The sequence below is a fragment of the Actinopolymorpha sp. B9G3 genome, assembly GCF_040120725.1.
Classification (GTDB): domain Bacteria; phylum Actinomycetota; class Actinomycetes; order Propionibacteriales; family Actinopolymorphaceae; genus Thermasporomyces.
Map to the genome: position 1 here is coordinate 1 of NZ_JBEEAB010000007.1, position 115,343 is coordinate 115,343.

Annotated in this window: 90 protein-coding genes, 1 tRNA gene and 2 pseudogenes (1 of these 93 running past the window's edge); 70 read left to right on the forward strand and 23 right to left on the reverse strand. The window is 68.6% G+C overall.

Annotated features, from left to right (window positions below; genetic code table 11):
• From ABNF93_RS14255 to ABNF93_RS14270, 4 genes and pseudogenes are all read left to right on the forward strand, one after another.
• Positions 1 to 239: pseudogene (locus tag ABNF93_RS14255) on the forward strand (sugar ABC transporter permease); the annotation flags it as partial.
• A gap of 9 nt (positions 240 to 248) precedes the next feature.
• Positions 249 to 1,643: a glutamate decarboxylase gene (gene gad, locus ABNF93_RS14260; protein WP_349328485.1), complete on the forward strand. Its 1,395-nt coding sequence runs from the start codon at positions 249 to 251 to the stop codon at positions 1,641 to 1,643.
• A 14-nt stretch (positions 1,644 to 1,657) separates the two neighbouring features.
• Positions 1,658 to 6,088: a cation-translocating P-type ATPase gene (locus ABNF93_RS14265; protein ID WP_349328486.1), complete on the forward strand. Its 4,431-nt coding sequence runs from the start codon at positions 1,658 to 1,660 to the stop codon at positions 6,086 to 6,088.
• 250 nt (positions 6,089 to 6,338) lie between these two features.
• On the forward strand, positions 6,339 to 6,536 hold the full coding sequence (locus ABNF93_RS14270) for a hypothetical protein (protein WP_349328487.1): 198 nt from the start codon (positions 6,339 to 6,341) through the stop codon (positions 6,534 to 6,536).
• A 69-nt stretch (positions 6,537 to 6,605) separates the two neighbouring features.
• Here ABNF93_RS14270 and ABNF93_RS14275 read toward each other — a convergent pair whose 3' ends face one another.
• Entirely contained in the window at positions 6,606 to 7,529 is a 924-nt protein-coding gene (locus ABNF93_RS14275; RefSeq protein ID WP_349328488.1) for a DMT family transporter, read from the reverse strand.
• 213 nt (positions 7,530 to 7,742) lie between these two features.
• Here ABNF93_RS14275 and ABNF93_RS14280 point away from each other — a divergent pair, with 213 nt between their 5' ends.
• A complete protein-coding gene (locus ABNF93_RS14280) occupies positions 7,743 to 8,645 on the forward strand; it encodes a LysR family transcriptional regulator (RefSeq protein WP_349328489.1) in 903 nt (300 codons plus the stop codon).
• On the opposite strand, the gene eno is transcribed toward ABNF93_RS14280, so the two are convergent.
• Complete coding sequence (gene eno, locus ABNF93_RS14285; protein ID WP_349328491.1) at positions 8,633 to 9,976, reverse strand: phosphopyruvate hydratase; 1,344 nt, start codon at positions 9,974 to 9,976, stop codon at positions 8,633 to 8,635. The two genes, ABNF93_RS14280 and eno, sit on opposite strands and share 13 nt — an antisense overlap.
• A gap of 116 nt (positions 9,977 to 10,092) precedes the next feature.
• Here eno and ABNF93_RS14290 point away from each other — a divergent pair, with 116 nt between their 5' ends.
• Both ABNF93_RS14290 and ABNF93_RS14295 read left to right on the forward strand, forming a co-directional pair.
• On the forward strand, positions 10,093 to 10,335 hold the full coding sequence (locus ABNF93_RS14290) for a hypothetical protein (RefSeq protein WP_349328492.1): 243 nt from the start codon (positions 10,093 to 10,095) through the stop codon (positions 10,333 to 10,335).
• A complete protein-coding gene (locus tag ABNF93_RS14295; protein ID WP_349328493.1) occupies positions 10,332 to 10,661 on the forward strand; it encodes a hypothetical protein in 330 nt (109 codons plus the stop codon). Before ABNF93_RS14290 ends, ABNF93_RS14295 begins: the two co-directional genes overlap by 4 nt.
• 19 nt (positions 10,662 to 10,680) lie before the next feature.
• On the opposite strand, the gene ABNF93_RS14300 is transcribed toward ABNF93_RS14295, so the two are convergent.
• From ABNF93_RS14300 to ABNF93_RS14310, 3 genes are read right to left on the reverse strand one after another with little or no spacing between them, the layout of a single operon-like run.
• Positions 10,681 to 11,604: a carbohydrate ABC transporter permease gene (locus tag ABNF93_RS14300; RefSeq protein WP_349328494.1), complete on the reverse strand. Its 924-nt coding sequence runs from the start codon at positions 11,602 to 11,604 to the stop codon at positions 10,681 to 10,683.
• Entirely contained in the window at positions 11,601 to 12,596 is a 996-nt protein-coding gene (locus ABNF93_RS14305) for a carbohydrate ABC transporter permease (RefSeq protein ID WP_349328495.1), read from the reverse strand. The genes ABNF93_RS14300 and ABNF93_RS14305 overlap by 4 nt, the downstream gene beginning before the upstream one ends.
• Positions 12,597 to 12,600: 4 nt before the next feature.
• On the reverse strand, positions 12,601 to 13,920 hold the full coding sequence (locus ABNF93_RS14310) for an ABC transporter substrate-binding protein (protein ID WP_349328496.1): 1,320 nt from the start codon (positions 13,918 to 13,920) through the stop codon (positions 12,601 to 12,603).
• A 163-nt stretch (positions 13,921 to 14,083) separates the two neighbouring features.
• On the opposite strand from ABNF93_RS14310, the gene ABNF93_RS14315 reads away from it, so the two are divergent.
• Together ABNF93_RS14315 and ABNF93_RS14320 are read left to right on the forward strand one after the other, a co-directional pair.
• A complete protein-coding gene (locus tag ABNF93_RS14315; protein ID WP_349328497.1) occupies positions 14,084 to 17,197 on the forward strand; it encodes a discoidin domain-containing protein in 3,114 nt (1,037 codons plus the stop codon).
• A 46-nt stretch (positions 17,198 to 17,243) separates the two neighbouring features.
• The gene (locus ABNF93_RS14320; RefSeq protein WP_349328499.1) at positions 17,244 to 18,137 is read left to right on the forward strand and encodes a pentapeptide repeat-containing protein; all 894 of its coding nucleotides are present in this window, start codon (positions 17,244 to 17,246) and stop codon (positions 18,135 to 18,137) included.
• 54 nt (positions 18,138 to 18,191) lie between these two features.
• On the opposite strand, the gene ABNF93_RS14325 is transcribed toward ABNF93_RS14320, so the two are convergent.
• The gene (locus ABNF93_RS14325; protein WP_349328500.1) at positions 18,192 to 19,424 is read right to left on the reverse strand and encodes an MFS transporter; all 1,233 of its coding nucleotides are present in this window, start codon (positions 19,422 to 19,424) and stop codon (positions 18,192 to 18,194) included.
• Between the two features lie 64 nt (positions 19,425 to 19,488).
• Between ABNF93_RS14325 and ABNF93_RS14330 the strand changes: the two genes are divergently transcribed.
• The 7 genes and pseudogenes from ABNF93_RS14330 (at position 19,489) to ABNF93_RS14360 (ending at position 34,261) form a co-directional block, all read left to right on the forward strand.
• Positions 19,489 to 19,869: a MerR family transcriptional regulator gene (locus ABNF93_RS14330; protein ID WP_349328501.1), complete on the forward strand. Its 381-nt coding sequence runs from the start codon at positions 19,489 to 19,491 to the stop codon at positions 19,867 to 19,869.
• Positions 19,870 to 20,557: 688 nt separating this feature from the next.
• A pseudogene (locus ABNF93_RS34920) lies at positions 20,558 to 21,574 on the forward strand (ATP-binding cassette domain-containing protein); the annotation flags it as partial.
• 326 nt (positions 21,575 to 21,900) lie between these two features.
• On the forward strand, positions 21,901 to 23,712 hold the full coding sequence (locus ABNF93_RS14340) for an ABC transporter ATP-binding protein (protein WP_349328503.1): 1,812 nt from the start codon (positions 21,901 to 21,903) through the stop codon (positions 23,710 to 23,712).
• Between the two features lie 31 nt (positions 23,713 to 23,743).
• Positions 23,744 to 24,772, forward strand: coding sequence for a patatin-like phospholipase family protein (locus ABNF93_RS14345; protein WP_349328504.1), 1,029 nt, complete (start codon positions 23,744 to 23,746; stop codon positions 24,770 to 24,772).
• On the forward strand, positions 24,769 to 27,114 hold the full coding sequence (locus tag ABNF93_RS14350) for a protein kinase family protein (RefSeq protein WP_349328505.1): 2,346 nt from the start codon (positions 24,769 to 24,771) through the stop codon (positions 27,112 to 27,114). The genes ABNF93_RS14345 and ABNF93_RS14350 overlap by 4 nt, the downstream gene beginning before the upstream one ends.
• A gap of 120 nt (positions 27,115 to 27,234) precedes the next feature.
• Positions 27,235 to 32,817 carry an ATP-binding protein gene (locus ABNF93_RS14355; RefSeq protein ID WP_349328506.1) on the forward strand — a complete coding sequence of 1,861 codons (5,583 nt, stop codon included), beginning with the start codon at positions 27,235 to 27,237 and terminating at the stop codon, positions 32,815 to 32,817.
• Between the two features lie 352 nt (positions 32,818 to 33,169).
• Entirely contained in the window at positions 33,170 to 34,261 is a 1,092-nt protein-coding gene (locus tag ABNF93_RS14360; RefSeq protein WP_349328507.1) for a sugar ABC transporter substrate-binding protein, read from the forward strand.
• A 7-nt stretch (positions 34,262 to 34,268) separates the two neighbouring features.
• Here ABNF93_RS14360 and ABNF93_RS14365 read toward each other — a convergent pair whose 3' ends face one another.
• The 3 genes from ABNF93_RS14365 to ABNF93_RS14375 form a co-directional block, all read right to left on the reverse strand.
• Entirely contained in the window at positions 34,269 to 35,297 is a 1,029-nt protein-coding gene (locus ABNF93_RS14365) for an ABC transporter permease (RefSeq protein WP_349328508.1), read from the reverse strand.
• An 11-nt stretch (positions 35,298 to 35,308) separates the two neighbouring features.
• On the reverse strand, positions 35,309 to 36,073 hold the full coding sequence (locus ABNF93_RS14370) for an ATP-binding cassette domain-containing protein (RefSeq protein WP_349328509.1): 765 nt from the start codon (positions 36,071 to 36,073) through the stop codon (positions 35,309 to 35,311).
• Between the two features lie 158 nt (positions 36,074 to 36,231).
• A complete protein-coding gene (locus tag ABNF93_RS14375; protein ID WP_349328510.1) occupies positions 36,232 to 36,645 on the reverse strand; it encodes a hypothetical protein in 414 nt (137 codons plus the stop codon).
• Positions 36,646 to 36,884: 239 nt separating this feature from the next.
• On the opposite strand from ABNF93_RS14375, the gene ABNF93_RS14380 reads away from it, so the two are divergent.
• The 6 genes from ABNF93_RS14380 (at position 36,885) to ABNF93_RS14400 (ending at position 43,390) form a co-directional block, all read left to right on the forward strand.
• The gene (locus tag ABNF93_RS14380) at positions 36,885 to 37,994 is read left to right on the forward strand and encodes a LacI family DNA-binding transcriptional regulator (protein WP_349328511.1); all 1,110 of its coding nucleotides are present in this window, start codon (positions 36,885 to 36,887) and stop codon (positions 37,992 to 37,994) included.
• A 169-nt stretch (positions 37,995 to 38,163) separates the two neighbouring features.
• Positions 38,164 to 38,400 (forward strand): LacI family DNA-binding transcriptional regulator, encoded by a 237-nt coding sequence (locus ABNF93_RS34925; RefSeq protein ID WP_502877584.1) that lies wholly within the window; start codon positions 38,164 to 38,166, stop codon positions 38,398 to 38,400.
• 95 nt (positions 38,401 to 38,495) lie between these two features.
• Complete coding sequence (locus tag ABNF93_RS14385; protein WP_349328512.1) at positions 38,496 to 39,770, forward strand: ABC transporter substrate-binding protein; 1,275 nt, start codon at positions 38,496 to 38,498, stop codon at positions 39,768 to 39,770.
• Position 39,771: 1 nt separating this feature from the next.
• Entirely contained in the window at positions 39,772 to 40,728 is a 957-nt protein-coding gene (locus ABNF93_RS14390) for a carbohydrate ABC transporter permease (protein ID WP_349328513.1), read from the forward strand.
• On the forward strand, positions 40,725 to 41,606 hold the full coding sequence (locus ABNF93_RS14395) for a carbohydrate ABC transporter permease (RefSeq protein WP_349328514.1): 882 nt from the start codon (positions 40,725 to 40,727) through the stop codon (positions 41,604 to 41,606). The genes ABNF93_RS14390 and ABNF93_RS14395 overlap by 4 nt, the downstream gene beginning before the upstream one ends.
• Positions 41,607 to 41,827: 221 nt before the next feature.
• The gene (locus ABNF93_RS14400; RefSeq protein WP_349328515.1) at positions 41,828 to 43,390 is read left to right on the forward strand and encodes a glycoside hydrolase family 32 protein; all 1,563 of its coding nucleotides are present in this window, start codon (positions 41,828 to 41,830) and stop codon (positions 43,388 to 43,390) included.
• 459 nt (positions 43,391 to 43,849) lie between these two features.
• Here ABNF93_RS14400 and ABNF93_RS14405 read toward each other — a convergent pair.
• Positions 43,850 to 43,934, reverse strand: a tRNA-Leu gene (locus ABNF93_RS14405).
• Between the two features lie 158 nt (positions 43,935 to 44,092).
• Between ABNF93_RS14405 and ABNF93_RS14410 the strand changes: the two genes are divergently transcribed.
• Positions 44,093 to 45,448 (forward strand): M20/M25/M40 family metallo-hydrolase, encoded by a 1,356-nt coding sequence (locus tag ABNF93_RS14410; RefSeq protein ID WP_349328517.1) that lies wholly within the window; start codon positions 44,093 to 44,095, stop codon positions 45,446 to 45,448.
• 53 nt (positions 45,449 to 45,501) lie between these two features.
• Here ABNF93_RS14410 and ABNF93_RS14415 read toward each other — a convergent pair whose 3' ends face one another.
• Both ABNF93_RS14415 and ABNF93_RS14420 read right to left on the reverse strand, forming a co-directional pair.
• Positions 45,502 to 45,711: a DUF5703 family protein gene (locus tag ABNF93_RS14415; protein ID WP_349328518.1), complete on the reverse strand. Its 210-nt coding sequence runs from the start codon at positions 45,709 to 45,711 to the stop codon at positions 45,502 to 45,504.
• Between the two features lie 91 nt (positions 45,712 to 45,802).
• Positions 45,803 to 46,786 (reverse strand): aldo/keto reductase, encoded by a 984-nt coding sequence (locus tag ABNF93_RS14420; RefSeq protein WP_349328519.1) that lies wholly within the window; start codon positions 46,784 to 46,786, stop codon positions 45,803 to 45,805.
• Positions 46,787 to 47,000: 214 nt separating this feature from the next.
• On the opposite strand from ABNF93_RS14420, the gene ABNF93_RS14425 reads away from it, so the two are divergent.
• The 6 genes from ABNF93_RS14425 to mshC all read left to right on the forward strand — a co-directional run bounded on the left by ABNF93_RS14425 (position 47,001) and on the right by mshC (position 52,422).
• On the forward strand, positions 47,001 to 48,053 hold the full coding sequence (locus ABNF93_RS14425; RefSeq protein WP_349328520.1) for an LLM class F420-dependent oxidoreductase: 1,053 nt from the start codon (positions 47,001 to 47,003) through the stop codon (positions 48,051 to 48,053).
• A gap of 4 nt (positions 48,054 to 48,057) precedes the next feature.
• Entirely contained in the window at positions 48,058 to 48,903 is an 846-nt protein-coding gene (locus ABNF93_RS14430) for an undecaprenyl-diphosphate phosphatase (RefSeq protein WP_349328521.1), read from the forward strand.
• Positions 48,904 to 48,934: 31 nt separating this feature from the next.
• Positions 48,935 to 49,660, forward strand: a complete 726-nt coding sequence (locus tag ABNF93_RS14435; protein ID WP_349328522.1) for a histidine phosphatase family protein — start codon at positions 48,935 to 48,937, stop codon at positions 49,658 to 49,660.
• A 99-nt stretch (positions 49,661 to 49,759) separates the two neighbouring features.
• The gene (locus tag ABNF93_RS14440) at positions 49,760 to 50,332 is read left to right on the forward strand and encodes a DUF3090 family protein (RefSeq protein WP_349328523.1); all 573 of its coding nucleotides are present in this window, start codon (positions 49,760 to 49,762) and stop codon (positions 50,330 to 50,332) included.
• 28 nt (positions 50,333 to 50,360) lie between these two features.
• The gene (locus ABNF93_RS14445) at positions 50,361 to 51,161 is read left to right on the forward strand and encodes an SCO1664 family protein (protein WP_349328524.1); all 801 of its coding nucleotides are present in this window, start codon (positions 50,361 to 50,363) and stop codon (positions 51,159 to 51,161) included.
• 34 nt (positions 51,162 to 51,195) lie between these two features.
• Positions 51,196 to 52,422 carry a cysteine--1-D-myo-inosityl 2-amino-2-deoxy-alpha-D-glucopyranoside ligase gene (gene mshC / locus ABNF93_RS14450; protein WP_349328525.1) on the forward strand — a complete coding sequence of 409 codons (1,227 nt, stop codon included), beginning with the start codon at positions 51,196 to 51,198 and terminating at the stop codon, positions 52,420 to 52,422.
• An 85-nt stretch (positions 52,423 to 52,507) separates the two neighbouring features.
• Here mshC and ABNF93_RS14455 read toward each other — a convergent pair whose 3' ends face one another.
• On the reverse strand, positions 52,508 to 53,359 hold the full coding sequence (locus tag ABNF93_RS14455; protein ID WP_349328526.1) for a PAC2 family protein: 852 nt from the start codon (positions 53,357 to 53,359) through the stop codon (positions 52,508 to 52,510).
• A gap of 206 nt (positions 53,360 to 53,565) precedes the next feature.
• Here ABNF93_RS14455 and metH point away from each other — a divergent pair, with 206 nt between their 5' ends.
• The 8 genes from metH to ABNF93_RS14495 all read left to right on the forward strand — a co-directional run bounded on the left by metH (position 53,566) and on the right by ABNF93_RS14495 (position 65,455).
• Positions 53,566 to 57,072 (forward strand): methionine synthase, encoded by a 3,507-nt coding sequence (metH, locus tag ABNF93_RS14460; protein ID WP_349328527.1) that lies wholly within the window; start codon positions 53,566 to 53,568, stop codon positions 57,070 to 57,072.
• A gap of 44 nt (positions 57,073 to 57,116) precedes the next feature.
• The gene (locus tag ABNF93_RS14465) at positions 57,117 to 57,713 is read left to right on the forward strand and encodes a TetR/AcrR family transcriptional regulator (RefSeq protein ID WP_349328528.1); all 597 of its coding nucleotides are present in this window, start codon (positions 57,117 to 57,119) and stop codon (positions 57,711 to 57,713) included.
• Between the two features lie 207 nt (positions 57,714 to 57,920).
• Positions 57,921 to 59,540, forward strand: a complete 1,620-nt coding sequence (locus ABNF93_RS14470) for an ABC transporter substrate-binding protein (protein WP_349328529.1) — start codon at positions 57,921 to 57,923, stop codon at positions 59,538 to 59,540.
• A gap of 131 nt (positions 59,541 to 59,671) precedes the next feature.
• Positions 59,672 to 60,700 carry an ABC transporter permease gene (locus tag ABNF93_RS14475; protein ID WP_349328530.1) on the forward strand — a complete coding sequence of 343 codons (1,029 nt, stop codon included), beginning with the start codon at positions 59,672 to 59,674 and terminating at the stop codon, positions 60,698 to 60,700.
• 4 nt (positions 60,701 to 60,704) lie between these two features.
• Positions 60,705 to 61,748 carry an ABC transporter permease gene (locus tag ABNF93_RS14480; protein ID WP_349328531.1) on the forward strand — a complete coding sequence of 348 codons (1,044 nt, stop codon included), beginning with the start codon at positions 60,705 to 60,707 and terminating at the stop codon, positions 61,746 to 61,748.
• Positions 61,745 to 62,788 carry an ABC transporter ATP-binding protein gene (locus ABNF93_RS14485; RefSeq protein WP_349328532.1) on the forward strand — a complete coding sequence of 348 codons (1,044 nt, stop codon included), beginning with the start codon at positions 61,745 to 61,747 and terminating at the stop codon, positions 62,786 to 62,788. The genes ABNF93_RS14480 and ABNF93_RS14485 overlap by 4 nt, the downstream gene beginning before the upstream one ends.
• The gene (locus ABNF93_RS14490; protein ID WP_349328533.1) at positions 62,772 to 64,073 is read left to right on the forward strand and encodes an ABC transporter ATP-binding protein; all 1,302 of its coding nucleotides are present in this window, start codon (positions 62,772 to 62,774) and stop codon (positions 64,071 to 64,073) included. The genes ABNF93_RS14485 and ABNF93_RS14490 overlap by 17 nt, the downstream gene beginning before the upstream one ends.
• Positions 64,074 to 64,213: 140 nt before the next feature.
• A complete protein-coding gene (locus ABNF93_RS14495; RefSeq protein ID WP_349328534.1) occupies positions 64,214 to 65,455 on the forward strand; it encodes an MFS transporter in 1,242 nt (413 codons plus the stop codon).
• A 71-nt stretch (positions 65,456 to 65,526) separates the two neighbouring features.
• On the opposite strand, the gene ABNF93_RS14500 is transcribed toward ABNF93_RS14495, so the two are convergent.
• The 4 genes from ABNF93_RS14500 to ABNF93_RS14515 all read right to left on the reverse strand — a co-directional run bounded on the left by ABNF93_RS14500 (position 65,527) and on the right by ABNF93_RS14515 (position 69,901).
• Complete coding sequence (locus ABNF93_RS14500; protein ID WP_349328535.1) at positions 65,527 to 66,762, reverse strand: epoxide hydrolase family protein; 1,236 nt, start codon at positions 66,760 to 66,762, stop codon at positions 65,527 to 65,529.
• Between the two features lie 98 nt (positions 66,763 to 66,860).
• Positions 66,861 to 67,562: a response regulator gene (locus ABNF93_RS14505; RefSeq protein ID WP_349328536.1), complete on the reverse strand. Its 702-nt coding sequence runs from the start codon at positions 67,560 to 67,562 to the stop codon at positions 66,861 to 66,863.
• A complete protein-coding gene (locus ABNF93_RS14510) occupies positions 67,559 to 68,797 on the reverse strand; it encodes a sensor histidine kinase (protein ID WP_349328537.1) in 1,239 nt (412 codons plus the stop codon). The genes ABNF93_RS14505 and ABNF93_RS14510 overlap by 4 nt, the downstream gene beginning before the upstream one ends.
• A gap of 123 nt (positions 68,798 to 68,920) precedes the next feature.
• Positions 68,921 to 69,901, reverse strand: a complete 981-nt coding sequence (locus tag ABNF93_RS14515) for a RecB family exonuclease (RefSeq protein WP_349328538.1) — start codon at positions 69,899 to 69,901, stop codon at positions 68,921 to 68,923.
• Positions 69,902 to 70,172: 271 nt separating this feature from the next.
• Here ABNF93_RS14515 and ABNF93_RS14520 point away from each other — a divergent pair, with 271 nt between their 5' ends.
• The 17 genes from ABNF93_RS14520 to ABNF93_RS14600 all read left to right on the forward strand — a co-directional run bounded on the left by ABNF93_RS14520 (position 70,173) and on the right by ABNF93_RS14600 (position 88,791).
• A complete protein-coding gene (locus tag ABNF93_RS14520; protein WP_349328539.1) occupies positions 70,173 to 71,330 on the forward strand; it encodes a site-2 protease family protein in 1,158 nt (385 codons plus the stop codon).
• A gap of 32 nt (positions 71,331 to 71,362) precedes the next feature.
• Positions 71,363 to 72,451: a tRNA (adenine-N1)-methyltransferase gene (locus ABNF93_RS14525; RefSeq protein ID WP_349328540.1), complete on the forward strand. Its 1,089-nt coding sequence runs from the start codon at positions 71,363 to 71,365 to the stop codon at positions 72,449 to 72,451.
• A gap of 198 nt (positions 72,452 to 72,649) precedes the next feature.
• Complete coding sequence (gene arc, locus ABNF93_RS14530) at positions 72,650 to 74,401, forward strand: proteasome ATPase (RefSeq protein WP_349328541.1); 1,752 nt, start codon at positions 72,650 to 72,652, stop codon at positions 74,399 to 74,401.
• Positions 74,402 to 74,617: 216 nt separating this feature from the next.
• A complete protein-coding gene (gene dop / locus ABNF93_RS14535; protein ID WP_349328542.1) occupies positions 74,618 to 76,129 on the forward strand; it encodes a depupylase/deamidase Dop in 1,512 nt (503 codons plus the stop codon).
• Positions 76,130 to 76,333: 204 nt separating this feature from the next.
• Positions 76,334 to 76,546 (forward strand): ubiquitin-like protein Pup, encoded by a 213-nt coding sequence (locus tag ABNF93_RS14540; protein WP_349328543.1) that lies wholly within the window; start codon positions 76,334 to 76,336, stop codon positions 76,544 to 76,546.
• A 219-nt stretch (positions 76,547 to 76,765) separates the two neighbouring features.
• Positions 76,766 to 77,635: a proteasome subunit beta gene (gene prcB, locus ABNF93_RS14545; protein WP_349328544.1), complete on the forward strand. Its 870-nt coding sequence runs from the start codon at positions 76,766 to 76,768 to the stop codon at positions 77,633 to 77,635.
• Entirely contained in the window at positions 77,632 to 78,486 is an 855-nt protein-coding gene (prcA, locus tag ABNF93_RS14550) for a proteasome subunit alpha (RefSeq protein WP_349328545.1), read from the forward strand. Before prcB ends, prcA begins: the two co-directional genes overlap by 4 nt.
• A gap of 69 nt (positions 78,487 to 78,555) precedes the next feature.
• A complete protein-coding gene (pafA, locus tag ABNF93_RS14555; RefSeq protein ID WP_349328546.1) occupies positions 78,556 to 79,917 on the forward strand; it encodes a Pup--protein ligase in 1,362 nt (453 codons plus the stop codon).
• 150 nt (positions 79,918 to 80,067) lie between these two features.
• A complete protein-coding gene (locus tag ABNF93_RS14560; protein ID WP_349328547.1) occupies positions 80,068 to 81,003 on the forward strand; it encodes an FKBP-type peptidyl-prolyl cis-trans isomerase in 936 nt (311 codons plus the stop codon).
• A 155-nt stretch (positions 81,004 to 81,158) separates the two neighbouring features.
• Entirely contained in the window at positions 81,159 to 81,281 is a 123-nt protein-coding gene (locus ABNF93_RS14565) for a hypothetical protein (RefSeq protein ID WP_349328548.1), read from the forward strand.
• Entirely contained in the window at positions 81,278 to 82,246 is a 969-nt protein-coding gene (locus tag ABNF93_RS14570) for a helix-turn-helix transcriptional regulator (protein ID WP_349328549.1), read from the forward strand. The genes ABNF93_RS14565 and ABNF93_RS14570 overlap by 4 nt, the downstream gene beginning before the upstream one ends.
• A gap of 46 nt (positions 82,247 to 82,292) precedes the next feature.
• The gene (locus tag ABNF93_RS14575) at positions 82,293 to 83,291 is read left to right on the forward strand and encodes a helix-turn-helix transcriptional regulator (protein ID WP_349328550.1); all 999 of its coding nucleotides are present in this window, start codon (positions 82,293 to 82,295) and stop codon (positions 83,289 to 83,291) included.
• 100 nt (positions 83,292 to 83,391) lie between these two features.
• Positions 83,392 to 83,691 carry a hypothetical protein gene (locus ABNF93_RS14580; RefSeq protein ID WP_349328551.1) on the forward strand — a complete coding sequence of 100 codons (300 nt, stop codon included), beginning with the start codon at positions 83,392 to 83,394 and terminating at the stop codon, positions 83,689 to 83,691.
• A 10-nt stretch (positions 83,692 to 83,701) separates the two neighbouring features.
• Complete coding sequence (tatA, locus tag ABNF93_RS14585) at positions 83,702 to 83,971, forward strand: twin-arginine translocase TatA/TatE family subunit (protein WP_349328552.1); 270 nt, start codon at positions 83,702 to 83,704, stop codon at positions 83,969 to 83,971.
• Between the two features lie 55 nt (positions 83,972 to 84,026).
• Positions 84,027 to 84,902, forward strand: coding sequence for a twin-arginine translocase subunit TatC (tatC, locus tag ABNF93_RS14590; protein WP_349328553.1), 876 nt, complete (start codon positions 84,027 to 84,029; stop codon positions 84,900 to 84,902).
• Between the two features lie 120 nt (positions 84,903 to 85,022).
• On the forward strand, positions 85,023 to 85,964 hold the full coding sequence (locus ABNF93_RS14595; protein ID WP_349328554.1) for a diacylglycerol kinase: 942 nt from the start codon (positions 85,023 to 85,025) through the stop codon (positions 85,962 to 85,964).
• Positions 85,965 to 86,049: 85 nt separating this feature from the next.
• Positions 86,050 to 88,791 (forward strand): DEAD/DEAH box helicase, encoded by a 2,742-nt coding sequence (locus ABNF93_RS14600; protein WP_349328555.1) that lies wholly within the window; start codon positions 86,050 to 86,052, stop codon positions 88,789 to 88,791.
• Positions 88,792 to 88,835: 44 nt separating this feature from the next.
• On the opposite strand, the gene ABNF93_RS14605 is transcribed toward ABNF93_RS14600, so the two are convergent.
• Complete coding sequence (locus ABNF93_RS14605; RefSeq protein ID WP_349328556.1) at positions 88,836 to 89,303, reverse strand: YbaK/EbsC family protein; 468 nt, start codon at positions 89,301 to 89,303, stop codon at positions 88,836 to 88,838.
• 79 nt (positions 89,304 to 89,382) lie between these two features.
• Positions 89,383 to 90,300 carry a 5'-3' exonuclease gene (locus ABNF93_RS14610; protein WP_349328768.1) on the reverse strand — a complete coding sequence of 306 codons (918 nt, stop codon included), beginning with the start codon at positions 90,298 to 90,300 and terminating at the stop codon, positions 89,383 to 89,385.
• An 86-nt stretch (positions 90,301 to 90,386) separates the two neighbouring features.
• Here ABNF93_RS14610 and ABNF93_RS14615 point away from each other — a divergent pair, with 86 nt between their 5' ends.
• The 5 genes from ABNF93_RS14615 (at position 90,387) to ABNF93_RS14635 (ending at position 95,652) form a co-directional block, all read left to right on the forward strand.
• Positions 90,387 to 91,511 (forward strand): M24 family metallopeptidase, encoded by a 1,125-nt coding sequence (locus ABNF93_RS14615; RefSeq protein ID WP_349328557.1) that lies wholly within the window; start codon positions 90,387 to 90,389, stop codon positions 91,509 to 91,511.
• Between the two features lie 197 nt (positions 91,512 to 91,708).
• On the forward strand, positions 91,709 to 92,149 hold the full coding sequence (locus ABNF93_RS14620) for an Lrp/AsnC family transcriptional regulator (RefSeq protein WP_349328558.1): 441 nt from the start codon (positions 91,709 to 91,711) through the stop codon (positions 92,147 to 92,149).
• Positions 92,150 to 92,229: 80 nt separating this feature from the next.
• Positions 92,230 to 93,387: a TRM11 family SAM-dependent methyltransferase gene (locus ABNF93_RS14625; protein WP_349328559.1), complete on the forward strand. Its 1,158-nt coding sequence runs from the start codon at positions 92,230 to 92,232 to the stop codon at positions 93,385 to 93,387.
• A 6-nt stretch (positions 93,388 to 93,393) separates the two neighbouring features.
• Positions 93,394 to 94,419: a non-homologous end-joining DNA ligase gene (gene ligD, locus ABNF93_RS14630; RefSeq protein ID WP_349328560.1), complete on the forward strand. Its 1,026-nt coding sequence runs from the start codon at positions 93,394 to 93,396 to the stop codon at positions 94,417 to 94,419.
• Positions 94,420 to 94,620: 201 nt separating this feature from the next.
• Positions 94,621 to 95,652, forward strand: coding sequence for a trypsin-like serine peptidase (locus ABNF93_RS14635; RefSeq protein WP_349328561.1), 1,032 nt, complete (start codon positions 94,621 to 94,623; stop codon positions 95,650 to 95,652).
• Positions 95,653 to 95,765: 113 nt separating this feature from the next.
• On the opposite strand, the gene ABNF93_RS14640 is transcribed toward ABNF93_RS14635, so the two are convergent.
• From ABNF93_RS14640 to ABNF93_RS14650, 3 genes are all read right to left on the reverse strand, one after another.
• The gene (locus ABNF93_RS14640; RefSeq protein ID WP_349328562.1) at positions 95,766 to 96,188 is read right to left on the reverse strand and encodes an acyl-CoA thioesterase; all 423 of its coding nucleotides are present in this window, start codon (positions 96,186 to 96,188) and stop codon (positions 95,766 to 95,768) included.
• A gap of 89 nt (positions 96,189 to 96,277) precedes the next feature.
• Positions 96,278 to 98,320 carry a GTP-binding protein gene (locus ABNF93_RS14645; RefSeq protein ID WP_349328563.1) on the reverse strand — a complete coding sequence of 681 codons (2,043 nt, stop codon included), beginning with the start codon at positions 98,318 to 98,320 and terminating at the stop codon, positions 96,278 to 96,280.
• Positions 98,321 to 98,463: 143 nt separating this feature from the next.
• A complete protein-coding gene (locus ABNF93_RS14650; protein WP_349328564.1) occupies positions 98,464 to 99,486 on the reverse strand; it encodes a LacI family DNA-binding transcriptional regulator in 1,023 nt (340 codons plus the stop codon).
• A 210-nt stretch (positions 99,487 to 99,696) separates the two neighbouring features.
• On the opposite strand from ABNF93_RS14650, the gene ABNF93_RS14655 reads away from it, so the two are divergent.
• The 3 genes from ABNF93_RS14655 (at position 99,697) to ABNF93_RS14665 (ending at position 105,008) form a co-directional block, all read left to right on the forward strand.
• Entirely contained in the window at positions 99,697 to 100,791 is a 1,095-nt protein-coding gene (locus ABNF93_RS14655; RefSeq protein WP_349328565.1) for an endo-1,4-beta-xylanase, read from the forward strand.
• 275 nt (positions 100,792 to 101,066) lie between these two features.
• Entirely contained in the window at positions 101,067 to 103,490 is a 2,424-nt protein-coding gene (locus ABNF93_RS14660; protein ID WP_349328566.1) for a beta-xylosidase/alpha-l-arabinosidase, read from the forward strand.
• 153 nt (positions 103,491 to 103,643) lie between these two features.
• The gene (locus ABNF93_RS14665; RefSeq protein WP_349328567.1) at positions 103,644 to 105,008 is read left to right on the forward strand and encodes a 6-phospho-beta-glucosidase; all 1,365 of its coding nucleotides are present in this window, start codon (positions 103,644 to 103,646) and stop codon (positions 105,006 to 105,008) included.
• 19 nt (positions 105,009 to 105,027) lie between these two features.
• Here the strand turns inward: ABNF93_RS14665 and ABNF93_RS14670 are convergent, their stop codons facing one another.
• A complete protein-coding gene (locus tag ABNF93_RS14670) occupies positions 105,028 to 106,458 on the reverse strand; it encodes a KamA family radical SAM protein (protein WP_349328568.1) in 1,431 nt (476 codons plus the stop codon).
• Between the two features lie 116 nt (positions 106,459 to 106,574).
• Between ABNF93_RS14670 and kdd the strand changes: the two genes are divergently transcribed.
• From kdd to ABNF93_RS14710, 8 genes are all read left to right on the forward strand, one after another.
• Positions 106,575 to 107,627, forward strand: coding sequence for an L-erythro-3,5-diaminohexanoate dehydrogenase (gene kdd / locus ABNF93_RS14675; protein ID WP_349328569.1), 1,053 nt, complete (start codon positions 106,575 to 106,577; stop codon positions 107,625 to 107,627).
• Positions 107,624 to 109,279: an amidohydrolase gene (locus ABNF93_RS14680; RefSeq protein ID WP_349328570.1), complete on the forward strand. Its 1,656-nt coding sequence runs from the start codon at positions 107,624 to 107,626 to the stop codon at positions 109,277 to 109,279. The genes kdd and ABNF93_RS14680 overlap by 4 nt, the downstream gene beginning before the upstream one ends.
• A complete protein-coding gene (kamD, locus tag ABNF93_RS14685; RefSeq protein WP_349328571.1) occupies positions 109,276 to 110,859 on the forward strand; it encodes a lysine 5,6-aminomutase subunit alpha in 1,584 nt (527 codons plus the stop codon). The genes ABNF93_RS14680 and kamD overlap by 4 nt, the downstream gene beginning before the upstream one ends.
• On the forward strand, positions 110,856 to 111,752 hold the full coding sequence (gene kamE, locus ABNF93_RS14690; protein ID WP_349328573.1) for a lysine 5,6-aminomutase subunit beta: 897 nt from the start codon (positions 110,856 to 110,858) through the stop codon (positions 111,750 to 111,752). The genes kamD and kamE overlap by 4 nt, the downstream gene beginning before the upstream one ends.
• Positions 111,749 to 112,141: a 3-aminobutyryl-CoA ammonia lyase gene (kal, locus tag ABNF93_RS14695; RefSeq protein ID WP_349328574.1), complete on the forward strand. Its 393-nt coding sequence runs from the start codon at positions 111,749 to 111,751 to the stop codon at positions 112,139 to 112,141. Before kamE ends, kal begins: the two co-directional genes overlap by 4 nt.
• A gap of 697 nt (positions 112,142 to 112,838) precedes the next feature.
• On the forward strand, positions 112,839 to 114,488 hold the full coding sequence (gene lnt, locus ABNF93_RS14700) for an apolipoprotein N-acyltransferase (RefSeq protein ID WP_349328575.1): 1,650 nt from the start codon (positions 112,839 to 112,841) through the stop codon (positions 114,486 to 114,488).
• Positions 114,485 to 115,270: a polyprenol monophosphomannose synthase gene (locus tag ABNF93_RS14705; protein WP_349328577.1), complete on the forward strand. Its 786-nt coding sequence runs from the start codon at positions 114,485 to 114,487 to the stop codon at positions 115,268 to 115,270. Before lnt ends, ABNF93_RS14705 begins: the two co-directional genes overlap by 4 nt.
• On the forward strand, positions 115,270 to 115,343 hold the start of the coding sequence (locus ABNF93_RS14710) for an FxsA family protein (protein WP_349328579.1). 424 nt of this gene lie beyond the right edge of the window; only the first 74 of its 498 coding nucleotides appear in the window; the start codon lies at positions 115,270 to 115,272; the stop codon falls past the right edge of the window. The genes ABNF93_RS14705 and ABNF93_RS14710 overlap by 1 nt, the downstream gene beginning before the upstream one ends.

A 115,343-nucleotide genomic window follows, 5' to 3' on the forward strand; every position in this document is an offset into this window, starting at 1 on the left:
TCAACATCGGCACGATCCTGTCGGTCGGGTTCGAGAAGGTCCTGCTCATGCAAACCCCACTCAACCTAGGAACCTCTGAAGTCATCGACACCTACGTCTACAAAGTCGGCCTCGCCGCCGCCGTACCGCAGATCTCCTACGCCGCAGCAATCGGACTCTTCCGTTCCGTCGTAGGCCTCATCCTGCTCGTCCTCGCCAACCAGATCGCACGCCGATTCGCCAGATCCAGCCTGTGGTAAGAGACGGGCGTGGCATTACCGCACGCAAACCGTCATGGGCAACGCGAAAACATCGACGTCAACCCGCTCTTCACCCGTGCGGGTGAGGAGAGCGTCCCACGCGACCGCCTGCCCGAACGGGAGATGCTGCCGGACACGGCGTACCAGGTGATCCACGACGAGCTTCTGCTCGACGGCCATGCCCGACAGAATCTCGCGACGTTCGTGACCACGTGGATGGAGCCGCAGGCGCGGCAACTCTACGCGGAGTCGGCGGACAAGAACATGATCGACAAGGACGAGTACCCCATGACGGCGGCGATCGAGGAGCGCTGCGCCCACATCATCGCCGGCCTGTGGCACTGCCCGGAACCACGCCGGACGATGGGTGTCTCGACGGTCGGCTCGTCTGAGGCGTGCATGCTCGCCGGACTGGCGCTGAAGCGTCGCTGGCAACGGTCCCGCCGGGCCGCGCGGAAGTCGACCGCGACACCCAACATCGTCTTCAGCTCCGCGGTCCAGGTGGTGTGGGAGAAGTTCGCCAACTACTGGGACGTGGAGCCGAGATACGTGCCGGTCACCGAGGAGCGGCCCAGCCTCACCGCGCAAGGCGTCCTTGACGCGGTGGACGAGAACACCATCGGTGTCGTACCTGTGCTCGGCGTCACGTACACCGGCGCCTACGAACCTGTCGCGGACATCGCGTCCGGGCTGGACGAGCTGCACCACCGCACGGGGCTCGACATTCCGATCCACGTCGACGCCGCTTCCGGCGGTTTTGTCGCGCCGTTTCTCCAACCCGACCTGGATTGGGACTTCCGGCTGACCCGCGTCCATTCGATCAGTACGTCGGGACACAAGTTCGGCCTCGTCTATCCCGGCCTCGGCTGGGTCGTGTGGCGGGAGCGGGACCTCGTACCGGACGATCTGGTGTTCCGGGTGTCCTACCTCGGTGGGGACATGGCGACCTTCGCCCTCAACTTCTCCCGGCCAGGGGCACAGGTCCTCCTGCAGTACTACAACCTGCTCCGGCTGGGGCGGACCGGTTACACCCGTGTGCAGGAGTCCTGCCGGGAGGTCGCGGCGTACCTCGCGAAGGAGCTCGCCGGTCTCGGACGGTTCGACGTCGTGGGGGACGGCACCGATCTGCCGGTGGTGGTCTGGCGGCAGGCCGGGCCGGCGCGCCGCTGGGATCTCTACGACGTGTCGAACAAGCTGCGCGAACGTGGCTGGCTGGTCCCCGCGTATCCGTTGCCGGCCGACCTGCAGGACACCATCGTCATGCGGGTGGTCGTCCGCAACGGGGTGTCGATGGACCTCGCGCACCTGCTGGTGGCCGACATCAAGGACGCCGTGGGTTTCCTCGACCAGTTGGAGGCACCGATGCCGCGGGTGGGACGCGACACCTCGACTTTCCACCACTGAGGAAGGGGTCGAGGGTGTCTGCTTCCCAGCCGTCCGTACGCCATGCCCGAAAGTCCCGGCGGATCTGGGTCGGCAATGGTCGCGCGCATGTCGAGATGCGAGGGATCGACCGGCCTGGCAGCGAGCAGGCGGCTCGCGACGTCGAGGCGGCGCTGGTCCGTCGCCCCGGCGTGAGCTGGGTTGCGGTGAACGCCGTGCTCGGCCGGGTGATCGCCGCCTGCACGGGGGATGCGGTCGACCTTGGCGATCTGGTCGCGACGATCGAGGAGGTGGAGGATCGGTACGGGCTGGGTGACGAAGGCTTTCCCGACCGGCCGGTGCATCCCGCCGACCGCGAAGCGGAGCAACGCCACCTTGTGGCCTTCGCCACCGATCTGGCCGGTCTTGGTGTCGGTGTACTCGGGCGGTTGGTACGGGCCCCGCGCCTCCGGGCGGAGATCGCCGTCCTGCCCACACTCGTCGCGTCGACACCCCGGGTCCGGCGGGCCATCGAGTCGGTGCTCGGCCCGTCGGCAGCCGGTCTGACCTTGGCCCTTGCCGGCGCCGTGGCGCAAGGGCTCGCGCAGAGTCCGGCGGGTCTGGTCGTCGACGCGGCGGCCAGGCTGTCGCTGGCGCGGGAGGCCGCGGCGCGCCGCCGAGTCTGGACGGAGCGGGAGCCCGACCTTTCCGCGCGACCGGGTGACCACCGGACCGCTGCGGTGGACTTTCGGGCCCGGGTCGCGATGCCCCCAGGATCGGTGGAACGCCATGAGGACCGCGCCGGACTGGCCGGTCTCGTGGGCGCGTCCATGGCGTGCCTCGCCGGCGGTGGCGTTCGGCGTCCCCTGTCGATCCTTGTGTCGGCGATGCCCAAGGCGACCACCGTCACCAGGGAGGCGTTCGCCGCCCACCTCGGTCGGGTCCTCGCCGACCGGGGCGTGGTGCCGTTCGACGGCAGCGTCCTGCGCCGGCTCGACCGGGTGGACACCGTGGTGGTCGACTCCCGCGTACTGCTCACCGGGAGGTACACCTGCGGTCCCGTCGTACGTCTGAACGACCAGGCAGACCCGAAAGGCCAGGACCCAAACGGCGAGAACCCGAACGTCTCGGCCAAGGCGGCGAGGTTGCGGGCCCGGGTCGACGCCATGCTCGATCCGAGCGACCCGACCGCCGTACGCCGGCAGGGCGAGTGGATCCTCCGTCCCCTCGCGACCGTGGCTCCCCAGGAGACCGAGGCGGCGGCGGCCGCGGTCCGGCAGGTACGCAGGCGTGGGGCGGTCGTCCTCGGCCTGTTCAGGAAGAGCCGGCTGGTCGCGGTCACTGCCGCCGAACCCGAGGTGTCCCCGTTGGCCGACGCGTTGGTCACGGCCGCCCGGTCGGCGGGCGAGCTGGTGATCGCCGGGCGGGGAAGCGGCCTGGCTCGCCGCTTCGTGGTCGACCGGGTGGTGTCGTCGGGAAGCCGGCTACCTGCCGCCGTCCGCGCACTGCAGGCCGAGGGGCGGGTCGTCGCGCTGGTCGCACCTGGCCCGGGGGCGGCGCTCGTGGCGGCGGACTGCGGGATCGGTGTCCTCGAACCGGACCGGCGGCCGCCTTGGGGAGCGGACCTGCTGTGCGGGCCGGGGTTGAGCGAGGCGTGTTTCGTTCTCGACGCGATCGGTGTCGCGCGGGGCGTCTCCCAACGTGCTGCTCTGCTCGCGACCTACGGTTCGGTGACGGCCGGTCTGCTGGCCCTGATGGGACCCCGGGCGGGAGCGACCGAGCGGGCCACCCTGGCCGTCAATGTCGCGTCCGGGGCCGGATTCGTCATGGGTATGTGGGCGGCCCACACTTTCGCCCGGCGGCCCGCGCCCGTGCCCGCCGATGTCACTGACTGGCATGCCCTGGCGGTGGACGCCGTACTCGGGCGGGTGGACAGCTCGCCCGAGGGGCTCTCGCCCGCCGCGGCCGCCGACCGTCTGAGCTCCCGACATGACGTCGGCGATCAGGAGGAGCCGGGTCTGGCGCGGGCGTGCCTGGATGAGCTGGCGAATCCGCTGACGCCGACGCTCGCCGCCGGGGCGGGGATCGCGGCCGCGAGCGGTTCGGTGTCCGACGCCGGACTGATCGGTGCCGTGATGGCGTTGAACGCCCTGGTCGGGGGCGTCCAACGGGTCGGAACGCATCGGGCGATCCGCCGGCTCGAGGAGGCCAGTGCCGCAACGGTCCGCGTCCGCCGGAACGGGAAGGAGCTCGACGTGCCTCCCGACACCGTCGTCGTGGGGGACATCGTTCTGCTCCAGGCCGGTGACGCGGTTCCCGCCGACTGCCGGATCGTCGAGTCGAGCGCCCTGGAGACCGACGAGTCGAGCCTCACCGGGGAGTCCCAGCTCGTCGCCAAGTCGCCGGCGCCGTGCATGGCGGGGCACATGGCCGATCGCACGTGCATGCTGTACGCGGGGACCGTGGTCGCGGCGGGGCAGGCGGCGGCCGTCGTCGTCGCGACCGGCCCGGCGACAGAGGCGGGCAAGAGTGCGGCGGCCGCCAGCGGACAGCGGCCGGAGGGCGGCGTCCAGGCGCGGTTGACCAAGCTGGTACGCGCGACGGTCCCGGTGGCGCTCGGCAGTGCAGCCGGCCTGGTCGGCCTCGGGCTCCTGCGTGGGCGGCCGCTGGAGCAGAGTCTCGGCACCGCGGTCAGCCTGGCCGTCGCCGCCGTACCGGAAGGGCTGCCGGTAGTCGCCACGGTCGCCCAGCTCGCCGCGGCGAGGCGCCTGTCGTCGCGTAACGCGCTGGTCAGGAACCCGCCGACGATCGAGACGCTCGGCCGGGTCGACATGCTGCTGCTCGACAAGACGGGGACCCTCACCGAGGGCCGGATCCGACTGCGTCGGGTCTCTGACGGTGTACGGGACGCTCCGGTCGATGCACTGGACCCGTCCGGACGGGCGATCCTCGCGGCCGGTCTCCGGGCGAGTCCGGAGCGGGTCAACGGCAGGGCGCAGCCGCATCCCACCGACCGCGCGGTCGTCGACGCAGCGGCGCAGGTAGGCGTGCTTGCGCGCCACGGCGGACTCGCTCCCGGAGACGACGCCGGGTGGGAACTCGTCGACGACGTACCGTTCGAGTCCGGCCGGGGCTACCACGCCGCCCTGGGGCGAACCGCCACCGGGATGGCGCTGGTCGTCAAGGGCGCACCGGAACAGGTCCTGCCGTGCTGCGTGTCATGGCGCCGGAGCGGCGCGGTGGATCCGCTCGACGCCGCCGCGCTCGACGCCATCGAGACAGAGGTGGACCGGCTCGCCCGCGAAGGCTACCGCGTGCTCGCGGTAGCCCAACGCGCCGCGTCCAGTCGGCAGGACCTCACCGAAGACCGGGTCGAACGCCTGGAGTTCCTCGGTCTGCTCGCCCTCGCCGACCAGGTACGCCCGACGGCAGCGGACGCCGTGTCCACCCTGCGGAGTGCCGGGGTGAGCGTCGGAATGCTCACCGGCGACCACCCCACGACCGCGGAGTCGATCGCGGCAGAGCTCGGGATCCTCGACGGTCGGCGCGTACTCACCGGCGGCGAGCTCGACCTGATGAGTGACGCCGAACTGCGGACGAACCTGCCGAAGGTGTCGGTCTTCGCCCGGGTGACTCCCGCGCACAAGGTCCGCATCGTGGGGGCGTACCAGGCGTGCGGCAACACCGTCGCCATGGTCGGAGACGGTACGAACGACGCGCCGGCGATCCGGCTCGCCGACGCGGGCATCGCGCTCGGCAAGTACGGCACGAACGCCGCCCGCGAAGCCGCCGACGTCGTGGTGACCGACGACCGGATCGAGACCATCACCGACGCGATCGTCGAGGGGAGGGCGATGTGGGCGTCGGTGCGGGAGTCGGTGGCGCTCCTCGTCGGAGGGAACCTCGGTGAGATCGCCTTCACCCTGGGCGCCGGCCTCCTGGCCCCGGGCGGATCGCCACTGAATGCACGGCAGCTGCTGCTCGTCAACCTGTTCACCGACATCCTGCCGGCCCTGGCTCTCGCGGTCCGCCCGCCCACCCACACCACACCGGAGGCCCTGCTGCGCGAAGGCCCGGATGCCTCGCTTGGTGCCGCGCTCACCCGCGACATCCTGGTCCGCGCCGGGCTCACCGCGGCGTCCGCGACGGGGGCGTGGCTGGTCGCTCGGGCGACCGGAACGCAGGCCCGGGCGAGCACCGTGTCGCTCGTCGCGCTGGTCGGTACGCAGCTCGGGCAGACGGTCGCCACGGGCTGGCGGAGCCCGCTGGTCGTCGGCGCGAGTGCGGCCTCGGGCGCGGCGCTGGCGGCGGTCGTCCAGACCCCGGGAGTCAGCCACTTCTTCGGCTGCCGACCGCTCGGTCCGGTGGGATGGGCGACAGCACTCACATCGGCCGGTCTGGGTACGGCCGCCGCGGTTGCGGTGCCCGCTGTGGGCGCCCTCGCTCGACTGGTCGGGCGGAAGGTCCGCACGGATCCCGTGCCATGACGACCGAGCTCCTGATCGGGTTCAGCGGTCACCCTGCCGGGATGACGTGGTCGCTGCCGCTTCCTGCCTACGCTGGCCACGCCAGGGGGTGAGGCGCGTGGCCGCGCGAACGACGGCAGGGAACACCGGGACCGGGCGTACACAACGCCCTCCGGGTCCGACGAAAGACAACCGGGCACGGGCGCGGCCCGCAACGTCAGGAGGGTGCCGGTCCGCCGCCGAACAGGCCGTGGCCTCGAACGCGGTCCACGTGACTCTGCCCTTCGTCGGCCCGACCTCGCTGCCCGCACCGGAACACCTGGCGTGGTACGCAGGGGTCGCCGCGCTCACCGTCCTCGGCCTGCTGGAGTGGCCGGTCGCCCTGGTCGTCGCCGCCGGGCACCTGCTGGGCGAGGATCACCACAATCGGCTGATCGAAGACTTCGGGACGGCCCTCGAGCAGGCCTGATCCGACCCGGTGGCGGTGACGGGCCGCGCGCTGGAGCGGCCGGTCGGGCAGCCACTCGAGCGAGCAGTCTCAGTGGCGACGGCTGATGGCCACGCCGAGCAGGCACAGTGCCCCGCCCACCATCCCGAGCACGGTCGGCAGCTCGCCGAGCAGCAGCCAGGAGAGCACGATCGCGATCGCGGGCACTGTCAGTGTCGTGGCGGTCATCCGTCCGGCGTCGGTGCGCGCGAGGGCGTAGGCCCAGGTACTGAAGGCGATGGCGGTGGGAAACACGCCCAGGTAGACGACCGCCGCGATCGCGCTGGTGGGCGCCGCCATGCTCTGGGCCACGAACTGTGGTGCGAAAGGCAGCAGCACGACCGCCCCGGTGGCGCAGCCGAGGAAGGTGGCGGTCACCGTGTCGACCCGGCGCAGAGCGACCTTCTGCATGAGGACCCCGGCGGCGTAGAGCAGCGCGGTGACGAGACCGAGCACGATGCCGATGCCATCGTTCACCGACTCGCCCCCGGAACCGCCGAGTGCGATCACCACGACGCCGAGGAAGGCGATCGCGATTCCGATCACCAGGGGTCGGGCGAATCCCTCTCCGAGGAAGAGTCCCGCGAAGACCGCGACCAGGATCGGTGCCACATTGACCAGCAGGGCGGCGGTGCCGGCGTCGAGATGGCGTTCGGCCAGGTTGAGCACTGCGGTGTAACCGGCGAACCAGATGACTCCGTACCCGATGACGAGCGCGAAGGCGCCGCCACGAGGCAGCGGGGATCGACAACGCCACGCGAACGCGCCGAGCACCAGTGCGCCCACCGCGATCCGCCCGAAGGCGAGCGCGCCGGGGGAGTAGGCCGTTCCGATCATCCGGATCCCGACGAAGGCCGAGGCCCACAGCAGAACCGTGACCAGCGCGGCGACCACCGCGCGGTGCCGAGTCGCGGAGGAAGGGGCCGGAGCGCGCGTCGACGTCGTGACCATGCCGCCGTCGGTGTTGCCGGGCACCGTGCCTCCTGCGATGTCGTACGCCTTGTGCGGAGAGTAGGTCGTGCGGACTTCGGACCCGGCCGAAGCGACGGCGGGGGAGCAGCACGTGCGAGAACCACGCTGTCAGGACCGTCGCCAGGAGCTCCTACGCGGTTCATCCTCACCCGCCACACTCGACAGCACAAGCGAACGTTGCTACATGTCTGTTCAGTAACGCTGTACAGTCAGTTCATGCTCGACGCTCATCGACTCCGCATCTTCCGGGCGGTCGTGGCCTCCGGCTCGGTCAATCGGGCCGCGGCGAACCTCGGTTACACACCTTCGGCGATCAGCCAACATCTCGGTGTCCTCCAGCGCGAGACGGGTCTCCGCCTGCTCGAACGCGACGGTCGAGGCATCACTCCCACGGTGACAGGACGGCTGCTGGCCGATGAGGCGGCCTCCGTACTCGAACGGTTGGCCGCCCTCGAGTCGATGGTCGCCGACCTGCGCGAGGGTCGCGTGGGGAGTCTCGCGGTGAACTACTTCGCCTCCGCGGGCGCCGCCTGGATACCTCCGGTGGTCGCGACGCTCACCCGCGAGTTCCCCGAGCTGCGCGTCGACCTGCGGCTCATCGAGGTGGTCGACGACCAGCACGCCACACCTGACCTGGAGATCTTCGTCCGGGACTCTGCCTCAGGCCCACCGCGGGGCTACGACGTGCGCCCCGTGCTCGACGACCCGTACCTGGTGGTGCTGCCCGCGAGTCATCGGCTGGCCGCCCGGGATGCTGTCCCCCTGAGAGAGCTTGCCGACGAAGCCTGGGTGGACAACGACTACGGCAGGGGGCCGTGCCGGCAGGTGGTGCTCGACGCATGTACCTCCGTCGGCTTCAGCCCAGGATTCCAGGTCGAGACGCCTGACTACCCGACGGCCATCTCGTTCGTCGCCGCTGGCATCGGGATCACCGTGGTGCCGCGCCTGGGTATCGGGACGCTGCCGACCGGACTTGTCGCGGTTCCGATCGTCGACCCGAGCCCGATACGTCATATCGCGGTGCGGGTCCGTGAGTCGTTGCGCGACAATCCCGCCGCGCGTCGGTTCGTCGACCTGCTGCTCGACCAGGTCCGCGTCGGATCCGTTCAGTACCCCTGACCACGCAGCACGCCCTGGTGGGCGACTACGGCGGCCTCGCCCAGGTCGCGTTCGAGCTCGAGCAGCCGGTTCCACTTCGCGGTCCGCTCCGAGCGGGTCGTCGAACCGACCTTGATCTGTCCTGATCGCCACCCCACCGCAAGGTCGGCGAGCCAGGTGTCCTCGGTGTCGCCCGAGCGGGCGCTGACCACCGTCGCGAGGCCGGCCTGCTGAGCCCGACGAAGGACGCGTTGCGCCCGGGTCAACGTCCCGGCCTGGTTGGGCTTGACGAGCACGGCATTGGCCGCCTGGCAGGCGATACCCTTCTCGACCCGCTCGAGATGCGTCGCGAACAGGTCGTCGCCCAGGAGTTGGCAGTCCCCGGGCAAGGTACGAGCCGCGAGTGTCCAGCCCTCCCAGTCGTCTTCGTTCAGGACGTCCTCGAGCGACACGATCGGATACCTCTCGCACCAGCCCCCGACCTCGGCGAGCCAGCCGTCCCGGTCGAGGACCCGGTCCTCACACCGCAGGTGGTACGTCCCGTCGGCGGTGCCGAACTGGCTCGCCGCGAGGTCCACGGCGAGTGCGACGTCGTGTCCGGGCGTCAGGCCCGCGGCCTCGATACCGTCCGTGACGAGCGCAAGTGCGGCCTCGTTGGTGGGAAGCGGCGCGGCGAGGCCGCCTTCGTCGGCCACGAGGCCCGTGCCGTCGCCGCGCGAGTCGAGGAGCGCTGCGGTCGCGGCGCGCACCCGCTCCACGAGTTCGAGTCCGTACGCGAAGGTGCCGGCACCCACCGGCACGGCCAGTACGTCCTGGATGTCGATCGCCCGGGCGGCGTGGGCGCCGCCGGAAAGGATGTTGACCATCGGCATCGGCAGCAGGACCGGTTCCGTCGGATCCCCGGCCGTTGGGTCCCCGGCCAGCGGACTCGGTCCGGCGAGGGACTTCCACAGCGGCTGGCCGAGCGCCCGTGCACCGGCGATCGCGGTCGCCAGCGACACCGCCAGGACAGCGTTGGCGCCGGCACGGCGAAGGTCAGGCGTTCCGTCGACCTCTTCCAGTCGACGGTCGACGTCGACCTGGCAGGTCGCGTCGAGTCCGATGACCGCCGGCCGGAGTTCGGCGCGGACGGCCTCGACCGCGCCGCGCACACCCCACCCGCCGTACCGCATTCCACCGTCCCGGCGCTCGACGGCTTCGTGGCTGCCGGTCGACGCGCCGGACGGGACGATGGCCCGGCCGACGGCACCACCGGCGAGGTGGACCCGGCAGGCGACCGTCGGCCTTCCCCTGGAGTCCAGGGCCTCCCAGGCCACGACGTCGGCAATCTCGGTGGAACGGCTTCCGGTCACAGCGTGTCCTCTCGTCGCGGCTCAGGGTGCCGTGATCGGGGTCGGGACGGAAGTCTCTGTCCACGTCCCGGCTGGCCCTCTTCCGCTTCGGTCGTACCATCGGTCAGACTGCAGGTATGACCGTGAAGTTGGGCATCTCCCTGCCAGACGACACCCACGCCCGTGCGGCCGCACACGCCAAGCGTGCCGGAACCTCCCTGTCGAGGTGGATCGACGAGGCGCTGCGAGTCGAGCTCGCCCGCCGCGATGCCGCCGAGCACGTGGCGATGCTCGAGAGCAGCGATGATCCGCAAACCTTGCGGCGCCGCGCCACCGCCCGGCGCGACGCCCTGACCACCTGGAAGCAGTCCAGTCGTTGACCGGCCCGGAATCCGAGCATCCCCGCCAGGGCAGCGTCTACATCTCCGACAAGTCGCCGCTCACCGGAGAGCGGGAGCTCTACGCCGTGGTGTCCGCGGACACCTACAACGCCGCGGCGGGGCCGACCGTGCTCGTCGCCGAGATCGAGACCGGAACGCGCTACCGCGCCACGGCCTATGCGATCGAGACCGACTACGGCGTCGTCCTCGCCGATCGGGTCGTGTGGCTTCCGCTGGAGATGCTCGGGGAGTACTTCGGGTCCCTCACCCCGGCGCAGTGTGGCCACATGGTGGGCGGCCTCGTCTCCATCGTCCGAGGCAGGTGACGAGGCCCCGCCGTGAGTCTCAACGAATTCCCGCGCTGCCCGCGCCGAGGTTGACCTGGTAGATGTACTTCTGGCTGAAGAAGTAGACCGCCACCATCGGCACGGTGAGGAAGAGCGCACCCACCATGACGAGGTTGTACGGCGGAGTCTGGGCATTCGTGGAGGTCCCGGAGAGGAACTGCACGCCGAGCGCGAGCGGATACTTCGTCTCGGTGTTGAGATAGATGAGCGGCCCGAAGAACCAGCCCCAGGAGAACGAGAAGCTGAACACGCCGACGGCGACCACCACCGGTTTCATCAGCGGTAGCACGATCCTGGCAAAGATGCCGAAGTAGCCGAGCCCGTCGACCTGGGCCGCCTCGTCGAGCTCACGCGGGATCCGGGTGACGAACTGCCGCATCAGGAAGATGTTGTACGCACCGCCGAAGAGGTTCGGCACGATCAACGGCCACAGCGTGTCGATCCAGTCGAGCTCCCGGAAGAGTACGAACTGCGGGATGATCGTCACCTCGACCGGCACCATCATCGTCGACAGGAGAACGACGAAAAGCGCCGAGCGCCCGGGCGCCCGCAAGCGGGCGAAGGCGTACGCCACCATCGCGCTCACGAACATCTGTCCGAGGCAGGCGAAGGTCACGATGATGAGACTGTTGAGGATCCAGCGCGCCATGTGCGCATCCGAGCTCAGCACCCGGACGAAGTTGTCGAACTGGAACTCGCGCGGAATCAGCGTGAACGACACCTTCTGGACGGTCGCGTCGCTGGACAGCGCGATCGAGACCATGAAGACGAACGGCGCGGCGAGGACCGCCGACACCACGGTGAGGACACCGTAGGACACGGTGGCGTCGCGTCCGCGGCGCGTCCCCACCGCCTGGCTCCGGCGCAGCCCACCGTCGGGTGCGTCCTGGCGCGTCACCGCATCGTCGACCGGCGTGCTCATCGGGCAACCTCCGACTCGTAGAACACCCAGCGCGACGACGACCGGAAGACGACCGCGGTGCAGATCATGATGACGGCGAACAGCAGCCAGGACAGCGCGGAGGCGTAGCCCATCCGGTAGTTCTGGAAGCCCTCCTCGAAGACGTACGGCACGAGCATCTGGCTCGCGTTGTTCGGCCCGCCACCGGTGAGGATGTAGACCTGGCTGAACACCTGGAACGCGCCGATCAGACCCATCACGACGTTGAAGAGGATGACGGGCGACAGCATCGGCAGGACGATCCGGAAGAACCGCTGGCGCGGGCTGGCGCCGTCGATGGTGGCGGCCTCGATCAGCTCGGGCGGGATGCCCTGCATGCCGGCGAGCAGGAGTACGACGCCGGTGCCGACGCTCCAGATCGACATGAGGATGAGAGCCGGGATGACCCAGGTCTCGCTGAGCAGCCAGGCCGGCCCCTCGATGCCGAGCAGTCCGAGCCCGCGGTTGATGAGCCCGGCGTCGGGCGCGAGGACCCAGGTGAACAGCATCGCGCTCGCCACCAGGGGCACGAGCGCCGGCAGGTAGACGATTGTGCGGTAGAACCGCATGCCCGGAAGCGGCTTGTGCAGCAGGGCTGCGAGCGCGACCGACAGCACGGTCGACACGGGCACGGACAGGAACGTGTAGAAGGCGGTGTTGCGCAGCACCTTCCAGAACAGCGGATCCTCGCCGAACATGCGGACGTAGTTGTCAAGACCCACCCACTCAGGAGGCGTGAGCAGGTCGTAGTCGGTCATGCTGAGGTAGAGCGACGCGACCATCGGGCCGGCGAGGAACACGACGAATCCGACGATCCACGGCGAGGCCATGAGGTAGAACCACAGGGCCTCGCGCCGCCCCTGCGTCCACCAGGGCCGGTCGCCCGGTCGCCGGGGGCGCCGGCCGCGGACCGCCGCACGGCGTGCCGGGAGGGCACGCCGTGCGGCGGTCGGCTGCTCGCTCTGGGCGTTCACCGTCCTATTCGCCCTGGCTCATTACCTGGTCGAGCCGCTCCTGGATGGTGTCGAGCGCCTCCTGTGGCGTGACCTTGTTGTTCATCATCAGGTCGATGTTGTCGGTGCACACCTTGAGCATCTCGTTCCACTGCGGGGTGAGGGGCGGTACGAAGACCGCGTCGGAGGACTCGGCGAACGCGCCCATGTTGACCTCGCGGGTCGCCCACTTCGGGGAGAGGAACGCGTCGCTTCGCTGCACCTGGACGTTGGCCGGTGCGTCCTCGGCGTTGTCGATGATCGGTCGCTGGCCCTCTTCGCTGGCCATGAACTCGATCACCTTCCATGCCTCGTCGGGGTGCTCGGACGTGCGGGAGATGGCGAGCCCGTTGAAGAAGGCACTCGTCGCCGGTTGCTTGCCCTGCCAGAGCGGGGAGATGTCCCAGTCGAGACCCTCGACGCTGTTGGCGGCGGCGATGTTCCAGAACCCGGTGATCTCCATGGCAAGCTTGCCCTGGGCGAAGAGCTGGTCAGGTCCGACACCCTCGCCGTAGTTGGCGAAGTCGCGCGGGGTGGGGGAGACCTTGTGCTTCCAGGCGAGGTCGTTGTACCACTGCATCGCCTCGACGTTCTCCGGACTGTTGATGACCGGCTTGCCGGCCGCGTCGAGGACCTGGCCGCCGTTCTGGTACATGAAGCTCATCCAGTACGGCCACCACGAGATCGTGGCGAAGCCCCACTGCTTGACCTCGCCGCCTTCGCGGATCGTGAGCTTCTGCGACGCGGCGAGCAGGTCGTCCCAGGTCCAGTCCGCGGTGGGGTAGTCGACGCCGGCGTCGTCGAACATCTTCTTGTTGTAGTAGAGCACCATCGCGCCGGACCGGTCGGGCACGGCGTACTGCTGCCCGTCGTAGGAGAAGATCTTCGCGGTCGTCTCCCCGAACGTCGTCGTGAGATCGAGCTTGCTCGACTCGAGGTGCTCGTCGAGGGGGAGGATCTGGTTCTTGCTCGCGAAGGCAGGCACGTGTTCGGCGAGTTCGAGGATGTCAGGGCCCTTGCCGCCCGCGATGGCGGTGGAGACCTTCTGGGAGTACTCCTCACCACCAGGCGACATCTGCAGGTTCACCTTGATGTTGGGGTACTTCTTGTGCGCCATGGCGAGGCGCTCTTCGTAGACCTTCTTGTCGACGTCACCGCCCCAGGCGGTCATGGTGAGGGTCACCGGACCGTCGGAGGACTCGGCCGGGTCGGACGACCCGCACGCGGTGGCGATCGAGAGGGTGGCGAGTAGGCCGGCGCACATCAGCGCGAGCGCGCGGCGGTGGGGGGTGGTGGCGGATGCCATCCGGTCCTCCTGATCAGCGGGATGGACGACCAGCTGGAGCGTCTGCCGGCGGAGATTAAATCATATTTCACGATTATGCAAGCCCCTGGTGATCTTCGATAAATCGTACTAATCGACTAGACTCCACGAACCTGCCTGCCGTCGGTGTGCCCGGAGGTGCCCTGTGTCGCGTCGGGTGCGTGCTGTCCTCGTGTCCCTGCTGGCCGGCCTTGCCGGGATCGCCACCCTGGCCGGCCCGGCCACCGGTGCACCCACGCCGGAAGCGGTTCCGTCGGCGTCCGCGCTCCCGGCCGGTTCCGAGGACGCGCTGGCGAGGTCCTACTACCGCCTGTTGCTCGAGAACACCCGCTTCCAGGAGAGCACCTGGGATCCCGCACTGGGTTCGTACGGCATCGAGAACTGGGACGTCATCGGCACCCTCGGCAACGCGATCCTGCTGAAGTTCGGCACCTACGACGAGAACGTCGCGGGTGTCGACGAGGCCACCTTGCACGAACACACCGTGGCCAGCATCGCCAAAGCCGTTGCCCGCAACAGGTTCGTCGACCCGGCGGAGGGCACCTGGGGCGCGAAGATCTACTGGGACGCCACGATGGAGTCCTACCTCGTCGACGCCGCGCATCTGATGTGGGACGACCTCGACGACACGACTCGGGCGAACGTCGACACGATGACGCGCGGCGAAGCGAACTACCTCGCCGACGTCGGCGCGAATCCCACTGACCCCAGCCGTGAAGGCGGGACGACGAACGGTCTCACCGGCGGCTACGTCAAGGACACCAAGATGGAGGAGATGGGTGCCCGCACGATGATGCTGTCGGCGGCGGACGCCTACCTGCCGGACGATCCCGCCGCGTCGAGATGGCGGGAGTGGCTCGACCGCTGGACGCTGAACATGCCGGGCCTGCCGGTCGCCGACCAGGCGAACCCGGCGCTCGTCGGTGGCCGGCCGATCTCGGAGTGGAACACCGCGCAGAACGTGTTCGACACCTACGTCTCGGAGAACCACGACACGTGGAACGGGATCTACCAGGCGGCCAGCGGTATTCCCGGCCGGAACGTCCCGCGCTATCTGCTGACCGGGCGCCCGATCCCGCAGAGTCAGCTGACGCTGCCGAACAACGACGAAGTGACCGGCGTACTCAACCGGCTCGGGACAGACGCCGGGGTCCCGGTCGAGCACATGATCGGCGACCGCCAGCACATCTACGGGAGAAACCTGCTGCCCTTGACGTACCGCGCGATGGTGACGGGTGACCCGATGGCCGCCCGGACCGAGCGGATGCTCGCCGAGAAGCTGAAGCCCTATGTGGCGTGGGAGCCCGCGGGTCGGCTCGTCAAGTCCAGGGAGGGTACGAAGTACGAGACGGAGGCACGCGCGGAGGTCGCCTACGCCTATCTGCTGCACTACTGGCGGGACCAGTTGGCCGGTGACGTGGAGCCGGTGAGCGAGCGGGAGTACTTCGCGCGGGCGTCGGGTGTCACCGACTTCGGCCCCGTCCCGGGCCATGTCGCGCACCAGACCGGGCGATCGCTCGCGATCGGGGTGACCAAGCCCGCCTACACGAAGTTCGCGTTCCTGCCGAACCACGACGACTGGTTCGTCAACCCGGCCAGCAAGTCGCCGGCGTTCCTGCCGTCGGTGGCCGCGGCGGACTCCTTCACCTCCCAGAGCTACACGGCCGTCCGCGACGGTGTGGACGCGAGCGCCACGGTGGTCCGGCGCGGGGCGTCCTACGCCGGCTACACGACCCTTCCGGACGGCTCGGTTGTCTACGCCACCACCGGAACCGGCGATGACGAGGGATACCTCCGGCTGTTCAACCTCGACATGCCGGGCATGGCAGGGCTCGACGGCGACCGGACGTTCACGACGGCGACGCAGAAGGTGACGCTCGAACCGGACGGGTACGGCCGGGGCGGCACAGAGACGTTGGACTTCCCCGCGACGAAGGCGCGACACCTGCGCATGGTCGGCGTACAGGCACAGTCGCAGTGGGGCTACTCGATGTACGAGTTCGAGGCGTACGGGCCCGGTAGCGATGTCAACCTCGCCTTGACAAAGCCGGCGACGGCCTCGTCGTTCTTCGGTGAGTCCAGCGCCCCGGTGATGGCCGTGGATGGCGACCGGGCGACCCGATGGGCGAACTCCGCGGCGGAACGTCCGACGATGAAGGCGTGGTGGGCGGTCGACCTGGGCTCCGAGGTCGACGTCGACCGGGTGAAGATCCACTGGCAGCAGGACGCCTGGCCGTTCAACTACCGGATCGAGGCGTCGTCTGATGGCGAGACCTGGACGACGGTCGCGAGCGTCCCGCGGTGGAAGAAGCTCAGCGGTGACTGGCTCAACGTCGACGGTCGTGCCGGGTTCGTGATCAAGGGTTCGGAGAACCCCATCGGCGTCGCGGCCGAGTCGATCGCGCTGTCGCAGGGCCCGGCGAGCGGTGCGGCCGCCATGGTGGTGCGTGGTTATCCGGCGCAGAAGCCCGCGGAGACCGCACAGCTGGCGCGCCTTCCGCAGCCGGCTGGCGGTCCGGCGGGGCTGCGGGCCGCCCTGAGCGGGAAGTACCTGTCGCTGTTCAACCTGGGCGACACCGCGCTTGACAAGGCGGAGTTGACAGTGCCGCAGGCTGGGTCAGGGCGCCTCGTCTACCGGGGAAGCCAACAGATCACGGATGGCGGCCTTACCTACGCCGTCTCGCTCGGCGCCGGAACCGCCGCCGTCGAGCCGCCTCGTTTCCAGGCGACCAGCGAGCGGTCCCTCACGGGCCTGACGATCGAGGTGGCCGACTCACAGACCGTCCGGGTCCGTGGTGGTGCCACCGACACGGCCGTACGCCTGGAGTCGGTCGCCACAGGTGAGGCCCACACGGTCGCGGTCGCTCCGGGACAGACGGTCCCGGTGTCCTTCGCGAAGGGCGTGCCGACACCGACGACGGACCTGGCCCGTGACCGGATCACCTACCCGGCCTCGCCGTTGCCGGTGGGGATGAGCGACCCTGACCGGGCGGTGGACGCCGATCCGGAGACGGCATGGGTCCCGGGCGGATCCGATCGCCGGATGGTGGTGAACCTCGCGGCGGAGCGGCGCGTCGCCGCGGTCACTCCGCGCTGGACGTCGGGCCGGGTTCCGGCCTACGCCGTGGAGGTTTCGGTTGACGGAGTGAACTGGCAGCCCTTCACCGAGGGAGCGCAGGCCAGGTACGCGTCGGTGAGGGTCGGCGCGTGGCGATCCGGCGACGCCGGCCTCGCGGAGCTGGCGGTCGCGCCCGGGTAGGCTCGCTCGGGTACCAACGTCTCCGATCCGTCAGGGCCCGTACGAATTGCCCGAAGAACTCCGTTCCGCGACACCCGACGAACGCCGTCGCCGGCTGCGCGCGGACTGCGCACGCTGTGTGGGGCTCTGCTGCGTCGTGCCGGCCTTCGCAGCTTCGTCGGACTTCGCGATCGACAAGGACGGCGGGAAGCCGTGTCCGAACCTTCGCACCGACTTCCGGTGCGGCATCCACGAGCAGCTGCGGGACAAGGGCTTCCCAGGGTGCACGGTCTATGATTGCTTCGGCGCCGGGCAGCAGGTCACCCAGGTCAGCTTCGGCGGCGGGGACTGGCGCCGGACACCGGCGATCGCCGGCCGGATGTTCGAGGTGTTCCCGATCATGCGGCAGCTCCACGAGCTGCTGTGGTACCTGTCCGAGGCGCTCACGCTGGACGCCGCTCGGGGATTGCATGGCGAGCTGGGTGCCGCCGTCGACGAGACCGAACGCCTGACCCGCGGCGAACCCGACGACCTTGTCGCGTTGAACGTCGGGAAACACAGGCGGGGCATCGCCAACCTGCTCCGGCGGACGAGCGCCCTGGTCCGCGCCGAGGTGGGCCGATCGACACCCGACCATGCGGGTGCTGACCTCATCGGCAAGGGGTTTCGTGGTGCCGACCTGCGCGGTGCCGACCTGCGCGGGGCGTTCCTGATCGCCGCCGACCTGCGTGGTGCCGACCTGCGCGGCGCCGACCTCCTCGGGACAGACCTGCGGGGCGCGAACCTTGCCGGTGCCGACCTCGTCGGCGCCATCTTCCTCACCCAGCCCCAGCTCGAGGCTGCCAGGGGCGATGTGGCCACCAGACCGCCGGCGCAGCTGACCCGGCCACGGCACTGGGCCGGGTCGGGCGATGCGTGCTCACGGGGTGGCCGATCCGGACCGACCAACTCCATGACATAGTGCACGACCCACGAAGCTGGCCGCGCCTCCCGGCGGTCGCTGAGAGGTGACGGATCACGGACGTCCCGGAGCATCGGCGCGCCTCGGCGCGACAGCGGCGAAGCCGTGGGTGCGTGCGGCGACCACGACGACGAGCACCGGCGCGAGGAGGACGAGCACAGTCCAGGGAAAGCTGCCGGGGCCGAGGTGGTCGAGCAGGATCCCGCCGGCAACGCCGCCGGCTGCCATGGCCGCGTTCCACAAGGTGACGAGCATGGCCTGGGCGTCGTCGGCCGCGTCGCCGCCGGCATCAGCCGCGGCGGTCTGCAGGAGAGTGGGTACGCCTCCCCACCCGAGTCCCCACAGTGTCACCGCGACGTAGACGAGGGCGGGAGCGTCGGCGAGCACGGCCAGAATGGCGGCCGCCACGGCGACCAGGATGGTGCTGGCGATGCTGAGGGTTCGCAGCCGCCGATCGATGTGCGCGCCGACGATCCAGATGCTGAGCATGGAGGTGACGCCGAATGCCAACAGCACCACGTCGATCGCGTCCCCCATGCCGACCTGGCCGAGGAACGTCGCGATGTAGGTGTAGAGGATGGTGTGGGCCAGGACGAACACCCCGGTGACGAACAGAACCGGTGCCACGCCTCTGACGCTGAGCACACGGAGGACCTGCCTTCGGCCACCCGACCGCTGGCCGGGGTAGTCCGGGACCGCGGCCACGATCCATCCGACGAGGGCGATGGCGAGCACGCTCATCAGGGAGAACGTCAGCCGCCAGCCGAACGCGCCGCCGAGGAAGGTCCCTGCCGGCACTCCCAGCGACAGTGCGGTGGGGATTCCGGCCATGACGATCGCGATCGCCTTGCCCTGCAGTGGCACAGGTGCCATGCGCCGGGCGTACCCGACCAGAAGCGCCCACACCAGCCCCGCGGCCACCCCGGCGACGAACCGGGACGCCATGGTCAGCGGGAAGTGGGCCGAGGCCGCTGTGACGGTGTTGGCAACGGCGAACCCCGCGACGCCGGTCAGCAACAGGCGTTTTCGCCGCCACCCTGCTGTCGCCGCGGACAGAGGGATCGCCGTGGTGGCAGTTCCGATGGCGTAGATCGTCACCAACTGCCCGGTCGTGGCCTCGCTGACGGCGAGGTCGGCGCTCATTCCGGGCAGGACGCCGGCAGGGAGGGCCTCGGTGAGGACCGTGAGGAAAGCGGCCGTGGACAGCGCCATCAGCGCTCGCAGCGGCAGTCGCTGGTTGTCGGTTAGGGCGTCGGAGCCGGCTGATCGGGTCGTGTGGTTTCGCACGCTTGGTATCGTCAAACGGTCACATCGATGTGAAGGTCAAGCGACATGGTGTGAGGTCGATCACGTGCGAATCGGAGAGCTGTCGGACCGCACCGGCACATCCCGCCGACTGCTGCGCTACTACGAGGAGCAGCGCCTGATCGTCGCGCGTCGATCCCCTAACGGTTACCGGGACTACGACGAGTACAACGTGGACCGGGTCCTGCAGATCAGGGGCCTGCTCGATGCCGGGCTGCCGACCCGCATCATCAAGCAGATCCTCCCCTGCCTCGACAAGCCGCGGGTCATCTACTTCTCCGACGCGACACCGGAGATGATCGCCACTCTGGAACACGAACGCGACCGCATGACCCAGCGCATCACGTGTCTGACCCGCAACCGGGACGCCATCGCGGACTACATCGACGCGGTACGCAACGAGGTCCGCCCGGACGTGACGGGATGAGTGACGGCCCGCCGGGTGTCGAGGCCGTGCAGCGTAATGACAGCTCGCGGTGCCTGCCCCTATGCTCTCGACCTCCGGGTCCCATCCGGACATCAGCGGGGTCGACAACGAGGGGGACCAGCGGGTGCGTCGTTCGGTCGTGGCGGCCACCGTCGCGATGTTGCCTCGTGTCAGCCTTCCGCTGACCATTGCCGTCGCGGTCGCCACGGTCGTCGAACCCCTTCTGGGGTTCGGCTTCATGCTGGCAGTCGGCCACCTCGTCGCCCAGATCCCCACCCTGGTAGGGGGTCAGGACAGCGACTGGGCATCCGCCCTGGCGTTGGTCGCCGGGATCTACGTCGTCCAACAGGCGCTCGCGTCGGTGGCTGCCCTCGCCGACTGGCGTCTTGGCCAACTGCTCAACCATCACCTGGACGACCGCGTCATCGTCCTGCTCCAGGCACCGTCAGGGATCGCGCACCTGGAGGATTCCCGCATCCGTGACCTGGCAGCGGAGGTCGCCGACGGTCTGGGAGCGGGCTGGTGGCGGCCGGCGAAGACACCCGCCGCACTCCGCAACCTCGCCTCCGGCGGGCTGGGCCTTGTCCTTGCGTTCGGTGTGGTGATCTGGCTGCAGTGGTGGCTCGGCCTGCTGCTGGCGGCCGCCGCCTGCTGGGCGCAGTACTCCGTCACCCGGGACAGCCTGGACATGATTCTCGGGTTCTCGCAGTCGAGCGGCGAGACGGAGTTCCGTCGTCTGGAGTACGAACGGGACGTCGCGGTGTCGCCGCCCAGCGCGAAGGAGGTGCGGCTGTTCGGCTTCGCATCCTGGGCTCTCGACCGCTGGGAGACGCGGCTACGACGCGTACTCGCCCTCGACCTGAGGAACATCGCCCGGGTAACGCCGTCCGTCGTCCTCTCCGTCATTGCGCTGTGCGTGGTGACGGCGGGAGGCTTCGCCTGGGCGGCGGTGGAGCTGGGTCGTGGCGAGCTCGGTCTGGCGGCCGCGACGGTCGTGGCGCAGGCGGTCCTGGCGCCCCTGGCACAGTTCGGTCCGGGCGGCCAGGCCGTCATCAACCTCACGCTGTGCGCTAAACCGGTCCGGTCGTTGCTCGTCCTGGAGGGAAAGCTCCGCGAGCAGACCGCTCCGGTGCCCGGAACGGGCGAGTCCCCACCGTCCGGCTCGGAACCCACAGGCTCGGAAGCACTGCCGCGCGGAGACATCCGGTTGGAGAACGTGAGCTTCCGCTATCCGGGCAGCGACGTCGATGTGCTGCACGACCTCAGTCTCACCATTCCGGCCGGGACCTCGCTCGCCGTCGTCGGCCTCAACGGCGCCGGGAAGACCACCCTGGTCAAGCTGCTGTGCAGGTTCTACGAACCGACGAAGGGCAGGATCACGGTCGACGGCAAGGACCTGAGCGGCCTGCAACCGGACCGCTGGCAGCGCAGGGTCGCCGCGATCTTCTCCGACTTCGCCCGTTACCCGGCCAGCGCCCGGGACAATGTCGGGTTCGGTGACCTGAGCGCCTCCACCGATCGGATCGAAGACGCCGCCGAGCGCGCGGGTGCCGCCGATCTGCTCAGCACGTTGCCGGCGGGATGGGACACCGTGCTGAGCCGCGAGTTCACCGACGGGACCGACCTGTCCGGCGGTCAGTGGCAGCGGGTGGCTCTCAGTCGTGCCCTGCTCGCCGCGGACGCTGGCGCGACGTTGCTCGTCCTGGACGAGCCGGCGGCCAACCTCGACGTCCGTGCCGAAGCCGACCTCAATGAGCGCATCCTGCGGGGGTTCCAGCGCGTGGGTCCCCTGGATGACCAGGGTCGGCTCGAGCTCCAGGAGATCGCCCCGAAAGAACAGCGACCTGATGACGACCCGCACGAGGTGACCACGGTGGTGATCTCGCACCGCTTCTCGACCGTCCGCCGGGCCGACCGGATCTGTGTCCTGGATGCCGGCCGGCTGATCGAGGACGGTACGCATGACGACCTGGTTGCCGCCGGCGGAAGGTACGCCGAGCTGTTCCACCTCCAAGCGGAGAGGTTCGCCGGATGACCGGCTCGCGGGACAGGCGTCCGTTCACGCTGCGCGCGCTGTGGCTGATGGTGTCGTTGTCGTTCCGAGCGGATCCGGTGGGTGCGTTCCTGCTGTGTCTGGCGATGCCCACCTACTACCTCTCGCCGGCCGCGGGCGCGGTCGCGACGAAGCTGCTCGTGGACGCCGCGCTGCGCGGGCAGACGGCCATGGTGGTGTGGGCTGCCGTGTTCGCCGGCTTCGCCGTGCTGGCCGCCGCGGGTTCCCTGAAGCTCGAGGTGTACCTCAGCTACACCATCGACAAGAAGGTCAACGCCCTGGTCCAGCGCCGGCTCGCGGAGATGCTGGTCCGGTTGCCAGGCGTCGAACACTACGAACGCCCGGACCACCTCGATGAGGTGCAGCAGCTTCGCGACAACGCGGGCGAGCTCGGCTCCGGCTTGCTCGCCGCGCTGAACATGTTCGCCCAGGTCTGCCAGGTCGTCGTCGTGTGCGCGCTGCTTGCCGCCCAGACGCCCCTGCTGTTGCTGCTGCCGCTGTTCGCGGTGCCGTCGTTCGTCGCTGCCGGGATGTCCAACAAGCTCACGAAGAACGCCTCGGAGGAGTCCGCCGAGTCCGAACGCATGGCCCACCGGATCGTCGGCATGGCGGCGCAGTTGCCGGTCGCCCGCGAGACCCGGCTGTTCGGGCTCGCCGAGGAGTGGCGTGACCGGCACCGCCGGCTCGTCGCGTCGGCCGACCGGATCCAGGGATCGGCGTACCTCCGCTCGGCCCTGCTGGGGGCTGCCGGCAACCTCCTCTTCGCGGTCGGGTACTTCGGGGCGGTCCTGCTGGTGATCGGCCGGGCGACCAGCGGCGAGCTGAGTGCAGGAGACGTGGCGCTCACGGTGGTCCTGGCCGGGCAGGCGCACGGCTTCATCTCCGGGCTGGTGGACGGAACGAAGTTCCTCGCCGGCATCTTCATCGTCGCCGCGCGGATGGACTGGCTCACGGCGTACGAACGAAACGAACTCCGCGCCCGCGCGAGCGACGACCCCCACCCCGCTCCGGTCCGGATCGCCAAGGCCATTCGGCTCGAAGACCTGTCGTTCCGCTATCCGGGCACCGAGAGGCCGGTCCTCCACGACGTGTCGCTGGAGCTGCCTTCCGGCGCCGTCGTGGCATTGGTCGGCGAGAACGGCGCCGGCAAGAGCTCACTGGTGAAGCTGCTGTTGGGCTACTACGCGCCCACGTCGGGCCGGATTCTCGTCGACGAGACCGACCTGGCCACCATCGACGTGGGGGAGTGGCGGAGTCAGGCGTCGGGCGCGTTCCAGGACTACTGCCGCTTCGAGTTCCTGGCCCGCGAGTCGATCGGCATGGGCAAGGTCGAGGACATCGACAACGAGGCGCAGGTCCTCTCCGCCGCCCAGCGCGCGAGGGCGGACCAGATCGTCACCGGCCTGCCGAAGGGCCTGGAGACCCAGCTCGGCGCGGACTGGGAGGGCGGCACCGACCTGTCGGGGGGGCAGTGGCAGCGGATCGCGCTGGCCCGGTCGATGATGCGTGCGCATCCGCTGCTGCTGGTGCTCGACGAGCCGACGGCCGCTCTGGACGCCCAGGCAGAGCACGAACTTTTCCAGTCGTTCGCCGAGGCGGCGGCCGACACCGGCGACGCGGGCGGGATCACGGTACTGGTCACCCACCGGTTCTCGACCGTGACCATGGCCGACGTCATCATCGTGCTCGCCGACGGGCGCGTCGAAGAAATCGGCGACCACGGCGAGCTGATCAGCCGCAAGGGGTTGTACGCAGAGCTCTTCGACCTGCAAGCTTCCGCCTATCGATGATGATCTTCGCCCAAGCGGGGGGACCGACACCATGGGTGGGAAGTACTGGACGCCTGACCATCCCGTGCTGCGGGTCCTCGACGCACGCCGGTCGCGCAAGGACCGCCCGGGCCGCCGGGAGGACCCGCACAAGGTCGGCCTGGCGATCCAGGGCGGCGGCATGCGCGGTGTCATCTCCGGCGCGATGCTGACCGCGCTCGACGACCTCGGCCTGCACGACACCTTCGACGCGATCTACGGTTCGTCCTCGGGTGCACTGAACGGTGCGTACTCCTACGCCGGCGACAGCTGGCGGCAGCTCCCGATCTACTGGGACGACCTGACCACCGGCCACTTCATCGACCTGCGGCGCGGGTTCTCCGGCAACATCGTCGACCTCGACTACGCCTTCGACGAGGTGGTCGGGAAGCTCCGCCCGCTCGACGCCGATGCGGTCCTGCGCTCCGAGATCCCTTTGCACGTGGCGATCTCGCTCGTGGACGAGATCCGGACCCACACCGTCTCGTCGTTCAGCTCGGCAGAAGACCTGCGGCTCGCGCTGCGGGCCAGTGCGTGGCTGCCGGTCGCCGTGCGCGGGACGGCCGAGTTCCACGGCCAGCGGGCGATCGACGGTGCCATCCTCACCACCCATCCGGTCCGGCTGGCCGAGGACGACGGCTGTACGCACATCCTGTCCCTCAGCACCCGCCCGCTCGGCCCTGGACGGGTGACCCCCTCGCTCGTCCAGCTCGTGAGTGGCTGGCACCTGGACAGGATCCGGCCCGGACTGAGCAAGGCGTACCACCTCGCCATCCGGGGCTACCAGCGCGACCGTGCCCGGCTGTCGGTGGCGAGCCGCACGGCGAATGGTCCGCCGCACATCCTGGACATCGCGCCCCTCCCCGACGCGCTGCCGATCCGGCCGCTGGAGCAGGATCCGGGTCGACTCATTCTCGCCGCGCGATCAGCGTACGAACTGGCACACTGCGTTCTCGACCACGGCGACGTGGACGCCCTGCGTGCGGGGGCTTTCCGGACGGTGCCGAGGTTCACGCGGGTCAACCGCGGGGAGCGCTCATGACCCCCGACGTCCGGACTGTGCTGGCGGCGGTGGAGGCCGTCGCGTCGCCCGGCGGGAAACTCCAGCAAGGCCATCCGTTGACGGAGTGGACCGTCGACCACTGGCGCACACTCCTGCGCGACCTGCCCATGGACAGCGGAACGTTCGCGGCACAGTACGAGTCGTCCTGGGACACCGCGATCGCGGATCTCGAAGCGTGGTGCCTGGCGCACAGTGCGGAGGAAGAGCCGGCGCCGGACGAGTCCGCGGCGGGAAGCCTCTCCGGCTATCTGGGTGTCCTCCTCCTCACGCTGGTGTCGCTGCGGCATTCCGAGCAACGCCGGTCCCTCGACCATGACATGAGCGAACGTCTGCATGGGACCCCGGCCCACGACTGCGACCGCATCTGTCGTGCCCTCGTATGCGAGCCGGCGGTGCGGGAGGCGCTGCGGACGCTCTACGCGCCCGCTGAGGGGTCGGACCAGGCAGCAGACCGCGAATGGGAGAACCTCGACTTCTCCACGCTCGCGTTCCACCGGCATGGCACGACGTCGTTCATCCTCACCGGGACACCAGTTCGCCGTGCCCATGGACAGCTGAGGCCCTTCGCCCTCAAGTGCATCATCCATCCCTTCCTGAGGATTCCCACGCTTGGCCGCGCGACGGAGGCCTACGCCGAGACCTACGCGTTGCCGAACACCGAGGTGGACCACCTGGTGTGGGTCTGGGCGAGTACGACGAGCTGGATCCTGATGGACTTCGTACCAGGCCAGACGCTCGCCGAGCGCCTCGAAGCCGAGGCCGAGCAGCGCCGGCCGGGCGTGCTCGATGCGTTCTTTCCCACCGATGCGACCGGCGATGGGGCGGCACCGGTGCATCCACGTCTGCGACTGGACCTCGTCGAGAGGTTCGGGCAGGAGTTGTTTCTCGCCCTGGCAGAGCTCGAACGCTGCGGCCTGCACCACTGCGACCTCTCGCCCTCGAACATCATCGTTGTGCCCGACCCGAACGAGGACCGGGAAACTCTCAAGCTGATCGACCTCGGGGTCAACTACCTCTACCTGCACAACATGCCGGGGCACGTCGGCGTGGACGCGGCGTACGTGGCGCCCGAGATCCGGTCCGGTGCGGCCGACGGCAAGGCCGATGCCGCCGGCTACCTCCCGTCCGACCTTTTCTCGTTCGGCCAGCTGCTGATCCTGTTGGGGGCTGGCCGGCTCGAGCTCGACGGAACTGTTCCCGGGATCTTCTACGCCGAGGCACCCTTGATCGCCCGGTTCATCGAGGACCTCACCGACCGCGATCCCGGGCGGCGGCTGCTCATCTTCGGCACACGTGGCGAGGAGTCGACGTCGATCTATGACGACCTGCGCGACTACTTCGGTGAGGAACTCGAGGCGGTCTGGGCCGAACGTGCCGAACAGGGCGGGGCCCGGAACTCCCTGTGGTGGCACGAGATCGCGGGCGTGTTCCAGCCGCTGTCGGGTGCGCTCAGCCGGCAGCGCCGGCTCTGGCTGGTTCGGCGGCGGCAGAGCCTCTACCGCGACCCGACCCGCAACATGCGGGTGCGCTGGCTGCTCGGCTGGTCGACGATGTCGGCGGCATGTTGCGCGATCACGTCGGCGGTCGTCCTCATGTGGACGCTGCGTGGCACCGGACTGGACTGGGACAACCAGATCATCGTCGTGCTGCAGAAGCTGCTCGGCACCTCCTCGGACGAGCTTCCACTGCTCGACCAGCTGCGCGCCGACGACTACGCGCTACCGCGGGGCGTGGGAAGCGTCTGGCTCGGGGTGCTCGGGCTCAGCTTCACGCTGGTGGGCGTGAAGTACTACCAGAGCCTGTTCGCGGGAGTCACCCCGCTGGTGACCGGGTGGCGGTCGGGTTCGCTGACGGTCCAGGCGATCCTTGCGGAGTTGGCGATGCGCAGCTGGACGGTCCTTCCGCTCGTGACGATCCTGCCGCCGTTCCTCGTCCAGCCACGGTGGTGGCCGCTCTTCGTCGCGGCCGCGATGTCCCTCGTGACGCTCGCGAACTGGGCCAGCTCACAGTTCGCGCGGACCGCCCTGTCCCGGGGCCGAGAGCACGGGCTCTCCACCGTGCCGCGACGGGTGTCGGGCATCGCTACGTACGCCTCGTGGATTCCGGGCAACACGTTCTACGCGCTGACACTCTGGATCATCGCCGGGCTGCTCGTCGTGGGCGCCGCCCGGGACACGATGGTCTATATCGTCGGCATCGCATTCGTGAACGTCGTTCAGCTCTATGTCGTGAAATGCGGCTTTCAGGGCCCCGACATCCGGGCCGGCCTGGCCCGGGCCTGCATCACGGCCGAACGTCTCCGCTCCGCCAGATCTCCATGATCATCGTGGCCGCGACCGGGGGGTTGACTCGACGGTAATGCTCGCGGGCTGAAAGCCTGTGCCCGTGGTGGCGGCGATCCGGCGCCGCGGCGTGCTCGGTGGAGTCAGGAGGCCGGTCGGGTGTTCAGGCGTATCGCAGTGGTGAATCGGGGCGAGGCCGCAATGCGGCTGATCAACGCCGTCCGAGAGCTCAACGCCGAGGGCGGCGGGCCGATCGAGACGGTCGCCCTCCACACCGACGGCGAGCGGAGGGCGACATTCGTGCGGGAGGCCGACCTCGCCTACTCGCTGGGGCCCGCCTCGGCGCGACCGTACCTCGACCACGCGGTGCTCGAACGCGCGCTGCGCGAGACGAAGGCGGACGCCGCATGGGTCGGTTGGGGCTTCGTCGCCGAGGATCCGGCGTTCGCTGAACTGTGCGACCGGCTCGACGTGACGTTCATCGGGCCGTCGCCGGAGGCGATGAGGAAGCTGGGCGACAAGATCGGCTCCAAGCTCCTCGCGGAGGAGGCCGGGGTATCGGTCGCACAGTGGAGCGGAGGCCCGGTCGAGTCGCTGGACGCCGCGCTCGCGGCGGCCGAGAAGATCGGCTACCCCGTGATGCTCAAGGCGGCCGCGGGCGGCGGTGGCCGTGGCATCCGCCTGATCACATCGGCCGACGAGCTCAAGGAGTTCTACGACCGCACCCGTGACGAGGCGACGCGCGCCTTCGGCAGCGGCGTGGTGTATCTCGAGCGGCTGGTGACCGGTGCCCGCCACGTGGAGGTGCAGGTGCTCGGCGACGGTCAGGGCAGCGCCTGGGCGGTCGGTGTGCGGGACTGCTCGGTGCAGCGCAGGAACCAGAAGGTGATCGAGGAGTCCGCCTGCCCCTTGCTGTCCGCGGCGCAGATCGAGGAGCTCAAGACCTCGGCCGAGCGGCTCGCGCTGGCGGTCGGCTACTGCGGCGCCGGAACAGTCGAGTTCTTGTACCACCCGGGCGACAGGGCCTTCGCCTTCCTCGAGGTGAACACCCGGCTGCAGGTGGAGCACCCGATCACCGAGATGACCATCGACCTCGACCTGGTGAAGGCGCAGCTGCGCATAGCCGCCGGCGGCCGGCTGGAAGGCGACAGGCCGACCGAGACCGGGCACGCCGTCGAGGCCCGGCTGTATGCGGAAGACCCGGATCGCGACTTCGCCCCGTCGCCTGGCCGGATCGTGCTGCTCGACCTGCCGGCCGGGCCCGGTGTGCGGGTCGACACCGGCGTCAGTGAGGGCGACACCATCCCGGCCGACTTCGACCCGATGATCGCGAAGATCATCACGTACGGCCGGACCCGGGAGGAGTCGTTCGCCCGGATGCGACGGGCGGTCGCGGCGACCACGGTGATCATCGAGGGCGGCGTCACCAACAAGAGCTTCCTCCTCGAACTGCTGGACCAACCTGAGGTGATCGACGCCAGCGCGGACACCGGCTGGATCGACCGGGTCCGTCGTGAGGGTCGACTCGTCTCGCACCGGCACTCCGGCGTCGCGCTGGTTGCGGCAGCGATCGAGGGGTACGAGGACGCCGAGCGGGTCGAGCGGCTTCGGCTGCTGGAGACCGCGCACGGTGGCAGGCCGCAGGTGCAGCACCAGGTGGGCCGGGCGATCGACCTCAAACTGCGCGGGGTCCGGTACCGGGTGACGGTCGCGCGGATCGGCCCTGGCCGGTACAGGGTCGGCGTCGGAAGCGGTGACGACCTGCGTGTGGTCTACGGCGAGCTGGAGCGGCTGGGCAGCTACACCGGTCAGCTGGTCATCGGCGGCCAGCGCTTCCGGCTGGTCACCGCCACGCACGGTCCGGTGCACCTGGTCGAGGTGGACGGCGTCACCCACCGGGTGAGTCGTGACGAGGGTGGGGTCATGCGCTCGCCCGCGCCGGCCCTGGTGGTCGCGACGCCCGTGCAACCGGGCAGCGTGGTGGACGCCGGTGCGCCGGTGCTCGTGCTGGAGAGCATGAAGATGGAGACGGTGCTGTATGCGCCGTTCAAGGCCACGGTGCGCGAGCTGTTGGTCTCCACCGGCAGTCAGGTGGAGACCAGCGCCCCGCTGGTGCGCCTGGAGCCGGTCGCCGAGGGGAGCGAGGAGGCCGACGCCACGGCGGACAGCGGGGTCGGGGTCGACCTGCCGGACGGCGCTCGGGACCAGTCCGCGTCGGAGCGGGCCGAGCGCGGTCTGGACGATCTGCGCAGCATGTTGCTCGGTTTCGACATCGACCCTCGGGACGAGGGCGAGATGCTGTCCGGCTACCTGGAGGCCCGGGCCGAGTTGGCGGCCGCGGGTGGGGCTCCGGTGCCGGCGGAGATCGAGCTGCTGCAGGTGTTCTCCGACTTCGCCGAGCTGAGCCGCAACCGACCCGCAGGTGAGGAGATCAACACCGAGAACCGGGTGCACAGTCCTCGCGAGCATTTCCACACCTACCTGCAGAGCCTTGATCCCGAGCGCGGCGGCCTGCCGGAGGAGTTCCGTATCCGACTCGCCCGGGTGCTCGGCCACTACGGCGTCTCCGATCTGGAACGCAGCGCCGAGTTGGAGGAGGCGGTGTTCCGCATCTTCCTCGCGCAGCAGCGGTCGATCCCGGACGTGCTGTTGGTCACCGCGTTGCTGCAGTGCTGGATCGCCGAACCTCGGCCAGCCGCGCCGCTGGACGAGGCGGTGCACGACGTGCTGGACCGTCTGGTGCTCGCCACCCAGCTGCGCTTCCCCGTCGTCGGCGACCTGGCCCGCAGCGTTCGCTTCCGCTGGTTCGACCAGCCGTTGGTGGACGAGGCGAGGGCCGAGGTGCTGGCCGGCGTCGGCACCGAGGTCGCGTCGCTCGCGGCGAATCCGGATGCGCCGGACCGCCGGCAGCGGATCGAGGCGCTCGCTGCCATCCCGGAGCAGATCGCCCGGTTCCTGGCGCAACGGCTGGAGCGGGGCTGGAGTCCGAGCGGCTCGGCGAGCGAGCGAGGGACGAGCGAGGAGCCGACTGGGGTGGGGAATGCGTCCATGAGCACCGAGCGCGAGCCGATGCTCGAGGTGCTGATCCGCCGTCACTACCGCGAGTACGAGTTGCACGACCTGGGCGAGTCCGCCGTCGATGGACGACCCTTCGCGACGGCCGACTACTCGGTCGATGACAGGCCGACCCACCTGGTCAGCACGGTCGGCACGATCGACGAGCTCGCCGATCCGGACAGCGGCCTGGTCCGCGCCCTCACCGCGCAGATCGCGGCCCGACCGCCCGGGCACGAGGCGGTGGCCGACCTGTACCTCTTCGGGCCGGACACTCCGGAGGGGCCGCAGGACGCCTCGGAGGTGTTCCGCGGCCTCGTCGCCGCTTTGCCGGTCGCCCGGCGGGTGCGCCGGGTCACCCTCGCCATCGCACGGAGCGGCCACCAGCCGGTGGAGTACTTCACCTACCGGCCGGCCGGCACCTCGGTCGCCGAAGACGACAACATCCGTGGCGTCCACCCCATGGTGGGGCGGCGGCTGAACCTGTGGCGACTCCGCGACTTCCGGATCACCCGGCTGGACGCACCCGAGGACGTGCTGCTCTACCACTGCGTGGCGCGGGAGAACGACGCCGACCAGCGGCTGGTCGCGCTCGCCCAGGTTCGCCAGTTCGCCGTCGTCCGGGACGACGACGGCCAGGTGACCTCCCTACCGCACGTGGAGCGGGCGATCGCGAACTGTCTGGAGGGGATTCGCCGGGCGCGCAGCGCGCGCGGTACGGCCGGCGCACGCCTGGACATGAACCACGTCTGGGTGCACATCTGGCCGATCGTCGACGCCCAGGTCGACGAACTGACCGCTCTGCAGGCCAACATCACGCCGCTCACCGCCGGTGCTGGCATCGAGGAAGTGCGGGCAGAGGGACGGGTCAGGGCGCCGGACGGTGCCGCGGCGCCGGTCGTCGCACGGTTCTCCTACCAGCCGGGTGCCGGCGTTGTCACCTCTGTCGAGGAACCCGCGACCGAGCCGCTCAAGCCGCTCGACGACTACGCCCAGAAGGTGCTGCGCTCGCGTCGCCGCAACATGGTCTATCCGTACGAGCTGACCGACATGATCGCCGGTCCTGGCGGCTCGGTCATCGAGTACGACCTGGACGACGCTGGAACGCTCGTACCAGTCGACCGGCCGCGCGGTCTCAACAAGGCGGGGCTGATCGCCGGAGTGGTCAGTACGCCGACCCTGCGCTACCCGGAGGGCATCACCCGCGTGGTGCTGAGCGGCGACCCGACGAAGGCGCTCGGCGCGGTGGCGGAGGCGGAGTGCTCGCGGATCATCGCGGCACTCGACCTGGCCGAACGGATGCGTGTGCCGGTCGACTGGTTCGCGCTGTCCGCCGGCGCCCGGATCTCGATGGACTCCGGCACCGAGAACATGGACTGGATCGCCAGGGCGCTGAAACGGATCGTCGAGTTCACCCAGGCAGGAGGCGAGATCAACGTCGTCGTCGCCGGCATCAACGTCGGCGCGCAGCCGTACTGGAACGCCGAGGCGACGATGTTGATGCACACCAAGGGCATCCTGGTGATGACGCCGGACAGCGCGATGGTGCTCACCGGCAAGCAGTCGTTGGACTTCTCCGGCGGCGTCTCCGCCGAGGACAACTTCGGCATCGGGGGCTACGACAGGGTGATGGGCCCGAACGGGCAGGCGCAGTACTGGGCCCCGGACCTGAAGAGTGCCCGGGACGTGCTGATGGCGCACTACGACCACACGTACGTCGTCCCGGGTGAGTCCGGGCCGCGGCGGGCAGAGACGACCGATCCGCTCGACCGGGACGTCACGACCTACCCGCACAACGCACCGGGCAGTGATTTCCACACGGTCGGCGACATCTTCTCCGCCGCGACGAACCCGGATCGCAAGAAGCCCTTCGACATCCGCACGATGATGCGGTCCGTGACCGACCAGGACCACCCGGTGCTGGAGCGCTGGGCCGGGATGGCCGACGCGGACACCGCCGTCGTCCAGGACGCGAGACTCGGCGGATACCCGGTCTGTCTGCTCGGAATCGAGTCCAAATCCGTACCGCGCCGGGGTTTCCCACCCACCGACGGCCCGGACACCTACACCTCGGGCACGCTGTTCCCGCGCTCGTCGAAGAAGGTGGCCAGAGCGATCAACGCGGCGAGCGGAAACCGGCCGCTGGTCGTGCTGGCGAACCTGTCCGGCTTCGACGGCTCACCGGACTCCATGCGGAACCTTCAGCTCGAGTACGGCGCGGAGATCGGCCGCGCGATCGTCAACTTCGACGGCCCGATCGTGTTCTGCGTGGTGTCGCGCTACCACGGTGGGGCGTTCGTGGTCTTCTCCAAGGCGCTGAACGCACGCATCACGGTTCTGGCGGTGGAGGGTTCGTTCGCGTCCGTGATCGGCGGTGCGCCGGCGGCCGCGGTGGTGTTCGCCGGTGAGGTGGACGCACGTACGTCGGCCGACCCCCGCGTTTCGACGCTGGCCAAGCGGGTGGCCGAGGCGAGCGGGGCGGAGCGGGCCGCGCTGGCCACCGAGCTGGTCGAGGTGCGTACGGCGGTCCGGGCAGAGAAACTCGGCGAGGTCGCGGCGGGATTCGACCGGGTGCACAGCATCCAGCGGGCCGTGGACGTCGGCTCGGTCGACGCGGTGATCGGGGCGAACGAGCTGCGCCCCCGGCTCATCGAGGCGATCGAGCGTGGCCTCGCCGCCCTCGGCTGAGAGCGCGAGAAGGTTGCCGGACCCCTCCGCCCGCGGATGCGATGGGCTTCATCCATGTTATTCGGATCTCGTTACGGTCGCGAATTCTATAATCCCCGGTGTCCATCGAGTCTGATTTCGTACCGCCACCCGCCGATTCGCGTTGGATGAAGATCGCCTGCAGAGTTTGCGAGGACTGGGCACTTTCCGGATAGCTCAATGACTATCGTCCTATCTGGTGCCAGTAGTGGAAGGGTCGTTGGATGTGGCGTGCGATAGTGAAGCGTGAGGACGTCGTCGATACCTGCATGGCGCCCTTATCACCTGTGGCGGGTCAGTCGTCGAAGCCAAGGTGAGATGCGCGGGGGGTCTGATGCGCCGAACACGCAACGGTAAGGACAGGAAGCGGTGGCGAGGCGCGACAATCGCGGCGCTGGTGGTTTCCGCCATCCTGGCGTTCTCGACCATTTTGACCCTGGGGGCTTGTGGCGCCAATGACGGACGCGGCTCGGACGACGAGGTCATCATCGGCCTGATCACCAAGACCGACACCAATCCGTTCTTCGTCCAGATGAAGCAGGGCGCTCAGAGGGCTGCACGGGAGCAGGGAGTCACCCTGCAGACATTCGCCGGCCGCCAGGATGGCGACAACGAGAGCCAGGTTCAGGCGATCGAGAACCTCATCTCGGCCGGTGCCAAGGGATTTCTGATCACGCCGAACGACTCCAAGGCGATCGTTCCGGCCATCGACAGGGCTCGCCAGCAGGGCCTGCTCGTCATCGCCCTCGACACTCCGACAGACCCAGCCGACGCCGTTGACGCAACGTTCGCGACCGACAACTACAAGGCCGGCTCGCTCATTGGTCAATGGGCGAGGGCGAAGTTCGACAATGAGGGCAGGCAGGCGAGGATTGCCATGCTGGACCTCAATCCCAATCAGGTCTCCGTTGACGTCCAGCGCGACCAGGGATTTCTGGAGGGATTCGGAATCGATGTCGAGGACAAGACCAGGATCGGTGACGAGGACGACCCGAGGATTGTCGGGCACGACGTCACTGACGGCGCGGAGGAAGGCGGCCGCACGGCGATGGAGAACCTGCTACAGAAGGATCCCTCGATCAACCTTGTCTACACGATCAACGAGCCGGCCGCCGCTGGTGCGTACCAAGCGCTCAAGGCCGCGGACAGGGAGAAGGACGTCACCATCGTCTCCGTCGATGGCGGCTGTCCTGGCGTGGACAACGTCGAGGCGGGCATCATCGGCGCCACCTCCATGCAGTTCCCACTGAAGATGGCCACACTCGGTGTGGAGGCGCTCGCCGAGTTCGCCAAGAACGGCACCAAGCCGGCTGTGACCGAGCGCAAGGCCTTCGTCAACACCGGCACCAAACTCATCACCGACGAGCCTCAGGACGGCCTTACGTCTAAGGGCTCGGCCTGGGGCAAGCAAAACTGCTGGGGCTGACAGGTCACTACGCCCTCACCTTCCTGATCCACTGGTCGACGGCGACACCGACGAGCACCATGAGGCCGATCGCGAAGCCCTGCCAGACCACCTGGACACCGGAGATCTGCAGTCCGTTCCGAAACACACCGACGATCAAGGCACCGACCAACGTGCCGAGCACACCACCACGGCCACCGAAAAGGCTGGTGCCACCCAGGACAACCGCGGTGATCGAGTCGAGGGCGTACTCGACGCCGATGTTCGGACTCGCCGAGGCCAGCCTTCCAATCAGGATCCACGCACCGATGGCATACAGCAGCCCTGCCACGGTGTAGACCGAGAACAACACCCGACCCGTGCGAATCCCCACCAAACGCGCTGCCTCATCGTTGTCTCCAGAGGCATAGATGTGTTTGCCCCAGGACGTCTGACCGAGGGCGTACGCAAAGTACGCGAACAATGCCAGCATGATGATGGAGCCGTACGTGATCCGGAAATCGCCGACAGCGAAGGTGATTCCGGTCCAGCTCATGATCGGCGGCATGTCGGCGCCCCGAACCGTCGCGCCTTCGGACACGACGAAATTGAGGGAGAAGAAGATGCTCAGCGTCCCCAGGGTCACGATGAACGGCGGCAGTCCTATCTTTGTGACCAGCGCACCGTTCAACGCACCCATGGCGGCGCCGAGGGCGAATCCGACGACCAGTGCGAGCCCACCCGGCAGCCCGGCCCCGACGGCAAGATTCGCCATCAGGATCGACGAAAAGACCGCGATTCCACCTACCGACAGATCGATACCGGCGGTCAGGATGATCAAGGTCTGACCGAGAGCCAACACCGCGATCACCGTCACCTGACCCAGCACCAGCGACAGGTTCGAGGCCGACAGAAAGCGTGGGTTCACCACCGAGAAGGCGGCGATCGCCAGGATCAGGACGAACAGCGGTCCAAAGGTGCCGTAGTCGCCGGCCAGGTTCTTGATTCGCAGCCGCAGACGGGCCGGGCGGCTGGTGCGCCTCGAATCCAGGAACTCGCGCAAGCCGGTCCGGGTCATAAGCCGTACCGTCACCCGCCGAGGTCCGACAGGCCGCTGGAGATGAGATGGCTGATTCGTGCCTCGGACAGCTGGCCCGATCGAAATCGCCCGATTACTCGACCTTGGCGAAGGACGGTGAGGCGATCAGCTACACATAAGGTCTCGTCTATCCTGTGGGACACGACGATCACTGCAATTCCTAGATCGTGTAGCCGTCTGGTCAATTCGAACAGCTTCTTGACCTTTCCGACGGCCAAGTTCGCTGTTGGCTCATCCATGATCACGAGCCTGGCGTTGAAGGCAAGCGCACGCCCGATGGCGACAACTTGACGTTGACCGCCAGAGAGGTGGCTGACCTTGAGGCGCGGATCCAGTTCGACGTCGAGCGATGCCAGGACCCGACATGCCTCCTTGTCCATGTATGGGCGGTCTAGAATGCGAAGAAGCTTGCCGATTGTTCTCCTTCGCACCTCCCGCCCGAGGAAGATGTTGGACCGAACGTCGAGGTTGTCGGCCAGCGCAAAGTCCTGATAGATCATCTCGATCCCATGTTGACGAGACTCACGGGGCGACGAGAAGTGCCTCACCGAACCATCGACAACGATCGTTCCGGCATCCGGCTGATAAACACCGGCCAAGATCTTCATCAGGACCGTCTTGCCAGCACCGTTGTCACCAACGAGTGCGTGGGTCTCGCCGGGCCTGACGTTCAAGCTGACGCCTCGTAGCGCCTGAACCGCGCCGAAGTTCTTCCAGATGTCGACAAGTTCGACTAGGGGCGGGTTCGCGTACATATCCAGCTCTCAGGGCTCGATCGTGATCGACGCGCAATCAAGTTTCAATGTTAACGCTCAGGAAATGGAGGACAGCAACGGCACCTTCGCCCTCACCATGGTGGTGTCGTCAACAAGCCCTCGCTGATTGGTGGCGGGAGCGGCCGACCTTCTTGCGGTCACCTTAAATGCGTGAACTTCGAGATTTTGTTAGTCAAGCTCGGACATGGATTGCGGTGGGAAGTGACGCCGGCGAAGGTCCGTCGATGGCACACCGAGATTCCTTTGCGGAAGAACCCATGAAGGCGCTTGTGCGGGGGACGTGAGCCAGCCATCGCGCCGCCCTGGAAACCGGAGCCGACCCAGCCCTGGTCGCTACCTGGCCCCGCGAGGTTCAACCCAACGCGCGGCCGCTCAGGCGAGACTCGGCCAGAGAATGGCGCCGTGCCGGCGTACCACCAATCCGTCGGCGGCTCGTGGGTGACCACGAACATGTGCTGGCCGGCGGCGGGCTTGCCGTTCCAGCCCTTGGTCAGGTCGAACAAGCGGCGACCGATGACGTTCGCTGCGATGCCGGCGTACTGGGTCAGCATGAGGTGGTCAGTCCATGACTTCAACGTATAGAACTAGCGAGTAGGCTACCTGAGCCTGGGCCGCGACTTCCCTCACCAGGTCAGCGCACCAGCGAAGAAGCCGCCGTGACGCAGCGGATCCGCGACATTAGACGCCCCCCGAGAGTCCTCGTCGGTTACGCCCACCGGCAACGACGCCGAGAGTGACCATCGCTCAGGTTGCCAACTGCGCTGGGGGCGGGGTCTCGTACTCTTGCGGCGTGTCAATCGGAGAACGTCACCGACCGAAGGCGGGTAGACCGCGCCGGGTCGATGTCGCACGGCTGGCCGGCGTCTCGCCCGCGACCGTCTCCTTCGTGCTCAACCAGACAGCCGGGCAGACGATCAGCGACGAGACCCGACAACGGGTCTTGCAAGCGGTCGCCGAACTCAACTACCGCCCCAACAGGGCCGCGCAAGGGCTGCGCCAGGGACGCAGTGCGACCATCGGCTTCGTCAGTCACGACGTCGACTTCGGTGTGTTCGCCGCCTCTGCGATCAAGGGAGCGCACGAAGTGTCGATGCGCCAGGGGAACCTGCTGCTCCTGGTGAACACCGGCGGCTCGAACCGTCAGGCGGCACAACTGATCGTCGACCTGCTCGACAGGCAGGTCGACGCCCTGATCTTCGCCGCGAGTGGCACCAGGTCGGTGGTGCTCCCGGACGCCGCCCGCCGGGTTCCGACCATCCTGCTGAACTGCTTCGCCCCGCACGACCCTGCGCCGGCGATCCTGCCCGACGAGGCGCGCGGCGGGCGGGAGGCCACCCAGGCGCTACTCGACCTCGAGCACCGGGACATCGCCTACCTCACCGGTACCGCCAGCATGTGGGCCACCAAAGCCCGGCTGCGCGGGTTTCGCGAAGCACTGCGCGGCGCGGGCCTCAATCCGCGCGAGCACACCGTGCTGTCCGGCAACTACCACGCCGATTCCGGCTACGAGCTGGTGCGGAAACTGCTGCGGCGCGGCCCCCGTCCGACCGCGATCATGTGCGGCAACGACCGCATGGCCGTCGGCGCGCTTCTGGGTCTGTTGGAGTCGGGCATCCGGGTGCCCGAGGACGTGTCGGTGATGGGCTACGACGATCAGTTCCAGCTCGCGGCGGAGATCCGCCCGGCCCTGAGTACCGTGCTGCTGCCGTACGACTCGATGGGCCGCCTGGCGGCCGAGCAGCTGGCAGCTGGTGGGCCTGTTGTTCAGACCGGCCGCACCCTGGTGCACTGCCCGCTCCTGATGCGCGACTCCACGGCGGCCCCGGCCGGCGGGCGCCCGGGCCCGAGCCGGGCCGACCACGCCGACTCACCCGTGCGTTCAGCGGACACTCCCTCCTAACAACTTCTTGACGGGAGAATCAGGGACCGGCTAGCTTCAGCTGCTAACCCGAATTAGTACGTGCCGGAACTAGGTTCGAAACCGGCTCCGGCAAGCGGTTCCGGCAATGCCTGGACCGTGATGGCCGCAACCGGCGGCGGCCTGCGCAACACGTGCAGCGTGGAGGGAGGTGCATGAAGGTTCACCCATCGCTGACGTGGCCACGCGTGCCGCTGTCAGCAAGACGACTGTCTCGCGGGTGCTGAGCTGGCAACGGCGAGATCAACGAGAACACCCTCGAGAGAGTTTGCCACGCTATCGCTCGAGCTCATTGCCACACATCGCTCTCTTTTCTTGCTGGCCTCAAAGATACAAACCTCCCCACCGCGGTCCCAAGGAGTTGTCATGGATTCTTCTGCGTGCTTGAGCCCCACGCGTCGCAATGTTCTCGCAGGGGCTCTCGGCCTCGGGGCGACGGCGGCTCTCACGAGCTGCGGCCTGAGCTCGGGTAAGGACTCGAAGATGCTCACTGTCGCCTATTTCGGCGACCCCAAGTCGGCCGCCGGCCTCAGCAAGGCAGCGAACCCGTTCCGGAAGGCCAACCCTGGCGTGACGGTGAAGTTCGTCGGCACGACCGGCACCGACTGGAACGAGTTCTTCACAAAGCTTCTGGCCCAGATCGCAGCCGGCAACCCGCCGGACATCGTCAGCGTGGCCACCGAGGGAGTCCAGCTCTTCGCCTCGAAGAACCTGGCCGAGCCGCTCGACGAGTACGTCAAACGCGACAAGGGTGAGCTCCAGTCCTACTTCAGCGACGTGCACCCCAGTCTTGTCGAGGCGATGATGTACGAGGGAAGCCTCTACGAGCTTCCGACCGATTTCAACTGCGGCAACATGTACCTCAACACGTCGTTGCTGAAGCGGGCGGGCGTCGACTACCCGGCAGCGGACTGGACCATAGACGAATTCCATGGCATCGCGAAGAAGATTTCAACCGCCGCTCCGGGCGCGGTTGCCTTCAACTGGGTCGTCCGCCTCTGGGGCAGCTGGACCTCCTTTATGTACGCCAACGGCGGCAACCTGCTGACCGAGGGCAAGTACAGCGGCGGCGACTGGCTCTGGGACACGTTCTACGCCAATGACCCCGCGGCCCAGGGGCGTAGCGGCGGCTGGCAGTGGGGCGCCCCTACCGCCAACAGCGACGCCGTCGTGGAGTCCCTCGAGTACATGCTCCAGCTCAAGCGCGAAGGGCTGGCGCCCCAGCCCGATGCCGGCGGTGGCGGCACGCTCCAGGGGCTGTTCACCAACGACAAGATCGGCATGTCGATCGGTGGCGGCTTCTGGGCCGGGGGCCTGCACAACGCGGGCATGGGCATCGATGACTTCGACGTCCAACTCTTCCCCAAGTGGAAGACCCAGCGCCACCTGTTCGGCACCGGCGGATACGGCATGTTGCGCTCGTCGAAGAACAAGGACCTCGCTTGGGAGCTGATGAAGTCGATGGCGAGCGTCGACGGCATCAACATCCTCACCGCGGGCAACTCCACCACCCCGGCACGCAAGTCGATGATGACGGCCGACCGCTATGCGACTACCGGGCCCAAGCACTGGCCGGTCTTCTACGACACGCTGACCGACCTGCCCGACACGGCGCCGATCCCGGCCCCTCCGTACTACAACGAGATGGCCACGGCCCTGGTTTCCCGGACGACACAGGCCCTTGCCTCGGGCAACGTCAAGTCGGCCCTGGACGACCTGCAGCGCGACCTCGAGGGCGCCGCGGCCGCGGTTCAGTGACATGACGACCCCAACCACCGAAGCGCCGGCGCCGGCTCCGCCCGCCCGCAGAGACCCGAGCCCGTGGGCGGGCCGGCCGCAGCTCCAGGGGCGCGAGACCCTCTTCGGGTACGCGATGATCGCGGCGGCACTCGCCGTGATCATCATCTTCACCCTGGCGCCGATCGTCGCGTCGGTGCTGCTGTCCCTGATGAGCTGGGACGCGATCTCGCCACCGACGTTCGTCGGTCTGGAGAACTACGACCGGCTCCTCCACGATCAGGCCGTCCTCCGCTCGTTTTGGGTGACGATCAAGCTCGCGACGATCATCGTGGCGACACAGGTGGTCATCGGCCTCAGCCTCGCCCTGCTCGTCCAGCGGTTCCGCTCCACGTTCCTGAGGGGCCTGTTCCGCACCGCCTTCTTCCTGCCCCTGCTGGTGTCGGCGGCGTCGATCTCGATTGTGTTCACCTACCTGTTCAACGACAAGTTCGGCGTCGTCAACTACTACCTGGGCCTTGTCGGGCTGAGCGGTGTCTCGTGGCTGGGATCCGAAGCCGGCGCGACAGCGACCGTCATCATGGTCGCGGTCTGGCAGCAACTCGGTTTCGTCTTCATCCTCTTCATCGCCGCGCTCTCCACGATGCCGAAGGACGTCCTCGAGGCCGTGGCCATCGACGGCGCGGGGCCGATTCGCACCTTCTTCGCGGTGAAGCTGCCCCTGATCAGCCCGACCGTCTTCTTTGCGGCCGTAATCGGGCTGATCAACGCCTTGCAGCTGTTCGACCAGCCGTGGGTCATGACCAAGGGAGGGCCGGGCGACGCGACCAGGACGACAGTGATCATCATCTACCAGGCCGCGTTTCAGAATCTGCAGTTCGGCTACGGCTCGGCGATCTCCGTCGTGCTCTTCGTCCTACTCATGATCCTCACCTGGCTGCAGTTCGTGGCCGGGCGGAAGTGGGTGTTCTACTCATGACCAGCACTGTGTTGACCTCTAGAACTCGGATCGAGTCCGGGCTGCGTGCCCGCGTTGCCGCGCGCTCCGCCGGCCGGATCCTCGGTGTGCTCGTCCTTGTCGTCTCGGCCGTGCTCGTTGCCGTCCCGATCATCTGGGCGATCAGCACCTCGCTGCGCACGCCGGCGACCTCCTACGACCAGCCCCCGGCGTGGCTGCCGACGGATCCAGTGTGGTCGAACTACTCCGCGGTGTTCGAGGCGGTCCCGCTGCTGACGTTCTTCATCAACAGCATTGTCGTGACCGGCCTGATCGTGGTGCTCCAACTCATCACATCGACGATGAGCGGATATGCGTTCGCCATGGTGAGGTTCCGGGGAAGGAACGCGCTCTTCGCGATGGTCCTGGCCACGCTCATGGTGCCCGCCCAGACCACGATCATCCCCGTCTACATCATCATCAGCAGGCTGGGCCTGGTCGACTCACGGGCAGCCCTGGTGCTGCCCGTGATCGGCGGGGCCTTCGGCACGTTTCTCATGCGCCAGTACTTCCTGCAGATGCCGCGCGAGCTGGGCGAGGCAGCGCGGGTGGACGGCGCCGGGCAATTCCGGGTGTTCCTACAGATCTACGCCCGGCTCGCTCTGGCCCCTATGGCGACCTTGGCAGTCTTGAACTTCTCGGCGTACTGGAACGAGTTCTTCCGGCCGCTGATCTTCCTTCAGGACTCGTCCAACTTCACATTGCCGCTCGGCCTGGTCACGTTACAGGGCAACTTCGGCACGGGCAGCGTCTCGATTGTCCTCGCAGGCATCGTTCTCGCGCTGCTCCCGAGCATCGCGGTGTTCCTGTTCACTCAGAAGTATCTCGTGGAAGGTGTGACTGTGGGGTCGTTCCGGTGACCGGCACCCACCGGCGCGTGGTGATGCCGCGGTCCGGTCCGCCATCGCGACAGTGGGCATCCTGACTGTCCTGACCGCGTGAAACTCACTGTGCACCGTCCCCGTCCTGGCACTCCTCCTCGCCCTCCAGCGCGCCCTGAAGGCCAGCATCGCCTCCGGGGCGTGAAGGGATGAGAAGCATCGCAATGACGTCGCACCCAGACCACCGCAGGAGACCCTCGTTGAGCCTCGAGCGATATCGGCCCGGCTTCCACTACAGCCCAGCACGCAACTGGCTGAACGACCCCAACGGCCTTGTCTGGTTCGACGGGGAGTACCACCTCTTCTACCAGTACAACCCGGACGGGACCGACTGGGGCAACATGTCATGGGGGCATGCGGTGAGCCCGGACCTGGTCAGCTGGGTCGAGCTGCCGGTCGCGATCCCGTGCACCGACAGCGAGCACGTGTTCTCCGGCAGCGTGGTCGTCGATCACCGGAATACCAGCGGCTTCGGTGTGGACGGCGCGCCTGCCATGGTGGCCATCTACACCGCCCACGATCCCGCCTCCGGGCGGCAGGCTCAGGCACTCGCGGTCAGCCACGATCGCGGTCGCAGCTGGAGCAGGTACGCCGGGAACCCCGTGCTCGACTTGCGATCGCCAGCCTTCCGTGATCCCAAGGTGTCTTGGTACGGGCCCGGTGGCTACTGGGTGATGGTGGTCGCGCAGGCGGACCAGCGAATCGCGCAGTTCTACGCATCGGACGACCTCCTGAACTGGCGTCATCTCAGTGACTTCGGGCCGGCAGGAGCCACTGCAGGTGTCTGGGAGTGTCCTGACCTGTTCCCACTCCCCGTTGAGGGTGAGGAGGACGAGACCGCGTGGGTGCTGGTGGTGAGTGTCGGTGACGGCGGCGTGGCAGGAGGATCCGGCGTGCAGTATTTCGTCGGTGACTTCGATGGCACGACCTTTGGTCTCGGGAAGGAAAGCCTCGTCGTGGGTGACGGCGCGGACGGCGTCGCGGCGGCGATGTGGCTGGATTTCGGTGCCGACTACTACGCGGCAGTTTCGTTCGGCGACACGCCAGATGGTGAGCGCGTCCTGATCGGCTGGATGAGCAATTGGGCCTACGCGGCAGTAACGCCGACCAAGGGCTTCCGCGGGGCCATGTCCTTTCCCCGTGTCCATCGGTTGGCGCGGGTCGCCGGCCGGCTACGGCTGGTGCAACAGCCAGCACCCGCACTCGAGACCCTCCGAGCCGATTTCTCCCACTACGGCCACCTGGAGCTCAACGGTGGTGAACACGAGCTTCAAGAGCACCCCGACGGGGAGCATCTGGATATCTGCGCCAGCTTCACCCCCGGCACCGCCAAAAGATTCGGCATCCGGCTCCGGGGCGTGGAGGGTGAGGAGACCGAAGTCGGATACGACGCCTCGGATGGATCACTCTACGTCGACCGGACCCTGTCCGGGCAGACCGACCTCCACCCCGAGTTCCCCGGAGTGCACCGAGCACCACTCACTCTGCACGACGGCAGGGTGACCTTCCGGCTCCTGGTCGACGTGGCTTCGGTCGAAGTCTTCGGCGGCATCGGAGAGTCCGTCATCACCGATCAGATATTCCCGAATCCGGGCGTCCGCCGAGTCGATCTATTCGCCGAGGACGGCACCGTGTATGTCGAGGAGCTCTGCCTGATCTCCCTGAACACGGCGTCGGCTTGGCCGCATGGCTTCAACCTCCACGACACCGGCGTCCCGGACTCATCACCGATCCTGCGGCGAAGCTCACCCAGCGGGAACTGAGGTAGCGCGTGAGCACGGTGGCACTGACCGGTTCTGCGCGGGTCGAAGCGGTACCGCACCGGACCGCGACAGCCCAGCCCGACCGTCTAGCCCACGACGGTCCACTGATGCACCCGTGGTCGATGCCCCTGATTGCCCCCGCCCTGCTGCGGCTGGTCCTTAATGTCGCAGCCCGCAGGCAGGGGGCTCGGCAGAAACCTCCACCTGCTCGCCACCGCGCCGCCCCGGAAGCCGGAGCAGACCCGGCCGTGATAGCCGCCTGGACCCGCGAGATCCAAGCTCAGCGCGGCGCCACCGAAGCTGGGCTTAGCCAGGCAGCACGGCACAGCGAGCAGCGGCAACGGATGAGCCCGAGCGAGATCAAAACATCGTCGATGTGCTCGCCGGCATGATCAACGTCCTACGCGAAACAAACCGTGCTGGCGGAAGCCCAACCGGCACCTAGTGGCGTGATGGTCGTGTCCGAGGGGGGACTCGAACCCCCATGCCCTTGCGGGCACTAGCACCTCAAGCTAGCGCGTCTACCAAATTCCGCCACCCGGACAAGGTCGCACCCACCTGCCGCGGTGCGCGGCGCTCACTGTAGCAAACTGTCCGGAAGGCACCGCACGACAGGAGGCCCTGCCATCGCTCCGCGGCTGGGAGCGAAGTCACCGGGCCCAACCGGCGATGTCGCCAGCCGTACGCGGCAGGATGTGACGTATGACCGACGAGCCGACAGTAACCCCATCCGGCAAGAACCTCGGCCGCGGACCCGGCCCCGATGCCGAGGTCGTGCAACTCTGCCGCGACCTGATCCGCATCGACACCACGAACTTCGGCAACGACGATGGGCCGGGCGAGCGCAAGGCCGCCGAGTACGTCGCGGCCAAGGTCGCCGAGGCCGGCCTCGAGCCCGAGTTGTACGAATCCGAGCCGGGCCGTACCACTCTGGTCGCCCGCTGGGAGGGTGCCGACCCCACCGCGTCGCCGCTGCTGGTGCACGGCCACCTCGACGTGGTGCCGGCGATGGCGGCGGACTGGAGCGTGGACCCGTTCGCGGGGGAGATCCGCGACGGCTGCCTGTGGGGCCGGGGCGCGGTCGACATGAAGGACTTCGACGCGATGGTCCTGTCGGTACTGCGGGCGAGGGCGGGTACCAACCGGCCACCGCGTCGGCCGATCGTCCTGGCGTTCACGGCAGACGAGGAGGCCGGCGGCCACAAAGGCGCCCACTGGCTGGTCGAACACCACCCGCATCTCCTCGACGGATGTACCGAGGCGATCGGCGAGGTCGGCGGCTTCTCCCTGACGGTGCGCGACGATCTTCGTCTCTACCTCATCCAGACGGCCGAGAAGGGCATGGCCTGGATGCGCCTGCGGGCCAGTGGCACGGCCGGGCACGGGTCGATGCGTAACGACCACAACGCCGTGACCGAACTCGCCGAGGCGGTCGCCCGGATCGGTCGCCACGAGTTCCCGACCCGGATCACACCGAGCGCGCGGGCGTTTCTGAGTGAGATCTCGGACGCGCTCGGGATCGACCTCGACCCCGGCACCGACGACGTCGAGGCGGCGCTGTCGCGGCTCGGCACCGTCGCGCGGATGATCGGCGCGACGCTCCGGAACACGGCCAACCCGACGATGCTCGACGCCGGGTACAAGGCCAACGTCATACCCGGAGAGGCCACGGCGACCGTCGACGGGAGGTTCGTACCCGGGGCGCAGGAGGAGTTCCTCAACACCATCGACGAGCTGATCGGCGACCACGTCACCCGGGAGATGATCAACTTCGACAGTGCGCCGGAGACAGAGTTCGCGGGCGCCCTGGTCGAGGCGATGAAGACCTCGCTCGCGGCGGAGGACCCGGCGGCACGCGCGGTGCCCTACCTCATGTCGGGCGGTACGGATGCCAAGGCGTGGGACCGGCTCGGCATCCGCTGCTTCGGTTTCGCGCCGCTACGGCTGCCGCCGGACCTCGACTTCGTCGGTATGTTCCACGGCGTGGACGAACGCGTCCCCACCGAGTCGCTGGAGTTCGGCGCGCGCGTCCTCGACCGGTTCCTCGACCTCGCCTGAGCCTGTCACCGACCGGCGGCCGGACAGGCGCAGCGGCCGGACACGCCACGGGGTCAGGCGACTGCGGTCGCCCCCGTGGGCAGTGTCTTGTGGACCCTGATGATCCGGCGCCGGAGGGTGACGGTGCGCCGGCCGTCGGGATAGACCCGCACCCGTGCCAGCTCCCAGCCGCCGTACTCCGCGCGTTCAACAAGCAACTGCCGCACCACTCGTCGGGAGAGCGTGCGCGGCAGCTTCAGCTGATGCGTTTCGTACTCCGCCATCGCTCCATGGTGGCACGCGATTCGGACATGTGGCGGACCGACACCGGCACAGCCGGGTGGCAGCAGTCTGCGGCCACCGGTGCGGGAAGGTTCACCGCTCGGACATCGTCCGTTCGGGATAGCCGAGCGGTATCTCCGACACGTCGTCCAACGCGGCGACGATCTCCGTGGGGAGTTCGACGTCCTCCACGGTCAACGAGCCCCGCAGCTGGGCGGCCGTCCGTGCGCCGACCACGGGAGCGGTGACGCCAGGCCGGTCCCTGACCCACGCCAGAGCCACCTCGAGCGGCGCCAGTCCGAGCCCGTCGGCCGCCCGGCACACCGCGTCGACGACGCGGTGCCCGCGCTTGTCGAGGTAGACGCCGACGAAACGTTCGAAGTGCGGCGACGCGGCCCGGGAGTCCGCGGGCGTCCCGGTGCGGTACTTCCCGGTCAGCACTCCCCTGCCGAGCGGTGACCAGGGGAGGACGCCGAGGCCGAGCGCCCGCGCGGCGGGCAGGACCTCGCGTTCGATGCCCCGCTGGAGCAGGGAGTACTCCACCTGGGTCGATGCCAACGGTGAGCGCCCCGGCCAGGAGGTCTGGTGGCTCGCGGCGACACCGGTCTGCCACCCGGTGTAGTTGGACACCCCGACGTAGCGGACCCGCCCGCTGGAGACCGCGAAGTCCAGCGCGGCAAGTGTCTCCTCGAGCGGAACGGCCTCGCTCCACGCGTGGACCTGCCACAGGTCGATGGTGTCGACCTCGAGCCGCCGCAGCGAGCCGTCGAGCTCGTCGAGGAGGGTACGCCTGGAGGCGTCGACGAGCCGCTGGCCGGTGTGCTGGGAGACACCCGCCTTCGTCGCCAGGACCAGCTCCTCGCGCTGGACCAGGTCACCGATCAGGCTGCCGAGCACCCGTTCACTGTCACCATCGGCGTAGGTGGCCGCCGTGTCGACGAGTGTCCCGCCGGCCTCGACGAACGCCGTCAGCTGGTCGCGGGCCTCGTGCCGGTCGGTGTCGCGACCCCAGGTCATGGTGCCGAGCGCGAGCCGGGAGACCCTGAGGCCGGTCCGCCCGAGGTACCGCTGCTCCATCGACGATCCCCAATCAGTCCCCGACACGCCAACCGCCCCGAGCCGGCGGGACCGTTCCGGCGGCAGTGCGTATGGGACATTAGTCGACCCGCACTGCCGGCGCGGCCCCTCGCCGCGACAAGTAGGCTCGCCGGACCGTGCCGCTCGCCAGGATCATGCAGCACGCGGAGAGCAGGATCCTGCGTACGTCCAACCGGGACAAGGAGGACCCTTCGTGCGTCTGGGACTGACCCTCAGCGCCTGGGACACGGCTGACCTGACGGCCAACCTGGCACTCGCGGAGGAGGCGGACCGGCTCGGCTACGCCGTCTGCTGGGCGGCGGAGGCCTACGGCTTCGACGCGGCGACGATCCTTGCCACCGTGGCGGCGCGCACGTCGCGGATGGACGTCGGCTCCGCGGTCTTCCAGATCCCGGCCCGCACTCCGGCGATGACCGCGATGACGGCCGTGACCCTCGACACGCTGTCCCACGGCAGGTTCCGGCTGGGGCTGGGCGTCTCGGGTCCGCAGGTCTCCGAAGGGTGGTACGGCGTCCGGTTCGGAAAGCCCCTCCACCGCACGCGGGAGTACGTCGAGGTCGTCCGGACGGTCCTTGACCGGGAGCGGCTCGACCGGACCGGCGAGTACTTCACCCTGCCACTGCCGGATGGTCCGGGGAAGGCGCTGCGCCTGTCGGTCCGGCCGGTGCGTGACCGTATCCCGCTCTACCTCGCGGCCGTGGGCCCTGCCAATCTGGCGCTCGCCGGGGAGATCGCCGACGGGTGGCTGGGCGTTTTCGTCGCACCGGACCACCTTCCGGAGTCGTTGGCCCACATTCGTACGGGCCGGACCCGGGGCGGGCGCGACGACACCGAGCAGTTCGACGTCGCGGCCTGCGTACCAGCCGTCGTCGGCGACGACGTGGCAGCGTGCGCGGACCCGGTGCGCCACTACGCCGCGCTCTACCTCGGCGGCATGGGAAGCCGTGACAAGAACTTCTACAACGCCCTGGCTGTACGCATGGGTTACGAAAAGGAGGCGGCCCGGGTACAAGACCTGTACCTCGCCCGCCAGCATCGCGACGCGGCGGCCGCGGTACCGCTCGACTTCGTCGACGACACCTCACTCCTGGGTCCCGCCGAGCGGATCGCGGCGCGCCTCCGCCGCTACGCCGAGGCAGGTGTGAGCACACTGTCCGTCCTGCCGTTCGGCGCGACCGTCGAGCAGCGGATCACCACACTGCAGACGATGGCCGGCGCCCTGGTGGCGTCCGGCGTGGGGGAGTAAGAGCGTGGAACAGGTCCACACGGTCGGCTGGCTGGGCGCCCTGGTCTTCGGGCTCCTGCAGGGGCTGACTGAGTTCCTGCCGATCTCGTCGAGCGCGCACCTTCGGATCGCCGGCGCGTTGGTGCCCGGTTGGGGCGACCCAGGTGCGGCGTTCACGGCGGTGATCCAGCTCGGCACGGAGACCGCCGTCGTCGTCTACTTCCGCCGGGAGATCTGGGCGATCATCCGCACCTGGACCGTGGCGCTGTTCCAGCCGGCGCTGCGACGGCACCCCGACGCCCGGATGGGGTGGTACATCATCGTCGGCACGCTGCCGATCGGGATCATGGGCTATCTGTTCCAGGACACCATCGAGACGGCGTTGCGGTCCCTGGTCTACGTCGGGATCACGCTGATCGCGTTCGGCCTCATCCTCGGGATCGTCGACGCCAAGGCCGCCAACCGCAAGCCGCTGACCCGGCTGACGTTCCCGCAGGCCCTTCTCTTCGGGTGCGCACAGGCTCTGGCGTTGATCCCCGGCGTCTCCCGGTCCGGCGGCACGATCACGGCCGGGCTGCTCATGGGCTTCACCCGGGAGGCCGCGCTGAAATACTCCTTCCTGCTCGCGATCCCCGCGGTCTTCGCCTCCGGGTTCCTCGAGGTCCTCGACATCGGCGGCGAGACGGCGCCGGCGTGGGGTCCGACGATCCTGGCGACCGTGGTCAGCTTCGCGGTCGGCTACTTCGTGATCGCGTTCCTCATGCGCTACATCTCCACCCACGACTTCCGGCCGTTCGTGGTCTACCGCGCGCTGCTCGGCGCCGGGGTGCTCACCCTGCTGGCGTTCGGCGTCCTCATGCCGTACGGCTGATCGGCGCAGCGACCTCGTAGGCTCGGGAGTCATGGCCACGTTGTTCCTCGTCCGGCACGGACGCACCCAAGCCAACGCCGACGGTGTCCTCGCCGGCTGGACCGCCGGCGTCGGCCTCGACGACGTCGGACGCAAGCAGGCTGAGAATCTCGGCGGCCGGTTCGGGACGATCCCGGTGAGGGGACTCGTCACGAGCCCACTCGATCGCTGCCAACAGACCGCCGAAGCCGTGACCGCGCTGGACGGGCGCCCGGAGGCGGTCGTCGACGAGCGCCTGGGCGAGGTCCGCTACGGCGACTGGCAGGGGCAGCCGCTGAAGAAGTTGGCGAAGGACCCGCTGTGGAAGGTCGTCCAGCAGCACCCGAGTGGTGTGACGTTCCCGGGCGAGGGGGGCGAATCGCTGCGTTCGATGGCCGACCGCGCGGTGTCCGCGGTGCGGGAATGGGACGCCCGGATCGAAGCCGAGCACGGCCCCGACGCCATCTGGGTGGCGGTGAGCCACGGCGACGTGATCAAGGCGATCGTCGCCGATGCGTTGGGTGTCCATCTCGACCAGTTCCAGCGGATCGTGATCGATCCCTGTTCGGTCAGCGTCGTACGTTATGCGCCACTCCAGACCTTCGTCGTCCGCGTCAACGACACCGGAAGTGACCTTGCCGCACTGGTGCCTCCGCGTCGTCGCCGGCGTCGCTCCCGACGGGGGGCGGGCGACAGCGACGCGGCCGTCGGTGGTGGCGCGGGAAGTGGCGACGGCTGACGGGCGGACGCCTGCGATTTCGGGCAACGGCGTGGCCGCTGACTCGACTGCGTAGACCCTGAACACGGTCGACACACGAACCGCGTAGGGTTTCTAGGTATGGCCCGTGTCGTTCACCTTCACGACGCTCCTCATCGGTTCGTCGCCGGCACCGTCGGACAGCCCGGCCAACGGACCTTCTTCCTGCAGGCGCGTTCGGAGGACCTCCTCACCACCGTCGCGGTGGAGAAGGAACAGGTCACTGTCCTCGCCGAGCGCGTCGACGCGATGCTGGACGAGGTCCTGCGCCTCACCGGTGGCAGCGCCGTCATCCCGGCGGTCGCCCCGCAGGAGCTGTCTGATGACGAGCCGTTGGAGCAACCGATCGTCGAGGAGTTCCGGGTCGGCACCCTGCGTCTGGCCTGGGACAGCGAGCAGGAACGCGTCATCATCGAGGCGTACGAAGTGACCGAGGAGGAGGCCGACCCGCCACCCCCGGTCGACGAGGAGCCGGAGGCCGAAGGCCCCGAGACCCTTGTCGTACGCATCACCGGTGCGCAGGCTCGGGCCTTCGTCCAGCGGGCGATGGCCGTGGTGTCGCAGGGCCGGCCGCCGTGCCCGTTCTGCGGCAACCCGCTCGACCCCGAGGGCCATCTGTGCCCGCGGCTCAACGGTTTCCGGCGTTCGGCCTGAAACGCGGACCGGATCCGGACTGACCGACGTGGACCTCCTGCCAGAGAGCACCGACACCCTCCAGTTGCTTCGTCGTGGCCGGATCGAGGTCGAGGGTCGGCTGGTGTCGGCATCCAATGCGACGTTCTACTGCTCGATCAGCCTTGACGGCGTCACGGTCGCGGGGGTCTACAAACCGGTCCGTGGTGAGCGTCCCCTCTGGGATTTCGCCCACGGCAGCCTGGCGCGCCGCGAGGTGGCGACCTACCTCTTCTCGGCCGCCTCCGGCTGGGACCTCGTGCCACCCACCGTGCTGCGGGACGGGCCGTTCGGCGAGGGCATGTGCCAGCTGTGGATCGAGCACGACCCTGACCATGGCGTGGTCGACATCGTCCCCCGCGGAGCGGTCCCCGACGGCTGGAGGACGGTGCTGGAGGCGTACGACGGCGACGGCGACGAGGTACTCCTCATCCACGCCGACCACGACCAACTCCGGCGGATCGCGATCGTCGACACGATCGTCAACAACGCCGACCGCAAGGGCGGGCACGTCCTGCTGGCCGAGGACGGGCACGTGTTCGGAATCGACCACGGTCTGTGTTTCCACGAGGACGACAAGCTGCGGACGGTGCTGTGGGGGTGGGCGGGCGAGCCGCTGCCTCAGGCCGATCTCGACGTTCTCGAACGCCTCGGCTGCGAACTCGACGGGCAGGTGGGTCGCTCCCTGTCAGAGCTCCTGGAGGTCCACGAGATCGCCGCCCTTCGGGCCCGGCTGGCCCGGCTGCACCGGCAGGGTCGCCTGCCCCAGCCCGGCGACGGGTGGCCGTCCGTCCCGTGGCCGGTGTTCTGAGCCGACTTGGCAGCGACCGCTAGGCTCGGATCTCATGAAGGCCTGGGCCGCGCCGGAGGTGCGTCGACTACCTGGAGCGGGTCAGATTCCGCTCCTCCACGACCAGGGGAGCGGTGAGCGGCGGATCAGCGCCAGCGGCGACCGAGCGCGGATGTACGTCTGCGGCATCACGCCGTACGACTCCACCCACGTCGGTCACACCGCCACCTACATCGCGTTCGACCTGCTGGGGCGGGCGTGGCGCGACGCGGGCCTCACGGTCAGATACGTCCAGAACGTCACCGACATCGACGATCCCCTGCTCGAACGTGCGGAACAGACCGGCGAGGACTGGCGGGACCTGGCCGCTCGGCAGACGGACCTGTTCCGCGAGGACCTGACGGCACTCCGGGTGATCCCGCCGGCGGAGTTCGTCGGCGCGGTGGAGTCGATCCCTCTCGTGGCGGCCACCGTCGAACGGCTGCGGGACAGTGGAGTGGCCTACGACGTGGACGGAGACCTCTACTTCGAGGTGGGCACCGACCCGAGGTTCGGTCAGGTGTCGCACCTTTCGCGCGAGGAGATGCGTACGCTCTCGGCCGAGCGGGGTGGCGATCCGGATCGGCCCGGCAAGCGTGATCCTCTCGACTGTCTGCTCTGGCGCCACGAACGCCCGGGCGAACCGGCGTGGGACTCCGGTCTGGGCCGCGGGCGCCCGGGCTGGCACGTCGAATGCGCGGCCATCGCGCTGGAGCACCTGGGGACGGGCTTCGACGTCCAGGGCGGTGGCTCCGACCTGATCTTCCCGCACCATGAGATGTGCGCCTCCGAGGCCCAGGTGCTCACGGGCCGTGTGCCCTTCGCCCAGGTGTACGCCTACCAGGGCATGGTCGGGCTCGACGGCGAGAAGATGTCGAAGTCCAAGGGAAACCTCGTGTTCTCGTCGCGGCTGCGGGCCGAAGGCGTCGACCCGATGGCGATCCGGCTCACCGTTCTGTCCCACCACTACCGCGACGACTGGGAGTGGACTCCCGAAGGACTGAGCGCGGCCGAGCAACGCCTCGACCGGTGGCGGACCGCGGTGGATCGGGCGAGCGGCGCCGACGCCGGCAAGGTGGTGGATGCGCTCCGCGAGGCGTTGGCGGCCGACCTTGACGCGCCGGCCGCTCTCGCCGTGGTCGACGCGTGGGCCGACGCCACCCTGGCCGACGCCGGCCCTGACACCGGGGCGCCGGATCTCGTCCGGGACGCTGTGGATGCCCTTCTGGGCGTGCGGCTCTGACCCGAGGCTCGCGAGCCGGCGGGACGGGCGTACCTGGTGGTGCGCGTAGAGGGCTGTGGATCAGGCCTGCGCCGTGGACCCGGGTCTACTCCGCGCCGCGTTCGGGGCGGCGGCGCAGGTAGCGTTCGAACTCCTTGGCGATCGCCTCGCCGGTGGCCTCCGGCAGGTCGGCGGCGTCGCGGGCCTGCTCCAACGAGCGGACGTACTCCGACACCTCGGTGTCATCACGGGCGAGGTCGTCGACTCCGCGTTCCCACGCCCGGGCATCTTCGGGCAGGTCACCGAGGGGCACCGCCACGTCGAGGAGGTCCTCCACCTTGCGCAGGAGGGCAAGCGTCGCCTTGGGGCACGGTGGCTGTGCGACATAGTGCGGTACCGCCGCCCAGAACGACACCGCCGGCATGGACGCACGCAGGCAACCGTCCTGGAGGACGCCAAGGACGCCGGTCGGACCCTCGTACTTCGAGATCGTGAGCCCAAGCGCGTCGGCCAACTCGGGATCGGTGGCGCTGGCGGTGACCGGAATGGGGCGGGTGTGCGGGCTGTCCGCCAGCAGAGCGCCGAGGAGGACACACATCTCGACCCCCACCGTGTCTGCGACTGCCAGGATCTCGTCGCAGAACTGCCGCCACCGCATGTTCGGCTCGATACCGCGGACGAGAACCAGGTCACGCGGCGCGTCAGGCGGCGTGGCCACGAGTACCCGCGTGGTCGGCCAGGTGATGGTGCGTACGCCGTTGTCGAGGTGGACCGTCGGCCGGTTGACCTGGAAGTCGTAGTAGTCGTCGGCGTCGAGCGTGGCGATGGTCCGTGCCTTCCACACCCTCGCGAGATGGTCGAGGGTGGCACTCGCGGCGTCGGCGGCGTCGTTCCATCCCTCGAAGGCGGCGAGCAAGACAGGATCCTGCAGCTGGAGCGAGCCTTCGAGCTCGGTCACGTAGATCGTCCTCCTCCGCGCCGGGCGCCCTCGCCCGCTCGACCGCGTGCCACCTCCGCAAGCCTACGTGTACGCCCTGTGCCGCCGGCCGCAACCTGCCGTACCCGGAACTGGACACTCGTCTCGGACCGCAAGAGAGCGGTCCAGAAGGTGGACCCGCTGGGTACGCTGAAGATTTTCGTCCCCGCACCCCGAGGAGCTTCCTGGTGACCGGCACCGCCCGCAGTATCCGCCCTTTCCGCCAGGCGCTCGCAGAACGCGTCCTTGTGGCGGATGGCGCGATGGGCACGATGTTGCAGGCCCATGAGCCCACCCTGGACGACTTCGAAGGGCTCGAGGGCTGCAACGAGATCCTGAACGTCACCCGACCCGACATCGTCCGATCCGTCCATGACGCGTACTTCTCCGCAGGTGCTGACTGTGTGGAGACCAACACGTTCGGTGCCAACTTCGCCGCTCTTAACGAATACGACATCCCGCACCGTACGTACGAACTTTCCCAGGCCGGCGCCCGGCTGGCCCGGGAGTCAGCGGACGCACACGCGACGCCGGAGTACCCCCGGTGGGTGCTCGGCTCGCTCGGGCCCGGCACCAAGCTCCCGAGCCTGGGGCATGTGGCGTTCGCCACGCTGCGTGACGCCTACCAGCAGAACGCCGCCGGCCTGATCGACGGCGGTGCCGACGCGTTGATCGTGGAGACGTGCCAGGACCTCCTGCAGGCCAAGGCGGCGATCCTCGGGGCGAAGCGGGCCATCGCGGCGGCCTCCGCTCGTGCCGACGAAGCGGTAGACGTGCCGATCATCGTCTCGGTGACCGTCGAGACGACCGGCGCCATGCTCCTCGGCTCCGAGATCGGCGCGGCCCTGACCGCGTTGGAACCGCTGGGCATCGACGTGATCGGCCTCAACTGTGCGACCGGGCCGGCGGAGATGAGCGAGCACCTGCGCTACCTCGCCCAGCACGCCCGGACTCCCTTGTCCTGCATGCCCAACGCCGGATTACCTGAGCTCACCGCCGACGGTGCGACGTACCCGCTGACGGCGCCCGAACTCGCCGACGCCCACGAACAGTTCACGACGGACTACGGACTGGCCCTCGTGGGCGGCTGCTGCGGTACGACGCCGGAGCACATCCGCCAGCTCGTCGAGCGGGTCCGGGGGAGAGCGGTGACGTCTCGCGAACCACGGTCCGAGCCGGGCATGTCGAGCCTCTACCAGCACGTGCCGTTCAGCCAGGACACGTCCTACCTCGCGATCGGTGAACGTACGAACGCCAACGGCAGCAAGGCGTTTCGCGAGGCGATGATCGACGGCCGCTGGGACGACTGTGTCGACATCGCACGGGCACAGATCCGCGACGGTTCCCACGTGCTCGACCTCTGCGTCGACTACGTGGGACGCGACGGCGTGGCCGACATGCGCCAGGCGGGAGCGCGGCTCGCCACGGCGTCGACCCTGCCGATCATGCTCGACTCCACGGAGCCGCCGGTGATCGAGGCCGGCCTGGAGATGTTCGGCGGCCGCTGCGCGATCAACTCGGTCAACTTCGAAGACGGTGAGGGCCCGGAGAGCCGGTTCGCGCAGGTCATGCCGCTGGTGCGGGAGCACGGTGCCGCCGTCGTGGCCCTGACGATCGACGAGGAGGGACAGGCCCGCACGGCGGACACGAAGCTCGCCATCGCCGAGCGGCTGATCCAGACACTCACGCAGAAGTGGGGGATGGCCGAGAGCGACATCCTCGTCGACTGCCTGACGTTCACCCTGGCCACCGGGCAGGAGGACAGTCGCAAGGACGGCATCGAGACCATCGAGGCGATCCGTCGGCTGAAGGATGCGCACCCTGACGTGCAGACCGTGCTCGGCCTGTCCAACATCTCGTTCGGACTCAACGCCGCGGCTCGCCAGGTGCTCAACTCGGTATTCCTGCACGAGTGTGTGAAGGCCGGGCTCGACTCCGCGATCGTGCACGCGAGCAAGATCCTTCCCATCTCCCGGATCCCTGAAGAGCAACGTCAGGTCGCTCTCGACCTCGTCTACGACAAGCGCTCCGAGGGTTACGACCCACTGCAGAGGCTGCTGGAGCTCTTCTCCGGCGTGAAGGCGTCGGACGCCAAGGCGAGCCGGGCCGAGGAACTCGCCTCCCTGCCGCTCGGCGAACGGCTGCAGCGGCGCATCATCGACGGTGAGGCGAACGGCCTCGAAGACGACCTGCAAGCCGCCCTTGACAGTGGTCGCGCCGCCCTGGAGATCGTCAACGACGAGTTGCTCGCCGGCATGAAGGTCGTCGGCGAGCTGTTCGGCAAAGGCGAGATGCAGCTCCCGTTCGTCCTCCAGTCGGCCGAGGTCATGAAGGCAGCTGTCGCGTTTCTCGAACCCCACATGGAGAAGACCGACGACGAAGGCAAGGGCACGATCGTGCTCGCCACCGTCAAGGGTGATGTCCACGACATCGGCAAGAACCTCGTCGACATCATCCTCACCAACAACGGCTACACCGTGGTCAACCTCGGTATCAAGCAGCCGATCAACCACATCCTCGACGCCGCGGAGGAACACCGCGCGGACGCGATCGGGATGTCCGGCCTGCTCGTGAAGAGCACGGTGATCATGAAGGAGAACCTCCAGGAGATCAACACCCGAGGTAGGGGTGACGACTGGCCGGTGCTGCTGGGTGGTGCCGCGCTGACCCGGGCCTACGTCGAGGAGGATCTCGCCGGGATGTACGACGGTGAGGTCCGCTATGCCCGTGACGCCTTCGAAGGGCTGCGACTCATGGACGCCGTGATGGGCGTCAAGCGTGGCGTCCCCGGCGCGGCTCTCCCGGCCCTTCGGCAGCGACGGGTCAGGAGCGGGCAGTTGAAGGAGACGCCGCCAGAGGAGATGCCGGCCCGCTCCGATGTCTCGGTGAGCAACCCGGTGCCGGTTCCGCCGTTCTGGGGTGACCGGGTGGTGAAGGGCATCCCGCTCGCCGACTACGCCTCGATGATCGACGAACGTGCCCTCTTCCTCGGCCAGTGGGGCCTCAAGCCCGGCCGTGGAAAGGATGGCCTGTCCTACGACGAACTGGTGGAGACCGAAGGTCGTCCCCGGATGCGCGCCCTGCTGGACCGCGTCCAGACCGACAACCTGCTCGAGGCGGCGGTCGTCTACGGCTACTACCCCTGCGCGAGCAAGGGTGACGACCTCGTGGTCTTCGACGACGACGGGTCCGAGCATTGCCGGTTCACCTTTCCGCGGCAGCGCAGGGACCGGCACCTGTGCCTGGCGGACTACTTCCGCCCGGAGGAGTCGGGAGAGCGGGACGTCGTCGGCTTCACCGTGGTGACCATCGGCTCGCGGATCAGCGAGGAGACGGCGAAGCTGTTCGAGGCCAACCACTACCGCGAGTACCTCGAGTTGCATGGGCTGTCCGTGCAGCTCGCCGAGGCCCTGGCGGAGTACTGGCACGCGCGGATCCGGAGCGAGCTCGGCTACGCCGAGGAGGACAAGCGCGACGACGTGCAGGAGATGATCCACAAGCTCGGCTATCGGGGGGCGCGCTTCTCCCTTGGCTACGGCGCGTGTCCGGATCTGGAGGACCGGGCGAAGATCGTCGACCTGCTCGGGCCGGAGCGGATCGGCGTCAGCTTGTCGGAGGAGTTCCAACTCGATCCCGAGCAGTCGACCGACGCGATCGTCGTCCACCACCCTGAGGCCAACTACTTCAACACCTGAGCCCTGATGCAACAACCTGACACTTTGTGCCACGATTGTCAGCTGTGTCCGCGCCCCACGGCTCTGTCGCCACCGTCCGACGGGAGCAGATCCTCGACTCCGCTCTCCGCTGCTTCGCCCGTTACGGCTACCGGCGTACCTCCATGGACACGATCGCCCGGACGGCACGGATGTCCCGTCCTGCGTTGTACCAGTACTTCACCGGCAAGGAGGAGGTCTTCCGGGCGATGGGCGTACGCCTGCTCGATTCCGCCCTCACCGGTGCCGAGCGCGCCCGCAGGTCGGCCGCCCCGGTGGGCGAGCGGTTGTCAGCCATCCTCATGGTGCGGCTCGACCTGGTCGGCCAGCTCGGCGGGGACAACGAGGCCCACCGTGAGCTGCTGGCGGAGACCGCGAGCGTGGCCGGCGACCTCATGGCGTCGTTCCACCTGCGGTTGGTCGCGATCGTGGAGGACCTGCTCGCCACGGCGACCGAGGAGCTCGACTTCGACGCGGTCGGGATCACCGCACATGACGTGGCGGTCATCCTCCTCGACGCCGTGACCGGCATCGAGCGGGAGTCCGCCGCGGCGGACGTCAGGCAGTCCAGAGTGCGGCAGCTGGTGGAGCTGGTCGTCCGAGCCCTCAACACCAACCGATAGCGGTCAGCGACTACACGACTGCGCTGCGGAGCCATTGCGCAGGATGGCGGCCCTCGGCAGCGGTCCGCCGCGATTCGTTGCCCAATTGCGACTCTGCCCGCACGCTCCGGACATTCCGGTCCCGGCCACGTACAGCTATCGTGCGGGGCGGACCGCAACCCGGCCCTGTGATCATGAAACTTCTGGCGTTCACGACTGAGGTGGAATATGCGACCAAGCACCAGCCGTAGGGTCAAGGCGCTGGCGGCGGGCAGCACCCTGCTACTCGCCCTTGCCGCGTGTGGTGGTGGCGACGACGGGGGCACCGATTCAGGCAGCGAGTCGGCCGAAGACAAAGCCCCCTTGGTGTTTGGGACAACCGATGCCTTCGGCACGGTCGACCCGGCGGGTTCGTACGACAACCCCGGTTGGGAAATCCTCTACAACACCGCTCAAACCCTCCTGTCCATTCCTCCGGGCGGGACGACACCAGAGCCGGACGCGGCGCAGAAGTGCGACTTCAGTGATCCGAAGACCTACACCTGCACGCTGAAGAAGGACCTCACCTTCTCCGATGGCAGCAAGCTGACCGCCGAGGACGTGAAGTTCACCTTCGACCGGATGCTGAAGATCGCCGATCCCAACGGCCCGTCGAGCATCTTCGCCGACCAGCTCGACTCGACCGAGGTCAAGGACCCGCAGACCGTGGTGTTCCACCTCAAGTTCGCCGACTCCACCTGGCCGTTCCGGCTGACCACAGGCGCCGCGTCGATCGTGCCGGACGAGAAGTACCCCGGCGACAAGCTGCAGGAGATGGGCAACGACACCATCATCGGCTCGGGGGTCTACAAGGTCACGAAGTTCGACCCCTCGCAGCAGATCGTCCTCGAACCCAACGAGAACTACTCCGGCGACAAGAAACTTGCCAACGGCAAGGTCCTCGTCCAGATCTACAAGGACGAAGCGAGCCTCAAGAGCGCGGTCGAGAGTAATGAGGTGCAGGTGGCCTACCGGTCACTCGCCCCGACCCTGCTGAAGGACCTGGAGACCAACGGCGCCGACAAGGGCGTCAGTGTCGTGAAGGGCGACGGGACCGGAATCCAGTACCTCACCTTCAACACCAAGAAGGGCCCGTTCGCCAAGAAGGAAGTACGCCAGGCGGCAGCGGCGCTGCTCGACCGGCAGACCATCGCCACGCAGGTCTACAACGACACGGTGACCCCGCTCTACACGATGGTCCCCGAAGGGCTGCCCGGACACGACGAGGCTTTCAAGACCTCGTTCGGCGAGGAGCCCGATGCCGCCAAGGCCAAGAGCCTGCTCGAGGACGCCGGTGCGACGACTCCGGTCAAGGCGACGCTGTGGTACAGCCCGGACCACTACGGCGAGGCATCGGCGGACATGTTCTCCGAGATCGAGCGACAGCTCGAAGCCGGCGGACTGTTCGAGATCTCGCTGAAGTCGGCGGCCTGGGAGCAGTACAAGACCGACTACGCCGCCGGCGCCTACGACGGCTGGCAGCTGGGCTGGTACCCGGACTTCCCTGACACCGACAACTACCTCTCGCCGTTCTACGCCACGGAGAACTTCATCGGCGACGGCTACGGCTACTCCAACCCGAAGGTGGACGACCTGCTGACACAGGAGAAGTCCACCGCCGACCAGACCGAACGCGAGGCGCTGTTCAAGGAACTGCAGACCATCGCCGCCGAGGACGCACCGGTGATCCCGCTCTGGCAGGACAGCATGATCGCCGCTGTCCGTGACGGTGTCACCGGTGTCGAGGACACGTTCGACCCGCTCTACACCTTCCGGTTCTGGCTGGTCGACACGAGCAAGGCCGAGTAGTCGGCTCACCCTGGGCTCCGTCACCACGTGTCTCGGCACTTCGGTGATGGAGCCCTCGGTGTGCCCGGTGCTGGGCAACTGAGGCCACTGCAGACGAGATCGCTCCTGCTGACGAGAAAGGTGGCATGACGATGGCGGCCCGATCGGGCTCCCTGCGGAACTACCTCGTCGTACGCCTGCTCCTGGTGGTCCCCAACGTGCTGGTGCTGTTGACGATGGTGTTCCTGCTGTTGCGGGTGGCGCCAGGCGACCCGATCTCGGCGGCGTTGGGTGGTCGCCTCCCTCCTGAGGAGCTTGCCCGCCGTCGTGAAGCCGCCGGATACGACCGGCCGCTCATCGTCCAGTACGCCGACTACATCAGCCAGGTCCTGCGAGGCGACTTCGGCACGACGGTGAGCGACAATCGGGCCGTCAGCACCATCCTGCTGATCAACGGCGCGGCCACGTTGAGCCTCACCGTCGCGGCCGTACTCTTCGCGCTCGTGGTCGGCATCCCGCTCGGCCTGCTGGCCGCCCGCTATCGGAACTCCTGGCTGGACGTGGTGATCCGCCTCTTCGGGATCCTCACCTATGCCGCACCGGTGTTCTTCGTCGGGATCGTCGCCATCATCGTGTTCACGGGGCAGCTGGGGTTGTTGCCGTCCGGGCGCCAGGCCGGTCCGCTGGCACAGGCGACGATCGAACCGGTGACGAACATCTTCCTCCTCGACGCGGCCCTGGCCGGTGACTCGGAGGCGTTCGTCGACGGGCTCCTCCACATCGTCTTACCGGCCGTGACGCTCGGACTTCTGCTGATGGGTGTCTTCGTACGCCTGATCCGGGTCAATGTCGCACAGACGCTGCGCGACGACTACGTGGAGGCGGCGCGGGCACGTGGCATCGCGGAGCGGCGGGTCGTCCTCCACCATGCGTTCCGCAATGCGATGGTGCCCTTCATCACCGTCCTCGGGCTGCAGGTCGCGCTGCTGCTCGGTGGGGCGATCCTCACCGAGACGACGTTCAGCTGGCCTGGGATCGGCTCGGAGCTGGTCCGCTACATCAACGCCCGCGACTACGTCGCCGTCCAGGGCATCATGACCGTCTTCGCCTTGCTGGTGGTGGGGATCAGCGTCGTCATCGATGTCGTCAACGCGTTCATCGACCCGAGGGTGAGGTACTGAGCCGATGGCCATCACCCCTACCGTGCAGGCAGGCGAGCCACTACGTGGCTCCTGTGGACGGCGGAACCTGCTGTCCCGGACCGCGTTCGTCATCGCGACCCCCTACCGCCAGTCGGCGGGAATCGCCCGCGGCATGTTGGTCGCCGGGACCTTCGTCACCGGCCTGATGGTGGTGCTGGCGGTGTTCGCGCCGCTGATCGCACCGTTCCGGTTCGATCAGGTGGCGGGCACCGACGGGGAACGGTTCCCCAAGCAGGAGGCGCCGTCGGGTGAGCACTGGTTCGGCACGAGCGTCCAGACGTTCGACGTGTTCTCCCGCGTCGTGTGGGGCGCCCGGACGGAGCTGAAGGTCGTCGTCCTCTCGCTGGTGTTGACGATCGCCATCGGGGTGGTGCTCGGACTGGTGTCCGGTTTCGTCGGCGGCTGGCTCGACCGGATCCTCGTCCTGGTGATGGACGCGCTGTTCTGTTTCCCGTACCTCCTGCTGGCGATCGTCGTGGCGTTCCTGCTCGCGGACAAGCTCGGCGGGGGAGTGACCACCGCGGCCGTCGCCATCACTGCCGTCTACATCCCGCAGTACTTCCGGGTCGTACGCAACAGCACGGTGAGTGCCAAACAGGCGACCTACGTGGAAGCAGCCAGGGCACTGGGCGCACCGCCGCACGTCATCATGTCCCGCTACCTGTTCACCAACGTCGTGCAGAGCGTTCCCGTCATCGCGACTCTCAATGCCGCGGACGCGGTGGGAACCCTTGCCGCGTTGGGATTCCTGGGTTACGGCATCCAACCGACCGAGGCCGCCGAGTGGGGCTACGACCTCAACCGCGCCATCGACGACGCGACGTCAGGAATCTGGTGGACGGCGGTCTTCCCAGGTATGGCGATCGTTCTTCTCGTCATGGCACTCACACTGGTCGGCGAAGGGCTGAACGAGACACTGAATCCGACGCTTCGCGTCCGGCGCCTGCTTCCCGTGGTCCTGCCCCCGCGGCTTGGGGCAGGAGAGAAGCCGTCCAACGCGGACGCGAGGAAGGGAGGCGCGGCGTGACGGCGACAGGTGGTGGCGCCGAACCCGTGCTCGATGTCCGCGACATGCGGGTGTGGTACGGCACAGACCGTGGCCCGGTGCGGGCCGTCGACGGAGTGTCCTTCGACCTGCGGCCGGGGGAGACGCTCGGGCTCGTCGGCGAGTCCGGCTGCGGCAAGTCGACGATCGGCCGGGCGCTGCTCGGCCTGCTCCCCGAGAGTGCCGCCTGCGACGGCGAGATCCGGTTCCGCGGGCAGGACCTGCTGGCGACCGGACGTCGCGAGCTGGAAAGCCTGCGCGGGCCCGAGCTCGGCATGATCTTCCAGGAGCCGCTGACCCGACTGAACCCCCTGATGCGGATATCGGAGCATTTCGAGGAGACCCTGCGAACCCACGCCCCGCGGATCAGCCGCGACGAGATCCGGAAGCGGTCGATCGACACGCTGCGCCGGATGGGCATCCCGCCGACGCGCTACCGCTCCTACCCGCACGAGTTCTCCGGCGGGATGCGGCAACGGATCATGATCGCCCTGGCACTGGTCCTGCGCCCGGCCTTCGTGGTCGCCGACGAGCCGACCACCGCACTCGACGTCCTCGTCGAGGCACAGATCATCGGAATCCTCGCCGACCTGCGCCGCAACTTCGACACCGCGCTGCTGCTCATCACCCACAACCTCGGCATCGTCGCCGAGGCGTGCGACCGCGTTGCCGTGATGTACGCCGGCAAGTTGGCCGAGGAGGGCGACGCCCGGGAGGTGTTCACCACGCCACGGCATCCCTACACCCGGGAGCTCCTGCGTTCGACGATCTCCCTGCGTACAACCGGACTGCACTACATTCCCGGTGCGCCGCCGGACTGCGTGGATCCACCGACGGGCTGCCGGTTCCATCCGCGCTGCCCCGACGCCATGCGGGTGTGCCGGGACCAGGACCCCGAGGAGGTGCGTACGCCGGTGGGCTCGAGAGTCGCGTGCTGGCTGCACGGACCGGCCGAGAAGGTGCCGGACGGCAGGACCCAACCCCTGGTGCGGGAGGAGATCAGCGTTGCCGACGAAGCCTGACGCACCTCGCCTGCCTGCTCCGCCGGCCGGCGGCGGGACGATGCTCGACGTCCGCGACCTCGAGGTCCACTACGACCTACGGGGCAGCTCGCTCGGCCGGCTCGTCGGCGCGGGCTCCGGTGTGGTCAGAGCCGTCGACGGTGTGACGTTCCAACTCCACAAGGGCGAGGTGCTCGGCCTGGTGGGAGAGTCCGGCAGCGGCAAGACGACGCTCGGCCGAGCGCTACTCGGGCTGGTTCGTCCCACCGGGGGAGAGATCCACTACCGCGACCGTGAGCTCGGCAGGTTGTCCGAACGTCAGCTCCGCCCGATGCGGCGGCAGCTGCAGATGGTGTTCCAGGACCCGGGTGCGGCGTTGAACCCCTCGATGGACATCGAGACCGCGGTGGGGCACCCGCTGCAGATCCACCGGCTCGCGGCATCCCGGAGCGAACGTCGGGCGAAGGTGGTCGAGGCTCTCGAACGCGTCGGGCTCGCACCCGTCGAGAGGTTCCTCGACAAGTACCCGAGCGACCTGTCTGGTGGTCAGAAACAGCGAGCCGTCCTGGCCCGTGCCATCATCCTCGGTCCCGAGTTGCTCGTCGCCGACGAGCCGGTCTCGATGCTCGACATGAGTGTGCGCGCGAAGATTCTCGAGCTGATGCTCGACCTCAAGCGAGACCTCGACCTCACCTACGTCTACATCACCCACGACCTGGCGACAGCGAAGTTCTTCTGTGACCGGGTGGCGATCATGTACCTCGGCCGGATCGTCGAGATCGGCGCGGTCGAGGAGATCTTCGCCGATCCGAAACATCCCTACACCAAGGCGCTACTCCGCGCGGTCCCCGAACCTGACCCGAGCCAGTCCATCCCCCGCGACCTTCCCCGGGGCGAGATCCCCGACGCCGCGGCGCCGCCGCTCGGTTGTGCGTTCCATCCGCGGTGCCCGGTGGCGTTCGAGAAGTGTGGCTGGGAGACCCGCGACCTGCGGGCACTGCTCGAACAGCACTGGCTGGGCCTCGACGAGGAGACCTACACCGCCGAGCGCGCGGCGATTGGCAACCTCGACAGCCTGGAGATCGCCGCGCATCGGGCGCGTCTCACCCCCGGGCGGGGTCGTGGACAGGCCGACCTGACGGCCCTGGTGGAACGCGTTCGGGCGAACGATCCGGAGGAGCCGCTGTGGCGGGGCGTCGCGCGGGTCGAGGCGGATGAGGGCACGCTGGCCGTGGACTTCCACCCCGGCGAGGACCCGAGCCTGCGTCGGACGGGCAACGTCGACGTGGCGTGCCACCTGTACTGATCCCGGAGGAACATCCTGCGCGGCGTCGGTCAGGCCGGGGCGGTCCGGTGGTGATCTACTCTGCTGACGGCCGTCCTCACTCGTGAACCCGCCAACGACGTTCTGAGCGGTGTGGGTGGGCCTGGTTAGCATTCGAGACCATGGCCCAGACCCAGAGCTCAGCTCCGTCCGTCATCACGGTCGGTTCCCGCCGACGTGCGACCGGGGCGCTGATCGTCGGAGTCGCGCTGATGAACATCGCGCTGGTCCCGGCGAGTGCCGTCGCCACACTGATTGCGTCGGACATCGCTGGTCGCGCCTGGAGCGGAGTGCCCACCGCCGCCGGCGTGCTGGGGACCGCGCTCGGTGCGTTGGGCTCGGCGACCCTGATGCGCAACCGCGGCCGGCGTGCCGGGGTCCTCCTGGGCTATGTCCTCGCCGCGTTCGGTGGCGCGCTCGCCACGGTCGCTGTCCTTCGTGGTGGCGTGCTGCTGCTCGCCGTCGGCATCGTTCTCCTCGGTGTCGGCAACAGCAGCGCCCAACTCTCCCGGTACGCCGCGGCGGACTTCTACCCACCCGATCGAAAGGGCTTCGTCCTGAGCCTGGTTGTCTGGGGCGGAACGATCGGTGCCGTCCTGGGGCCGAGCATGATCGCTCCGGCCGCGGGACTCTCCGAGCGGGCCGGGCTCCCGCCGTACACGGGGACCTATCTGCTGGCCATGCTGGCGACGGGCGTCGCCGCGGCGGTCAACCTCATGCTTCCGCGGTCGCGACCGCAGCGACCGCAGGGCGCAACGCGACTCTTCGAGCGCGGCATCGGCCGGGCGCTCCGGCTGCCGACCGTCAGGATCGCGCTGAGCGGGATGGTGGCCGCGCAGCTCGCCATGGTGGCGGTGATGACCATGACCCCGCTGCAACTCCACGAACACGGACACGGCCTGGGCGTGGTCGGCTGGGTCCTGTCGGCCCATCTGGTCGGGATGTTCGCCCTCTCGCCACTGTCCGGCCGGCTCGCCGACCGCCTCGGCGGCCGGATGACGATCTCCAGTGGTGCGGGAGTGCTCATCGCATCGGCCGCCCTGGCGACAGCTGCGCCGACGTCACACACGGTCGGACTCCCACTCGCGTTGTTCCTGCTGGGGTACGGCTGGAACCTCTGTTTCGTCGGCGGGAGTGCGCTGCTGAGTCGCGACCTCCCCGACGACGTGCGGACCCAACTGCAGGGACTCGTCGACGCCATCGTGTGGGGGTCAGGGGCCTTCGCGAGCCTGTCCGCTGGCGCGATCTTCGCCGGCGGCGGCTACTCCGTCCTCGCGGTGCTCGCAGGGCTGCTCGCCACCACGCCGCTGGTGGTTCTCGCCGTGCTCCGCCGCGGCCACCCGGTGCCGGCCCGGGAGTCCTAGCTCAGACACCAGCCGCAAAGTAGGTCGGGGGAAGCCGAGGCGAAGGCGAACCAGACAGCCCGCAGGGTCGTTCAGGGCCTGCGGCCGTGGAAGGTGCGGCGCAGGTCGCTCACCCATGCCTCGGGGTTCTCCCAGGGGATGAAGTGGCCGCCGTGCTCGTGGGCGTTGACGTTGACGTGGTTGAACCAATCGGCTTGCGGGCCGGTCTTGAATGCCCGGACGCGCTCGGTGGCGGTGTGGATGCCGGGCGGGTTCTCGTACGTGACGAAGGTGAGGCCGACCGGGGCCTGCACGACCGGGGTGCGGTCGTGGGCGGGGGTCCAGGGATAGCGGTTGGCATTGGCGTAGTAACGCATCGACGTGGCGATGGAGTTGTTCACCCAGTAGATCGTGGCGTGGGTGAGCAGGTCGTCCTTGGTGAAGACGGACTCGACGTCGCCGCCGTTGTCGCTCCAGGCGTTCCAGCGCTCCAGCAGCCAGGCGAGCAGTCCGGCGGGTGAGTCGCTGAGCCCGTGGGCCAGGGTCGCGCCGTCGAGCATGTGCACGGCGAGGTGGGACGCGAAGCGGTGGTCCAGCTCGATGATGCGGGCGCGGACGTCGGCGGGCTGGTCGTCGGTGAGGGGCCGGTTCCGGGCGAAGTCCCAGGCGCGGGCGCCGGTGAAGAAGTCGAGCGGCAGCCCGGAGCCGATGTGGATGCCGTACAGCTCGTCGGCGTACTTGTGGCCGAGTTGGCTGGAGACGATCCCGCCGATGTCGCAGCCCCCGGCGGCGTACTTCTCATATCCCAGGGTCACGGTCATCAGGGTGTGCCAGAGGTCGGAGACCTTCCAGAAGTTGACGTCCGGAAAGCCGGTGAGCGGCCCCGGGAAACCGAAGCCGGGCAGGGACGGCACGATGACATCGAACGCATCGGCGGGGTCACCGCCGAACGCGGCCGGATCGGCGAGCGGGTCGATCACCTTCGACCAGTGCCAGAACGTCCACGGCCAGCCGTGGGTGAGAATCAACGGGATCGGGCGAGGGCCGCGGCCGGGCTTGCGCATGAAGTGCACTGGGACTCCGGCGACGCTCGCCTGGTAGTGCTCGTAGGCGTTGATGGCGGCCTCGGCCTTGCGCCAGTCGTAGGCGCCCCGCCAGTAGGCGACCAGCTCACGGAGATAGCTGTCCGGCACGCCGTAGGACCAGTCCTCATTCGCCTCGTCCAGCGGTGGCCGGGTCAATGTGAGACGGGCGCGCAGGTCATCGAGGACCTTGTCGGGCACATGGATCGGGGTGGGCTCCAGGGGGAAGGCGTGCGGGGTGGTCATGGCGTGGTTCCTTACTGGGTCGGGGAAGCGGTGTCTGAGCGGCGGCTTCGAGCGCGTGGAATCGGCCGGTCGTCGTCGACCTGAGCAGTCCAGCGGGCCTACCGGGCGCCAGGACGGATGAGGCCACTTTCGTACGCGAAGACCACGGCCTGCACCCGGTCGCGCAGGCCGAGCTTGCCCAGCACGTTCCCGACATGGGTCTTGATCGTGGTCTCGGAGACGTACAGCTCGTGGGCGATCTCGGCGTTCGACATTCCCCGCGACATGAGGCGGAGCACCCCCTGCTCGCGGTCGGTCAGTCGCTCCAGCAGGGCTTCGGACTGCTTGTCGCCCGGGGCGATGTTCTCCGCGAACTTGTCGAGCAACCGACGTGTCACCGTAGGTGCGACCACGGCGTCGCCACGCGCCACGATCCGGATCGCCGCCACCAGTTCCTCCGGCGGGACGTCCTTGAGCAGGAAGCCCGAGGCGCCGGCACGCAGCCCCTCGACGATGTACTCGTCGAGGTCGAACGTCGTGAGTATCAGCACCTTGACCCGGCTCGCCCGGTCAGCCCCGGTGATCGTCCGGGTCGCTTCCACACCGTCCATCCGCGGCATCCGAATGTCCATCAACACGACGTCAGGCTGGAGAACGCGGGCCTCGTCGACCCCCTTCTCCCCGTCACCCGCCTCGCCGACAACCGCGATGTCGGGCTCGGACTCGAGAATCATCCGGAACCCGGTGCGTAGCAGCGGCTGGTCGTCGACCAGCAACACCCGTGTCGGGCTGTCAGTGCGGGGTTCTTCCGGCAGGCTCACTGGCTGGCCTCCTCCAGGGGAAGTCGGGCCTGCACTTCGAAGCCACCGACCGAACGCGGCCCGGTCCGCAGGGTTCCTCCGTTGAGGGTGACGCGTTCGCGCATACCCACCAGGCCGTGTCCCGGCCGGTCCGACGGTATCGCCCGCCCCTGCCCGCCCCGACGCCTGCCACCGTCGTCGGTCACCCCGACCACGACCGCATCGGGTTCATAGCGGAGGAGGACCGCGGCACGCGTGGGCCCGGCATGGGTGAGCGTGTTGGTCAGGGACTCCTGCACCACCCGGAAGATCGCGAGGTCGACACCGGACGGCAGCTGCCGTGGCTCGCCGACGACAGTGAGATCGACCTCGAGCCCGGCCTCCTTGGCGCGAGTCACGAGCGGTTCCAACTCCGCGACCCCCGACTGCGGAGTGAGGTCGGGCTGGCCGCCCGCCGCGGCCTCATCGGCATCGACGCTGCGCAAGGCGGCCACGATGCGCCGCATCTCGACGAGGGCGGCGCGGCCGGTCTCCTCCACGGCCAGCATCGCCTCGGCACTGCGTTCGGGCGATCTGTCGATCATCCGACGGGCGGCTGCGGCCTGGACAGTCATCACGCTGACGTGATGCGCGACGACGTCGTGGAGCTCACGCGCCATCCGGGTCCGCTCCTCGGCGAGCGCCGCACGGAGCTCTGCGGTGGCCGTACGTTCCAGCCGGTCCGCACGGTCCTCGAGGTCATTGAGATAGAGGCGGCGAGCTCGCACGGTCCGGCCGATGATCCAGAGCCCGGTGGTGATCACGAACTGGGATCCGAAGTACCAGACGTTCGGCTCGACCCCGGCGGCTGCCAACTGCTCGCGGTTGACCGCGAGATAGACCACCGACGCAGTCCCGCTGGCGAGGGTGATCGCCAGCCCGGGGACGGTCGCGGCGCTCGTACCCAGGGTGTAGATCGCGATCGGCATCGCCACCGAGCCGCCGAACGAGTTGTAGTCGAAGAATCCCAAGGCCATGTACGACGTGATCGAGACGATCGCCACCAGGACCGGACTCTGCCGGCGAAAGGCCAACGGAGCCGCGCACAGGACATTGAGGACGAAGCTTGCGAGATCCGGCTCGCGGAAGGTCATGCCGGCGTAGCCGCGGCTGCTCATGCCGGCGAGGTTCGCCACGAGAAGCACGACCGCGATGGTCGCGTCGAAGTGGCGAGGGTGAGTCCGGATCCACTCCAGGACCCCGGTGCGGTACTGCACGGTCTTGAGGGTATGTGCCCGGTCGGCCCGTCCTCTCCTCCCATCTACCGAGATCGGTACAGCTGCCCTCCACCCGAGGGTGGACGCACCGTGTCCATCAGCCGCGGATCGACCGCCACGCCCTTAGAGATCGACCAGCGAGGTATGGGGTGAGGGGGCCTCGGACCCGTTGGCGTCGGTTGCGGTGTCATCGGTGGACGGGAGCGGGGGAAGCGTGCCTCCCCAGGCGGGACAGCGGACCTTGTGGTCGCACCAGTTGCAGAGTGGGCCGGGGCTCGGCTTCCACTCGCCGGTCGTGCGAGCGCGCTCGATCGCCGCCCACAACGCCCCCAGCTTCCGCTCGGTCGCCCGCAGGTCGTGCTCATCCGGCGCATACCGGAGAACGTCGCCGCTGCCCAGGTAGACCAACTGGAGCAGTCTGGGCACGACCCCGCGCAGCCGCCACAAAACCAGCGCATAGAACCGCATCTGGAACATCGCGCGTTGCTCGTAACCCGGTCCCGGTGCCTTGCCTGTCTTGTAGTCGACCACCCGCAACGCGCCATCGGGCGCCTCGTCGAGCCGGTCGACGTATCCGCGCAGCATGAGTCCGGACTCGAGCCGGCACTCGACGTACATCTCGCGCTCGACGGGTTCGAGGCGGGTGGGGTCCTCGAGCGTGAAGTAGCGGTCGAGCAGCCCACGGGCCTCGGTGAAGAACTCGTCGAGGCGGCCGGGCAACATCTCGCCGTCGGGACCCCCGAAGAGTTCAGCGAGGTCGGGTTCGGCCTCGACAAGGGCGGACCACTGCGGTTCGACCAGGGTGCTGGCCTGCTCGATCGTGCGGTTTTCCGCCGGGAGGTCGAACAACCGCTCCAGCACGGAATGGACGACGGTGCCGCGGGCGGCCTCCGGGCTCGGGCGCTCCGGGATCCGGTCGATCACCCGGAACCGGTAGCGCAGGGGGCAGGTGAGGAAGTCGCTCGCCCGCGAAGGGGACAAAACGCCGAGCGGGGGCGGCGAGGGGTCCGGATCGCTGTCGGTGCGCGGACCAGCGCCGGTATCGACACTCGGCGAGGTATCCGCGACGGTGCTCAGTCCGGGGCTCGACTCTCCTGCGATCATGGTCCTTCAGCGTAGGGCAGCCCATCGACATCGCCCGGGATGCGCCCCGCCGGCTCGCCGTCCGGAGCGATAGCGTGGCGCGTACGAGCAGCGCGAAACGTACCACCGGGAACATCCCGCCACGACCTGCTCGTTCGCGAAACGAACGCCTTGACCTTCCGATGAGAGCAGGCATGAGTCAGCCGATGGCGCAGGATGAAGGGAAGAGGGCCGCGGGTCATCCCGACAACCCGGCGTGGACGCGCCGACCAGGTGGAGTGGACGGGGGCCGATGGTGAGTCAGCAGCTGGGCTCGCGCGACAAGGACCGCGAGCCGCGGCGGCGCCCGGGTGCGCTGCAGATCGCGCGGGTCGTCGGCGTACCCATCTATGTCAATGTTTCCTGGGTCTTCGTCGCGCTCCTCATCGCGTTCCTCTTCCGACCATGGATCGACCAGCAGGTGCCGGGCCTCGGCCAGTGGTCGTTCGTCGCCGCGTTCGGGTTCGCCGTCCTGCTCTACGCGTCGGTGCTGGTCCACGAGATCGCCCACGTCCTCGTCGCGAAGAGGTTCGGCCTCCCCGTCCGGGCGATCACCCTGCAGTTCCTCGGTGGCCTGTCCGAGATCGAGCGGGAGCCTGAGTCGCCGTGGCGCGAGTTCGCGGTCGCCGTGGTGGGACCGTTGACCTCCCTGGCTCTCGGCGGTGCGTTCGGGCTCGCCGTGACCCAGGTGGCCGAGCCTCCGTTGCTGGAGCTCGCGCTGTTCCAGCTGGCCTGGGCCAACCTGCTCGTGGGGCTGTTCAACCTGCTGCCGGGCCTCCCGCTCGACGGCGGCCGGATGCTGCGGGCCGGCGTGTGGGCCGTGACGAAGCGCCCGCACCTGGGCACCAAGGTCGCCGGCTGGGCTGGGCGGGCTGTCGCCGTGCTCGTCCTCGCCCTGCCCTGGATCTACCTCGCGGGCGCCGGCGGACGGCCGGACCCGGTGACCATCGTGTGGAGCGTCATCCTGGCGATGTTCCTGTGGGCCGGATCCACCCAGGCACTGATGTCGGCGCGGATCCGCGGCAAGCTACCCGCACTGCATGCCCGGGATCTGGCCCGCCGCGGCGTCCCGGTTCCGTCCGAGCTGCCGCTGTCGGAGGCGATCCGGCGGGCGCAGGACTCGCACGCGGGTTCACTCGTCGTGGTCGACAGCGAAGGCAGGCCGACCGGACTGGTCAGTGAAGCCGCCGTTCTCGCCACTCCCGAGCACCGGCGGCCGTGGATCTCGATCGGTGACGTCGCCCGTCGGCTCGAGCCCGCGCTGGTGCTCAGTGTGGAACTCCGCGGCGAGGAGCTGGTCCGCGCCATGGGTGGCATGCCCGCGACCGAGTACCTGCTCGTCGAGCCCGACGGGGGCATCTACGGCGTCCTGTCCACCGCAGACGTCGACGCCGCGCTGGCCCGCGCCTGAGACCGGCACAGCTCTGACTACGCTTGCCCGCCATGCCGTCGAACGACCCTGCCGATCCAGAGACCTCGTCCCGTCCGGAGACCTCGTCCCGTCCGGAGACCTCGTCCCGTCCGGAGGCCCTTGAGACGGCCGCCGTGCCTGACCCGGATGCATCCACCGGCCGCCTCCTCGAGGCCGGCGACCAGGTGCGCCTGGAGGACCAGAAGGGTCGCCGCCACCTCGTGACGCTGGAGCCCGGCAAGGTCTTCCACACCCACCGCGGAGGGCTTGCCCTGGACGAGCTGATCGGCCAGCCCGAGGGGGTCGTCGTGAAGTCGACCGGCGGCGTGCCCTACCTCGCGCTGCGTCCCCTGCTTGCCGACTACGTACTCTCCATGCCCCGCGGCGCGACGGTCGTCTATCCCAAGGACGCCGCGCAGATCCTGATACAGGCCGACATCTTCCCAGGCGCCCGCGTCATCGAGGCCGGAGCGGGTTCGGGTGCCCTCACCTGCGCACTGCTGCGGGCGGTGGGTCCGGACGGGCGAGTTTCGTCGTACGAACGCCGGGAGGATTTCGCCGCGATCGCCCGCCGCAACGTCGAACGGTTCCTGGGCGGGCCGCAAGCCACCTGGGACCTCACCGTCGGCGACGTCGTCGACGCGCCGACCACCCCACCCGCCGACCGGATCGTCCTGGACCTGGTAGCCCCGTGGGAGTGCCTCACCTGGGCGGCCGACACGCTCCGGCCCGGCGGCGTGCTGTGTTGCTACGTCGCGACGACGACGCAGCTCGCCCGTGTGGTGGAGACTGCGCGTGCCCATGGCGGCTTCACCGAGCCGTCCGCCAGCGAGACCCTGCTGCGTACCTGGCATGTCGAGGGGCTCTCCGTCCGACCTGACCACCGGATGATCGGGCACACCGGGTTCCTGGTGACCACGCGACGTCTCGCGCCCGGCGTGACCGTTCCGCGCCGGAGGCGGCGTCCCGCGCCAGGGGCGTACGGTGAGGACTACGCCGGACCCCGGCCCCCCGGTGAGGATCGACCCGGTGAGGATCGACCCGGTGAGGATCGACCCGGTGAGGACGCGGGAGGTCCCGACACCAGCACTGAGGTGGATCCCGGGAGCAAACGGCCATAGGGCATGTGACAGAGGTGTTTCGCCACCCGCTGAACGGCCACAATTCGCCATCGGATCATGACCTAGACCCCGACGGGCATGACCTGTCGGCACCCCGGATATAGGGTCAATGAAGTCGGCGCGGTGGTTCGGCGTTGAGCCACCGGCGAGACTTGGACCATGGACGCCCATGGCCACCGGACTGGGGAGGTGAGGGACGTGCCTGCACACGATGACCGACGTGCGGCGCGCTCGCCGGACGAGCTCGCCAGCCAGATTACCTACCTCGAGGAGGAGGTTGCCGCCCTTCGGCGTCGCCTCGCGGAGCAGCCGAGGGAGAGCCGCCAGCTGGAGCAGCGGCTCGCCGAGGCCCAAGCCATGCTCGCCAACGTCACGGCCCAGAACGAACGTCTGGCCGCGACGCTTCGCGAGGCCCGGGAACAGATCGTCACGCTGAAGGAAGAAGTCGACCGGCTCGCCCAGCCGCCCGCGAGCTTCGGGATCTTCATCAGCCCCAACGACGACGACAGTGTCGACGTCTACACCGGTGGCCGGAAGCTCCGCGTCACGGTGAGCCCCAGCATCGACCTCGACAAGCTGCGCCCCGGCCAGGAGGTCATGCTCAACGAGTCGTTCAACGTCGTCCGCGCGCTCAGCTACGAGCAGGTCGGCGAGGTCGTCATGCTCAAGGAGCTGCTCGAGGACGGCGAACGCGCCCTCGTCATCGGTCACACCGACGACGAACGCATCGCCCGGCTCGCCGAGCCGCTGCGCGACACCCCGATCCGGGCCGGCGACTCGCTGTTGTTCGAGCCGCGTTCCGGATACGTCTACGAGCGCATCCCCAAGACCGAGGTCGAGGAGCTGATCCTCGAAGAGGTCCCCGACATCCAGTACGAAGACATCGGCGGACTCCGCGGCCAGATCGAGCAGATCCGCGATGCCGTCGAGCTTCCGTACCTCCACGCCGACCTGTTCAAGGAGCACGAGCTCAAGGCACCCAAGGGCGTGCTGCTCTACGGCCCGCCGGGGTGCGGCAAGACCCTCATCGCGAAGGCGGTGGCCAACTCGCTCGCCAAGCAGGTGGCCGTCCGTGACGCCAAGACCGAGGGCAAGAGCTACTTCCTCAACATCAAGGGCCCTGAGCTGCTCAACAAGTATGTCGGTGAGACCGAGCGGCACATCCGCCTCGTGTTCCAACGGGCGCGGGAGAAGGCCAGCGAAGGCACGCCGGTGATCGTGTTCTTCGACGAGATGGACTCGCTGTTCCGCACCCGCGGTTCCGGTGTGAGCTCCGACGTGGAGAACACCATCGTCCCGCAGCTGCTGAGCGAGATCGACGGCGTCGAGGGGCTGGAGAACGTCATCGTCATCGGCGCCTCCAACCGCGAGGACATGATCGACCCGGCGATCCTGCGGCCGGGCCGGCTCGACGTCAAGATCAAGATCGAACGCCCGGACGCAGAGGCCGCGCGCGACATCTTCGCCAAGTACCTCACGCCAGGGCTGCCGTTGCACCCCGACGACGTGGGGGAGTTCGGTGGCAACCCGGCGGCCTGCACCCAGGGCATGATCCAGCGTGCCGTCGAAAGGATGTATGCAGAACTCGAGGACAACCGGTTCCTCGAGGTCACCTATGCCAACGGCGACAAGGAGGTCCTGTACTTCAAGGACTTCAACTCCGGCGCCATGATCGAGAACATCGTCAACCGGGCCAAGAAGATGGCGATCAAGGACTTCCTCGAGCTGCAGCAGAAGGGGATCCGGATCCAGCACCTCCTGCAGGCCTGCGTCGACGAGTTCAAGGAGAACGAGGACCTGCCCAACACCACCAACCCAGACGACTGGGCGCGGATCTCGGGCAAGAAGGGCGAGCGGATCGTCTTCATCCGTACCCTCATCCAGGGCAAGGAAGGATCCGAGGCCGGTCGTTCGATCGACACGGTCGCCAACACGGGTCAGTATCTGTAGACCAGTCTCTGGCGAACATTTCGTTGGGCCTGTGCGGACGCTTCACGGCGTTCTCACGGGCCCGACGTGTGTCTGCGGTTCGGTCCGTCACCGATCCCCTCGGATTCGGCGAAGTGCCAGCAGTGGTGTCCCGGGCCTGGTAACGACTGGACGCGATCTTCAGGCGGCGTACGGATGCGCCGGTGGTCGCGCACTGTGGCCGGGTAGCCTCGACACATGAGCGTGCACCGGGTCATGGGCATCGAGACCGAATACGGCATCTCGGTCGCTGGCCAGCCCACCGTCAACCCGATGCTCTCGTCGTCACAGGTGGTCAACGCCTACGCCGGCAAGGTCATCCGGTCGCGGCGGGCGCGTTGGGACTTCGAGGAGGAGAACCCGCTCCGCGACGCGCGCGGCTTCGACCTGGCGCGCGAACTGGCCGACGAGGGCTCGCTCACCGACGAGGAGGTCGGCCTCGCCAACGCGATCCTCACCAACGGCGCCCGTCTTTATGTCGACCACGCGCACCCGGAGTATTCCTCGCCTGAGGTGACCAACCCCCGCGATCTCGTTCTGTGGGACAAGGCGGGGGAGCGGGTCATGCTCGAGGCCTCCCGCCGGGCGACCGAGCCACCGCTGTCGACCACGATCCTGTTGTACAAGAACAACACCGACAACAAGGGCGCGTCCTACGGCTGCCACGAAAACTATCTGATGTCGCGATCCACGGCGTTCGCAGACATCGTGCGCAACCTGACACCGTTCTTCGTCACCCGGCAGGTCGTGTGTGGCGCCGGCCGGGTCGGCCTCGGCCAGGACGGCAGCAGGCACGGCTTCCAGCTGAGCCAGCGCGCCGACTTCTTCGAGGTCGAGGTCGGTCTCGAGACGACCCTCAAGCGGCCGATCATCAACACCCGCGACGAGCCCCATGCCGACGCCGACAAGTACCGCCGGCTCCACGTCATCATCGGCGACGCCAATCTCTCCGAGATCGCCACGTACCTCAAGGCCGGCACGACCGCTCTGGTGCTGTCGATGATCGAGGACGACTTCCTCACCGTCGACCTCACCCTCGAGCACCCGGTCACCTCGCTGCACGAGGTCTCCCACGACCCGAGCCTCAAGCACCTGCTGACCATGAAGAGCGGACGCAAGCTCACCGCGATCCAACTGCAGATGGAGTACCTCGAGAACGCCCGCAAGTACGTCGAGGACCGCACCGGTGCCGACACCGACCCGCAGACCCGCGACGTGCTCGACCGGTGGGAGTCGGTACTCACCCGGCTGGAGACCGACCCGATGACGCTTGACCGGGAGCTCGACTGGGTGGCCAAGCTGTCGGTCCTGCAGCAGTACCGCGAGCGCGACGGCCTGGACTGGAGCCACCCCAAGCTCCAACTGGTCGACCTGCAGTACGCCGACCTCCGCCCCGAGCGCGGCCTCTACCCCCGGTTCGTCGAGCGCGGACGGATGGAACGACTCCTGACCGAGGCCGACATCGTGGCAGCGGTGCAGGACCCTCCGGAGGACACCCGCGCCTATTTCCGCGGACGTTGCCTCGCGCAGTACGCCGAGCACGTAGCGGCCGCATCGTGGGACTCGGTGATCTTCGACCTGCCCGACCACGAGTCACTGCAGCGGGTACCCACCCTGGAGCCGTTGCGTGGCACGAAGGCCCATGTGGGTGACCTGCTCGACCGTTGTCGTACGGCCGAGGATCTGGTCAAGGCGATCACCGGCGGCTAGGCACCGGCGGTTCGACGCCACTCGGCTGGCAGGCTGTTTGCGGTTCCATCGGCGCATCTGCCCGTACGCCTGGCAAGATCCGGGCAAGGGGTATCGATCTGTGTCCACCGGGTACCTGCCTGACGTCGGTATGCGCTTGTAGGGTCCTAGTAGGCAGACGACCGCGGCCCGGTGTGGGAGCGGCTCGGGGAGGGTGTGGTCACCATGGCACCAGACAGTGGCGGACAGCAGCACAGGACGACCCGAAAGTCCTCCGACGAAGAGGACGTCACCGAAGTCCAGCCAGACGAGGCGACCCAGGAGCGCAAGGACCAGATCGACGAGGATGTCGACTCGATCCTCGACGAGATCGACGAGGTGCTCGAGGAGAACGCCGAGGACTTCGTCAGGTCTTTTGTCCAGAAAGGCGGACAATAGGAGGTATTGTCCGGATTTCCTCCGGGCGTCCACCTCAGGTCGCCTCGACCCGTCATCCAGTCGCGGTGAGGCGAAGCCAGCACCGCCGCGACTGGACACCATCCACAGCACCCGGCACGGATCGGGCCTCCTCGGGGGCACCGATCTCCGTGCCCTCGGTAAGTTTCATGCTGACCCGGCGATCTTGCGCCGGGCCGAGTTCTATCTGGAAGGAGATGTGTGGGCACCGATCGAGCAGACGCCGGGCGTCTGGCTGCTGCCTTCCTGACCCCAGGGAGTTCGTCGTTCGTCGACTTCCTCAGTTCGTACGCACCTGAGCTCATGCCTGGCCGCGGTGGCACGCCGGAGGTCCATGCCGGAGACGACATCCCGCACGGCACCACCATCGTGGCCTCGTCCTACGCCGGCGGCGTCGTGATGGCCGGCGACCGGCGGGCGACCGCGGGCAACCTGATCGCGGTTCGCGAGGCGGAGAAGGTCTTCCAGGCCGATGAGTACTCCGTCGTCGGCTACGCCGGCAGCGCGGGCATCGGTGCGGAGTTGATCCGACTCTTCCAGGTCGAGCTCGAGCACTACGAAAAGCTCGAGTTGACCGTCCTGTCGATGGAGGGAAAGGCCAACAAGCTCGGCATGCTGTTGCGTTCCAACCTCGGTATGGCGATGCAGGGGCTGGCAGTCGTCCCGTTGTTCGCTGGCTTCGATCTGGAGACGAACAGCGGCCGGATCTTTTCCTACGACGTCACCGGCGGGCGCTACAAGGAGCGGGACTTCCACTCGATCGGCTCCGGTTCGCTGTTCGCGCGTGGGGCGCTGAAGAAGCTCTACCGAGAAGACGCTGATCGCGACTCGGCTGTCCGGGCGTGCCTCGAGGCGCTCTACGACGCGGCCGACGACGACTCGGCGACCGGCGGGCCCGACGTCATGCGCAAGATCTACCCCCTGGTCGCCGCCGTCAGTGACGAGGGCTTCGACTGGATCAGTGACGAGGACGTCGCCGGCCACGTCGACCGGATGCTCGAGGGCCGGTCGCGCCGGCCGGACGGGCCGGTCGCCGGCCGCCAGGCGCAGGAAAGCGGTGACGCATCATGACGATGCCGTTCTACGTCTCGCCCGAACAGCAGATGAAGGACCGGGCGGACTTCGCCCGGAAGAACATCGCCCGCGGTCGTGGTGTCGCTGTCCTGCAGTACGACAACGGGATCGTCCTCGTCGCCGAGAACCGCTCCCGGGCCCTGCACAAGATCAGCGAGATCTACGACCGGATCGCGTTCGCCGCGGTGGGGCGTTACAACGAGTTCGAGAACCTCCGCGTCGCCGGTCTGCGAAGTGCCGACGTCCGCGGCTACACCTACGACCGGCGCGACGTCACCGCGCGGGGGCTCGCGAACTTCTACGCGCAGGTCCTCGGCGGGATCTTCTCCAGCGTCGGCGAGAAGCCCTACGAAGTGGAGCTGTTCGTCGCCGAGGTCGGTGAGTCCGCCGAGGGTGACCAGATCTACCGCCTCACCTACGACGGGTCCGTCGACGACGAACACGGCTATGCCGTCATGGGCGGTTCCGCCGAGCAGATCGGCGCCTATCTCGAGCAGCACTACCAGCCCGGGGCGTCGCTCGGGGCCGCCCTGGCGGTCGGGGTCGACGCCCTCGGTCACGACGGCGACGGCCCGCGCACACTCGACGCCAACCAGCTCGAGGTGGCCGTCCTCGATCGCGCCCGTCCCCAGAAGCGGAAGTTCCGGCGGCTGGTCGGACCCGCGCTCGAGCGCCTTCTCGCGGCCCGTCCAACGACGCCCGGGTCCACAGGTAACGGCGCGTCAGACACCGCGTCCGGGCAGGGAACCGAGACCGGCGGCGCCAGCTCCGATCAAGGTGGCGGAACAGTGCCTCCCTCCGACGAGCCACCCACCGGTGGAGGCGGTGGTGGCAACGCCGGCCCGTAGCCGCATCGTGACCGGGCGGACTTCGCGCAGCAGCCGCCCCACGCGCCCCGACGACATAGTGTGGTGACCATGGATCGGCGCATCTTCGGCCTCGAGAACGAGTACGGCGTTACCTGCACGTTTCGAGGCCAGCGCCGGCTTTCGCCCGACGAGGTCGCCCGTTACCTGTTTCGTCGGGTGGTGTCGTGGGGGCGGAGCAGCAACGTCTTTCTCCGCAACGGTGCACGTCTCTATCTCGACGTGGGAAGCCATCCTGAGTACGCCACCCCCGAGTGTGACTCCATCACCGACCTGGTGACGCACGACAAGGCCGGGGAGCGGATCCTCGAAGGGCTCCTGGTCGATGCGGAGCGTCGGTTGCGCGAAGAGGGCATCGCCGGCGATGTCTACCTCTTCAAGAACAACACCGACTCGGCCGGCAATTCCTACGGCTGCCACGAAAACTACCTCGTCAGCAGACACGGCGAGTTCTCCCGTCTTGCCGACGTGTTGATCCCCTTCCTCGTCTCTCGGCAGATCGTCTGCGGCGCCGGCAAGGTGCTGCAGACTCCTCGTGGTGCGGTCTACGCGGTCAGCCAGCGGGCTGAGCACATCTGGGAGGGCGTCTCGTCGGCGACCACGCGGTCGCGCCCGATCATCAACACCCGCGACGAGCCGCACGCCGATGCCGAGCGCTACCGGCGGCTGCACGTGATCGTCGGTGACTCCAACATGTGTGAGGCGACGACGCTGCTGAAGCTCGGCGCCACCGACTTGGTGCTCCGCATGGTGGAATCCGGGCTGGTCCTTCGCGACCTGACACTGGAGAACCCGATCCGTGCGATCCGCGAGATTTCGCACGACATCACCGGTCGTCGCAAGGTCCGCCTGGCGAATGGCCGTGAGGCGAGCGCCCTGGAGATCCAGGAGGAGTACTTCACCAAGGCGCGCGACTTCGTCGAACGCCGCGAACTCGCCACGCCGACCGTCACCCGCGTCCTCGACCTGTGGGAACGCACGTTGAAGGCGGTCGACTCCGGTGACCTGACGCTGGTCGACCGCGAGATCGACTGGGTGGTGAAATACCGCCTGATCTCCCAGTACCGCGAGAAGCACGGGCTGTCGCTCAACAGCCCGCGGGTCGCTCAACTCGACCTTGCCTACCACGACATCCACCGCGACCGCGGCCTCTACTACCTGCTCGAACGCCGGGGCGCGGTGACGCGGCTGACCAGCGACCTCGAGGTGTTCGAGGCGAAGTCGGTCCCGCCGCAGACGACCCGGGCGCGGCTGCGTGGCGAGTTCATCAAGCGCGCTCAGGAGCGTCGGCGCGACTTCACCGTCGACTGGGTGCATCTGAAGCTGAACGATCAGGCGCAACGCACCGTTTTGTGCAAAGACCCGTTCCGCAGTGTTGACGAACGCGTCGAGAAACTTATCCAGAGCATGTAGGTGGGTAGGTATCTGTCAGCGCCTGACCCAGGTCCGCTGCGCGGGTTGTCACCGGCGTAACGGGGTGCCCCGGCCGTTCTCAGTTTCGGGGTCTAGGGTGAGCCGTTGTCCGTCCGTCGTCCCCGTCTCCGTCCACTTGAGGTGTCACTCGTGCGTCATCGTTTCCTTGCTCTTGTGTTGACGTCCTTCCTGGTCGTTGTGGCAGCAGCCTGTGCTTCGTCACCCGAGGCCGCTCCCAAGGGCATCGACCTCGTGAGCGTCGAGGGCGACGCTGGCAAGAAACCTTCGGTGACGTTCGAGAAACCGTTCAAGACGACCAAGACCCAGTCGAAGGTGCTCAAGGAAGGCAAGGGGAGCAAGGTCACCGAGGGCCAGGAGGTGATCGTCGACTACGTGGGCGTCAACGGTCGTGACAGCAAGGAGTTCGACTCGTCCTGGAAGCAGGGCCAGTCGGTGACCTTCGGCCTGCAGAAGGGCCGGCTGATCAACGGCTTCTTCAACGGTCTGGTCGGCAAGTCGGTCGGCGACCGGGTGCTCGTGACCATGCCACCCAAGGACGGTTACGGCCAGCAGGGCCAGCCCAACGCCGGCATCAAGGGCACGGACTCGCTCGTCTTCGTCATCGACGTGAAGGACGCCTACACGCCGCTGCCGCTGGCCAAGGGAGAGGCGGTGTCGCCGCCGGAAGGCCTCCCGACCGTCAAGGTGACCGACAAGGGAGTCCCGGAGTCGGTCACTGTGCCCAAGGGTGCCAAGGCCCCGACGAAATTGACCGCCCAGCCGCTCATCACAGGCGACGGGCCGAAGGTCGAAGCGAAGACGACCGTCAACTTCCACTACACCGCGGTCAACTGGCGCACCGGCAAGGAGTTCGACTCCTCCTGGAAGCGCGGCCAGTACGAAAACCTTCCGCTCGGCCAGACCACGGTCACCGGTCTCCGCGAGGGTCTTGTCGGCCAGACGGCGGGTAGTCGCGTCCTCCTGGTCGTCCCCCCGGACAAGGGCTTCGGCCGTGACCTGCAGAACACGGACGTGAAGAAGACCGACACCGTGGTCTTCGTTGTCGACATCCTCGGCCCCACGTAGGCCGCAGGCGCCAGGCCTCGTGACGATCGGACAGCGCGAGGATCGGGCCTTCGAGAGTCGGTCCTTGCCGGCGCGGGTGAAAGTCGGCAAGGACACGCGAATTCACCCGCCACTCCCACCACTGTCGATCACCTGGGTGCGGTACCGTCGCCCAGGTGGTCGCTAATGTGTTCGACTGGGCGGTAGTGGGGGCGGGCCTCGACGAGCGGCGCTCGTTGGTGGCCGGAACCCACACCGAACGCCGGCCGGCCACGTCGAAGGGGGGTGAGCGCGCATGACGCCCCGCAAGTCCGAGCGGCTGATGAACCTTGTCATCTGCCTGCTCGTCTCGCGGCACTTCGTGCCCAAGGCCAAGCTCCGCCAGCTCGTGGAGGACTACCGCGAGCAGGCGCCTGAGGCGTTCGAGAAGATGTTCGAGCGCGACAAGGAAGAGCTTCGCGACCTCGGCATCCCGATCGAGATCGGGTCGGTGGCCTCCGGTTTCGACGACGAGGTGGGTTACCGGATTCGGCGAAGCGAGTTCGAGCTTCCGCCGCTGACCTTCACCGCCCAGGAGGCGGCGATCCTCGGTCTGGCGGCGCGGGTCTGGCAGCACGCCAGCCTCGCGGAGGCCACATCGAGGGCGGTCCTGAAGCTCGGCGCCGATGGGCTCGACACCGACACGACGCCGCTGGCGGCGCTGGAGCCCCGGCTACCGGCCGGCGAGCCGGCGTTCGAGCCGTTGTGGCGAGCCGTGCAGGCGCGCACCGTGGTGTCGTTCGACTATCGCCGGCCAGGTGCCGCCGGTCCTCAGCACCGGCTGTTCGAACCGTGGGGCATTCTCAACTGGCGAGGCCGTTGGTACGTCGTGGGCCACGACCAGGACCGCGGTGCGACCCGGATGTTCCGGCTCTCCCGGATCGTCGGCGCCGTCCAGGTCATGAGTGGCCCGCGGGCGTTCAGCGTCCCGGAGGGCGTCGACATCCGCGCCGAGGCCGCCCGGCTCTCGTCCCCTGAGGACCATCGCCGTACGGCTCGGGTCAGAGTTCGTTCCGGTGCCGGCAACGGGCTCCGCCGACGGGCGTCGTCGATCACTCCCGACGCTCCGGGATGGGATGTCGCCGAGGTGGCGTTCCACGACCTGGGCGCACTGGCGGACGAGATCGCGGGATATGCCGCCGACGTGGTGGCGTTGGACCCGCCCGACGTCCGCGAGGCCGTGATCCGGCATCTGAAGGGCCTGCTGGTGGAGGTCGCGCGATGAGCGAGACGCAGGTGCACTGCACGACCCGAGGGAACCAGGTGGTCCAGTGACGTTCGCATCCACCCGCTCGTCCGGTGGCGGAGCGAAGGAGCAGGTACGCCGGCTGCTTGCCCTGCTGCCGTATCTCCTCGCCCATCCCGGCGCCCGGGTCGCCGACGTGGCTCGCGTTTTCGGCATCACCGAGAAGCAACTCGTCGCCGACCTCGGTGTGCTGTGGTTCTGTGGGCTCCCGGGCATGATGCCGGGCGACTACATCGAGGTCGACATGGACACGGTGGAGGGAGAGGGCGTCATCCATGTGTCCAACGCCGACTTCCTCGCTCGGCCGCTGCGCCTGTCCACCGACGAGGCGCTGGGGTTGCTGGTCGCGTTGCGGGTGCTCCGCGAGACCGGCCAGGTGACCGAACGCGAGCTCATCGACCGCGTGATCACCCGACTGGAGGAAGCCGCGGGCCAGGCGACCGGTGCGGTCGACAAGGTGGCCGTACGCGTGGACACCTGGGAGGACCCGCAGGTCCGTGCCACCGTACGACAGGGCCTCGAACAGCGGCGACGCCTCCACCTGCGCTACTGGGTGCCCACCCGCGACGAGACCACGGAGCGCGACGTCGACCCGATGCGTCTTGTCCTCTCGGACGGGTGGACCTATCTCGAGGGCTGGTGTCACCGGGCCGAGGACGTCCGTCTCTTCCGGCTCGACAGGGTGGCGAGCGTGGACCTGCTCGACGCCGTGGCGGCACCCCCGCCGCAGGCCCGGCCCCGTGACCTGTCCGCCGGGCTGTTCCAACCCTCGCCCGACGATGCGCTCGCCACGATCGAGCTGGATCCGCAGGCGGCCTGGGTCTCGGAGTACTACCCGTGCGAAGAGGTGACCGAGGCCGCGGACGGTTCGCTGCGGGTCCGGTTGCGGGTGGCCGATCCGCGCTGGCTCCGCCGCCTGGCGCTGCGCCTCGGCGGCTCGGCCAGGATCGTGGAGCCGGCTGACCTGGCCGAGGCTGTCCGCGCGGACGCCGTGGAGGCTCTGGCGGCGTACGAGACGACCTGAACGGGGGACCTGGTGAGGCGCCGGAGGGGTGGAGCCGGGCGGGTATGGGACCGGCCACCGGGCGGTGCGGCGCGCCGCGCCGCCCGCTAGGGTGCAGCAGGTGAAGTGGGTGTGGCTGTTCGGGGGTATTGCCCTATTCGCTGTGATTTTCTACGCCCTGCTCGGGTTGTGGTTCTGGCGGCGGGCAAAGGCGCTGATCCTCGAGCTCGAGGAGTCCGAGCGCAAGCTGCAGGCTGCCTACCCGGCCGACGGGGAGCTCGAAGCCGACGACGAAGACGGGTCGGCGGCTGCCGCGGGCGAGGTCTCGCGCGAGCCTGCCGGGGACGGTCAGCGCAGGAGACCCGTGCCTGGACCCTCGGCGGGGAACAGGGCGTACCATCGATCGAGAACTGCCGACTGAGAGGCCCGTCATGCCAAATCTTGGACCCACCGAACTCATCATCATCGGAGTCGTCCTCGTGCTGCTCTTCGGTGCGACCCGGCTGCCGCAGACCGCCAAGGGTCTCGGCCAGGCGTTGAAGATCTTCAAGAAGGAGATCCGCGACGAGGACAAGCCGCAGGCCGACGCGCCCCCGCAGCCGATCAACCAGACCGCGAACGCGGCCAACACGACCAGCGCGAACGGTACTGGACAGACCGCCGCCCAGCCGGTCGAGGACTCCGAACGCACCACGCGGTGAAGGCGTCACCTCCACCGCATCACTCTGAGCTGCGCCGGGCCTACCTGGGGGTGTCGTGAGCCTCTCTCTCGGCCGGCTGCGGGGTTGGCGTACCCCCAAGCCGGAGTCTGACCCCGAAGGGCGGATGACGCTCGTCGAGCACCTTCGTGAGCTGCGTTCGCGCCTCATGAAGGCGGTCGGCGCGATCGTCCTCGGTGCGATCGTGGGCTGGTTCTTCTACGAAGAGCTCTTCCACCTGCTCGCGGATCCGCTCCGAGACGCAATCGACAGGATCAACGAGTCGCGCCCGGCTGGCGAGAAGATCAACGCGAGCCTCACCTTCAACGATGTCGCCGGTCCGCTCATGATGCAGCTCAAGATCTCGCTCATCGCCGGGCTGGTCGCGACGACGCCTGTCTGGCTCTATCAGATCTGGGCGTTCATCGTTCCTGGGCTGCACAGGAACGAACGCAAGTGGACCATGGTGTTCGTGGGCACGGCGGCGCCGTTGTTCATCGCCGGTATCGTGGTCGGTTATCTCGCCATGCCCAAAGGGCTGAACGTCCTGATCGATTTCACGCCTGTCGACGTGCTGAACTTGCCGACCGTGGATCGGTACCTGTCGTTCGTTATCCGGCTGTTGCTTGTCTTCGGGCTGGCGTTCGAGATCCCGATCTTCGTGGTGATGTTGAACGTTGTCGGGGTCCTCACTGTTGCCCGGCTCAGCAAGGCACGTGCGTGGATCATCTTCGGGATCTTCGTGTTCGCCGCGGTCGCGACCCCCTCGACGGACCCGATCACCATGCTTCTGCTCGCCACCCCGATGACGATCCTCTTCCTGGCCTCGGAGCTGATAGCACGCTTCATCGAGCGACGGCGACGGGCGAGGCTCATCGCGCAGGGCATCGACATCGACGCTATCGAGCGTGCGGGCCGGCTCGACGACGACTGAGCGACCCCACCAGAGGAGAACGTCGGAACGTCGGGATTGTCGTACGTCGACGACAACCATCGGGTGACGCTTGTCCGGACTGCATCACCAGCGCCCAGCCGATCACGCTACGCTCGCCGCGTGGATCGTGAGATCGTCGTTCTCGTCAACCCCACCTCCGGTCGTGGGCGCGGTGCCCGACTGGCTGACCCGGTCACCGAGCGGCTGCGTGAGGCAGGGCTCAACGCGCGGTGGGAGGCCGGCCGCGACGCCGCCGAGTCGGTTGACCTCGCCCGGCGCGCTGTCGCCCGCGGAGTCGAAGGCCTGGTGATCATCGGCGGTGACGGGATGATCCATCTCGCCCTCGACGCGGTGGCCGAGACCGACACACCACTCGCGGTGATCCCCGCCGGCACCGGCAACGACCTGGCCCGGAGCCTCGGCATTCCCGTCCGTGACCCGCTGGCGGCGGCCGACATCGTGGTGGCCGGCCACACCCGGTCCCAGGACCTCGGCCGAGTAGTGAGAGTGGATGCGGAACCGGCAGACGATGCCAGCCACCCCGCTGCCAGGCACAGTGCGTCCGGCTGGTTCGCGACGGTCCTCTGCGCGGGCTTCGACTCGCGGGTCGCCGAACGCGTCAACCGGATGACCTGGCCGCATGGGCGGCTCCGCTACGACCTCGCGACGATTGCCGAGTTGGGCGCGTTCAGGCCGCAGCACTTCGGGCTCGAGTTCGACGGCGAGGCCGAGAACATCGACGCGCTGCTTGTCGCGGCGGGAGTGACCAACTCCTACGGCGGCGGGCTCCGCATCTGTGAAGGTGCCGATCCCACCGACGGTCTCATCGACATCACCGTTGTGGGTGCGGTGCCCCGCCGCGATCTGGTGCGCGTCTTTCCCAAGCTCGCCAAGGGCACCCACGTCGGCCACCCGGCCGTGACGGTGTACCGCGCCAAGCGGTTGAGCATGGCCTCGGCGGACCTGGTGTCGTTCGCCGACGGCGAACGGATGGGGCCGCTCCCCGTGACCGTCGAGTGCGTTCCCAATGCACTGACGGTCTTCGCCCCACCGCCCCGCTGACGCGCACCGCAGCCCTCGGGTGGCCGCCCGGCGTTTCGGGGACGCCGTCGGGCCCGTCGGCGAAGGGGGCCGTAGCCTGTAGGGCATGAGCTCCCCGGCGGAGCGGTACGCCCGATTCCGCGCCGACAGCCCGCAAGTCCGGTCGTTTCGACAGCTCTACACCTTCACATTCGACCCGTTCCAGGTCACCGCATGTCAGGCGCTCGAGGCCGGCAAGGGCGTCCTCGTGGCCGCCCCTACCGGCTCGGGCAAGACGGTGGTGGGCGAGTTCGCCATTCACCTCGCCCTGGAATCCGGCCGCAAGTGCTTCTACACGACGCCGATCAAGGCGCTGTCGAACCAGAAGTACACCGAGCTGGTCAACCGGTACGGACCCGAGCGGGTGGGTCTGCTCACCGGCGACAACACGATCAACGGTGAGGCACCGGTGGTCGTCATGACGACCGAAGTGTTGCGCAACATGCTCTACGCCGGGTCGTCCACGCTCGCCGGACTGTCCTACGTCGTCATGGACGAGGTGCACTACCTCGCCGATCCCTTCCGTGGAGCCACCTGGGAAGAGGTGATCATCCACCTTCCGGAGTCGGTACAGGTCGTGTCGTTGTCCGCGACGGTCTCGAACGCCGAGGAGTTCGGCGAGTGGCTCGCCACCGTGCGCGGCGACACCGAGATCGTCGTCGAGGAACGCCGACCGGTGCCGCTGTTCCAGCACGTCATGGTCGGCCGCCGGATGTACGACCTGTTCGCCGACACCGGCAAGCCCGACGCCCGGCCGCAGGTCAATCCGCAGCTGGCCAGGGTCATCCGTGACCACTGGCGGTTCTCTCGCCGCGACGATCGCGGCCCGCGGGGACGGGGTGGTGGGCGGGGAACGCGAGGGGGCAGCCGAATCGCGTTCACCCCGACGCGCCACCAGGTCGCCGAGAACCTCGAGGCGGAGGGGCTCCTCCCGGCGATCATGTTCATCTTCAGCCGGCAGGGTTGCGACGCCGCCGTTCTGCAGTGCCTCTACGCCGGCATCCGGCTCACCACACCTGACGAGGCCGACGAGATCCGGAGCTACGTCGAAGCGCGATGCGCCGACCTTCCCCAGGAGGACCTCGCGGTCCTCGGCTACGCCGAGTGGCTCGACGGCCTCGCCCGTGGCCTCGCCGCACACCACGCCGGAATGCTGCCGACGTTCAAGGAATGTGTGGAGGTGCTGTTCGCCCGAGGGCTGGTGAAACTCGTCTTCGCCACCGAGACCCTCGCCCTCGGCATCAACATGCCCGCCAGGTCGGTCGTACTCGAACGCCTGGTCAAGTGGAACGGCCAGGGCCACGCCGACATCACGCCTGGGGAGTACACCCAGCTGACCGGGCGGGCAGGCCGTCGCGGCATCGATGTCGAAGGGCACGCCGTCGTGCTCTGGCAGCCCGACCTCGAGCCCGCGAACGTCGCCGGACTCGCGTCGACCCGTACCTATCCGCTGCGGTCGAGCTTCCGGCCGTCGTACAACATGGCGGTCAACCTCGTCCGGCAGGTCGGCCGGGAGCGTGCCCGGGAGCTGCTCGAGTCGTCGTTCGCACAGTTCCAGGCCGACCGTGCAGTCGTCGGGCTCGCCCGCCAGGTACGCCGCAACGAGGAGGCGCTCGACGGCTATCGCGAGGCGATGCAGTGCGATCAGGGCGACTTCATGGAGTACGCCGCGATCCGCAGGGCGATCAAGGACCGGGAGAACTCGCTTGCCCGCCGGCGCAAGGCCGACCAGCGTGCGGAGGTGGTGGACTCGCTCGGCCGACTTCGCCCCGGCGACATCATCTCGGTCCCGGCCGGCCGACGCGCTGGGGTGGCCGTCGTCCTCGATCCCGGGCACGCCGCCGGTGGTGACGGTCCACGGCCCACCGTTCTGACCGCAGATCGGAGGGTTCGGCGGCTCTCACTCGTCGACTTCCCACTGCCGGTGGAGTCGCTCACCCGGATGCGGGTGCCCCGTTCGTTCAATCCTCGCAACGCCCAGCACAGGCGTGACCTGGCCTCCACGTTGCGGCAGAAGGCTCCGGACGAGGTGGGCGTCGCTCGCCGTACCGGGTCTCCGGCCGACGACGACTCAACGCTGCATCAGCTGCGAAGGTCGATGAGGGCCCACCCCTGCCACGGCTGCGCCGACCGCGAAGACCACGCCCGCTGGGCGGAGCGGTTCATCCGCCTCGAACGCGAGACCGAGAGTCTGAAGCGCCGGGTCGAACAGCGGTCCAACACGATCGCGCGCCAGTTCGACCGGGTCTGCGAGGTCCTGGACGAGCTGTCCTACCTCGAGGACGACCGCACCACGCCGGCCGGCGACCGGTTGGCCCGGATCTACAGCGAGCTCGACCTCGTGGCCGCCGAGTGCCTACGCCTGGGAACCTGGGACGATCTGAACCCCGCCGAGCTGGCGGCGTGCCTCTCGGCCCTGGTCTACGAATCGCGGTCCCCGGACGACGTCGGCCCGCCCAAGCTGCCCGGTGGTACGGCTCGGGAGGCGCTGGGCACCCTCGTTCGTATCTGGGGCGACCTCGATGCCCTCGAGTCCGACTTCCGGCTGGACTTCCTGCGTGAACCCGACCTGGGCTTCGCCTGGGCGGCCTACCGGTGGGCCTCCGGTGCGTCGCTCACCGACGTCCTGGACGAGTCCGGCCTGGCAGCTGGCGACTTCGTCCGCTGGGTCAAGCAGATCCTCGACCTCGCCGACCAGATCGCCGACGCTGCGGGGGAGGGTCCGCTGCGTCAGACCGCCCGCGCCAGTGTCGGCGCACTCCGCAGGGGGGTTGTGGCGTACGCGTCGGTCGGCTCCGACTCACCCTGAGGTCGCATTCGCCCTGGGAGTGGCTGGGCGGGTGACGTGCGGAGCTACGGACAGACCTCCGTGGCTTGCCCGCCGGTCAGCCGTAGGAGCTCGTCGAAGCTGGTGGGGAACATGCTCAGGTGGTCGCCGGCGCCCGCCCAGACGACGTCGTACTTCCCGAGCCAGACGTCGACCAACGTGCGGATGGGGGCGGGGTGGCCCACCGGTGCCACGCCGCCCACGCGCTGTCCTGTCGCCGCGAGGACGAACTCGGGCGTCGCCCGGCTGATCTTCGGGACGTCGAGCGACCGGGCCAGCCACTTCGTGTCGACGCGATGAGCGCCACTGGTCAACACCAGCAGGGGTTCGTCACCAGCCGCGAATACCAGGCTGTTGGCGATCGCGCCGACCTCGCAGCCGAGCAGGGCGGCAGCGGCGGCCGCGGTGGGGACCTCCTGGGAGAACGTGTGTACGCGACCCGCCGCACCCAGCTCTCGCAGGGCGGTGGCGACGCGGTCGGATTCTGCACTCATGTCCGCAACCTAGCGTCAGCAGGCGCCGTCCGGCACGCCAGTTTCAGGGGGCCCACCAGGCCACCCGGGTGCTGCTCGTTCAGCTGGCCGACTGGGCGAGCGCCGTCACCACTCGCTCCGCCGACGAGCCAAGTCCCCATCGCTCGCGGAGGTCGGCCCACGCGGCCGGGTCGACCGGCTCGGAGGGGAGCACCGGGTCGGGGAAGTCCGGCATGGCGGCGTCGGGAGCGACCACGACCACCTTGCGAGCAGCCTCGAGATAGCCAGCCGCCTCCCGGATCTTCAGGCGTACACCTGGCGCCATCGGACCTGAGTCGTCAGCCGCCGCGACGATGATCGCGTCGAGGTCGCCGTAGCCCTTGACCAGGGACGCCGCGGTCTTGTCGCCCACGCCGGGAAGTCCCGGCAGCCCGTCGGACGGGTCGCCGCGCAGGACCGCGAAGTCGGCGTACAACCGGCCCGGAATGCCGTATTTCTTCTCCACCCACGCCTCGTCGACGAGCTCCAGTCTGCTCATGCCGCGTGCGGTGTAGAGGACGCGCACCCCACGCGCATCGTCGACGAGTTGGAACAGGTCGCGGTCGCCGGTCACGACGTCGACCGGCATCCGCGCCCGGGCGACCAGCGTTCCGATCACGTCGTCGGCCTCGCACTCGGGCGCACCGACGACGGCGATCCCGAGCGCCGCGAGGACCTCGCGGATGATCGGCACCTGTGTCTCCAGGGCGTCGGGTGCCTCCTCGACGTCAGGCCCGCCGGGCACGATCTCCGCGACCCGGTGGGACTTGTACGTCGGCACCAGATCGACCCGCCAGGCTGGGCGCCAGTCGTCGTCCCAGCAGGCGACGAGGTGGGTGGGACGGTGGTCGCCGACCAGCCTGGTGATGAAGTCGAGCAGGCCGCGGACGGCGTTGACCGGTGTGCCGTCGGGTGCCCGCACCGAGTCGGGTACGCCGAAGAACGCGCGGAAATACAGCGCAGCCGTGTCGAGCAACATCAGGCGAGCCGAGCCGGAACCGGAGGTACGGGAGTTCGTCACGTGTCAGATCGTGGCACGACCCGCCGACGTTCTACAGTGACGGGGTGACTGTGACTCCACCTGCAGCCGACCTCGAAGCCCGGCTCTCCCGCGCCCGCGGCGCGGCCGCGTCGGCCGGTGTCGACGCGCTCCTCATCTCACCGGGCCCGGATCTGCGCTACCTGACCGGCTACGACGCGAAGGCTCTCGAGCGGCTCACCTGCCTTGTCCTGCCCGTCGAAGGCACGCCCACGCTCGTCGTCCCTGCCCTCGAACACCCGGCGGCCGAGGCCTCGAGCGCCTCTGATCTCGGCCTCGACCTCGTGCCGTGGCAGGAGACCGAGGATGCCTACGCCCTGGTGGCCAAGCTGCTGCCGGGCGTCAACCGGGTCGCCGTGGATGACCACATGTGGGCTGAGAAGGTACTTGCGTTCCGGGTCGCGCTCCCTGGAGCCGAACAGTCGCTCGCCGGCGAGATCCTGCGCGAGCTGCGGATGCGCAAATCGGCTGCAGAGGTCGAGGCGCTGCGAGCGGCCGGTGCCGCGATCGACCGGGTCCACGCCCGGATCGCGGAGTGGCTGCGCCCTGGACGTACCGAAAGCCAGGTCGGCCGCGACATCTATGACGCGATCCTCGCCGAGGGCCACGTCCAGGTCGACTTCGTCATCGTCGGCAGTGGGCCCAACAGCGCATCACCACACCACGAGCTCTCCGACCGGGTGATCGAGCGTGGCGACCCCGTGGTGGTCGACATCGGTGGGACCACGCAGGCCGGTTACTGCTCTGACGAGACGCGCACCTACATCGCCGGAGGAGAGGCGCCCGAGGAGTTCCGGGACTACTACGACGTCCTGCAACGTGCCCAGGCAGCTGCGTGCGCCCACGTCCGGCCCGGTGTCACCGCCGAGTCTGTCGACGTCGTGGCGCGCGACATCATCACAGCGGCCGGCTACGGTCCTGCGTTCATCCATCGGACGGGGCATGGCATCGGGATGCAGGGCCACGAGGACCCCTACATCGTTGCCGGCAACACGGTCGTCCTGGAGCCGGGGATGGCGTTTTCGGTGGAGCCGGGGATCTACCTCGAGCGGCGGCACGGTGCGCGGATCGAGGACATCGTGGTGGTGACGGACGACGGGTACGACTCGCTCAACCTGCGTCCCCGCGAGCTCGAGGTCATCGACACCTGAACGTACCCGCCGAACCGTGTGGTGCCTCTTCGGTGGTGAATACCTGCGACGCCACAGGGGCCGACGTGCCGCCGAGCGCCCCGCCTTCATGATCATGAAGGGAAAGCGGTTGATACGCCGACAAATCCTCCGTGATCACGATCATGATCACGGGCGGGCTACAGGGTGGGGGTTCCTGGCGCGGTACGGTGTGCGGCGTGGAGCAGATCGATCAGCAGATCGTCCGGCTGCTCGCCTCCCATGGCCGGATGTCTTACACCGACCTGGGCAAGGTGACGGGCCTGTCCACCTCCGCCGTCCACCAGCGCGTACGCCGGCTGGAGCAGCGGGGCGTCATCAAGGGGTACGCGGCCGTCGTCGACTACGAAGCCCTGGGTCTGCCGCTCACGGCGTTCATCTCGATCCGGCCGATCGACCCGAGCCAGCCCGACGATTCACCGGACCTCCTGATCGACGTGCCAGAGATCGAAGACTGCCATTCGGTCGCTGGCGACGAGAACTACATGCTCAAGGTGCGCGTCGCGAGCCCAAGCGCGCTCGAAGAGCTCCTCGCGAGGATTCGCGCCAAGGCCAACGTCTCCACCCGGTCGATCGTCGTCCTGTCGACGCCGTACGAACAGCGACCGCCTGCCGTCTGAGGCTGATCCGGGACCCACACGCCGGTACGCCTGCACACCCGCACGGCCGGCGTACGGACGTCCTCTAGGCTGGCGACGCTATGGCGCATCGACCGGCACCCCCAGCCAACCGGGCCGAGCGGGCGGGCCGGGTTTCCCGCAGGACGGCCGACTCGACGCGGCGGATGTTCGTACTCGCGGTTCCCGGCCTCGCGCCACTCGTCAGGCGCGAACTCGCCGGGCTGACCGGCGTACGCGTCACCGACGTCGGCAACGACGGACGCTCCGATGTCCTGCTCTGCGAGGTCGCGCCCGGAGCGGAACGGCGCCTGCTTCGCCTGGCGAGCGTGGAGGACGTGTTCGCCGAGTTCGGGCGGACGTTGCGTTCGGAGGGGGATCGACCGCCCTGGATCGCGCGGCGGCTACTTCATACATCCCGGCTCGACAACGGTGTCCAGCTCTGGCGTAGCCAGGGGGAGGCACGTTCGACGCGTGGGAAGGGCCAACGCGGCCCGCTGACCTATCGGGTCGTGGTCCGCGTCCTCGAGGAGCGCACGTGGCAGCGCACCCAGCTGCGCCGGGCACTCAGCGATGCAGTCGCCGCGGCCGAACCCCGATGGCGCACCGCCGATCCGGCCCAGGTGGAGCTGTGGACCGTGGAGTACACCCGCGGACGCTTCGTCGCCGGGGTACGCCTCACGACCGCCCAGCTTCGCCAGCACGGCGGACGGGCCACCGAGCGGACGGGTGCCCTGCGTCCCACGGTCGCCGCGGCGATGGTCGGGCTCGCCGGCACGCCACCGGAAACCGCCGGACAGGGCACGTTGCTCGACCCGTGCTGTGGCTCCGGCACGATCCTCGCCGAGGCGAAGGCGGCCGGATGGAGCGTGCAGGGCCGCGACATCGACCCCAGTGCCGCCTCGGCGACCCGCCGCAACGTCCGTGACGACCGCGACGGGCGGGCGGTGGTCGTGGCTGACGGAGACGCCAGGGAGCTGGACCTCGACGACGCGGCGGTCGACGGGTGCGTGTCGAACCTTCCGTTCGGGCGGCAGTACACCGTGCAGGGCGAGCCACGGGCATGGCTGCGCGACGTCCTCACCGAGATGGCCCGGGTCACCCGTGCCGGCGGGCGGATCGTCCTGCTGGCGCCGGACATCCCGAAGGCGAGCGTGCCGTCCGCGCTGCGGTTCCGCGACCGGTACGACCTCAGGCTGCTCGGTGCGCGGACGGCCATCTGGGTCTACGACCGGCGGTGACCTCAGGTGACCGCCGCCGAGGTTCTGGGGTTGCCCTACATCGCCCCCATGCTGGCCACACCGGGCACGATGCCACCACCGGCCGACCAGGAGCGTTGGGCGTTCGAGATGAAATGGGACGGCGTACGCACGGTTGCCTACGCCGCCCGTGACCAGGTGGTCCTGCTCGGGCGCTCGGGGCGCGACTTCACCTCCACCTACCCCGAACTCTCCGGGGTCACCATGGACGAGGTAGCGGGCGCGGAGGGCCTGGTCGTCGACGGCGAGGTCGTCGCGTTCGACGACCAGGGCAGGCCGAGCTTCGAACGGCTGCAGTCGCGCATGCACGGCCCGCCGCGCGGGCGGTCACGACAGTCCGGCCGGACGAGACAGGCCGGCCCGACGAGACAGGCCGGGACCGCGCCGGTCTGCTACCTCGTCTTCGACCTGCTCTACCTCCGAGGGCGTTCGCTCGTCGGCGAGCCGTACCACGTGCGCAGGGCACTCCTGCGCGACCTCGCCCTTCCCGCACCTGCCTGGCAGGTGCCGCCGGCGTTCGAGGGGATGGGTGCGGCAGCACTGGAGACGAGTCGCCGGCAGCAGCTGGAGGGGATCGTCGCGAAACGCCTCGACTGGGCGTACGAACCGGGACGTCGCAGCCCCGCGTGGATCAAGATCAAGCACGTACGCACCCAGGACGTCGTGATCGGCGGCTGGCGGATCGGAGCGGGATCCCGGGCCGGCACCTTCGCGTCCCTGCTGTGCGGGGTCTACGAGGGCGACCGCCTGGTCTATGCCGGTCGGGTGGGTACCGGGTTCACGCAGGCGCGCCTGAAGGCGCTCACGGAACGCCTTGCCCCGTTGGCGCGCGACGCTTCACCGTTCGACGAGTCCGTGCCGGCCGCCGATGCCAGGGACGCGCGGTGGGTCGAGCCGGTGCTGGTCGGCGAGGTGGCGTTCGCACAGTGGACCCGCGACGGCCGGCTCTGGCATCCCTCCTGGCGTGGGCTCCGCGACGACCGGGATCCCCGGGACGTCGTGCGGGAGTCCTGACCTCTCGGTCGCCCCGGCACTGGTGCCGTCGCGCGATTCACCGACCACAACGTGCCAAGGCCTGGCACCCGTTCTCGCCGGAGTCGTAACTTTTGTCCTAACCCTGGCAATCGTCACGTCCCTGACATCTGGGGCAGATACTTTCGTTTGGCACGGGGCACCCGAAGATCCCGACGGTTCATGCCAGAAGCGAGGCCCATCATGCGACTTCGTCGATCTCGATCAACGATCGTCCTCAGTCTCACCAGCCTGCTCGCGGCGACGCTCGTCGGCGTGGGCCTGTTGGTGCCAGCGGCAGCCGCCTCAGGCGTCGCCTCGCAGCAGTTCCAGGCGACGGACTCCGACCAGGTGGCGGTCCACCGGGTCGCCGCCTCGGCGCGGCAGGACGCCCAGGCGTCCTGGAGCGAACAGCGGATGCGCTCGGCGACACCCATGCGCCGACTACTCGACCGGACCACGGCGCTTGCGTCACCGGTGAGCACTGTCAAGCGCGGGTTGCCAGCACTCATCCAGCCCACCAGGCAAGCAGTGTCCGACCTGATCCCGTTGGCGCTTCCGGAGACCGGTGGCGCGTGGTCGGGCGGCGGCGCTGTCACCAAGACCGCGGGCCGGGTGTTCTTCAACTTCAACGGCGCTGACGCCTCGTGCTCCGGCGACGCAGTCACGAGCGGGAACAGGAGCGTTGTCATCACCGCCGGCCACTGCGTGAAGTACGAAGGGACCTGGCACACCTCCTGGGTCTTCGTACCCGGCTACGACGACGGCGACCGCCCGCACGGGACATGGACGGCCAACACGACGCTGACCACACCGCAGTGGGAGGCGAGTGAGGACCTGAGCTATGACGTGGGTGCCGCTGTCGTCGACCCGTTGAACGGCCAGCGTCTCACCGATGCCGTGGGCGGCCAGGGCATCGCGTTCAACCAGGACCGCGGTCAGACGATGTACAGCTTCGGCTACCCGGCCGCCGATCCGTACGACGGCGAGAGCCTCATCTACTGCAGCGGCACCACGTTCGACGACCCGCTCTTCAGTACCGACCACGGTCTCAACTGCGACATGACCGGGGGCTCGAGCGGAGGACCGTGGTTCCTGCGGTTCGACGAGGCATCCGGTGCCGGGGTGCAGAACTCCGTCAACAGTTTCGGTTACGTCTTCCTGCCGGACGTGATGTTCGGGCCCTACTTCGGTAGCGAGGCGCAGGCGCTCTACAACGCGGCCGCCGCCCGGTGAGGGTGGGGCTCGCAGCGATCTGAGGGTGTCGTGGTCTGCGGACCACGACACCCTTCGATGCTCCCGGCGGTGCTGGCCGCCTCAGTCGGTAACGGCTGGCGATGCGGGGCCGGTCAGCCGTCGATCGGGTCCGGGTTGTCGGCCAGCGCGCTCAACCGCGCCCTCGGGTCGGGGACCAACCGCCGCTCCGCCAGGTCGAGCAGGCCGCACACCGCCGTCAGCTCGGCCGCCAGCGTGCCATCGCTCAGGACGAACCGCTGAACGAGCCGGAACGACTTTCCCGCTCCCCACTCGAACGCACACGTCACGTCCACCAGGTCTCCACCACGCAACTCGCGCAGGAACCGGATCGTGGTTTCCATCGTGACCGGACCGACTCCGGTTGCCAGCAGCTTGTCCTGCTGAATCCCCATCGAACGCAGGAACTCCCAGCGGGCATGCTCGGCGTAGTGGAGATACTCGGCCTGGTTCAGATGTCCCTGGGTGTCCAGCTCGTACCCTCGGACGGTGATGGGCACCGCAAACGCCTCCGTCATGCCCTTCATCATGCCGCTCGTGCTGATGACGAACACCTCTCAGCCCTGGACTCTGTGCTCCACTGACGGCCGGCCGTTGGAGGCCTCGCTCATCGCCCGATGTTCTGCAGGTACTCCTTGCGGTTGAGCGGATTGTGGTCGGTCCGAGGGCGGGCCGGCACAGGCCCCCGGATGGGTTCGTACCGATCGAAGGAGCACTCGAGGACGCCCTCACCACGGGTGAGAGCCGGCAACCGCTGCTGCAGCTCATGTACCTGGGCCGCCGGGATCTCACCCTCCAGCACTGATGCGGAGCCCCGCGTCGAGGGCGAGTGTGGCACGGCACGCATCCTCGCGAGGTTGGGCAGGATCGATCCGAGCGCGTCGGCGGGAAACTCGAGGCGAAAGTGGTGCATCGGTTCGAACACCTGTGTTCCAGCCTGCTGCAGCGCGCTCATCAGAACCAGTGGGGTCAGCCGGCGGAAGTCGCCGGCAGAACTCGACGCCTTGCTCCAGCCGTACGGCGGCGGTGGCGTGTAGCCGGAGTGCGTGATGGTGACCGTGCAGTCCGTGACCTGCCAACCGTGGACTCCCTGCAGCAGCGTCTCGCGCACGGTCTCCTCGACCGCTCGCAGGAACGAGAACGGCAGGGAACCGAGCTCGATCCCCAGCCGGAACTCCACGCCGGCGCCGACCGGCGCCGGCTCGACCCGCAACCCGACAGTGGCGCGGAACGGGTTGGTCTCCTGGCCCATGAACTCAGCGGCGGCACCGGTGCCGACGGGGCGTTCGATGCAGATCGTGGTGGTCTCACGGAAGGTGACGTCGACACCGTAGTCACCCGCCAGTGTGGCCTGGATGACCTCCTTCTGCACTTCGCCATAGAGCGAGACATGGATCTCCTGGCGGATGTCGTCCTGTCGCAGGTTGATCAACGGATCCTGCTCGGCCAGTTCGGTGAGTGCGGCATGCAAGGCGCCCTTGTCAGCAGGTCGGGACGCCGACACCACCGATTCCAACGTAGGCGGCGAGAAGTAGCCCCCGCCGTTCGCGGAACGACGGCCGACGGCGGTCTCGGTCGCCTCCGGGGTCGGCTCCGAGGTGGCTTTCGAGGTCGGGTCCGAGGCTGCGGACGAGGAGCCCACGTCGTCACCGATCCGGACCTCGGCAAGGCCCCAGAGCTTGGCGATCTGCCCGGCGGCCACCGAACTCCGCGAGGTGGCCGCGCCGCGCTCGAAAACGCTGATTCGGGTGACCTTTCCCTTGCGATCATCGCCGAAGTGCAGCCGATCGCGGGTACGCAGAGTTCCTGCGAACATGCGTACGTAGGCGATCTTCTCCCCGGCGGGACCGCGTTCGACCTTGAATACGGTGCCGGAAGCGGGCCCGTCAGCCCCACAGTCGGACGCGGGCAGCAACTCGGTCAGGCCCGAGATCAGCGGGTCCATACCGGCGCCGGTGATCGCCGAGCCGAAGTAGACCGGATGCACCAGGCATCGGCTCGTCTGCGCCGCAAGCTCCCGACGAAGGTGGAAGTACGACACGGCCGACTCGTCGGCCACGTAGGCGGCCAGGAAGGCGTCGTCATGGTCGGCGAGCAGCTCGACCAACCCCTCGGTGAAGACCTGATCCGTCGACCCGTACGCCGTGAAACGGCCGGAACGTGTGCCGAGGTCGTCGGCCGAACCCATCGCGATGATCGACGGCGTGAGCTTTGCCGCGATGTCCTTCAGCACCCCTTCGTACCTGGCGCCGTCGCGGTCGATCTTGTTGACGAAGATGAGGGTCGGGATATGCAGCCGCTGAAGAGTCCGCATCAAGACGCGGGTCTGCGCCTGCACCCCCTCGACGGCAGAGATCACCAGTACGGCGCCGTCGAGCGCGCACAGGACCCGTTCCACCTCGGCGATGAAGTCCGGGTGTCCGGGCGTGTCGATCAGGTTGACCGTGACGTCACCGATGACGAACGACACCACCGCGGACTTGATGGTGATGCCGCGCTGGCGTTCCAGTGCCAGGGAGTCGGTTTGCGTACTGCCGTCGTCGACTCGACCGACCTCGTCGATGACACCAGCGGCGAAGAGCAACCGCTCTGTCAGGCTGGTCTTACCGGCGTCAACATGCGCCAGGATCCCCAAGTTCAACGTGCTCACGACGCGTCATGTCCTCGAGATAGGTGACAGAACCCTTCTGGATGGACACAGACGAACGACGCATTTCACGCTCCTTGGAGAGTCAACTCTTGCCGGGAGTGAAGCAGACCGCCGTCAGGGCAGGCAACCGGTTTGTCAGAGGCTCAGGCAGCCGCCGGTTGCGCGGTGCTGTTGCGGATGACCAGATCCGTCGCGAGCTCGATCCGCGGGTTCTCTATCTGCTCACCCCTCGCAAGACGGAGGACAGTGCGGGCCGCGAGAGTGCCCATCTCGGACAGCGGCTGGCGTACGGTCGTCAGCGGTGGCGAGGACCAGCGGGCCTCGGGCAGGTCGTCGAAGCCGACGACACTGATGTCGTCGGGAACCCGGAGGCCGCGTTGCCGGATCGCTTCGTAGAGCCCGAAGGCCATCTGGTCGTTGGAGGCGAAGATGGCCGACGGCCGCGCCTTGTGATCAAGTAGAGCGTTGCCGGCCTCGAAGCCGGACTGTGGATAGAAGTCGCCCTGCCATACCAACTCGTCATCCGCCGAAAGCTCGGCCGCAGCGAGTCCGGCGCGGTAACCGTCCAACCGTGCGCGGCTGCACCGCAGCCGGGGGGGTCCGGCGATGAAGCCGATCCGTTCGTGACCGAGCGCGAGGAGGTGCTCGGTGGCGGCGAGCCCGCCCGCCCAGTTGGTGGCACCGATGGTCGGCACCTCCAGAGGCGGTACCCCCGCCGTGTCGACCATGACGGTCGGGACGTCGAGCCGGTCCAGCTCCGCCTGCAGCGGCGCCTCCAGGCCGGAACCGACGAGGATCACGCCGTCGGTGGCCCGAGTCCGGACGTTCTGCATCCACTGACGTGCCGATGCGGCCTTGCCGTGGATCGCCGAGATCACGGTGCCGATGTGTGACGTGTGCGCGACATCCTCGATGCCGCGGATGATCTCGACGGCCCACGGACTGTCGAGGTCGTCGAAGACCAGGTCGATCAGGCTCGCGTGATCGCGCGGTCGGGGTTGGCGGCGGCGGTACCCGCGGCGGCGGAGGAGTTCCTCGACGCGTTCGCGTGTCTGTGGGGACACGTCAGAACGTCCGTTGACGACTCGAGAAACGGTGGGCACCGAGACACCGGCCTCGCGGGCGATCGCGGTGATGGTGACGCGGGATCCGGTGTCAGCGGCCACGAGCTTCTCCTTCGTTCGGAGGTCGGCGGTCGGGACTGCGGACGGGAGACGACTGAAAGTTTGCGGGACCGCCCCGACTAGACGTTCCCTCGGCAGCTGCCGTAATCCTGCCTGATCCACAGGCTTGACGTTACTTCTGGGCGTCTTTACCGTTCACGGCATCTTACGGAAGCTTTCCGGAAATACATCACTGTGACGGGAGATCTCCTGATGAAGGTGACCCGAACAGCTGTCGCGGGCATTGTCGCCGCAGCGGTCCTCATCACGATCGGCACGTCGACCGCGTCGGCTGAGGATGAACCAACCAGCGAGAACACGTCGACGGATCAGCCGTTGCGCGTCCTGGCAGCCAAAGCCGGGATCGCGTTCGGTACCGCGGTCAACATGGACGCGTACAACAACGACACGACCTACCGTGAGCTCATCGGCCAGGAGTTCTCGAGCGTCACGGCCGAGAACGTCATGAAGTGGCAGCTGCTCGAGCCGCAGCGAGGGGTCTACAACTGGGGTCCGGCCGATCAGCTCGTGCGCGTAGCCGACGAGAACGGCCAGAAGGTGCGCGGGCACACGCTCATCTGGCACAACCAGCTGCCCACCTGGCTTACCAACGGAGTCGCCTCCGGTGAGATCACACCGGACGAGCTTCGGCAGATCCTGAAGAACCACATCTTCACGGTGATGCGCCACTTCAAAGGCAAGATCCACCAGTGGGATGTCGCCAACGAGGTCATCGACGACAGCGGCAACCTGCGCAACACGATCTGGCTGCAGAACCTGGGTCCGAGCTACATCGCGGACGCGTTCCGGTGGGCTCGCCAGGCCGACCCGGACGCCGCCCTCTATCTGAACGACTACAACGTCGAGGGTCCGAACGCCAAGGCCGATGCGTACTACGCCCTGGTCAAGCAGCTACTCGCCGACGACGTGCCGGTGCACGGTTTCGGAATCCAGGGCCACCTCGGTGTGCAGTTCGGCTTCTGGCCCGCGAGTGCGGTGGCCGACAACATGAAGCGCTTCGAGGCACTCGGCCTGGAGACGGCGGTCACCGAGGCAGATGTCCGGATGATCATGCCGCCCGATGAGGACAAGCTGGCCGCGCAGGCACGTGGCTACAGCACGTTGGTCCAGGGCTGCCTGATGGCCAAGCGCTGCAGGTCGTTCACCGTCTGGGGATTCACCGACAAGTACTCCTGGGTTCCGGGCACTTTCACCGGCCAGGGCGCGGCGAACCTCCTGGCGGAGGACTTCCAGCCCAAGCCGGCGTACTACGCCGTCCAGGATGACCTCGCGCGAGCCGGACGGTAGCGACGGCCGCTGCCGGACAGTAACGAGCCTGAGAGCGAAATTTTTCGGTCTCGACAACCTTGCTCTCGGCCCAGGCGGGAGGTGCTGGTGTGAGTGGTGACACCAGCACCTCCCGCTGACGGCCAGGTGGTGGCCACTCGACACGGGTGCGGGCCTTCCGGAAGGATGCCTGCAATATCGTCGATCGTTGCGGTGGAGTGCGGTGAGAGTCGCGAGCCACCACTGGAGCAAGGCCGACACCTGCACGTGGTCGACACGACGGAGGACGGAGACCGATGCCGATCGACGACCCGCCAGCCCAGGACGTCGCCGGCCGCGACGGCCGGCCACCCGGTTCGGACGTGCCGACGTGGCAGGATCCTGCCCGGCCGGTACCTGCGCGGGTGGCGGACCTGCTGGCCCGGATGACACTCGAGGAGAAGGTCGCCCAGCTCTACGGAGTCTGGGTCGGTGCCGACGCTTCGGGCGGCGGGGTAGCTCCCCACCAGCACGACCTCGCCGATCCTGACCTCGACCTACGGGAGTTGATCGCCGCCGGCCTCGGCCAGCTCACGCGCCCGTTCGGCACCGCCCCCATCGCACCCGCCATCGGCGCTCGGTCGCTGGCCGCCACGCAACACGAGATCATGGCGGCAGGTCGGTTCCGGATCCCGGCGGTCGCCCACGAGGAGTGCCTCGCCGGCTTCATGACCTGGGGCGCGACCGTCTACCCGACAGCTCTGGCCTGGGGAGCGAGTTTCGACCCTGCCTTGGTCGAGAGGATGGCGACCGAGATCGGTGCGGCCATGCGCAGTGTCGGAGTGGACCAGGGGCTCGCACCCGTTCTCGACGTGACGCGGGACCCGCGCTGGGGGCGGACGGAGGAAACCATCGGCGAGGATCCCTACCTCGTCGGCACCATAGGCACCGCCTATGTCCGGGGCCTGCAGTCCACCGGCATCATCGCGACGTTGAAGCACTTCGTCGGCTACTCGGCATCCAAGGCCGGCCGCAACTTCGGCCCCGTCGCGGCTGGCCCCCGCGAGTTGGCCGACGACCTGCTCGTGCCGTTCGAGATGGCCGTACGCGACGGCGGAGTGAGGTCGGTCATGCACTCCTACACCGAGATCGACGGTGTGCCGTCGGCGGCCGACGCGAGCCTGCTCACCGACTTGCTCCGCACGACGTGGGGTTTCGACGGCACTGTCGTGGCGGACTACTTCGGTGTCTCGTTCCTTGAACTCCTCCACGGCGTCGCGAGGTCCCCGGCCGAGGCGGCGGGCCTTGCGCTCGCGGCGGGTGTGGACGTGGAGCTGCCGACCGTCCGCTGCTACCGCGAGCCACTGCTCGATGCGGTCCGCTCCGGCGAGATCCGCGAGGAGCTCGTCGACCTCGCCGCGGCCCGCGTCCTGCGGCAGAAGTGTGAACTCGGTCTGCTCGACGCGGACTGGGATCCCGGCCCGCCGGCAAACCTCGACGACATCGATCTCGATCCTCCTGAAGCGCGGGCGACAGCGCGGACCCTCGCCGAGGAGTCGGTGGTGCTGCTCGCGAACTCGGGTACGTTGCCGCTCCCACCCGAGCCGAGGCTCGCTCTGGTCGGCCCACTCGCGGCCGATCCGATGGCGATGGTCGGCTGCTACTCGTTCCCCTCGCACGTGGGGTCCAAGCACCCGGACCTGTCGCTGGGCGTCGAGATCCCGTCCGTCCTCGACGCGATCCGGGAGGAGCTGCCGCGGGCCACGGTGGATCACATGGCCGGATGCACTGTCTCCGACCCCGACGTCAGCGGGATCGCTGCGGCGGTGGAGGTGGCCAGCCGTGCCGACGTGTGCGTCGCGGTCGTCGGCGACCGGGCAGGACTGTTCGGGCGTGGCACCTCAGGGGAAGGCTGCGACGCCGAGGATCTCCGGCTGCCAGGCGTCCAGGCCGACCTGCTGGAGGCTCTGCTCGCCACGGCGGCTCCGGTGGTCGTCGTGGTCCTGGCCGGCCGTCCGTACGCACTCGGTGCCTTCGCCGACCGGGCCGCCGCCGTCGTCCAGGCGTTCTTCCCCGGTGCCGAAGGCGGGGCCGCCGTCGCCGGCGTCCTGTCCGGTCGGGTGTGTCCGTCCGGGCGCCTGCCGGTGAGCGTTCCACGGACCCAGGGCGGCCAGCCCACGACGTATCTCGCGCCGAAGCTCGGCCATCGGACCAAGGTGAGCAACCTCGATCCCACGCCGCTCTATCCGTTCGGGCATGGCCTTTCCTACACCCGGTTCCGATGGAGCGACCTGCGGGTCGGCGGGGCGAGCGTCGCCGCCGATGAGCGCCTACGCATACCAACCGACGGGTGCGTGTCGGTGTCGCTCGTCGTCGAGAACACCGGAGACCGCGAGGGTACGGATGTCGTCCAGCTGTACCTCCACGATCCCGTCGCGCAGGTGACCCGCCCGGTCGTACGCCTGGTGGGCTATGCCCGGGTACCGCTCGAGCCGGGGGATGCCCGGCGGGTGGTGTTCGGGGTCCATGCGGACCTGAGTGCGTTCACCGGGCGGGACCTGCGGCGCGTGGTGGAGCCGGGGGACCTCGAACTCCGCCTCAGCCGGTCGAGCGCGGTGCCTGAGCTGGTCGTCCCGATCACTCTCACCGGCGACGAGCGGATCGTCGATCATCACCGGCACCTCTGCGCAGAGGTCTCCTTCAGCGAGATCTCCCTCACCGCTCCGGTCGACGCTACTTGACGGCGCCTGTCAGCTCCTGGTGGTTGTCGGACGCCGGAGGCCCGAACTCGTTCCGGTAGCACGAAACCCGACTCTGCCGCCGCCCGGCGAGAGGATTTCGTGCCTCGTGGAACGATGCGAAGGCACCGGCACCTGACGGGAGGGACGCGCATCGTGAAGTTGGCCATTCTCGGCGGTGGGGGATTCCGCGTTCCGCTCGTCTACGGTGCCCTGCTGCGTGACACCGGCACACCCCGGGTCGACGAGGTGGCGCTCTGCGACCCTTCAGCGCAGCGCCTGTCCGTCATCGGCGCGGTCCTTGCCCGGCTCGGCGCCTCGCACGCGGACCCACCGCGGGTGAAGCTGACCACCGATCTCGACCCCGCCCTCGAGGGTGCGGCGTTCGTCTTCTCCGCGATCCGCGTCGGTGGGCTGGCCGGGCGGATCCGGGACGAACGCATCGCCCTGGACCTCGGTGTGCTCGGCCAGGAGACGACCGGTCCCGGTGGCGTCGCCTACGGGCTACGGACGATTCCTGAGGCGGTACGCATCGCCGAGCGGGTCCGGGCAGTGGCGCCGCTGGCGTACGTCATCAACTTCACCAACCCGGCCGGCATGATCACCGAGGCGATGCAGGCCGTCCTGGGGGAGCGGGTCGTCGGGATCTGCGACACGCCCGGCAACCTCGTGTACCGCTGCGCTGCCTCTCTGGGGCTCGACCCGTCGGACGTCCACGCCGACTACGCGGGGCTCAACCACCTGGGCTGGCTACGCGGGCTGCGCGACGGCGACGGCCGGGACCGGCTGCCGGACCTGCTTGGCGACGAACGGGCAATGTCGACGCTCGAGGAGGGTGCCCTCTTCGGGCCGGACTGGCTGCGCACACTTGGTGCCATCCCGAACGAGTACCTCTACTACTACTCGTTCACCCGCGAAGCAATCCGGTCGATCGTGGACCAGCCGTCGACGCGGGGGGAGTTCCTCGCCCGGCAGCAGGCGGAGTTCTACGCCGAGGCGGGGCGAGAGTCGGATCGGGCACTGGACCTGTGGCGGCGGACGATCGCCGAACGCGAAGCGCTCTACATGGCCGAGGCCAAGCACGGTACCCGCGAAGCACCGGCGCCCCCGCCAGGAGACGTTGAGACCCGACCGCCCTCCGGCTACGAAGGCGTGGCTCTCGCCGTGATGGCCGCACTCGCCCGGGACGAGCCGTCGACCATGATCCTCGACGTACGCAACGGATCGACGCTCGCCGGTCTCGACGATGATGCCGTCATCGAAGTTCCTGCGCGGGTCGACGCGAGCGGCGCACATCCGCTGCCAGCATCCCCGCCCGACATGCACCAGTGTGGACTCATCCAGCAGGTCAAGGCGGTCGAACGGCTCACCATCGAAGCCGCGACGACCGGCTCACCAGATGCCGCGTGGAAGGCGTTCGCCCTGCATCCACTCGTGGACTCGGTCACCGTCGCCCGTGATCTGCTCCGCGGCTACGCCAACGCGTTCCCCGAGATCGCCCGACTCCTCGGCCAGGCCTGAGCTCTGGGTGGCGCGGATGTCAGGGGGCGTCAAGGAGGAGTTGACGTGTGGAAGCGGCGCGTGAGTCGGCGGCTCGCTGCTCCGCCGCCGCCAGATGGTCGCCCGCGTGCTCATGCCACCAGGCCTGACCCTCTGCGGGCAGGGTGTCGATCGGGTCGTAGTACTCATAGGTCCGCTGGAGCGCGTCGTCGCCGGCGTGTTCGATGCCGGTGCGATAGTTCTTGCGCCAGTAGCTGATCCCGAGCCTCTCGTCGTACGCCGCGACCTGGTGGACCCACCGCTTGCCGACGTACGGCACGTCGCACACGATCCGCGGTGTCGCGAATCCGGGCAGGTAGCCGAGGATCCCGTGCTGCAACGCCTGCGCCTCGCGCACCGACACCCGCCAGTGCTCGCTGAACGGGATCATGTCGCACATGTAGAAGTAGTACGGCGTGATCGTCGCACCGTCGAGCAGTGCGAAGCACAGGTCGAGCAGCTGCTCCTGCGAGTCGTTGACACCACGCATGAGCACACCCTGGTTGCGGACGTCGCGGATGCCGGTGGCGAGCATCGCCTTCGCCGCCCGGGCGACCAGCGGGGTCACCGACTGCGCGGCGTTCACGTGGGTGTGGATCGCGATCATCACCCCGCGCGCGTTCGCGATCGCCGCCAGCCGCTCCATGCCCGCACGGATGTCGTCCTGCAGCCAGTGCTGGGGCAGGCCCATCAGCGCCTTGGTGGCAAGCCGGATGTCGCGGATGTTCTCGATCTCGAGCAGCGCCGCGACGAACGCCTCCAGCCGGGGCCAGGGCATGTTGGCGACATCTCCGCCGGAGACGACGACGTCCCGGACGCCCGGATGTGTCCGGAGGTAGTCGAGCATCGCGTCGAGCCGGTTCTGCGGCTTGAGGCCGAACTTCAGCTTGTCCACCTGCGCCGTGGAGTTGCCCACGAGATCCATCCGGGTGCAGTGGCCGCAGTACTGCGGGCAGGTCGGCAGGATCTCGGCCAGCACCTTTGTCGGGTAGCGGTGGGTCAACCCTTCGGCCACCCACATCTCGTGCTCGTGCAGCGAGTCGCGCGTCGCACGAGGATGCGACGGCCAGTCGGTACGCCGGTCGGAGAAGACGGGCAGCATGTACCGCCGGAGCGGGTCCGCGTAGAACGCCCCGGTTGAGGGCGCTTCGTCCGGGACCATCGTGTTGAGCATCTGCGGCGGCAACAGCATCGACATCGTGGCCCGCTCGGCCTGGTCGCGCTCGAGGTCGGCGTAGAACGCGTCGTCGAGGAGATCACCCATGACGGCGCGGAGCTGCTTGAGGTTTTTGACGCAGTGCGCCCGCTGCCACTGGGCGGACTCCCACTCCGCGACATCGACGTCCCGCCATCCGGGAAGGCGGTGCCAGTCGGGCTCGCGCAGAGGGCGGAAGCGGTAGTCGTACGGCTGACCCTGGGGTATCTCCGCCACAGGAACACCTCCGACCTGGACCGCCAGATCATGAATGTCGTACCGTCAGATCCACACGTTACAGAAAGATTTGCTGTGGTTGCCACCATAGCCCAAAGGATCTCCTGGAGGTCCCGGTGCCCGTGCTGACACCTTCCCGCCGCGCCGGATCTCCGGTCGGGCTCCACCGGGTGCTTGAACCGTCCGGGGTCCTCCCGCAGGCGGCCACGCGCCTGGACACGCAGGCCGAGCTCTGGCCCGACGAGGTGCGCGTGCGGGTCGACCGGCTCAATCTCGATGCGGCCTCCTTCCGCCAGCTCCGGGAGGCCCACGGCGGAGACGGCGACGCCGTACGTCGCGCGGTGCTGGAGATCGTCCGGGAGCGCGGGAAGATGCAGAACCCGGTCACCGGCTCCGGCGGAATGCTGGTCGGCACGGTCGAGGAGGTGGGGTCGGACTCCCCGCTGGGACTCCGACCCGGTGACAGGATCGCGACGCTGGTCTCGCTGACCCTCACACCGCTGGTCATCTCCGACGACCTCGCGCGGTGGAACGGCGGCAGCGAGCAGGTGCCGTGCGAGGGTTACGCGATCCTGTTCGGGCGTTCGATCGCGGCGAAGCTGCCTGACGACCTGCCGGCCCAGTTGGCACTTGCCGTCATGGACGTCTGCGGCGCTCCCGCACTCACCGCCCGGGTGGTCGCGGGCTACGCCTCGCCCACGGTGAGCGTCATCGGTGCGGCCGGCAAGTCCGGCACACTGGCGCTCGCGGCGGCTCGGCGGGCCGGCGCGGCCCGCACGATCGGCGTCGTACCGATCGATGCCGAGGCACGCGCCCTCGAAGATGCCGGACTCGCCGACAGGGTCGTCCTCGCCGACGCCCGCGACCCGGTGGCCCTGTCCGACGCCGTCGCGAAGGCCGGTGGGCCCGCCGACGTCACGGTCGTCTGCGTCGACGTCCCCGGGTGCGAAGGCGGTGCGATCCTCGCCACGGCTGCCGGTGGAACCGTGGTCTTCTTCTCGATGGCGACGTCGTTCAGTGCCGCGGCCCTGGGCGCCGAAGGGCTGGCGGCGGACGTCACCATGCTGATCGGCAACGGTTACGTGCCCGGCCACGCGGAGTATGCGCTCAGCCTGGTCCGTGCCGAATCCGGCGTACGGACGCTCTTCGAGGCGAGGATGGGCGCATGACTGCCACGAACCCCGAGGCTGCTGGGCGAAAGGTCATCTTCCGCCGCGGCCCGGTCCTGTCCCCGGTCAAGGGAGCGACCGCGCTGTGCGTCGAGCGCGGCCGGATCGTCTACGCCGGCCCGGACATTGGGCTCGCGCCCTATCTCGACGGCGCCGACGAGATCGCCGACCTGGCCGGTCGGCTGGTCACACCGGCCTTCGTCGACGCGCACGTCCACCTGTCGCAAACCGGACTCAGGCTGGGCGGGCTCGACCTGTCCTGCGTGACCGGACGGAACGACCTGCTCGACGCGCTGTCGGCTCATGCCAGGAAGGACTCCAGCCCGGTCGTCCTCGGTTTCGGGTGGGACGAGACGTCGTGGGCCGATCCGCGCCTACCGTCGGGGGAGGAGCTTGACCGCTCGGCGCCAGGGCATGCCGTCTATCTCGCGCGGGTCGACGTCCACTCCGGGCTGGTCTCCGGCGCGCTGATCGCCCGGGATCCGGCTATGACCGGTGCGGCCGGGTGGGATGGAACGGGCCGGGTCGAGAGGGACGCCCATCACCGGGCCCGGGACGCCGCACAGTCCCTTGTCACGAGGGCACGACGCCGCGAGGCGATCGAGGCCGCACTCGCCGCTGCCGCGGCGGCCGGCATCGGCTGCGTCCACGAGATGGCGGCTCCGCACGTCAATGCGGCCGACGATCTCCTGCTCATCGAGGAGCTGGCGACGTTGCGTCCCGGCGTGGAGGTCGTCCGGTACTGGGGCGAACACGAGTCCGCCGGGGGTGTCGAACGCGCGCGAGCCCTGGGTTGTGTGGGTGCCGCGGGCGACCTGTGCGCCGACGGTGCGTTCGGATCACGCACGGCCGCACTGGATGCGGCGTACGACGACAAGGCGGGCCATGCGGGCCACCGCTACCTCGACGCCGAAGACATTGCCGACCATCTGGTCGCCTGCACGCGTGCCGGCCTGCAGGGCGGGTTCCACTGCATCGGGGACGCCGCCACCGCAGCGGTCGCCGAGGGGCTTCAGTTGGCCGAGAAGGCCGTCGGCACGGAGGAGCTCGTCCGGTCGCGGCACCGGCTCGAACACGTGGAACTGATCGACCCCGCGCTGGTCGGCCTGCTCGCGGCGTACGGCGTCGTGGTGAGCGGCCAGCCGGCGTTCGACGCGGAGTGGGGTGGGACGAGCGGTATGTACGCCACCCGCCTTGGTCCCACGCGGGCGCTGGCGACCAACCCGTGGTCGACCTTCCGGCGGGCCGGCGTGACGCTGGCTTTCGGGTCCGACTCGCCGGTCACGCCGTTCGACCCATGGGGCGGTGTGCGTGCGGCCGCGTCCCACCACAACGAAGCCGCCCGCCTGTCGGTCGGCGAGGCGTTCGCCGCCCACACCCGTGGTGGGTGGTACGCCGCAGGTCGGGCCGAGAGCGGTGAGCTGCGGGCCGGTGCGCCCGCCACCTTCGCGATCTGGGACGTCGAGGGCGCGGTCTGGGACGTCGAGGGACCCGGGCTGCCCGACCTCGGTCCAGGCGGTCCCACCCCCCGCTGCCTGCGTACCGTCGTCAACGGCCGGACCGTCCACGACACCGGGGATCTCGATGGCCCCGCCACCCAAGCGCATCGCAGTGGCGACACCCAGGCTGCTCGCGCTAAGGACTCCCGATGAGCACGACTGCGTTCCGGCGTCACCTCGACCTCGATCCCACGACGGTCCGCAAGGCGCGCACACTCGCCCGCCGGGCCGGGCGGCCGATCGTCACCCTGGCGAAGGCCCACACGACCGTCTCCGTCGAACGCGCGGTGCTGCGCCTCGCCGGCCTTCAGGGCGCCGATCCCGACGGGACGCCGTGGGTCAACCGCCTCGTCGACGCCGTACGCAACGACGTCGGACTCGAGCACGGTGCCGCCCTGCCGGTGTGGGACGCAATGGCCCGCGGCGCTGCCGACGATCTCCCGGGCCTCGCCCAGAAGGCCGCCGCCGGCTCCGTGAGCTTCCGGATCCCCGAAGGTGCGGCGGCACGCAAGGCAGCGCGCTCCGCGCGTCGGGCTACCGCTGCCGGCGTCCGGAAGATCGACACCCGCCGCAGGGAACGCGACCGGCTCATCGCCCGCCTCGGCGACCCGCCCCAGCGTCCGTGGATCTACCTCATCGTCGCGACCGGCGACATCTACGAGGACATCCCGCAGGCCCAGGCGGCGGCCCGCGAGGGCGCCGACATCGTGGCGGTGATCCGATCCACCGGGCAGTCGTTGCTCGACTACGTGCCCGAGGGCGCCACCCGGGAAGGCTTCGCCGGAACGTATGCCACGCAGGAGAACTTCCGGCTCATGCGTACGGCCCTCGACGAGGTGAGCAGGGAACTGCGCCGATACGTCCGGCTGACCAACTACGCAAGCGGCCTCTGCATGCCCGAGATCGCCACCCTCGCGGGACTCGAACGCCTCGACATGATGCTGAACGACTCGATGTACGGCATCCTCTTCCGCGACATCAACCCGATCCGGACGTTCGTCGACCAGCGCTTCAGCCGTCAGGTCCACGCGCGAGCGGGCATCGTCATCAACACCGGCGAGGACAACTACCTCACGACTGCCGACGCGGTCGAGCACGCGCACACCGTCACGGTGTCGCAGCTGCTGAACGAGTACTTCGCGAAGGAGGCCGGTCTCGTCGACGGTCAACTCGGCCTTGGGCATGCGTTCGAGATCGACCCGGCCCGGCCCGAGTCGTTCCGGCTCGAGCTCGCCCACGCTCTGCTCGCCCGGGAGCTCTTCCCGAAGGCACCGCTGAAGTGGATGCCGCCGACCCGGCACATGAACGGCGACGTGTTCCGGGGCTATCTGCTGGACGCGTTCTTCAACCTCGCCGGGGTGCTGACCGGGCAGCAGATACTCCTTGTCGGCATGATGACCGAGGCCGTCGTGACGCCGTGGCTGTCCGACCGCGATCTCGCGCTGCAGAACGTCCGCTACGTACTCAACGCGTGCGGCAACCTGCACGAGGACTTCCGTCCGGCGCCCGACGGTTTCCTCGCGCAACGGGCCCGGCAGGTGCTCGCCGAGGCGATCGACCTGCTCGAACGGATCTGCGCCCACGGGTCGGGCGGCCTGCTCGACGCCATCGCCGACGGCACGTTCGGCCTCATGCGCCGGCCAGCCGACGGCGGCAGGGGCCTCGACGGGGTGGCGGCCAAGGCGCCGGCGTACTACAACCCCGCCGCCGAGATCCTCGAGGAGGCACCGTGACTGAACGAAGTGAGGTCACGAATGGGCGCGGCACCGAACGCGCTGAGGTCATGAACCACCACGGCGCCGGGACGATCGTCCGGCCCTACGGTGACACCACCGGCGACGGGATGGTGCAGGTGTCGTTCACGCTGCCGATCCCGCACGACCGGCGGGCCGAGGGCGCGGCCTTGCAGCTGGCGGCGAAGATGGGCCTGGAACCTGCCATGGTCGTCCACGCGAAGGCCATCGGCGCAGGCGACGGCACCTCCTTCACGTTCTTCATCGTCTACGGAAGGGTCGGACATCTCGTCGACCTCTCGCAGGTCGAGGTGATCGAGCGTGAGTACCCACTCCTCACGCCCAAGGAGGTCAACCTCGCGATCCGGCGCGGGCTGCGCCGCCGGCTCGTCGTCGTCGGGGCCTGCATCGGCACGGACGCGCACACCGTCGGCATCGACGCCATCCTCAACATCAAGGGATTCGCGGGCGAGAAGGGCCTCGAGTACTACCGCGAGCTCAAGGTGATCAACCTGGGCGCGCAGGTCGCGGTACCGGATCTCGTCGCCCGGGCGCGCGCCGAACACGCCGACGCGATTCTCGTCTCACAGGTCGTGACGCAGCGGGACGCCCACATTCGTGGTACCCAGGAGCTCGCGGCCGCACTTCGGGAGGCCTACGACGCAAAGGGCGAATTCCCGCTGCTCGTCGTCGGCGGCCCCCGCTTCCACGAGTCGATGGCGGCCGGCCTCGGCGTCGACCGGGTGTTCGGCCGCGGGACCACACCGGGCGAGGTGGCGAGCTACCTGGTGCACGCCCTCGTGACCGCCACAGCGCCCCAGGACCGAACTCAGGACCGGACGCAGCAGCACCGGACCCAGGACCGGACGCAGCAGCGGGAAAGGACCGCATGAACGACCACCGCCTCGGTCTCACCGTCTCGCACCGCAGGTACGTGTCGTACGCCGATGCGCACTACGCCGGCAGCCTGGTCGCGGGCGGCTATGTCCTCGGCCTGTTCGGCGACGTGGCAACGGAGGTGTGCATTCGAACTGACGGCGACGAGGGTCTGCTCGCGTCGTACGCCGACGTGCAGTTCCTCGCGCCAGTCCGGGCTGGTGACGTCCTGGAGGTCACGGCCACCGTCACCCGCGTCGGCGGCCGTAGCCGCGACCTCGCGCTGGAGGCGAAGGTGCTCGCCCGTGGCCGACCGGAGCGGAGCGAGTCGGCTGCTCAGCTGCTCGACGAACCCCTGGTCGCGACCACCGCCCGCGCGACCGTGGTGATCCCGACGGTTCCATGATCGGTAGGTCTGCGATACGCTCCGCAAGGTCGACCTTCCGGAGGGTTGAGCAAGCCCGGAGCCCTTACCCACAAGGGCGTACGCACCTCGACACGCCGGACCACGACACGCCGTCGATTGCACAAAATCTCGGCATCGTGTGGGTGGCCAGAAGATGGCCGTGACCTGCACATATTCGCTATTTGTGCAGGTCAGTCCCCAGTTGACACCAAGGCGCGGGTCTCGCCATCGTCATGGTGTCCACCGCAGGTCAACTCGGCTCGGGGCGTCGCCTTGGCTCTCGCGTGAGGAGTCCGTAGCCAGTTCTCGTACCACGTGAATGCTCGGGGCCTCCGTCTCGTGCGGTGGGGTGGCCACGGAACGGTCCGCTGCCCAGTAGACAACGGCTCATGGCGCGCAGCCTACGCGTCGCGGGTCGGTCCGAAGGGTGAGCGGGCCGTTCCGTCTTTGGTGGACTTTTCGTCCTGGAACCCGTTCCACCGCTCCGGAGTCTGACCAGAGCGTGTGCAGAGTGCAGAGCCTCGGTGGGCGCCACCGCCGCCCTCAGTTGATCGAGGTTTCCCGGGTTGGTGCGATCATTGGACGCCGAGCCCGGGCAAGACGACCGTAGAAGTCACGGCGGACCGGCACCAGAGCGGGCACCAGTGTGTGCACCCGTGCGTTGTACGGACCGCGGGCACACCTCACGAAAGGGACGGTGGCGTTGAGGGTCGAGGACGGACTCGTCGAGCCTTCGGCGAGCGGTGGCGCCGCACCTCCGGTCGCTGCCGCGAGCACTCCACAAAGTGACACGGCCACCGTGGTGCCGACCTGGCTCCGCCTCCTGCTCGCCACCGGGTCCGGTGTCGCTCTCGCTGTCGCGTTCCCGCCGCTCGGCTGGGCGTGGATCACCCCCCTGGCCGTGGGCGCACTCACGCTGGCCTGCAAGGGGCTCCGGTTGCGGACGGCCGCGCTGGTGGGTCTCGGGTTCGGCGTGGGATTCTTCGCCGTCCTGCTCCAGTGGATCCGGGTGATCGGCCTCGACGGATGGGTGGCTCTCAGCCTGATCGAGGCGGTTTTCGTCGCCGCGCTCGGCGCCGGCATCGCCCTGGTGACCCGGCTGCGCGGCTGGCCCGTGTGGGTGGCTGCCCTGTGGGTGGCGGTCGAGCTGGCCCGGGGGTCCATTCCCCTGGGTGGCTTCCCCTGGGGACGTCTGGCGTTCGCCCTGGACAGCACTCCGATGGCGGCCTATGCGAGTCTCGGCGGCGTCGCTTTCGTGTCGTTCGTCGTGGCATTGGCCGGAAACCTGCTGGCCTGGGCGCTCCTGGCGCGCTCGAGCCGGGTTCTCACCCGGGCCGGAGCGGGCCTCGCCGTGGTGGCGTTGGCGCTGGGCGGCCTTCTCGTACCCCTTCCGACTTCCGGCCAGGGCACGGCCACCGTCGCGGTCGTCCAGGGCAATGTGCCGGCCCGTGGGATGGAGTTCCTCGGCCGGGCTCGCACGGTCACCCGAAACCACCTCGCGGCCACCGAAGAGCTCATGCGCGACGTAGCGGCCGGAAAGGTACCGAAACCGGAGTTTGTCGTATGGCCGGAGAACTCCACCGACATCGACCCCTTCGCCGACCCGACCACCGGCTCGATCGTGGAGCAGGCCGTCGCCGCCGCGGGAGTGCCGGTCCTCGTCGGCGCGATCCTCAATGGACCCGGCGATGACTACCGACGGACGACCGGCGTGGTGTGGGATCCAGACACCGGCCCGGGGGAGACCTACGTCAAGCAGCATCCGGTCCCGTTCGGGGAGTACATCCCCTTCCGTCAGCTCCTCCTGCCCTACATCGACCGCCTCCAGATGGTCGGCCGCGACACCTTCGCCGGCAGTGATCCAGGTCTGATGACGATCGCCGGCTACGACATCGCCGAGGTGATCTGCTTCGAGATCGCGTACGACGGAATCGTGGGCGAGGTCGCGCGGGCCGACTCCCAGCTGCTGGTCGTCCAGACCAACAACTCCACCTATCTCGGGACGGGGCAGCCACAGCAGCAGTTCGCGATCACCCGGCTGCGGTCGATCGAATACGGCAAAGCGACCCTGGTCGCCTCGCCGAGCGGCATCAGCGGGGTGATCTCGCCCGACGGCACCGTGGTCGCGAAGTCGCGGGAGGCGACCCGGCAGACCTACGTCGAGCGGGTCCCGCTGCGGACCAGCCCGACCCTTGCTGCGCGCTTGGGCCCTGCACCCGAGCGCCTGGCCGCTATCGTCGGCTTTGGGGCCGTGGTGGTCGCCGTTGCCCGCAGTCGCAGGACGCGGCGGGTGGAAACGGCGGCCGGCGGTGCTGGCTCAGGGGGCGACGCCGAGGGGGGCCGATGAGCGACGCGGGGGAGAAGCCGTACACCGATCTCGGTCGGATCCTGGTCGTCCTGCCGACCTACAACGAGATCGACAATCTCGAACGGATGGTGAAGCGCCTCCGCGCGGCCGCGCCCGAGGTGGAGGTGCTGATCGCCGACGACGCCTCGCCCGACGGCACCGGCCAACTCGCCGACCGCCTCGCCGAGACCGATGATCACCTACGGGTGCTCCACCGTGCCCGCAAGGAGGGCCTTGGCACCGCCTACCTGGAGAGCTTCCGCTGGGGTCTCGACCACGGCTACGACGTGCTCTGTGAGATGGACTCCGACGGCTCCCATCACCCCGAGGCGCTTGCGAACCTGCTACGGGCACTGCACGAGGCCGATCTGGTGATCGGGTCCCGGTGGGTGCCGGGCGGCCGGATCGAGAACTGGTCGCGAGGCCGCCAGCTGCTGTCGCGGTCCGGCAACGTCTACGCACGAATGGCGCTGGGACTGCGGCTCCGCGACGCGACGTCGGGATTCCGGGTCTTCCGCCGAGCTACGCTGCAGGGAATCGATCTCGACCAGGTCGCGTCACAGGGCTACTGCTTCCAGATCGATCTGGCCTGGCGGGCCTACCTGGCCGGCTTCCGGGTGAGCGAGGTGCCGATCGTGTTCAGCGAGCGTGAGTACGGAACGAGCAAGATGGACCGCAATGTCTTGATCGAGTCGTTCCGCCGGGTGACTGTGTGGGGTGTCCGGCACCGCGTGCGTCAGGTCCGTGAGCTGGTCTCGGGCAAGCGGAAGGCGGGCATCTGATGCGACTCCGCCTGCTGCTGCTCGCCGCGTTCATCGCCGTGCCGCTGTTGGAGATCTACATCCTCATCCAGGT

Coding starts and splice junctions, on each gene's coding strand:
- ABNF93_RS14280 (WP_349328489.1), top strand. CDS start 7,743: ATGCTCGACGCTCATCGACTCCGCATCTTCCGGGCGGTCGTGGCCTCC.
- ABNF93_RS14290 (WP_349328492.1), top strand. CDS start 10,093: ATGACCGTGAAGTTGGGCATCTCCCTGCCAGACGACACCCACGCCCGT.
- ABNF93_RS14300 (WP_349328494.1), bottom strand. CDS start 11,604: ATGAGCACGCCGGTCGACGATGCGGTGACGCGCCAGGACGCACCCGAC.
- ABNF93_RS14310 (WP_349328496.1), bottom strand. CDS start 13,920: ATGGCATCCGCCACCACCCCCCACCGCCGCGCGCTCGCGCTGATGTGC.
- ABNF93_RS14340 (WP_349328503.1), top strand. CDS start 21,901: ATGACCGGCTCGCGGGACAGGCGTCCGTTCACGCTGCGCGCGCTGTGG.
- ABNF93_RS14345 (WP_349328504.1), top strand. CDS start 23,744: ATGGGTGGGAAGTACTGGACGCCTGACCATCCCGTGCTGCGGGTCCTC.
- ABNF93_RS14350 (WP_349328505.1), top strand. CDS start 24,769: ATGACCCCCGACGTCCGGACTGTGCTGGCGGCGGTGGAGGCCGTCGCG.
- ABNF93_RS14360 (WP_349328507.1), top strand. CDS start 33,170: ATGCGCCGAACACGCAACGGTAAGGACAGGAAGCGGTGGCGAGGCGCG.
- ABNF93_RS14365 (WP_349328508.1), bottom strand. CDS start 35,297: ATGACCCGGACCGGCTTGCGCGAGTTCCTGGATTCGAGGCGCACCAGC.
- ABNF93_RS14370 (WP_349328509.1), bottom strand. CDS start 36,073: ATGTACGCGAACCCGCCCCTAGTCGAACTTGTCGACATCTGGAAGAAC.
- ABNF93_RS14375 (WP_349328510.1), bottom strand. CDS start 36,645: ATGCTGACCCAGTACGCCGGCATCGCAGCGAACGTCATCGGTCGCCGC.
- ABNF93_RS14385 (WP_349328512.1), top strand. CDS start 38,496: ATGCTCACTGTCGCCTATTTCGGCGACCCCAAGTCGGCCGCCGGCCTC.
- ABNF93_RS14390 (WP_349328513.1), top strand. CDS start 39,772: ATGACGACCCCAACCACCGAAGCGCCGGCGCCGGCTCCGCCCGCCCGC.
- ABNF93_RS14395 (WP_349328514.1), top strand. CDS start 40,725: ATGACCAGCACTGTGTTGACCTCTAGAACTCGGATCGAGTCCGGGCTG.
- ABNF93_RS14410 (WP_349328517.1), top strand. CDS start 44,093: ATGACCGACGAGCCGACAGTAACCCCATCCGGCAAGAACCTCGGCCGC.
- ABNF93_RS14415 (WP_349328518.1), bottom strand. CDS start 45,711: ATGGCGGAGTACGAAACGCATCAGCTGAAGCTGCCGCGCACGCTCTCC.
- ABNF93_RS14420 (WP_349328519.1), bottom strand. CDS start 46,786: ATGGAGCAGCGGTACCTCGGGCGGACCGGCCTCAGGGTCTCCCGGCTC.
- ABNF93_RS14435 (WP_349328522.1), top strand. CDS start 48,935: ATGGCCACGTTGTTCCTCGTCCGGCACGGACGCACCCAAGCCAACGCC.
- ABNF93_RS14440 (WP_349328523.1), top strand. CDS start 49,760: ATGGCCCGTGTCGTTCACCTTCACGACGCTCCTCATCGGTTCGTCGCC.
- mshC (WP_349328525.1), top strand. CDS start 51,196: ATGAAGGCCTGGGCCGCGCCGGAGGTGCGTCGACTACCTGGAGCGGGT.
- ABNF93_RS14470 (WP_349328529.1), top strand. CDS start 57,921: ATGCGACCAAGCACCAGCCGTAGGGTCAAGGCGCTGGCGGCGGGCAGC.
- ABNF93_RS14475 (WP_349328530.1), top strand. CDS start 59,672: ATGGCGGCCCGATCGGGCTCCCTGCGGAACTACCTCGTCGTACGCCTG.
- ABNF93_RS14480 (WP_349328531.1), top strand. CDS start 60,705: ATGGCCATCACCCCTACCGTGCAGGCAGGCGAGCCACTACGTGGCTCC.
- ABNF93_RS14495 (WP_349328534.1), top strand. CDS start 64,214: ATGGCCCAGACCCAGAGCTCAGCTCCGTCCGTCATCACGGTCGGTTCC.
- ABNF93_RS14500 (WP_349328535.1), bottom strand. CDS start 66,762: ATGACCACCCCGCACGCCTTCCCCCTGGAGCCCACCCCGATCCATGTG.
- ABNF93_RS14515 (WP_349328538.1), bottom strand. CDS start 69,901: ATGATCGCAGGAGAGTCGAGCCCCGGACTGAGCACCGTCGCGGATACC.
- ABNF93_RS14520 (WP_349328539.1), top strand. CDS start 70,173: ATGGTGAGTCAGCAGCTGGGCTCGCGCGACAAGGACCGCGAGCCGCGG.
- ABNF93_RS14525 (WP_349328540.1), top strand. CDS start 71,363: ATGCCGTCGAACGACCCTGCCGATCCAGAGACCTCGTCCCGTCCGGAG.
- dop (WP_349328542.1), top strand. CDS start 74,618: ATGAGCGTGCACCGGGTCATGGGCATCGAGACCGAATACGGCATCTCG.
- ABNF93_RS14540 (WP_349328543.1), top strand. CDS start 76,334: ATGGCACCAGACAGTGGCGGACAGCAGCACAGGACGACCCGAAAGTCC.
- prcA (WP_349328545.1), top strand. CDS start 77,632: ATGACGATGCCGTTCTACGTCTCGCCCGAACAGCAGATGAAGGACCGG.
- pafA (WP_349328546.1), top strand. CDS start 78,556: ATGGATCGGCGCATCTTCGGCCTCGAGAACGAGTACGGCGTTACCTGC.
- ABNF93_RS14570 (WP_349328549.1), top strand. CDS start 81,278: ATGACGCCCCGCAAGTCCGAGCGGCTGATGAACCTTGTCATCTGCCTG.
- tatA (WP_349328552.1), top strand. CDS start 83,702: ATGCCAAATCTTGGACCCACCGAACTCATCATCATCGGAGTCGTCCTC.
- ABNF93_RS14600 (WP_349328555.1), top strand. CDS start 86,050: ATGAGCTCCCCGGCGGAGCGGTACGCCCGATTCCGCGCCGACAGCCCG.
- ABNF93_RS14605 (WP_349328556.1), bottom strand. CDS start 89,303: ATGAGTGCAGAATCCGACCGCGTCGCCACCGCCCTGCGAGAGCTGGGT.
- ABNF93_RS14610 (WP_349328768.1), bottom strand. CDS start 90,300: ATGTTGCTCGACACGGCTGCGCTGTATTTCCGCGCGTTCTTCGGCGTA.
- ABNF93_RS14625 (WP_349328559.1), top strand. CDS start 92,230: ATGGCGCATCGACCGGCACCCCCAGCCAACCGGGCCGAGCGGGCGGGC.
- ABNF93_RS14635 (WP_349328561.1), top strand. CDS start 94,621: ATGCGACTTCGTCGATCTCGATCAACGATCGTCCTCAGTCTCACCAGC.
- ABNF93_RS14640 (WP_349328562.1), bottom strand. CDS start 96,188: ATGACGGAGGCGTTTGCGGTGCCCATCACCGTCCGAGGGTACGAGCTG.
- ABNF93_RS14655 (WP_349328565.1), top strand. CDS start 99,697: ATGAAGGTGACCCGAACAGCTGTCGCGGGCATTGTCGCCGCAGCGGTC.
- ABNF93_RS14660 (WP_349328566.1), top strand. CDS start 101,067: ATGCCGATCGACGACCCGCCAGCCCAGGACGTCGCCGGCCGCGACGGC.
- ABNF93_RS14680 (WP_349328570.1), top strand. CDS start 107,624: ATGACTGCCACGAACCCCGAGGCTGCTGGGCGAAAGGTCATCTTCCGC.
- kamD (WP_349328571.1), top strand. CDS start 109,276: ATGAGCACGACTGCGTTCCGGCGTCACCTCGACCTCGATCCCACGACG.
- kal (WP_349328574.1), top strand. CDS start 111,749: ATGAACGACCACCGCCTCGGTCTCACCGTCTCGCACCGCAGGTACGTG.
- ABNF93_RS14705 (WP_349328577.1), top strand. CDS start 114,485: ATGAGCGACGCGGGGGAGAAGCCGTACACCGATCTCGGTCGGATCCTG.